Annotated in this window: 98 protein-coding genes and 2 tRNA genes (2 of these 100 cut by a window edge); 34 read left to right on the top strand and 66 right to left on the bottom strand. The window is 41.7% G+C overall.

Going from position 1 to position 115,343, the window contains the following annotated elements; all coding sequences use genetic code 11:
* The 4 genes from KUL10_RS12170 to putA form a co-directional block, all read right to left on the bottom strand.
* Positions 1–511, bottom strand: partial view of an ATP-binding protein gene (locus tag KUL10_RS12170; protein WP_110429203.1) — the 5' portion only. Its footprint begins 1,205 nt before the window's first position; 511 of the gene's 1,716 nt are visible here — the first part of the coding sequence; it begins with the start codon at positions 509–511; its stop codon lies off the left edge, out of view.
* Positions 512–542: 31 nt separating this feature from the next.
* Positions 543–773 (bottom strand): tetratricopeptide repeat protein, encoded by a 231-nt coding sequence (locus KUL10_RS12165; protein ID WP_110429202.1) that lies wholly within the window; start codon positions 771–773, stop codon positions 543–545.
* 69 nt (positions 774–842) lie between these two features.
* The gene (locus tag KUL10_RS18635; protein ID WP_158525378.1) at positions 843–1,001 is read right to left on the bottom strand and encodes a hypothetical protein; all 159 of its coding nucleotides are present in this window, start codon (positions 999–1,001) and stop codon (positions 843–845) included.
* A 272-nt stretch (positions 1,002–1,273) separates the two neighbouring features.
* Positions 1,274–5,092 carry a bifunctional proline dehydrogenase/L-glutamate gamma-semialdehyde dehydrogenase PutA gene (putA, locus tag KUL10_RS12160; protein ID WP_110429201.1) on the bottom strand — a complete coding sequence of 1,273 codons (3,819 nt, stop codon included), beginning with the start codon at positions 5,090–5,092 and terminating at the stop codon, positions 1,274–1,276.
* Positions 5,093–5,332: 240 nt separating this feature from the next.
* Here putA and KUL10_RS12155 point away from each other — a divergent pair, with 240 nt between their 5' ends.
* The 9 genes from KUL10_RS12155 to rpoS all read left to right on the top strand — a co-directional run bounded on the left by KUL10_RS12155 (position 5,333) and on the right by rpoS (position 12,909).
* On the top strand, positions 5,333–7,069 hold the full coding sequence (locus tag KUL10_RS12155) for a TIGR03545 family protein (RefSeq protein ID WP_110429200.1): 1,737 nt from the start codon (positions 5,333–5,335) through the stop codon (positions 7,067–7,069).
* A gap of 58 nt (positions 7,070–7,127) precedes the next feature.
* Positions 7,128–7,406 carry a cell division protein FtsB gene (gene ftsB, locus KUL10_RS12150; RefSeq protein WP_110429199.1) on the top strand — a complete coding sequence of 93 codons (279 nt, stop codon included), beginning with the start codon at positions 7,128–7,130 and terminating at the stop codon, positions 7,404–7,406.
* A 9-nt stretch (positions 7,407–7,415) separates the two neighbouring features.
* Entirely contained in the window at positions 7,416–8,123 is a 708-nt protein-coding gene (ispD, locus tag KUL10_RS12145) for a 2-C-methyl-D-erythritol 4-phosphate cytidylyltransferase (RefSeq protein WP_110429198.1), read from the top strand.
* A 30-nt stretch (positions 8,124–8,153) separates the two neighbouring features.
* On the top strand, positions 8,154–8,636 hold the full coding sequence (gene ispF / locus KUL10_RS12140; protein WP_110429197.1) for a 2-C-methyl-D-erythritol 2,4-cyclodiphosphate synthase: 483 nt from the start codon (positions 8,154–8,156) through the stop codon (positions 8,634–8,636).
* A 1-nt stretch (position 8,637) separates the two neighbouring features.
* Entirely contained in the window at positions 8,638–9,741 is a 1,104-nt protein-coding gene (gene truD, locus KUL10_RS12135; protein ID WP_110429196.1) for a tRNA pseudouridine(13) synthase TruD, read from the top strand.
* Positions 9,742–9,810: 69 nt separating this feature from the next.
* Positions 9,811–10,452: a protein-L-isoaspartate(D-aspartate) O-methyltransferase gene (locus KUL10_RS12130; RefSeq protein WP_110429195.1), complete on the top strand. Its 642-nt coding sequence runs from the start codon at positions 9,811–9,813 to the stop codon at positions 10,450–10,452.
* Positions 10,449–11,027 (top strand): YqaA family protein, encoded by a 579-nt coding sequence (locus KUL10_RS12125; protein ID WP_110429194.1) that lies wholly within the window; start codon positions 10,449–10,451, stop codon positions 11,025–11,027. Before KUL10_RS12130 ends, KUL10_RS12125 begins: the two co-directional genes overlap by 4 nt.
* Before the next feature lie 5 nt (positions 11,028–11,032).
* Positions 11,033–11,866: a peptidoglycan DD-metalloendopeptidase family protein gene (locus KUL10_RS12120; RefSeq protein WP_110429193.1), complete on the top strand. Its 834-nt coding sequence runs from the start codon at positions 11,033–11,035 to the stop codon at positions 11,864–11,866.
* 50 nt (positions 11,867–11,916) lie between these two features.
* Positions 11,917–12,909: an RNA polymerase sigma factor RpoS gene (gene rpoS, locus KUL10_RS12115; RefSeq protein ID WP_373415187.1), complete on the top strand. Its 993-nt coding sequence runs from the start codon at positions 11,917–11,919 to the stop codon at positions 12,907–12,909.
* A 631-nt stretch (positions 12,910–13,540) separates the two neighbouring features.
* Here rpoS and folA read toward each other — a convergent pair.
* The 4 genes from folA to rplU all read right to left on the bottom strand — a co-directional run bounded on the left by folA (position 13,541) and on the right by rplU (position 16,106).
* Positions 13,541–14,032, bottom strand: coding sequence for a type 3 dihydrofolate reductase (gene folA, locus KUL10_RS12105; RefSeq protein WP_110429190.1), 492 nt, complete (start codon positions 14,030–14,032; stop codon positions 13,541–13,543).
* A 45-nt stretch (positions 14,033–14,077) separates the two neighbouring features.
* Positions 14,078–15,244, bottom strand: coding sequence for an Obg family GTPase CgtA (gene cgtA, locus KUL10_RS12100; RefSeq protein ID WP_110429189.1), 1,167 nt, complete (start codon positions 15,242–15,244; stop codon positions 14,078–14,080).
* Positions 15,245–15,508: 264 nt separating this feature from the next.
* The gene (gene rpmA, locus KUL10_RS12095; RefSeq protein ID WP_110429188.1) at positions 15,509–15,766 is read right to left on the bottom strand and encodes a 50S ribosomal protein L27; all 258 of its coding nucleotides are present in this window, start codon (positions 15,764–15,766) and stop codon (positions 15,509–15,511) included.
* 28 nt (positions 15,767–15,794) lie between these two features.
* Positions 15,795–16,106 carry a 50S ribosomal protein L21 gene (gene rplU / locus KUL10_RS12090; RefSeq protein WP_110429187.1) on the bottom strand — a complete coding sequence of 104 codons (312 nt, stop codon included), beginning with the start codon at positions 16,104–16,106 and terminating at the stop codon, positions 15,795–15,797.
* Positions 16,107–16,439: 333 nt separating this feature from the next.
* Between rplU and ispB the strand changes: the two genes are divergently transcribed.
* Positions 16,440–17,411 carry an octaprenyl diphosphate synthase gene (ispB, locus tag KUL10_RS12085; protein ID WP_110429186.1) on the top strand — a complete coding sequence of 324 codons (972 nt, stop codon included), beginning with the start codon at positions 16,440–16,442 and terminating at the stop codon, positions 17,409–17,411.
* A 49-nt stretch (positions 17,412–17,460) separates the two neighbouring features.
* Here ispB and KUL10_RS12080 read toward each other — a convergent pair whose 3' ends face one another.
* The 3 genes from KUL10_RS12080 to KUL10_RS12070 all read right to left on the bottom strand — a co-directional run bounded on the left by KUL10_RS12080 (position 17,461) and on the right by KUL10_RS12070 (position 23,048).
* On the bottom strand, positions 17,461–18,462 hold the full coding sequence (locus KUL10_RS12080; RefSeq protein ID WP_110429185.1) for a GGDEF domain-containing protein: 1,002 nt from the start codon (positions 18,460–18,462) through the stop codon (positions 17,461–17,463).
* A gap of 184 nt (positions 18,463–18,646) precedes the next feature.
* Positions 18,647–21,775: an efflux RND transporter permease subunit gene (locus KUL10_RS12075; protein ID WP_110429184.1), complete on the bottom strand. Its 3,129-nt coding sequence runs from the start codon at positions 21,773–21,775 to the stop codon at positions 18,647–18,649.
* A gap of 1 nt (position 21,776) precedes the next feature.
* Entirely contained in the window at positions 21,777–23,048 is a 1,272-nt protein-coding gene (locus KUL10_RS12070; RefSeq protein WP_110429183.1) for an efflux RND transporter periplasmic adaptor subunit, read from the bottom strand.
* Between the two features lie 242 nt (positions 23,049–23,290).
* On the opposite strand from KUL10_RS12070, the gene KUL10_RS12065 reads away from it, so the two are divergent.
* Both KUL10_RS12065 and KUL10_RS12060 read left to right on the top strand, forming a co-directional pair.
* Positions 23,291–24,217 carry a LysR family transcriptional regulator gene (locus KUL10_RS12065; protein WP_110429182.1) on the top strand — a complete coding sequence of 309 codons (927 nt, stop codon included), beginning with the start codon at positions 23,291–23,293 and terminating at the stop codon, positions 24,215–24,217.
* 159 nt (positions 24,218–24,376) lie between these two features.
* Positions 24,377–25,537 carry a serine hydrolase gene (locus KUL10_RS12060; protein ID WP_110429181.1) on the top strand — a complete coding sequence of 387 codons (1,161 nt, stop codon included), beginning with the start codon at positions 24,377–24,379 and terminating at the stop codon, positions 25,535–25,537.
* A 118-nt stretch (positions 25,538–25,655) separates the two neighbouring features.
* Here KUL10_RS12060 and pepQ read toward each other — a convergent pair whose 3' ends face one another.
* Together pepQ and KUL10_RS12050 are read right to left on the bottom strand one after the other, a co-directional pair.
* Complete coding sequence (gene pepQ / locus KUL10_RS12055) at positions 25,656–26,972, bottom strand: Xaa-Pro dipeptidase (protein WP_110429180.1); 1,317 nt, start codon at positions 26,970–26,972, stop codon at positions 25,656–25,658.
* 215 nt (positions 26,973–27,187) lie between these two features.
* Positions 27,188–29,203, bottom strand: a complete 2,016-nt coding sequence (locus KUL10_RS12050) for a lytic transglycosylase domain-containing protein (RefSeq protein ID WP_233499802.1) — start codon at positions 29,201–29,203, stop codon at positions 27,188–27,190.
* 276 nt (positions 29,204–29,479) lie between these two features.
* Between KUL10_RS12050 and fadB the strand changes: the two genes are divergently transcribed.
* A complete protein-coding gene (gene fadB / locus KUL10_RS12045; protein WP_110429179.1) occupies positions 29,480–31,639 on the top strand; it encodes a fatty acid oxidation complex subunit alpha FadB in 2,160 nt (719 codons plus the stop codon).
* A gap of 17 nt (positions 31,640–31,656) precedes the next feature.
* The gene (gene fadA / locus KUL10_RS12040; RefSeq protein WP_110429178.1) at positions 31,657–32,817 is read left to right on the top strand and encodes an acetyl-CoA C-acyltransferase FadA; all 1,161 of its coding nucleotides are present in this window, start codon (positions 31,657–31,659) and stop codon (positions 32,815–32,817) included.
* Between the two features lie 245 nt (positions 32,818–33,062).
* On the opposite strand, the gene KUL10_RS12035 is transcribed toward fadA, so the two are convergent.
* The 8 genes from KUL10_RS12035 to KUL10_RS12000 form a co-directional block, all read right to left on the bottom strand.
* On the bottom strand, positions 33,063–33,818 hold the full coding sequence (locus tag KUL10_RS12035) for a phytanoyl-CoA dioxygenase family protein (protein WP_110429177.1): 756 nt from the start codon (positions 33,816–33,818) through the stop codon (positions 33,063–33,065).
* Positions 33,818–35,599, bottom strand: coding sequence for a GGDEF domain-containing protein (locus KUL10_RS12030; RefSeq protein ID WP_110429176.1), 1,782 nt, complete (start codon positions 35,597–35,599; stop codon positions 33,818–33,820). The genes KUL10_RS12035 and KUL10_RS12030 overlap by 1 nt, the downstream gene beginning before the upstream one ends.
* Before the next feature lie 218 nt (positions 35,600–35,817).
* A complete protein-coding gene (locus KUL10_RS12025) occupies positions 35,818–36,027 on the bottom strand; it encodes a cold-shock protein (RefSeq protein ID WP_110429175.1) in 210 nt (69 codons plus the stop codon).
* A 399-nt stretch (positions 36,028–36,426) separates the two neighbouring features.
* Positions 36,427–36,924, bottom strand: coding sequence for an acetolactate synthase small subunit (gene ilvN, locus KUL10_RS12020; protein WP_110429174.1), 498 nt, complete (start codon positions 36,922–36,924; stop codon positions 36,427–36,429).
* A complete protein-coding gene (locus KUL10_RS12015) occupies positions 36,924–38,642 on the bottom strand; it encodes an acetolactate synthase 3 large subunit (protein WP_110429173.1) in 1,719 nt (572 codons plus the stop codon). Before KUL10_RS12015 ends, ilvN begins: the two co-directional genes overlap by 1 nt.
* Positions 38,643–38,823: 181 nt before the next feature.
* Entirely contained in the window at positions 38,824–39,207 is a 384-nt protein-coding gene (gene maoP, locus KUL10_RS12010; protein ID WP_110429172.1) for a DUF413 domain-containing protein, read from the bottom strand.
* 218 nt (positions 39,208–39,425) lie between these two features.
* A complete protein-coding gene (locus KUL10_RS12005; RefSeq protein ID WP_110429171.1) occupies positions 39,426–39,896 on the bottom strand; it encodes a hotdog fold domain-containing protein in 471 nt (156 codons plus the stop codon).
* A 95-nt stretch (positions 39,897–39,991) separates the two neighbouring features.
* Positions 39,992–40,873, bottom strand: coding sequence for an ROK family protein (locus KUL10_RS12000; protein WP_110429170.1), 882 nt, complete (start codon positions 40,871–40,873; stop codon positions 39,992–39,994).
* A gap of 167 nt (positions 40,874–41,040) precedes the next feature.
* Here KUL10_RS12000 and KUL10_RS11995 point away from each other — a divergent pair, with 167 nt between their 5' ends.
* Positions 41,041–42,957: an amylosucrase gene (locus tag KUL10_RS11995; protein ID WP_110429169.1), complete on the top strand. Its 1,917-nt coding sequence runs from the start codon at positions 41,041–41,043 to the stop codon at positions 42,955–42,957.
* On the opposite strand, the gene KUL10_RS11990 is transcribed toward KUL10_RS11995, so the two are convergent.
* From KUL10_RS11990 to orn, 3 genes are all read right to left on the bottom strand, one after another.
* Entirely contained in the window at positions 42,954–44,039 is a 1,086-nt protein-coding gene (locus tag KUL10_RS11990; RefSeq protein ID WP_233499801.1) for a LacI family DNA-binding transcriptional regulator, read from the bottom strand. The genes KUL10_RS11995 and KUL10_RS11990 overlap by 4 nt on opposite strands.
* A 185-nt stretch (positions 44,040–44,224) precedes the next feature.
* Positions 44,225–44,300: transfer RNA gene (locus KUL10_RS11985), tRNA-Gly, on the bottom strand.
* 80 nt (positions 44,301–44,380) lie between these two features.
* Positions 44,381–44,926, bottom strand: coding sequence for an oligoribonuclease (orn, locus tag KUL10_RS11980; protein WP_110429168.1), 546 nt, complete (start codon positions 44,924–44,926; stop codon positions 44,381–44,383).
* Between the two features lie 111 nt (positions 44,927–45,037).
* On the opposite strand from orn, the gene rsgA reads away from it, so the two are divergent.
* The 4 genes from rsgA (at position 45,038) to KUL10_RS11960 (ending at position 48,734) form a co-directional block, all read left to right on the top strand.
* Entirely contained in the window at positions 45,038–46,069 is a 1,032-nt protein-coding gene (gene rsgA / locus KUL10_RS11975; RefSeq protein ID WP_110429167.1) for a small ribosomal subunit biogenesis GTPase RsgA, read from the top strand.
* A gap of 182 nt (positions 46,070–46,251) precedes the next feature.
* Positions 46,252–47,148, top strand: coding sequence for an archaetidylserine decarboxylase (gene asd / locus KUL10_RS11970; protein WP_110429166.1), 897 nt, complete (start codon positions 46,252–46,254; stop codon positions 47,146–47,148).
* 3 nt (positions 47,149–47,151) lie between these two features.
* Complete coding sequence (locus KUL10_RS11965; RefSeq protein ID WP_110429165.1) at positions 47,152–48,045, top strand: DMT family transporter; 894 nt, start codon at positions 47,152–47,154, stop codon at positions 48,043–48,045.
* The gene (locus KUL10_RS11960; RefSeq protein ID WP_110429164.1) at positions 48,036–48,734 is read left to right on the top strand and encodes a glycerophosphodiester phosphodiesterase; all 699 of its coding nucleotides are present in this window, start codon (positions 48,036–48,038) and stop codon (positions 48,732–48,734) included. Before KUL10_RS11965 ends, KUL10_RS11960 begins: the two co-directional genes overlap by 10 nt.
* A gap of 85 nt (positions 48,735–48,819) precedes the next feature.
* Here the strand turns inward: KUL10_RS11960 and KUL10_RS11955 are convergent, their stop codons facing one another.
* From KUL10_RS11955 to typA, 5 genes are all read right to left on the bottom strand, one after another.
* On the bottom strand, positions 48,820–49,299 hold the full coding sequence (locus KUL10_RS11955) for a MerC domain-containing protein (RefSeq protein ID WP_110429284.1): 480 nt from the start codon (positions 49,297–49,299) through the stop codon (positions 48,820–48,822).
* Between the two features lie 78 nt (positions 49,300–49,377).
* Positions 49,378–50,178 carry a divergent polysaccharide deacetylase family protein gene (locus tag KUL10_RS11950; protein ID WP_110429163.1) on the bottom strand — a complete coding sequence of 267 codons (801 nt, stop codon included), beginning with the start codon at positions 50,176–50,178 and terminating at the stop codon, positions 49,378–49,380.
* Positions 50,179–50,491: 313 nt separating this feature from the next.
* Positions 50,492–51,616, bottom strand: a complete 1,125-nt coding sequence (locus tag KUL10_RS11945) for a MalY/PatB family protein (protein WP_110429162.1) — start codon at positions 51,614–51,616, stop codon at positions 50,492–50,494.
* A gap of 98 nt (positions 51,617–51,714) precedes the next feature.
* Entirely contained in the window at positions 51,715–53,664 is a 1,950-nt protein-coding gene (locus tag KUL10_RS11940; RefSeq protein ID WP_110429161.1) for a GGDEF domain-containing protein, read from the bottom strand.
* Between the two features lie 156 nt (positions 53,665–53,820).
* Positions 53,821–55,656, bottom strand: coding sequence for a translational GTPase TypA (gene typA / locus KUL10_RS11935; RefSeq protein ID WP_110429160.1), 1,836 nt, complete (start codon positions 55,654–55,656; stop codon positions 53,821–53,823).
* 462 nt (positions 55,657–56,118) lie between these two features.
* Between typA and glnA the strand changes: the two genes are divergently transcribed.
* The 4 genes from glnA (at position 56,119) to glnG (ending at position 60,835) form a co-directional block, all read left to right on the top strand.
* Entirely contained in the window at positions 56,119–57,528 is a 1,410-nt protein-coding gene (gene glnA / locus KUL10_RS11930) for a glutamate--ammonia ligase (RefSeq protein ID WP_110429159.1), read from the top strand.
* 129 nt (positions 57,529–57,657) lie between these two features.
* Positions 57,658–58,221 carry a DUF4124 domain-containing protein gene (locus tag KUL10_RS11925; RefSeq protein WP_158525377.1) on the top strand — a complete coding sequence of 188 codons (564 nt, stop codon included), beginning with the start codon at positions 57,658–57,660 and terminating at the stop codon, positions 58,219–58,221.
* Positions 58,222–58,346: 125 nt separating this feature from the next.
* Entirely contained in the window at positions 58,347–59,423 is a 1,077-nt protein-coding gene (gene glnL / locus KUL10_RS11920) for a nitrogen regulation protein NR(II) (RefSeq protein ID WP_110429157.1), read from the top strand.
* 2 nt (positions 59,424–59,425) lie between these two features.
* The gene (gene glnG / locus KUL10_RS11915; protein WP_110429156.1) at positions 59,426–60,835 is read left to right on the top strand and encodes a nitrogen regulation protein NR(I); all 1,410 of its coding nucleotides are present in this window, start codon (positions 59,426–59,428) and stop codon (positions 60,833–60,835) included.
* 7 nt (positions 60,836–60,842) lie between these two features.
* Here glnG and KUL10_RS11910 read toward each other — a convergent pair whose 3' ends face one another.
* The 6 genes from KUL10_RS11910 to panP all read right to left on the bottom strand — a co-directional run bounded on the left by KUL10_RS11910 (position 60,843) and on the right by panP (position 67,381).
* Positions 60,843–61,598, bottom strand: a complete 756-nt coding sequence (locus tag KUL10_RS11910) for a phosphatase (RefSeq protein ID WP_110429155.1) — start codon at positions 61,596–61,598, stop codon at positions 60,843–60,845.
* Between the two features lie 211 nt (positions 61,599–61,809).
* Positions 61,810–63,303 (bottom strand): HAMP domain-containing sensor histidine kinase, encoded by a 1,494-nt coding sequence (locus tag KUL10_RS11905; RefSeq protein ID WP_233499800.1) that lies wholly within the window; start codon positions 63,301–63,303, stop codon positions 61,810–61,812.
* Position 63,304: 1 nt separating this feature from the next.
* A complete protein-coding gene (locus KUL10_RS11900) occupies positions 63,305–64,024 on the bottom strand; it encodes a response regulator transcription factor (RefSeq protein ID WP_110429154.1) in 720 nt (239 codons plus the stop codon).
* Between the two features lie 124 nt (positions 64,025–64,148).
* Positions 64,149–64,904 carry a spondin domain-containing protein gene (locus tag KUL10_RS11895; RefSeq protein WP_110429153.1) on the bottom strand — a complete coding sequence of 252 codons (756 nt, stop codon included), beginning with the start codon at positions 64,902–64,904 and terminating at the stop codon, positions 64,149–64,151.
* Between the two features lie 11 nt (positions 64,905–64,915).
* A complete protein-coding gene (locus KUL10_RS11890) occupies positions 64,916–65,632 on the bottom strand; it encodes a spondin domain-containing protein (protein ID WP_110429152.1) in 717 nt (238 codons plus the stop codon).
* Positions 65,633–65,758: 126 nt separating this feature from the next.
* Positions 65,759–67,381 (bottom strand): pyridoxal-dependent aspartate 1-decarboxylase PanP, encoded by a 1,623-nt coding sequence (panP, locus tag KUL10_RS11885; protein WP_110429151.1) that lies wholly within the window; start codon positions 67,379–67,381, stop codon positions 65,759–65,761.
* A 251-nt stretch (positions 67,382–67,632) separates the two neighbouring features.
* Here panP and KUL10_RS11880 point away from each other — a divergent pair, with 251 nt between their 5' ends.
* The gene (locus KUL10_RS11880) at positions 67,633–68,337 is read left to right on the top strand and encodes an EAL domain-containing protein (RefSeq protein ID WP_110429150.1); all 705 of its coding nucleotides are present in this window, start codon (positions 67,633–67,635) and stop codon (positions 68,335–68,337) included.
* A 2-nt stretch (positions 68,338–68,339) separates the two neighbouring features.
* Here the strand turns inward: KUL10_RS11880 and KUL10_RS11875 are convergent, their stop codons facing one another.
* The 4 genes from KUL10_RS11875 to nhaD all read right to left on the bottom strand — a co-directional run bounded on the left by KUL10_RS11875 (position 68,340) and on the right by nhaD (position 72,275).
* Complete coding sequence (locus KUL10_RS11875) at positions 68,340–69,026, bottom strand: class I SAM-dependent methyltransferase (RefSeq protein WP_110429149.1); 687 nt, start codon at positions 69,024–69,026, stop codon at positions 68,340–68,342.
* Positions 69,026–69,796 carry an ABC transporter permease gene (locus KUL10_RS11870; RefSeq protein ID WP_110429148.1) on the bottom strand — a complete coding sequence of 257 codons (771 nt, stop codon included), beginning with the start codon at positions 69,794–69,796 and terminating at the stop codon, positions 69,026–69,028. The genes KUL10_RS11875 and KUL10_RS11870 overlap by 1 nt, the downstream gene beginning before the upstream one ends.
* Entirely contained in the window at positions 69,796–70,722 is a 927-nt protein-coding gene (locus tag KUL10_RS11865; protein ID WP_110429147.1) for an ABC transporter ATP-binding protein, read from the bottom strand. Before KUL10_RS11865 ends, KUL10_RS11870 begins: the two co-directional genes overlap by 1 nt.
* A gap of 152 nt (positions 70,723–70,874) precedes the next feature.
* Positions 70,875–72,275, bottom strand: a complete 1,401-nt coding sequence (nhaD, locus tag KUL10_RS11860) for a sodium:proton antiporter NhaD (RefSeq protein ID WP_110429146.1) — start codon at positions 72,273–72,275, stop codon at positions 70,875–70,877.
* 195 nt (positions 72,276–72,470) lie between these two features.
* Between nhaD and KUL10_RS11855 the strand changes: the two genes are divergently transcribed.
* A complete protein-coding gene (locus tag KUL10_RS11855; RefSeq protein ID WP_110429145.1) occupies positions 72,471–72,902 on the top strand; it encodes a hypothetical protein in 432 nt (143 codons plus the stop codon).
* Between the two features lie 59 nt (positions 72,903–72,961).
* Here the strand turns inward: KUL10_RS11855 and KUL10_RS11850 are convergent, their stop codons facing one another.
* The 5 genes from KUL10_RS11850 to KUL10_RS11825 all read right to left on the bottom strand — a co-directional run bounded on the left by KUL10_RS11850 (position 72,962) and on the right by KUL10_RS11825 (position 77,695).
* Positions 72,962–73,408 carry a DoxX family protein gene (locus KUL10_RS11850; RefSeq protein WP_110429144.1) on the bottom strand — a complete coding sequence of 149 codons (447 nt, stop codon included), beginning with the start codon at positions 73,406–73,408 and terminating at the stop codon, positions 72,962–72,964.
* Positions 73,409–73,771: 363 nt separating this feature from the next.
* Positions 73,772–74,824: a CNNM domain-containing protein gene (locus tag KUL10_RS11845; protein ID WP_110429143.1), complete on the bottom strand. Its 1,053-nt coding sequence runs from the start codon at positions 74,822–74,824 to the stop codon at positions 73,772–73,774.
* Between the two features lie 641 nt (positions 74,825–75,465).
* Positions 75,466–75,819 carry a hypothetical protein gene (locus KUL10_RS11835; protein WP_110429141.1) on the bottom strand — a complete coding sequence of 118 codons (354 nt, stop codon included), beginning with the start codon at positions 75,817–75,819 and terminating at the stop codon, positions 75,466–75,468.
* A 153-nt stretch (positions 75,820–75,972) separates the two neighbouring features.
* Positions 75,973–76,818, bottom strand: a complete 846-nt coding sequence (locus KUL10_RS11830) for a hypothetical protein (protein WP_110429140.1) — start codon at positions 76,816–76,818, stop codon at positions 75,973–75,975.
* A complete protein-coding gene (locus KUL10_RS11825) occupies positions 76,811–77,695 on the bottom strand; it encodes a hypothetical protein (protein WP_110429139.1) in 885 nt (294 codons plus the stop codon). The genes KUL10_RS11830 and KUL10_RS11825 overlap by 8 nt, the downstream gene beginning before the upstream one ends.
* Before the next feature lie 99 nt (positions 77,696–77,794).
* Between KUL10_RS11825 and KUL10_RS11820 the strand changes: the two genes are divergently transcribed.
* A complete protein-coding gene (locus KUL10_RS11820) occupies positions 77,795–78,586 on the top strand; it encodes an ABC transporter substrate-binding protein (RefSeq protein WP_110429138.1) in 792 nt (263 codons plus the stop codon).
* A 165-nt stretch (positions 78,587–78,751) separates the two neighbouring features.
* Here the strand turns inward: KUL10_RS11820 and tuf are convergent, their stop codons facing one another.
* The 5 genes from tuf to KUL10_RS11795 all read right to left on the bottom strand — a co-directional run bounded on the left by tuf (position 78,752) and on the right by KUL10_RS11795 (position 84,433).
* Positions 78,752–79,936 carry an elongation factor Tu gene (gene tuf / locus KUL10_RS11815; RefSeq protein ID WP_110429137.1) on the bottom strand — a complete coding sequence of 395 codons (1,185 nt, stop codon included), beginning with the start codon at positions 79,934–79,936 and terminating at the stop codon, positions 78,752–78,754.
* Between the two features lie 71 nt (positions 79,937–80,007).
* Complete coding sequence (gene fusA, locus KUL10_RS11810; RefSeq protein ID WP_110429136.1) at positions 80,008–82,110, bottom strand: elongation factor G; 2,103 nt, start codon at positions 82,108–82,110, stop codon at positions 80,008–80,010.
* A 185-nt stretch (positions 82,111–82,295) separates the two neighbouring features.
* Positions 82,296–82,766, bottom strand: coding sequence for a 30S ribosomal protein S7 (gene rpsG / locus KUL10_RS11805; protein ID WP_110429135.1), 471 nt, complete (start codon positions 82,764–82,766; stop codon positions 82,296–82,298).
* Between the two features lie 73 nt (positions 82,767–82,839).
* Entirely contained in the window at positions 82,840–83,214 is a 375-nt protein-coding gene (gene rpsL / locus KUL10_RS11800) for a 30S ribosomal protein S12 (RefSeq protein ID WP_110429134.1), read from the bottom strand.
* Positions 83,215–83,581: 367 nt separating this feature from the next.
* Positions 83,582–84,433 (bottom strand): alpha/beta fold hydrolase, encoded by an 852-nt coding sequence (locus tag KUL10_RS11795; protein WP_110429133.1) that lies wholly within the window; start codon positions 84,431–84,433, stop codon positions 83,582–83,584.
* Between the two features lie 100 nt (positions 84,434–84,533).
* Between KUL10_RS11795 and KUL10_RS11790 the strand changes: the two genes are divergently transcribed.
* The gene (locus KUL10_RS11790; RefSeq protein WP_110429132.1) at positions 84,534–84,863 is read left to right on the top strand and encodes a MerR family transcriptional regulator; all 330 of its coding nucleotides are present in this window, start codon (positions 84,534–84,536) and stop codon (positions 84,861–84,863) included.
* 64 nt (positions 84,864–84,927) lie between these two features.
* Here the strand turns inward: KUL10_RS11790 and KUL10_RS11785 are convergent, their stop codons facing one another.
* The 13 genes from KUL10_RS11785 to KUL10_RS11725 all read right to left on the bottom strand — a co-directional run bounded on the left by KUL10_RS11785 (position 84,928) and on the right by KUL10_RS11725 (position 102,821).
* Positions 84,928–86,739 (bottom strand): glycoside hydrolase family 9 protein, encoded by a 1,812-nt coding sequence (locus KUL10_RS11785; protein ID WP_199509228.1) that lies wholly within the window; start codon positions 86,737–86,739, stop codon positions 84,928–84,930.
* Positions 86,740–86,935: 196 nt separating this feature from the next.
* The gene (rpoC, locus tag KUL10_RS11780; protein WP_110429131.1) at positions 86,936–91,120 is read right to left on the bottom strand and encodes a DNA-directed RNA polymerase subunit beta'; all 4,185 of its coding nucleotides are present in this window, start codon (positions 91,118–91,120) and stop codon (positions 86,936–86,938) included.
* 105 nt (positions 91,121–91,225) lie between these two features.
* Positions 91,226–95,254 (bottom strand): DNA-directed RNA polymerase subunit beta, encoded by a 4,029-nt coding sequence (gene rpoB / locus KUL10_RS11775; protein ID WP_110429130.1) that lies wholly within the window; start codon positions 95,252–95,254, stop codon positions 91,226–91,228.
* Between the two features lie 287 nt (positions 95,255–95,541).
* Positions 95,542–95,913: a 50S ribosomal protein L7/L12 gene (rplL, locus tag KUL10_RS11770; protein WP_110429129.1), complete on the bottom strand. Its 372-nt coding sequence runs from the start codon at positions 95,911–95,913 to the stop codon at positions 95,542–95,544.
* 53 nt (positions 95,914–95,966) lie between these two features.
* Complete coding sequence (gene rplJ / locus KUL10_RS11765; protein WP_110429128.1) at positions 95,967–96,485, bottom strand: 50S ribosomal protein L10; 519 nt, start codon at positions 96,483–96,485, stop codon at positions 95,967–95,969.
* 341 nt (positions 96,486–96,826) lie between these two features.
* On the bottom strand, positions 96,827–97,525 hold the full coding sequence (gene rplA / locus KUL10_RS11760; RefSeq protein ID WP_110429127.1) for a 50S ribosomal protein L1: 699 nt from the start codon (positions 97,523–97,525) through the stop codon (positions 96,827–96,829).
* Positions 97,526–97,528: 3 nt separating this feature from the next.
* The gene (gene rplK / locus KUL10_RS11755; RefSeq protein ID WP_110429126.1) at positions 97,529–97,957 is read right to left on the bottom strand and encodes a 50S ribosomal protein L11; all 429 of its coding nucleotides are present in this window, start codon (positions 97,955–97,957) and stop codon (positions 97,529–97,531) included.
* A gap of 160 nt (positions 97,958–98,117) precedes the next feature.
* Positions 98,118–99,722 carry a sensor domain-containing diguanylate cyclase gene (locus KUL10_RS11750; RefSeq protein ID WP_110429125.1) on the bottom strand — a complete coding sequence of 535 codons (1,605 nt, stop codon included), beginning with the start codon at positions 99,720–99,722 and terminating at the stop codon, positions 98,118–98,120.
* Between the two features lie 14 nt (positions 99,723–99,736).
* On the bottom strand, positions 99,737–101,011 hold the full coding sequence (locus KUL10_RS11745) for a hypothetical protein (protein ID WP_110429124.1): 1,275 nt from the start codon (positions 101,009–101,011) through the stop codon (positions 99,737–99,739).
* On the bottom strand, positions 100,995–101,468 hold the full coding sequence (locus KUL10_RS11740) for a hypothetical protein (RefSeq protein WP_233499799.1): 474 nt from the start codon (positions 101,466–101,468) through the stop codon (positions 100,995–100,997). The genes KUL10_RS11745 and KUL10_RS11740 overlap by 17 nt, the downstream gene beginning before the upstream one ends.
* Before the next feature lie 291 nt (positions 101,469–101,759).
* The gene (gene nusG / locus KUL10_RS11735) at positions 101,760–102,296 is read right to left on the bottom strand and encodes a transcription termination/antitermination protein NusG (RefSeq protein WP_110429122.1); all 537 of its coding nucleotides are present in this window, start codon (positions 102,294–102,296) and stop codon (positions 101,760–101,762) included.
* A gap of 2 nt (positions 102,297–102,298) precedes the next feature.
* A complete protein-coding gene (gene secE / locus KUL10_RS11730; RefSeq protein WP_110429121.1) occupies positions 102,299–102,676 on the bottom strand; it encodes a preprotein translocase subunit SecE in 378 nt (125 codons plus the stop codon).
* 68 nt (positions 102,677–102,744) lie between these two features.
* Positions 102,745–102,821: transfer RNA gene (locus KUL10_RS11725), tRNA-Trp, on the bottom strand.
* Between the two features lie 260 nt (positions 102,822–103,081).
* Here KUL10_RS11725 and KUL10_RS11720 point away from each other — a divergent pair.
* Both KUL10_RS11720 and KUL10_RS11715 read left to right on the top strand, forming a co-directional pair.
* The gene (locus KUL10_RS11720) at positions 103,082–103,756 is read left to right on the top strand and encodes a nitroreductase family protein (RefSeq protein WP_110429120.1); all 675 of its coding nucleotides are present in this window, start codon (positions 103,082–103,084) and stop codon (positions 103,754–103,756) included.
* A gap of 286 nt (positions 103,757–104,042) precedes the next feature.
* Positions 104,043–105,101: a hypothetical protein gene (locus tag KUL10_RS11715; protein WP_110429119.1), complete on the top strand. Its 1,059-nt coding sequence runs from the start codon at positions 104,043–104,045 to the stop codon at positions 105,099–105,101.
* Between the two features lie 52 nt (positions 105,102–105,153).
* On the opposite strand, the gene KUL10_RS11710 is transcribed toward KUL10_RS11715, so the two are convergent.
* Both KUL10_RS11710 and KUL10_RS11705 read right to left on the bottom strand, forming a co-directional pair.
* Positions 105,154–106,995: an ABC transporter ATP-binding protein gene (locus KUL10_RS11710; protein ID WP_110429118.1), complete on the bottom strand. Its 1,842-nt coding sequence runs from the start codon at positions 106,993–106,995 to the stop codon at positions 105,154–105,156.
* A gap of 102 nt (positions 106,996–107,097) precedes the next feature.
* Positions 107,098–107,508, bottom strand: a complete 411-nt coding sequence (locus KUL10_RS11705; RefSeq protein ID WP_110429117.1) for an MAPEG family protein — start codon at positions 107,506–107,508, stop codon at positions 107,098–107,100.
* A 318-nt stretch (positions 107,509–107,826) separates the two neighbouring features.
* Here KUL10_RS11705 and KUL10_RS11700 point away from each other — a divergent pair, with 318 nt between their 5' ends.
* Positions 107,827–108,255 (top strand): PleD family two-component system response regulator, encoded by a 429-nt coding sequence (locus KUL10_RS11700; protein WP_110429116.1) that lies wholly within the window; start codon positions 107,827–107,829, stop codon positions 108,253–108,255.
* A gap of 115 nt (positions 108,256–108,370) precedes the next feature.
* Entirely contained in the window at positions 108,371–109,324 is a 954-nt protein-coding gene (locus KUL10_RS11695) for a chemotaxis protein CheV (RefSeq protein ID WP_110429115.1), read from the top strand.
* Here KUL10_RS11695 and dbpA read toward each other — a convergent pair.
* Together dbpA and pyrC are read right to left on the bottom strand one after the other, a co-directional pair.
* On the bottom strand, positions 109,321–110,721 hold the full coding sequence (dbpA, locus tag KUL10_RS11690; RefSeq protein ID WP_110429114.1) for an ATP-dependent RNA helicase DbpA: 1,401 nt from the start codon (positions 110,719–110,721) through the stop codon (positions 109,321–109,323). The two genes, KUL10_RS11695 and dbpA, sit on opposite strands and share 4 nt — an antisense overlap.
* On the bottom strand, positions 110,722–111,753 hold the full coding sequence (gene pyrC / locus KUL10_RS11685; protein WP_110429113.1) for a dihydroorotase: 1,032 nt from the start codon (positions 111,751–111,753) through the stop codon (positions 110,722–110,724). It abuts the gene before it with no gap.
* Positions 111,754–112,002: 249 nt separating this feature from the next.
* On the opposite strand from pyrC, the gene KUL10_RS11680 reads away from it, so the two are divergent.
* From KUL10_RS11680 to KUL10_RS11670, 3 genes are all read left to right on the top strand, one after another.
* Positions 112,003–113,754: a lysophospholipid acyltransferase family protein gene (locus KUL10_RS11680; RefSeq protein WP_110429281.1), complete on the top strand. Its 1,752-nt coding sequence runs from the start codon at positions 112,003–112,005 to the stop codon at positions 113,752–113,754.
* A 156-nt stretch (positions 113,755–113,910) separates the two neighbouring features.
* Complete coding sequence (locus tag KUL10_RS11675) at positions 113,911–114,240, top strand: DUF3718 domain-containing protein (RefSeq protein WP_110429112.1); 330 nt, start codon at positions 113,911–113,913, stop codon at positions 114,238–114,240.
* A 90-nt stretch (positions 114,241–114,330) separates the two neighbouring features.
* Positions 114,331–115,343: the 5' portion of a diguanylate cyclase gene (locus tag KUL10_RS11670; RefSeq protein WP_110429111.1), read on the top strand. Its footprint extends 721 nt past the window's final position; only the first 1,013 of its 1,734 coding nucleotides appear in the window; it begins with the start codon at positions 114,331–114,333; its stop codon lies beyond the right edge, outside the window.

Raw genomic sequence — 115,343 nt, 5'->3', positions numbered from 1 at the left:
TGTAATGCCTAGCCTCATCATAATTCTCTTGTTGCAGATGAATCTGAGAGATGATCACATAAGCATCGATTAACAAGCTTTGATAGTTTTGCTCTTGGGCGCGCTTGATTACCCCTGTTATTAGTGACTTTGCCTTCTCTGTCTGTCCAGCGCAAAAAAGGACCTTCGCATAAACACTTGTCGCCCAATCAACGTCTCGTTTGGCTTCTATTTCTTGAAAGAGCTCAATTGCCTTACTCACATAAGGAACGGCTTGTTCGGACTCTCCCATTGCATCAAGCACGAGCGCTATTCTGTTATTACTATAGGCGATATCCTGAAGCACCCCCATTTCTTCATCAATCTTCAAGGCATCATTTAAATAATCTAGAGCAAGTTGATAGTCTCCCATTTTATAGCGGATGTTTCCGAGATTATAGAGGCTACTTGCGACACTTGAGCTATCACCAATTTGATACTCAATCTGCAAAGCTAATTGGTGATTTTCGAAAGACTCTTTATATTGCCCCATTTTTTCAAGTACGTTACCAATGCTGTTATAGCTACTTGCTGTTATAGCTACTTGCTATTTTTCCTTCATCCTCATACTTTTGAAATACTTGTAGGGCTTGATAAAACTGTTGAAGCGCCTCGTTATAACGCGATTGATAGCGATAAATTCGGCCAAGCAACGAAATAGAGCTCGCAATTTCGAGTTCGTCCTCGTTAGAATCGTAATAAGTAAGGGATTTTTCCGCATGGCTAATGGCCTCAGCGTAACGGTTGCGGACCATGTCATTCACCGCTGCCTGATATTGCGCCAACCCTTTATGATTATGTTGATTTAGAGCGGAAGAAAGCGACTAGTATTCATTAGTAAGTGTGTCAGCAAGTGCCATATTACCTTGGTCACGTGCACTTCTTATGGACTGAGAGAACTCCCCAACTTGCAGTACTTCAGTTCCGTCGGCAATTAGTGAAACAAAAATAATTGTTGCAAGAAATACTTGCCTAAAGTTCATTTTTCACAGATTTATCTTTCTAAGTTAGTTGGAAAGGCGTTAGACGGCTCGCTAATACATATACTACTAGTTTAAGGCCGGTTTCTACAACGTCTAACATGATAACTTAACTAGTAAGTTTGAAATGTGTAAAAAAAATGGAATTTTGGATGATCGTCATATTGCTCTGCGGCATGGGGCTGAGTGACGCCCCATTCAAATAGCGTTATTGACTTATCACCAACTACTCAATAATAAAGGCGGCCCCCACTAGCCGCACTTATTTAGGCGCGCTAATCATCATCCTCAATCATGGTCATCAATGAAGTATTCCCACCGGATGCAGTGGTATCAATACTGATCGTCTTTTCAGTCAACAAGCGTTGAATCATATTGTCATTGTACTCGGCTGTAATCACAGGAAGAATTGCGCCAGGTCTTTGCGCTAGCTTAGTCGCAATGTAAGCACTTCTGGTTGTATTACTATCGACAACGACTCCGGCGAGATTGGTTTCGATAAGTAAGGCCTCTAAATGCTTCAGTCTTGCGACTTGGAACACGCCGTCTGGTGCGCCTGTCCCATTTAATTTATCTTTAAACGCCAACGCTTCCTCATAAAACAAATCTGACACAACCGAGATAACAACATTGCCGGTCGCGAGTGCAGTCACAATCGATAGCATCCAGTATTCAAAGGTCACTTCTTTATCGGCAAAACAAACGAGTGCGCCACGCGGTTCAAGATGAAGCGTATTAGATTCACCCGTAGGGCCTGGTAACATAATAGGGTGCTTTAACTTGCGCTCAATCTTAATTAATTGGGCGCGCGCAGTAGCTAAGGAGCGATTTAAATCATCGGCCAACTCTTCAACGATATCGACGTTTGCTATTTTAGCTAGCAATTGTCTAACAGAGGAGATACGGTCATTTAGCGGGGACAAACGCCATTGGTTCTCAACATCAGTCGCCAGTCGCATCAACTGCTTAGCTTCTGTCGTTGAGTTATCATCACTGATAATCGCCTTATCATCTTCAAAGTTGTCAACAACAGCCCCGTCTTTTGGCGTAGCATTTTCTTTCATCAAACGCGGCAAGTAATTGGGTCCACCGGCTTTCGGTCCCGTCCCCGAAAGGCCACGTCCACCAAAAGGTTGAACACCTACAATTGCACCAATCATATTGCGATTAATATATATATTACCCGCTCTTGATAATCGAGCTAATTCATATGCCCGGTCTTCAATGCGGGAGTGAATTCCCATGGTTAACCCAAAACCTGTTCCATTAATTTTGTCGATTAGCCCATTTAGCTCTTTGCCTTTAAACCTAACGACATGAACACAGGGTCCAAACACCTCTTTTTCAAGCACGTCAATGTCACTTATTTCGTATAAGCGAGGAGCGAAGTAGTACCCGCTATCAGGTGTTGGCGTTTGATAAATTAGCTTTACTTGCCCTTTACCTTCCAGTTTTTTCATGAAATCCACATGCGCGTTCAAAGTATTCAAAGCTTTCTGATCAATAACCGGGCCAATGTCCGTTGCCAGCTGACTGGGATCACCTACCGTTAGTTCTTTCAGGGCACCTGTGATCATGTTGATTACGGCGTCGGCAATATCCTCTTGTACAAATAATACACGCAGGGCAGAACAGCGCTGGCCTGCACTTTGGAAACCTGAGGCAATCACATCATCTACCACTTGTTCGGGCAGCGCGGTAGAGTCCACGATCATACAGTTTTGCCCACCTGTTTCTGCGATTAACGGTACTTGTTCTGTTCCACGCGCAGCGAGTATCTGAGAAATCAAGGTGCCTGTTTGAGTTGAGCCCGTGAACATAACTCCCTGAATACGGTGATCGGGTAAAAGCGTTTCACCTACATCTGGACCTTGTGCAATTACAGTATTGACCACGTTTTCAGGTAAGCCAACAGAACGCATTAGTTCAATGGCACGCAATGCGATCAAACTTGTCTGCTCGGCTGGTTTAGCAATTACAGTATTACCTGTCACTACCGCTGCAACCACTTGACCGAGAAATATCGCTAGCGGAAAATTCCAAGGGCTTATACATAATATGACGCCCCTTGCTTGTAGACGATTCTCCTTATCTAACCTCTCGGCTTGAACTGCGTAATAGCGACAAAAGTCTACAGCTTCTCGAACTTCATCTATACTATCTACCGTGATTTTGCCAGCCTCTTTTATACAAAGGCCAATCAGTTCATCCATGTGACGCTCGAGGATATCGGCTGTTCGCATCAATAAGTCTGCGCGCTCTTCAACGCTGGTTTTTGCCCACGACTCTCCCGCGATAAAACTCGCTTCCAGTTTATGAAGCATTGACGCTTTTGAATCAAATTTATGAAAACCGACAATTTCGTCTAATTTGGCGGGGTTTTTTACCGTAAAAAAGTTGTCAGTATCATTGGCCTGTTGCTCGTTAAGAGCACTTGTGTGTTTATCAAACCACTTTTCGAGACGGTTAGACAAATCTTGAGTTTGACTAACATCATATATATCAAAGCCTTTTGAGTTTTTGCGTTCGTTGCCGTATAGATCGATGGGCAAAGTGATTTGCTTATTTTCACGTGAACTCAAACGTTGGGTGCGTTCAACAGGATCTTCTAGTAACGACTCGACCGGCAGACTGTCATCTACAATAGCATTCACGAAAGAAGAGTTAGCACCATTTTCTAGTAAGCGCCTAACCAAATAGGCTAATAGATCTTCGTGCACGCCTACTGGGGCATAAACACGTGTTTGAATACCATCAACAGACACTACTTGGTCATAAAGAGAATCGCCCATTCCATGTAAGCATTGGAATTCAAATCCTTCTTTGTCGTCTCCTGCCAATTCGATAATGACCGATGCGGTGTACGCATTGTGCGTTGCAAACTGTGGATAGATAGTGTCCCGATAAGCCAACATTCTATTTGCACAGGCGTGATAAGAAACATCAGTAGATGTTTTGCGAGTGAATACCGGAAAGTGCTCGAAGCCGCCCTGTTGAGTATGTTTGATCTCCGTGTCCCAATATGCACCTTTGACCAAACGCACCATCATTTTTTTATTAACTCTGAGTGTTAAATCACGCAACCACTCGATCACAAAGATAGCGCGCTTCTGGTATGCTTGAACGGCTAAACCAAAACCATTCCAACCTGCTAAATCTGGATCACTAAAAACTGTCTCGATAATGTCTAACGATATGTCTAAACGCTCTGACTCTTCAGCATCGACCGTTAAACCGATGTCGTATTCTTTGGCCATCATACAAAGTGTCTTTAGCTTCGCGGGAATCTCTTGCATAACACGTTCATATTTAACGAAATCATAGCGTGGATGGATAGCAGATAATTTAACTGAGATCCCAGGACTTTTTCTTGGGCCTTTACCTTTGGCCGCAGCGCCAATGACTTTTATTGCGTGGACATATGATTGATAATAGCGTTCAGCGTCTTGAGCTGTTCGCGCCCCTTCGCCTAGCATATCGTAGGAATAAACATAGCCTTTCTTCTCTTTGTCGGCAGCGCGTTCGACAGCATCTTCAATACTTTCTCCCATCACAAATTGCTTACCCATTACTTTCATTGCAATGTTCATGGAGCGACGAATAACCGGCTCACCTAGTCGGCCGATAGTCTTTTTAAGTAGGCCAAATTGCTCTTTCTTGCGTTCATCAGCATAGTTGACCATATTACCGGTAAACAGTAGGCCCCACGCGGATGCATTAACAAATAAAGAATCGCTATTCCCCAAATGCGGGGTCCATTGACCTTTTGATAATTTATCCCTGATCAATTCGTCTTGAGTATGTTTATCTGGTACCCGCAATAAAGCTTCAGCTAAGCACATTAAAACCACGCCTTCGGCAGTTGACAGTGAATATTCATTGAGAAGTGCATCAACTCCACCGTGCCCTTCTTGCTCGCGACGTATCTGTAAAACCATTGTGCGCGCGCGTTCCCACGCGCGACTTCTTGCTCGCATATTTACTTCAGCCTCAGGCAAAATATGATCGATAGCTTGTGCTTCATCAATACGATAAAACTCACGAATTTTTTGACGAATCGGACATGCATTTTGAGCGTTATGATCCAACAACATTTTACTACCTCTCGATATGCCAAAGCAGGGCACAAAAACCAGATTTAAATTTCGCGCTACGATATATTTTTATTACCAGTAACGCTAGACTGTTAACGAAAAAACAACACTTATTTTGTCAAGATCTTACGATGTCTTTTTAGATTGGTATTTGAGCAAAAAAGTAGGATACATATACTAAGTTGGGTTATTATTGAGCCCGCAGTTAAATATGTCATTTATTAGGTAAAGGAATCGAAAATGAAGCGTAAGAGCATGTCACGACAAGAAGGAAAAATATCGAACTGGCTTTCTGTTCCACTTGCGTTAATTGGTTTGCTGCTCGTCACGTACCTATTCTTTGCAAATATGATACTTAAAAACATGGCTGAGAATGCATTGTCTGATGCAAATGGTGCCGAAGTAAATATAGCCGCACTGTCCCATAGCCTTTTCCCTTTTGGACTTGAACTAGAAGGAGTTGAGGTTACTGATAGCTCGACACCTACAAGAAACAAAATTTATATAGCTAGTGCCATAGCGGATGTGAGTCTTTCAGCATTAATGCAAAGCAAACTGCACATCGAAGAACTGGTCATTGATGAACTTTCTTTTGGTACGCCGCGCCAATACGCAGGTTTTGTCCTAACACAAACGCCCAGTCAGGGGTTTAAATTTCCAACCGTTCAGGACTTACCTAGTGTCGATGAAGTATTGGAAAACACGCCCTTAAAGACAACACAAGCGATAGTACAAGCACAAGGCGTTTACGATAAGTATGAGGCCCCCCTTAAGAAACAAGCAGCAGCCCTACCCTCAAAAGAACAAATTGAAGCATACAAAATCCAAATGCAGTCTTTAAGAGAGACTGACTATAAAGATCCAGCCAAATTGCTGGAAGCAAAGAAGACATTTGATGAACTTAAAGCCAAAATTAAGTCTGACCTGGCAAATGCCAAAATTCTCAAAGAAACCGCCAATCAAGCAAGAGCTGAACTAAGCGCATCTGCCGCTCAATTGAAACAAGCCCCACAAGATGATTACGCGTTACTAAAAGGGCTTGTTGCTGGTGAAGAAGCAGCCATTGGACAGGTAACTGAACACCTTTTTGGTGACAAGGCTCAGTTATACACACAAGGCTTATTGATGGCCATCGAGATGCTTAAGCAAAGTAGTACAAAGACATCCGAAATGCCAGAAGAAGACACGTCAGGTTTGCCCAACGTTTGGATTAAAAGCGCCAACATTAGCGTTAATTTAGCTGATCAATTAATTCAATCCGATTGGTCAGATATTACTGAAAATCATGAATTAATTGACCAAGCGACTCAGTTTGCATTGAAATCAATCGCAACAGAAGAGGGCAAGAATTTATCGTTAACTGGGGACTTTAAAATCCTTGATGGATTGGTGAATTCGAAACAAAAATGGGATATCGCCGGGTTGGCATTGAGCGCGGTAGAGTTAGTACCTAAAGAAGCACAACAGAGTCTAAGTGCTATTATTGAATCAGCTGTATTAAACAGTACCGGTAATTTAAGCATTGTCGCAAACGAACTTTCAGGTAATAGTAAGTTTAATTTTCAAAAGCTAGTATTAGATGCGCAAGGGCAGACAGAGCTCACAAATAGTATTGCAGGTATCATTGAGAATGTTGACCAGCTTGGTCTTTTAACCGATTTTTCGGGTTCTCTACTGTCCCCTAGCGTCGGAGTCTCGTCCAACTTAGACCAAGAAATTATGAGCGCAATTTCTGCAAGCTTCAAAGATAGCGATAACCCTGCCCTAAATGAACTAAAGCAAAAACTCAATGCGAAAGTAAACGCGCAACTGAGTCTATCAGACAATCAACTTGCCTCAGTTGAAAATGTATTGGCTGCTGTAAACGGCGATACTGACTCTTTAAACGATTTAGTAAAACAAGAGTTGAGCAATGTGGTTGATGAAAAGAAAGATGAGTTGCTGAATAAGCTAAAGGATAAACTCTTCAAGCCATAATATTTAAGATATACTCGTGTGAGTTATTCGATATTGACGGCAGGCATAGGAGTAGTAGATGAGAAAATTTATAATCGCTGTGTTACTGATCACCTTTGCCATGTTGCAATACCGTTTATGGTTTGGCAAAAACAGTATTGCTGACTATCGTGCTATGCAAGCTCAAGTAGATACTTTAGCAGAGCAAAATGCTAACTTGAAACAACGAAATGGTTTGTTAAAAGCAGATATTAAAGACCTACAACTGGGCCTAGAGTCGATGGAAGAGCGAGCTAGAAATGAATTAGGCATGATTAAAGAAGGCGAAACATTTTACCGAATCCTGCCTCAAGAGTAATTAATATTGATGAGTAGCAAAATAGTTGCGGTGGTACCCGCTGCTGGTATCGGTTCACGTATGAATAGTTCGATACCCAAGCAATATCTAAAAATACACAAAAAAACAATATTTGAGCATACTTTAGAAGCCCTACTTAGTTTTGACATGATTGACTCTGTGGTGGCAGTGCTGCACCCTCAAGATGAATACTTTTCAAGTTTAGGGATAGCAAGCCACCCCAAACTCATCAAAGTAATTGGCGGAAATGAACGCGTTGATTCCGTTCTTGCTGGTCTAAAAGCAGCTTCAGTAGATGGCAAAGATACATGGGTGATGGTTCACGATGCTGCTCGCCCCATGATTCAGCATCATAATATCAAGCACCTCGTGGAAGTTGGAAAGAAAACCGGTGCTGCCATATTAGCAACACCAAGTGTAGATACACTTAAACAAGCTGAGTCTGACTTTGACCAGCAAAAACAAATACTCGGAATAAGAAAAACAATCGACAGAAAACTTATTTGGCAAGCACAAACTCCCCAGTTTGCAAAGCTAAGCATGTTAATTGACGCTATCGAATCATGCCCAAGCCCCGAGAAAATTACTGATGAAGCATCAGCACTCGAAATGGCTGGGCACCATGTTTCATTAGTCGAGGGTGACGCAAGCAATATCAAAATAACAAAACCAAGTGATCTTGCTTTAGCCGAGTTTTACCTGCGAAAAACGCACTAAATTTTACCGAATATAATATGAGATACCCCTATGCAAATTAAAATTGGTCACGGCTATGATGTACACAAATTCGGTGGTGAGGGCCCTATAACAATTTGTGGAGTAAAGATTGACTACCAACAAGGACTAGTGGCTCACTCCGACGGTGACGTTGCACTTCATGCGCTATGCGATGCTCTACTTGGTGCCTTGGCCCTCGGCGATATCGGTCATCACTTTCCTGATAATGACGATACATATAAAAACGCTGATAGCCTGACACTGCTCGTACGCGTATATAATGAGGTGCTTAAAAAAGGCTTTAAGCTAGGTAACGCCGATATCACTATACTTGCGCAATCACCAAAGATGGCTCCTCATATTCTTGACATGCGCACGAAGATCGCCAGTACGTTAGGGGTTGCAATAGAATGTATAAGCGTCAAAGCGACTACTACTGAAGGCCTAGGTTTTGTCGGGGAAAAGCAAGGCATCGCCTGTCATGCAAGCGTCTTAGTTGAAGCGACTTCATAAGATGAACGACAATCCTACGCCAGCAAATAAAAGTACTTCACCTATATCTTATAGTGACCACTGGACAAAAATCCATGGCCCTAGCCTTGGTCAGTTTATTTTCAAGCAGCAACCTGATGATTTTGTCGTTACTGAAAAACTGAGTTTTGAACCAACAGGCAATGGGGAACACGTTTTTTTATGGGTCGAGAAGCAAAACCTCAACACTGCATTTGTCGCTGAACACATTGCAAAGTTTTCAGGTTTACCTTTAAGAGACGTGACTTATGCTGGTCGAAAAGACAAATTTGCGAAGACTTATCAATGGTTTGGATTGTACATGGCCAACAAGAAAGAACCTGATTGGAAGAACTTCGACCTACCCGGTGCGCAAATAATAAAAGCGACACGCAACGATCGTAAACTTCGTACCGGCGCATTAGACGGCAATCATTTTAAGGTGGTACTACGCAATACAACTAGTCTGTGTCACGAACAGATTCACGCTCGTATCGATAGCATAAAGCAACTTGGTGTACCTAATTATTATGGACAACAGCGCTTTGGCAATACAAGGATAGATGACCCTAGTGCTCTACCTGGCAACCTTGCCTTAGCCCAAAAAATGCTCGATGGTGAAGAGATAAGAAATCGCAATAAACGTTCCATGGCTATCTCCGCACTACGCAGTTGGCTATTTAATGAATTTATTGATCAGAGAATACGTACCTTAGGATATGCTAGATTGTTCGAAGGCGACGTAATGCAACTGGCAGGTAGCAATAGCTTTTTCTTGTGTGAATCAATTGACGAAAAAATAAAAACACGCATAGGAGACAAGGATATTGGCGTAACCTGCCCACTTTGGGGGAAAGGTTTTTTGCATTCCAGTCAGACTATACAAAAATTTGAAAATAGCCTTAGTAAAAAACATAATCAAATTTGTGGACTACTGGCCGCCTTAGGGTTAAAGCAAGAGCGCAGAGCGATGGCATTGTTTCCAAATAACATGACATACTCATTAGCTGAAGATAGCTTAACGCTTTCCTTTGATTTGCCAAGTGGTTGCTTTGCCACATCGGTGTTGAGGGAACTATGCACACTTTTAGAAGATCATGAGCAATAAAATGATACATAACAATAGCTTATTTAATATGTTAAACCACCGAGAACACTCCAACTTGATGGTACTGAAATGACTCGTCCATTTACCAAGAAAGGGACACAGTTAGCCGAACTTATTCACCGTGAGGGCGTTTCGGATACTCAAGTGCTTCAGATGATTGCTTCTATACCTCGTGAACACTTTCTTCCTGACGCGCTAAAACACAAAGCTTACCAAAATACAGCTTTACCTATCGGGCAGGGTCAAACTATTTCTCAACCATACATTGTCGCGCGTATGACCGAGTTGTTGCTACAAGCATCAATCTCGGTTCGTTCTGTGCTTGAAATAGGAACAGGGTCTGGGTACCAAACCGCAATATTAGCGGGTATTTTTGCGCAAGTATTTTCTGTAGAACGAATTAAAGCACTTCAATTCCAAGCTAAGCGACGCATGAACCAATTGGACTTTCACAACGTCTCAATGAAACATGGAGATGGATGGGAAGGATGGAAGAGTAAAGGAAATTATGATGCGATTATTGTCACTGCTGCTGCTGCTGAAGTACCTAGAGCTTTGCTTGAACAACTAAACAATGGTGGTAGATTGGTGATTCCAGTTGGAGATGCACAACAAAGCCTACTTATTATTGATCGAAAGGAAAACGAATTTATTGAGCAAACCGTAGAATCTGTGCGTTTTGTGCCCTTAGTTGCTGGAGCAATACTTTGAAAATTTTTACCACTTGCTATGAAATGTGTCTAAAGTGGGCACAACACAAACATGCTGAAAAATACTTAGGAGGGCTCAGCTTTTCTGAATCAGTAATTTTTCCGATTCCTCCAGATGTCATGCTCGCACCAATGGTTTTGAGTCAAACTGATAAAGCATGGCGCTTTGCAGCCATAACGACGATAGCGTCAGTGCTAGGTGGGATTTTAGGTTACGCGCTTGGTTGGTTTGCATTTGACACTATCATTGAGCCCATAGTGATAGAAATGGGTTATCAAGAGAAACTCGACTTAGCCACACAATGGTTCACACAATACGGTGTGTGGGTAGTATTCTTAGCAGGTTTTTCGCCTATTCCGTACAAAGTTTTTACTATCACAGCCGGTTTTATGCACATGGCATTAATCCCATTTATCATTGCTTCGGCAATTGGCCGAGGCATGCGCTTTTTCTTAGTAGCCGGCCTTGTCAAGTGGGGCGGACCGACGATTGAAGCCAAGCTTAAAGATTATATAGAAATTATTGGTTGGGCGACGGTCGCACTTGCAGTCATTGCATATCTAGTTTTAAGGTAAATGAAATGGGCGTGCGCAAAAAAACTGAACGCTGTTTAATATTGCTATTCGGTCTTTTTCTAAACGCCTGCGCAAATTACCATACGCCAGCACCTGTTTTAACCTTAGATACAAGCACCCCAGCCCAGAAAGCTAGCTTTGAAATCAGTTCTGATACTTATCAAGTTGAAATTGGCGATACCCTTTTTTCAATTGCTTTTTACAGCGGCAATGATTATCGCGAATTAGCCAGGATCAACCAAATCAATGCACCCTATTCAATTTTTCCGGGACAAATGCTCCGTTTAAGTGAAAATAGTTCAAATAATAAGCAGATAGAAAACAAGGTATTAAGTCAAAAGTCTAGTACAACTACCAAAGTAGCAGTTGACCCAGATAATGCGCAGGCGTATGGTGAGGGTGAGGAAAAAATACATCGAAAAAAATCTATAAAAAAAGCCGATAGTTCGAAGATTACTGATTATACTTATAGTTGGATCTGGCCAGCATCAGGGAAAGTAACTACCACAGTAGTCGGCAGCGACGGGACTATCAGAGGAATAGACATAAAAGGTGAAGCTAACTCACCTATTATCGCTGCAACTGACGGGAAGGTTGTATACGCTGGTAACGCATTAAAAGGATATGGAAATCTAGTCATCATCAAGCACGAAGATGACTATCTTAGCGCCTATGCGCACAATGAGAAGATTTTGGTCGATGAACAAACATACGTTAAACAAGGACAGAAGATTGCAACGATGGGCCGGTCGGGCACCAACGAAACGCGTTTGCACTTTGAAATCAGGAAAAAGGGTAAATCTTTGGACCCTACTCAGTTTCTACCTAAGCAAAGATAAAAATAAAGATAAGACTAACTCTTTGGTTCCCTTGTACAGAGTCTCGAGAGCTGGCCAATTTAACGGCAAGGCAATACGAGGCAATTATGTCACATAAATCAAACTCAAAAGACTTTGAAAAAGAATCACTTCTAGAAGACGTTGAAAGCTCTGAATGCGAAGAAACAAAAACGAATCCAAGTGAAGAACTCACCCCCAAACAACTTGATGCAACACAAATCTATTTAGGCGAAATAGGTTACTCTCCCCTTTTAACCGCAGAAGAAGAAGTAAAATTTTCTAGAGCATCTCTAAAGGGCGATATGGCGGCTCGTGAGCGCATGATCGTAAGCAATCTAAGACTCGTTGTAAAAATTGCCAGACGCTATAACAACCGAGGTTTAGCATTGCTTGATCTTATCGAAGAAGGCAACTTGGGTTTGATTAGAGCAGTTGAAAAGTTTGATCCAGAAAGAGGCTTTAGGTTTTCAACATATGCGACCTGGTGGATTAGACAAACCATAGAGCGGGCGCTAATGAATCAAACGCGCACTATTCGTTTGCCTATCCATATTGTCAAAGAGCTTAACTTATATCTACGAACTGCTCGACAGTTAGCACAAGAATTAGATCACGAACCCTCACCGGAGGAAATTGCGGAAGCGACGGGTGAGCCGGTGGCAAGTGTTCGGAAAATGCTCAAACTCAATGAAAGGATAAGCTCGGTTGACACGCCCATTGGTGGCGATGCAGAAAACAAAGCACTACTCGACTTGATTGCTGACGAAAACGATACCGGCCCTGAAAATAGACTACAAACCGACGATATGCAAAAGAACATCGTTCGCTGGTTAGAAGCGCTTAACCCCAAGCAGAGAGAGGTCTTATCTAGGCGCTTTGGCCTGTTGGGTCACGAACCTGCGACACTTGAAGATGTTGGTGCCGAGATCGGTTTAACCAGAGAGCGTGTCCGTCAAATCCAAGTAGAAGCGCTAAATAGGCTGAAAGAAGTCTTGCGTTTACAAGGTCTCAGTATAGAGTCGATATTCAATCACGAAGAGTAAACATTGGATTGTTGAAATGCGCTGTTTGTTGTCATTAATGTTTGCAACAGTAGAAGTATAAATACAACCCAATAAAGTTATGAAAGCAATCTTACGCTTAAGTCTATCTGCAATAATCGCTTTTTGCTTCTACGCAAGCTGGGCGTATTATGCTAATAGCCTAGTCACATCGCAGCAAAATTTGCTGATAAAAGCGGCGTTAGTACAGGGCCTATATAGTGGAGGGATAACCCTATTTTTCACGGTATTAATCGAGTTTTTTAGTACAAAGCTAAGTAATAAGGCATTTTGTTTACCTTTCGTGATCCCTACTTTATTTAAAATCTCTTTATTCAGTGACAGGTGCGCTACAACACAAACGTTTGCAGAAAACCTAAGCTATTTGGAAAAGAAATGCGCTGGCTTCTGCCTACCTGGCATGCTCGTAACACCGCTACCAGCTTTATTATTACAGTCGATTTTAGTAGTAAGTATTAATGTGTTATTTGAAACACCCAACTTATGGCTGACCGTATTACCATCAATATTATTTAGTGGAATATATGGGTATATCTATAGCATTGGCCTAACGAAAAAGAAACAAGCGACTAATACTGAAGTATAAACCAACAGCTTACTTTAAATACATGCTCTAAAGTGCCCGATCGAAAGTGACGAACTCATAGTTGTATGGATTTTTTTCATCTGCCAAATACTCAGTCCTTTCAACTTCGCGCCACTTAGATGCTTGTTCAAAATCTGGGAAATAAGTATCGCCGTCTACGTCCAAGTCAATAAAAGTTAAATAAAGTCGATTAGCACTTGCTAGGCAGGTTTGGTATATCGTACCGCCACCAATAATCATCACTTCATCAACATCACCTGCGGCAACAATTGCATCTTCAACCGAAGTCACTGTCACAGCCCCATCAAAAACAGCATCAGCATTTGAAGTGATCACTACATTGACGCGTCCAGGTAAAGCTCTGCCAATAGACTCGTAGGTCTTACGCCCCATGATAATAGGCTTACCCATAGTAACGGACTTAAAGTGTTTTAAATCTGCAGGCAGATGCCAAGGCATATCGTTTTTAGCACCAATCACTCGATTTTTAGCCATTGCTGCAATCATAGAAATCTTCATTTCAACTTAATCCGTTAATTGATAGGTGAACTAAAACGCTAACACTTACTTTTTGTAGATGACTTCAACATCATAATCATCTTCATCCCAATCATCGTCATCTAGGTCATCGTCATGCTGATGTTTAGAAATCGTCTCTTCATGATACTTATCTGTGTCCCACACAAATTCTTGCTCATCATTGTTAAACACTTCTTCTTCTGGTGGAAGTGCTTCAATAAAGTCCATGACGTCTCGGCATAACTCTTTTGTACCCAGCTTTTGAAAGGCTGAAATTTGATAAAAGTCTTCTTCCCAACCCATTGCGTCAGCTATTTTTTCGCACAATTCATCGGCTTCTTCTTCAAGTAGCAGATCAATTTTATTAAACACCAACCATCTTGGTTTAGCGGCGAGTTTAGGGCTATATTTTTCTAGCTCATTGATGATTGTTAATGCGTTTTCAACAGGATCAGACTCGTCTGCCGGCATTAAATCAATCATGTGAAGCAAAATACGGCAACGTTCAAGGTGCTTCAAAAACTGAATGCCTAGACCCGCGCCATCAGAAGCTCCCTCAATGAGCCCCGGTATATCGGCGATAACAAAACTCGACTGAGACTCCATTCTTACCACACCAAGGTTGGGTACCAATGTCGTAAATGGGTAATCTGCCACTTTCGGTTTTGCTGCTGACACGCTGCGTATAAAGGTTGATTTACCTGCATTGGGCAAGCCAAGTAGCCCCACATCAGCAAGTAGCATAAGCTCTAAACTGATATTTCGTATTTCGCCTGGTGTGCCATCGGTTTTGATTCTAGGTGCGCGGTTAGTACTGCTTTTAAATCGCGCGTTACCTAGACCGTGATAGCCACCTTGCGCAACTTTTAACTTCTGACCATGCTGTGTCAGATCACCAAGGGTTTCCCCCGTGTCTTTATCGATTGCGCGTGTACCTACTGGAACAGGAAGTACTAAGTCGGCACCTTTTTTACCCGTACAGTCAGAACCCTGACCGTTTTTGCCACGCTCAGCTCGGTGAAAGCGTTCAAAACGATAGTCGATCAGCGTGTTTAGATTTTCGTCTGCCTGCAAAAATACGCTGCCGCCATCACCGCCGTCGCCACCATCAGGGCCACCTTTAGGGATGTACTTTTCACGTCTAAACCCAATGACACCATTACCACCGTCACCAGCTTCAGCGCGTATTTCTGCTTCATCAACAAATTTCATTTTTTATCTCTAAACTTTCAGTGCGAATGCAATTCACAGATGAGTAATATTTACTTCAACTGCGTCATTCAAAATAACGAGAATAGTGAGTATAGCAAGTTTTAAATCTGTCCGTAAATTGAACAGACAAACCAAACTTATCGAGACCTCATTACATCTCAGCCAATCGACAATTAGAAAAGCATCGAAGGATGCAAGACATTTATCTACGGGCAAAAAAAACCCCGCTAAAAGCGGGGCTTTCGAATTTCTTGTAAACCCAAATTACTCAGCGACGATGCTTACGTATTTACGGTTTTTTGGACCTTTAACTTCAAATTGAACTTTACCATCAGCAAGTGCAAATAAAGTGTGGTCACGGCCAATACCCATGTTGTCACCCGCGTGGAATTTAGTACCACGTTGACGAACGATGATGCTGCCCGCTGTTACGTCTTGGCCGCCATAGCGCTTAACGCCAAGGCGTTTGCTTTCTGAATCGCGACCGTTTTTGGTACTACCACCAGCCTTTTTATGTGCCATGTGTTCGTCTCCTAATCTGTATTAACTATTAAGCGTTAATGCCAGTGATTTTCACTTCTGTGAACCACTGTCTGTGACCCATCTGCTTGCGTGAATGCTTGCGACGACGGAACTTAACTACTTTGATTTTTTCACCACGGCCATGAGTCACTACTTCTGCAGTCACTTTGCCACCAGATACATAAGGTGTGCCGATTTTAACGTCGTCACCATTGCTAACCATCAAGATGTTATCGAATTCAACGGTCTCGCCCGGTGCTAATTCGATTTTTTCTAGACGAACGGTTTGGCCTTCAGCCACACGGTGTTGTTTGCCACCACTTTGGAAAACCGCGTACATATATTTCTCCGCTCTGCGCTCTTAGCGCTTTAATTCAAAAAACAGGGCGCGAATTGTACGTTAAGCCCCGACAGTGATCAAGGCTTAACTGAATTTTATTTATACAAATACGCTTTTATTTTAAGTTTACGGGATAAATCCCTAAAAGTAGCGGTCTAGTCCTTTAAGGTTTGTACAAAACAATTGCCTTTAATGTACAATATTTGGAAAAAAATCACTATAAAACAGCGTAATATTTCAATTTAAAGGCTCATAAATGCGATTAAGGTCGCTGGATATGCACCATCTAGCAAATGGGAAATTGGGATATTAATAATTCAAACGGCAGGGTAAATGCAGTTAGATCACATACAAACACTTTCTGAAACTGACATGCAATCGGTCAACAAACTGATTCAGGCTCAAGTCAATTCGGACGTCGCGTTAATTAATCAATTGGGCTTTTATATCGTTAATAGCGGTGGAAAAAGACTAAGACCTCTTCTAACTGTACTAAGTGCTCGCGCTCTGGGTATTGAGACCACTGAGCATCACACCTTAGCGGCAATCATAGAGTTTATTCATACCGCTACTTTACTTCATGATGACGTAGTAGATGAGTCAACCATGCGTCGCGGCAAAGAAACTGCAAACGCCGTTTTTGGCAATCAAGCAAGTGTTCTCGTTGGAGATTTTTTATATTCTCGAGCCTTTCAAATGATGGTTGATCTCAAGCGAATGCGTGTGATGGACATACTGTCCGACGCAACCAACCGAATTGCACAAGGTGAAGTGTTACAATTAATGAACTGTAACGATCCAAACACCACTGAAGAAAGCTATTTAGAGGTGATATACAGCAAAACAGCCAGATTGTTTGAAGCTGCGACTCAACTCGCCGCAGTGCTAACAGAGCAGACGCCAGAAGTTGAAGAAAAAATGCAAGCTTATGGAAAACATCTAGGCACAGCATTTCAACTCATTGATGATGTGTTGGACTACACTGCACAGGCCGATGAAATGGGCAAAAATGCTGGCGATGATTTAGCTGAGGGTAAACCAACGCTGCCTTTGCTTCACGCAATGTGGAACGCCGACGAAGAGCACGCACAACTGATAAAATCGTCAATTGAAAATGCAAATGGAATGGAGCATTTCGACACAATACTCGCAGTGATGAAATCCACCAAGTCAATTGAATACACCAAAGAACTGGCGGTAGCGGAATCAAACAAGGCTAAAGAAGCTGCAATGGTGCTACCGGATAGCCCATACAAAGAGGCACTGCTTGGCTTAGCGGAAATTGCGGTCAATCGCAGCAGTTAAAAACACTAAACAGCAAGGATGCTGTTGTACCTCGTTGTAAAACCTTAGTTCAAACAGCCACTTCTTGAATAGAACTGACTACTTTATTTTTCCCTGCTTCTTTAGCTTTAAACAATCGCTGATCACAATCGGAAAGCCAGTCCTTCCATTGACTGTGATTAGTTAGTTCACTCACACCAACGCTAATCGTTACTTGTTGTTCTCTTATTATCTCTGTGTTTGAAATAGTTTCTCGCAAACGCTCTGCAACCATCACGCTGCTTGCTCGATTGCTATCTCGTAAAAGTACCAAGAACTCCTCGCCTCCTAGCCTGAACAAGGCATCGGTTTTACGGAAATTCTCTTTCATCAGACTCGAAAGGCATTTTAATACTTCGTCCCCTACTAGGTGCCCAAACGTGTCGTTAATCCTTTTAAAGTTATCAATATCAATCATAAGCAAGGTCATTGACTTATTTTCTCGCTTGCTCAAGTTAATTGCATTTTCCAATGTTAAATCTAAAACGGTTCGGTTATACAAGCCTGTGAGTGAATCAGTAATCGACATCTCTGTCAGTGTATGATGTTGATTTTGAATTTCATTCACACAGATGTACAAAAACAAGCTAATACCCACCAAGCCTGGGTAAAATCTAACAAACACTTCAAATGGCAATACGAAATAACCAAGCGGAAAAATCATGATTAGGTACAAAATATTGGTTGCTCTTGCCATTCTTAATTGCAAAGTAAAGTAAAAACCAAACACGCTTAAAAATGGCCAATATGATGCGGTTACTCCCAATTCAAAAAGCGCTAACGATGAGCCTATAAACATCATGGGTATACTTGAGATAAACCCGATAACAGTATTGTATTTTGCGTGGTAGCATTGATAAGCACTGAAAAACTGAATACAAGCAAATACTGCAGCAAGCGCAGCGATGGGTAAATTTTGATGATAAAGGTTGATGAAAAAGAAAGGTGCAACCGTAAGACCTGAAAGCAAAGTCATCATTAACGTAGACTTTACTATGAACTTTGGGGCTTCATCCTGATGACCATTAATCATGTCATTACCTTTTATTGATATTCTTCAATTGCGCCAAGACTCTACAACTTAAGTACTGTATCTGCAAGTAAAGCAATAGCATTAGCGCCGCTCCTTTTGGTGAGTAAACGGCACAAAAAAAGCCCTCAAACTTGAGGGCTTTTAATCCGAAAACACACGAGACAGCTTAGTTCTACACTTGTTTTTAGCGAAGCGTCTCTTTACTCATCCATTTATAGAAAAGAGGGGTCAATAACAAACCAAAAATTGTGACGCCAATCATCCCCGAAAACACGGCGACTCCCATCGCTTGGCGCATTTCAGCCCCGGCTCCAGTAGACAGCACTAGTGGCAGTACGCCCATAATAAATGCAATAGAAGTCATGAGTATTGGGCGCAACCTCAAACTAGAGGCATTGATAATAGCATTGTGTAAGCTCTCTCCTTTTGATTGTAACTCTTTTGCAAACTCGACAATCAAAATTGCGTTCTTCGTTGCCAAGCCCACCAGCACGATTAAGCCAATCTGCGTGAATATATTATTATCTCCCCCGTAAATAATCACACCGGTGATTGCTGACAATAAGGTCATCGGCACAATCAAAATGATTGCAAGGGGCAAGGTTAAGCTTTCGTATTGAGCGGCTAACACCAAAAACACTAGCAATACGATAAGTGGTAATACTAATATCGCTGTATTCCCAGCTAGCTCTTGTTGATAAGCCAAATCAGTCCACTCGTAATCAATACCTAATGGCAGTGTTTCATCAAGAATTTGCTTCATGGCAGCTTGCGCATCACCCGAACTAAAGCCTGGTGCAGGCCCTGCATTAATGTCTGCCGTGGTATAGCCATTGTAATGCATTACTCTGTCCGGCCCTGCCACGTTTGATACTTTAATAAAGCTACCAAGTGGTACCATCTCACCTAAGGCATTTCTGACTTTAAGTTGTTCAATGTCCGATGGCTCTTGCCTAAACGATTGCTCCGCCTGAAGATTAACTTGATAAGTTCGGCCAAACTGATTGAAATCGTTAACATAAAGCGATCCCAAGTAAATCTGCATCGTCCTAAAAATATCATTGATTGCAACGCCTTGAACCTTTGCTTTGTCGCGATCAATATCCACTTGAATCTGCGGAACGCTCACTTGATAGCTGCTAAATACACCTGCTAATTCTGGTGTTTGCCAAGCTTTGAACAAGACTTGTTGAGTCACGTTGAAGAGCTCGTCATAGCCAAGGTTAGCCTTGTCCAATAGTTGTAATTTAAACCCGCCAATGGTGCCTAAACCTTGTACAGGCGGTGGCGGAAAGATCGCGATAAACGCTTCTTGAATACTGCCAAATTGAGCCCCTAATTCGGCTGCGATTGCATTAGCACTTAAGTTGTCGCTTTGACGTTCGTCAAAGTCTTTTAGTGTGACAAATACAATGCCTGCATTGGTGCTATTGGTAAACCCGTTGATACTCAAGCCAGGAAAAGCAACTGTCGACTCAACACCCGGATGCTGAAGAGCTATCTCTGACATTTGATGAATGACGTCTTCACTTCTGTCTAAAGATGCGGCATCAGGTAATTGCGCAAACGACACCAAATATTGTTTATCTTGGCTTGGCACATATCCGGTGGGTGTTTGGTTAAATTGAATTCCCGTCGCACCAATCAATATCACGTAGCCCAAGCCAACAATTGCACCTGATCTTAAAATCCGTTTTACAGTCAGACTGTACTTACTTTCAGCCCATGCAAACATACGGTTAAATGGGTTGAATACGGCTTTTCCTAGTAATTTATCGATACCACGACTCAAGGCATCTTTAGGCGCATCTTTGCTTTTCAGTAATAAAGCCGACAAGGCAGGACTAAGCGTCAATGAGTTAAACATAGATATGACAGTTGATATAGTGATAGTAAGCGCAAACTGCTTATAAAACTGCCCAGTAAGACCTGACATAAATGCAGTCGGAATAAATACTGCAGCCAACACCAAGGTGGTTGCAAAGATAGGGCCAGTAACTTCTTTCATCGCTTTTTCAGTTGCTTTAACCGGTGAAAGTCCATTTTCGATATTACGCTCTACGTTTTCAACCACGACAATCGCATCATCGACCACAATACCGATAGCTAATACCAAACCAAACAGTGATAAGGCATTTAGTGAAAAACCAAGCAAGTGCATTACCGCAAACGTCCCCACCAATGAAACAGGCACTGCAACTAGCGGAATAATCGATGCACGCCAAGTTTGTAGGAACAAGATCACCACTAGCACAACCAACAGAACGGCTTCGAACAAGGTTTTAACAACCGCTTCTATTGAGCCTCGTACAAATACTGTAGGGTCATAAACAATTTGATAATCCACACCTTGAGGGAATATCTCTTTTAACTCTTCCATTTTCGCGCGAACATCATCAGAGATTTGAATCGCGTTAGAACCCGATGCTTGGAATATCGGCAAAGCAACAGCAGGTTTGTTGTCTAGCAAAGAACGTAAGGCATAAAAATCAGCACCTAGCTCAACACGGGCGACATCACCTAATCGCACAATCTGCCCTGTCTCGCCTACTTTAATGATGATGTTTTCAAACTCTTCTTTTGACTCTAAACGCCCTTGTACATTGATAAGTAATTGAAAGTCATTTTCACCATTAGGCTGAGCGCCTAAACTACCTGCAGCTGCTTGTTGATTTTGCTCTTGAATGGCATTGGCAACATCCATAGCGGTCATATCTAAATTAGCGATTTTGTTTGGATCTAACCAAATACGCATGCTGTATTCGCCTGCACCAAACAACTGCACATCACCCACACCTTCAATCCCTGCTAGTTCGTTCTTTACGTTAATATGCGCAAAGTTTGATAGATAAAGATTGTCGTAGCGGTTATCAGGCGATAACAAATGCACCACCATTGTGAGATCGGGTGAAGATTTTTTGGTTGTTACACCGAGTCTTTGGGCCTCTTGAGGAATTCTAGGTAGTGCTCTGTCTACACGAGATTTAACGTGAGCTTGAGCCAAATCGACATCAGTACCAATGGCAAAGGTCGCAGTCAGTGTTAAGCGGCCATCAGCGGTAGCTTGCGAAGACATGTAAAGCATGTTTTCAGTGCCTTGAAGCTCTTGCTCCAAAGGTGTCGCTATCGTCTCAGCGATTGTCTTTGGGTTTGCACCTGGATAAGCAGCACTCACTACAATGGTCGGAGGCACGACTTCTGGATATTCTGTAATTGGCAGTTTAAACACCGCCAATGCACCTGCAATAAACACAATGATCGACAAGACCGCTGCAAATATTGGACGATGGATGAAAAACTGTGAAAAGTTCATATTAGGCTCCAACAGTCGCAGAGGTCAGTGCGACAGTGGCTTGCTGTTCAGAGTTTTGCTTAAGTTCTTTTGCAATTCGCAGCTTAGTCCTTAAGGCTTTAATTTGTTGCTGAGAAGCGTTGAGCTCTTGCATGTTTAAATCACTTGTCATCGCAACTAATTGCGGATTAACAAAGGCACCCGGTCTTACTCTTTGAAGACCATTGATGACGATTTGCTCATCACCTTCTAGGCCTTGTTCTATGACACGTAAGCCATTTACTTTCGCACCCAATGTCACTGCACGATATTCAACTTGGTTATCGGCATTGAGCACAAGTACATATTTGTTGCTTAGGTCTGTCGCGATAGCTTTGTCGTCAATTAAAACTCGCTGTGTCTCAGTGCTTTCAAACACTCGCAGTCTTGTAAATAATCCAGGTACCAGCGTATTGTCAGTATTCTCAATTAGGGCTCGTGCTCTAATTGTCCCTGTGCTCACGTCAATTTGGTTGTCAATAAAATCAATTTCACCTTCAACTGTAAACGCACTTGAATTAGACAGGCTAAGTAAAACAGGTAAGCTGCCAGCACGATTTTTCGCACCCGCATATTCTAAGTATGTCTCTTGGTTTGCATCAAAATAGGCATGCAGTTTGTCATTTGAAACGAGTGTCGTTAATACCGAATCACCCGCGTTAACAAAGTTGCCTTTGGTGATGAAAGCATTTGATACAGTACCCGTAATCGGTGCAGTGATCTGCGTGTAGTCAAGCTGTAACTCTGCTTGCAGAAGCGCTGCCGTTACAGCATTGATGCGAGCAGACGCTTGTTGCAAGTTAGCCGCACGAGCATCAAGTTGCTCACTTGAAATCGCTTTTTGTTTTATTAGACTGTTTGCTCTAGCAAGCTCTTTTTTGGCAAGTGCTTCTTGGCTTTGAGCAATCTCTAACTCTGCTTGCAATCGATTTACCTCAGCTAAAAACGGAGCCGCATCTATCGAAAACAATAAATCACCTGCTTGCACAACAGAACCTTCTGCAAAATGCACCTCTTGAAGATAACCTGAAACACGAGGACGTAACTGTATACGCTCAGGTGCAACCGTCGTACCTGTAAACTCATGCCAGCCTGCAACTTGAGTGCTAATGACTTGTGCTACCTCAACGCTTGGCGCATTTTGTCCTGCGGTAGGTGCTGCTTCACTATTATCATCTGAGCACGCTGCTAGTGCAGATAGCGCAAGTGCTGCAGCGATATATTTAAAACTCATTTTGATGTTTGAAAGTGTCATGTTGATTCCTCAATCAATATTTGATGAGAGGATAATAGTGACTTCAAAAGAATAAATATAATTATATATATGTATATGATACATTTGATTTCATGATGTATTAATAAGTATCGAGGTTTTGTAACTTAGATGTTTTTTAGCTTGACCTTGCACTTACAAAATTAACATTTTCAGCCATATTCATGCTGAAATAGATCCCTCAAAAACCAAGCAAATCAGAAAGATAAAAAAGCGAGAAGAAAATGAGACCACAAGAGTTAAACCTACTTATCATTTTTGATGCAATTATGACGGAAGGCAGTATCAGCAGAGCTGCGGATCGATTAGCAATGACACAACCTGCGGTATCAAATGCAGTCAGCAGAATGCGCGTTGCTTGGAAAGATGAGTTGTTTGTTAAGCATGGCCGAAATATTAAACCGACCTTAAAAGCCGACAACATGTGGCAGCAAATTAAAGCACCTATCAATGAGCTAAGTGGTGTCATTGCACCAAAAGACTTTGAACCTGCAACGGCTAATCGAACGTTTAGAATTTCGGCTGCCGATATCGTGGTACAAATGATGATGCTGCCTCTTCGCAAACTGATTGAAGAAGAAGCGCCTGATATCAACATCCATATGGTGCCCTACACCATCATTAATACCAGTGAAGTGCTTGATGATGCGACTGTCGATCTTGTTATAGGCGCATCAAATACAGTGCCAGGTACCATTCGAGCAGAGCATCTATTTCACCCAGAGTATGTGTGTGTAATGCGGCCCGGTCATCCCTTATCAAAAGGTAAATTAACGATTGAAAAATTCGCACAAGCGCAACACCTTTTGGTTTCACTATCGGGCGATACTGTAGGCGTTACCGATGAATATCTTGCCTCTCAAGGTCTATCAAGACGCATAGCGATGACCGTCAATCAGTTTAGCATGATGCCCGATTTACTTGTGAACAGTGATTTGATTGCTATTGCTCCTCTAGGCCCCGTTGCTTGCCACATCCATAAAGGAGAACTTATCAGCGTGCCCTACCCATTTGAGATTCCCGCAGGTTCGGCGAGTTTGTTTTGGCATACCCGTCAAGATAAAGATCAGGGTTTAATTTGGTTGCGTAAACATGTCAAAGAGATTGTTATCAAAGCAGAAAGTGAGTATCGGGATTTTTGTAATTGTTAGGTTTTACTAATGAAGGTAAATGTGAGGTGAGACCCACGCAGTATTTACATTAAAAGCATTACAAATTTGAAGTTAAAAATTCACTCCTAGTTCACCACTTAGTCCTTAACTTATGACTTGAGCGATTAATTCTCCCATTCAAAATTTAAGGAAACATTTATGTTTATTAACAAACCATTTAAGCCTTTATTACTGGTTTCAGCCATGATAATTGGCCTTAGCGCCTGCAACGACAACGATGATAAAGACTTGGTAGTACCTACCCCACCTCCTCAACAAATCGTCGATTACCAGCAAGTTATCGATGAGGCAGTTGATGGAGATCTACCTGGCGTTATCTTAGCGATTGAATCACCTGAAATCAGTTTTGTTGGTAGTGCAGGTGTATCAAATTTAACGACATTAACACCTATGCAAATTGACGATGTTATGCCCACAGGAAGTTCGGGTAAAAAAGCGACAGCTTTGCTTGCTGCAATGTTACATAGAGATGGTTTGCTAAACATAGACGATACAATTGACACATGGTTGCCAGAGGAAATAATAGCTCAAATAGAAAACAGCGAAACTATTACGCTTCGTCAACTACTAAACCATACCGCTGGCGTATACGATTATCTTGATCCTGCAAGTTCTGCACAATGGTATGAGGCATTGATCAGTGACCCTGAATCACTAAAAACGGATAGTTTTGCACTCGACTTCGCATTAAATAAGCCAGCTTATTTCGAACCTGGTGAAGGTTTTCATTATTCAAATACCCACTATCTATTGGCAGGTCTAATTATGGATTCAGTTCTTGGAGAGCATCACTCCGTGGCTATGCGGAATAGGATTTTTATACCCTTGGGCTTGAATCACACTTATTACAATGGCCTTGAAAAAGAGCTTGGTTCGACTATTTCAGGTTATGTTATTTTTGATGAGGACTTAGAAGACTCAAAGGTAATCTATGAAAACGTAGGTGTCGCTGACGCCCCACTTGTCTCTTCAGTGCAAGATATGAATCTACTATTAAATGCGATATTAACTGACGACTCAGTCATTGGTGATGACGTTAGAGAAATATTGATAGGAGAAGACTCAATGGTCGAAATTAACGCAAATGATTCATATGGTTTGGGTTTATTTAAAGAGATGGGAAATGGAAGAACTGCCTATCATCACGGAGGTGATGAACCCGGCTACAAAACTGAAAACTACTATCTTGTGAACGAGGAAACCACTATTTCAATGTTCGTCAACTGCAATGGTTATGAAGCGTGTATTAATCAAAGTCAGCAATTGATGCAGTCAATCGTGGTCTCACTACTTAAATGATATGCGCCTAGTGTAAAAACCTAGATATAAACCATTGTCATCAGGTTATAGGATAACGAAACAGAGTTGGTTGCTTGAGAGCCAACTCTGCTGCCTAAGGACTCACTCACGGCCCTTGTTAGATTCCGGCATCCCGCGACATATTCTCATTCCGCTCACGATGCACAATGACATTGTCTTCAATACGCACGCCACCAAACGGTCTAAAATGTTCAACCATATTCCAGTTTATGTATTTTGAATTTTCGCTTGTCTTTAATTTGGCTAACAAACTATCAATGAAATAGCAGCCTGGCTCGATCGTAAATACCTGCCTAGCCTCTACCGTGCGTGTGCAACGCAAAAATGGGTGCTCAGATGGCGCTGGGTTGGGGGTGCCTCTATCGTTTGCAAAATGCCCCCCGACATCATGTACTTGGAGGCCCAAAAAGTGGCCAATTCCATGAGGGAAAAAGGTACTAACAATACCCTTTTCAACGCAATCTTGCGGCATTAAATTCACGATCTCGAAGTCCGTTAAAATCTTAGCAACACCCTCATACGCTTGTCGATGAATATCGGTATAGACAACACCTGGCTTTAGTTGCATCGATAAATCTAAGGTCAAAGTGTCAACTGCTTTTATAAGGGCTTGAAAATCGTGTTTTATAGCACAATAAGTGCGTGTAATGTCTGCAGCATATCCGTGGTAACCCGCACCAGCATCAATTAAAAAACTTCGATGCTCGTCTGGTGTTGTAGTATCGGTAATCATGTAATGAAGAATCGATGTGTGTTCATTCAAGGCAATGATGTTGGTATACGGGACATCATTATCACCTTGCTTCGCTTCAAGCAAATAAGCAGCATTAATTTCAAATTCACTTTTGCCTTGCATAAATGCATTTGCTGCTGCGCGATGTGCTTTAGCCGCAATTTTATTGGCTCCGCGCATACAGTCTAATTCATAGTCTGTCTTATAGGCACGCTCCCAATGAAGATAATTGAGCACCCTATCTGGGTTGACTAATTCAAAGCCTAACGCACTCGCAACCTCTAGGTATTCGCCAATATAAGCAAATTTTGCCTTGTCGTACGGTAAATGCTTCTCAACAGCGTTAGCCTGTTTTAAATAAACGATATCAAAGTGTTCGACCCAAAACCCCGTTTGTTCAGGTGGCACTTTATGCCAAAAATCTTCCGGCCGGTAAAAGATAAGTTTAGGCGTATTGACTCCGTCAACCACAAGCCAAGAGTTTGGATTATCTATTACCGGTAACCATGCTTTAAAGTGTGGGTTAACTTTAAATGGATAATCATTATCATCTAGGAACAAACGTTTAGCTTGTCCAGAGTGAATTACCAAACCGTCGATTGCTTCTCGTAGAAGGGCCTCTTGGGTGCGAGCTTGTAGTGTTTGAATGTGTTGAGCGAAATTTGAAGCATGGTCTGTCATTAAGCAATCCTATTTCTTTGTACCTAACACCATCAGTTTGCCTATTTAGAAAATTTAAATAAGCAAATACATAAGAAAAAGTGTTAGTGATTAAAGCATCTGAGTTATTCGGCGATTCTATTTAGTTCTTATTTTGACGAAGCGCCACTCAATATAGCAGTAAGCTATCACAAGCCAATGAGTAAGTCATGGGAAGTGAGCGTTAGGATTACTGCTTAGATTGAAACAGGTATTTGAGTGTCAATCACTTCATTGAAAACAGAGCCTTGTTCCTTTTGTTTGTCCGTTTGACGCTGATTGAATTTTTTTTGATAAATTTGCTTATACGCCATGACCGCCTTGACATAGTTTCTAGTTTCTTTAAAGGGTATGGTTTCTATCCATAAATCTGCTTCGATTGCTTTATCTTCAGGCAGCCAATTTTTAACGCGACTCCAACCTGCGTTATATGAAGCAGTTGCCAAAATAGCATTATCATCGAGTTTATCCATCAAGTAGCGTAGATATTTATTACCGAGCTTTGCATTAATTTTTGGATTGAGTAATTGTCGCTGACTCACTCGCTTCTTCTCGAGGTACTTTGCTGTGCTTGGTAAAACTTGCATTAACCCCCGAGCATTTGCAGACGAAACAGCATCTGACATGAATGAGCTTTCGCGTCTTGCAATTGCAAACGCCCATTCCGGATCGACTCGGTTTCGTTTGGCTTCTTTGACCATCAGTTCTTCATAAGCAATCGGAAAACGACGATCGACATCATTTAGGTAGCCCGTTCTAGTAAACCCAAAGATTGCCTGATCATGCCACCCCCAATCGCTTGCTATAACAGAAGCAAGTAACTTTTGTTTTTCATCAAGCTCTGATTGAAGATGACGCCATTCTAAGCGTGCTTCGTGAAATCGGTTTAGGGCTCGAAGTTCATATGCTCGTCTAGAGCTCTGCATTTGTAAAATAATTGCTAATTCATTCGGCTCTGCTCTTATTGGGTCGTTTTGTAAACTTATAGGTTGGTCAAGCCTTGCACTCGCTAAAAAGCCATAATAATGTCTTTCATTTGCAAGCTGAGCATAGAGTTCGTTTGCTTTATTTTTATTTCCGGTTTGTTCATACGCTCTGGCAAGCCAGTATTGATATTGATTATCTGCGGTTAAATCAGGTGCGGATTTTTCAATTAAGTTAATTAGGCTGGCCCAATCTCGATCACGGAGCAAATCTGCCATATGCCAACGCAATACCTCTGGGTCTTTATTGAGGGCCTCAGATTTTATTGCCCATTGCTCTGCACTGCTATGATCATCTATCGCAAGGCTGATAGCGAATTTACCGGTAATATGCCCCAATTGCTGTTGACTAAAAACGAACTTTTTCTCTGCTTTAGGCCAGAGTTTTAATGCAAGCTTTGTGTCACGCCAAATTAATCGACCAAAAGCATAACTTGCAATTTCAGCTTCAATTGCTTGATAACGTCCTTTAAAGCGATTCAGATACTTTACATTCGATGGTGCACGCCTAATTGAGTGCCATAAGTCCGCCAAATATTGTTTTTCGCTTGGAAGCAGCGTTTTTAAATATGGGATAAGGGTGTGTTGCCCGCCTTTAGCAGCTTTTTCGATCCGCTGAAGTACAATATCCTCTGTCAACGCGTCAGACTTTAACCAATGTTTAAAGGTAGCGTCGCACTCTTTGGGCCTTGACTTGCCCACGTTCCAAATTTTTTCAGTACGTTGATGAAGTTCTTCTTCACTCAGACTTGCTTGCCCCGACTTTAAGTCCTCATACTGATAGCGTAAAAATCGGCAGGTGATTTTCACATCACCAATAGGTCGGTAAAACTCTAAGAATAAAGATTTGCGATTATATTTCGACAAGTGACGAAGCCAAGGGCGCCTTACTCGGTTTTCGAGTACAGTCCCTTCATACTGTTCAAGAAACGCCCTTATTTGGGGCGCTTTTTTCGCTTTGAGGTTATGCAGTAGTTTGCGCTCAATTAAGTAGGGAACCAGCGGGTAGTCATCTAACTCCTCCAGCATTTTTGCGAAATCACGGTCTGTTGTCTTCCAAACTTTTTTTTCAATACGCAAAAATGCGTCCCGCATTTCCTGATTGGCTTCAGTTTCTATGTAAGTAGATGCACTAAGGGAAAGTGGCATGAGTGTTAAAACAAGCAGATAGGAGAAGATTTGTTGCAAAAATGCAAGCCGCTTGTTAATTAATTGAGTTAACTTTTGCATCTGGAAAATTGTGGCTCCTTTTTCTTTTTTTAATGCTTTTCGCAGCATTTGCCTATATTTTCAACGACGTTAAATGTATGTATAAACAAAATAAATGACACTTTGTTAACTTGAAAACGTATTATTCGCATCCATGTAACATTTCTACCATACTATTGGATGAATTGTTCAACAAAAGTACAAATACTCTATCGGTTTGGATAGGTATTTCTTAACGATGTAGACGTGTTATTTGACCCATTTAATACGCATTTTGTTTCAGTCATAGGAGAACATATGATTTATGAAGGCAAGTGTCTGACGGTTGCACTAACCGAAGACGGCATTGCTGAGCTCGTGTTTGATGCACAAGGTTCAGTAAATAAATTTGATCGCGAAACCGTTCAAGAGCTAGATCAAGCAACCGCAGCGATTGCGGCTAATTCTGAAGTAAAAGGCGTATTAGTTCGTTCAGCCAAATCTACCTTTATTGTAGGTGCTGACATCACTGAATTTACGCCGCTATTTGAAATGCCAGAAGAAGAAATATTGGCTTGGGTCGCAAAGACTTCAAAAGTATTTGACCGTTTTGAAGACTTACCAGTGCCAACCATTACCGCTGTCAATGGCTTTGCGCTAGGCGGCGGATGCGAAATGACGCTTGCAGCAGACTTGAGAGTAGCAGATACCACAGCAAAACTTGGCTTGCCTGAAGTCAAACTAGGCTTAATGCCTGGTTTTGGTGGTACCGTTCGCTTGCCGCGTGTGATTGGTTCGGACAATGCTTTGGAATGGATGACGACAGGTCGTGATCGCAATGCAGAAAAAGCGCTTAAAGAAGGCGCCATTGATGCTGTTGTTGCACCTGAACATTTGCATGAAGCAGCTCGCAGCATGCTAAAAGATGCCATTGCAGGCAAGCTTGATTGGCAAAATAGACGTGCTGAGAAAAAAGCACCGCTTCAACTTAATGCCAACGAAAGCATGATGAGCTTTTCGACTGCTGCCGCTATGGTCGCAGCCCAAGCAGGTAAGCATTATCCAGCACCTCATAAAATGGTGGAGACGGTTCAAAAGGCCTCGACGCTTGATCGTGACGGCGCGCTAGATCTAGAAAACAAGGGCTTTGTAGCACTTGCTAAAACTGACGCGTGTAAAGCAATGGTCGGTATTTTCCTAGCTGACCAGTTGGTTAAAGGAAAAGGTAAGAAACAAGCGAAAGGCGCAAGCAAAGATGTTAAACAGCATGCTGTGTTAGGTGCGGGTATCATGGGCGGCGGCATCGCATATCAAGGTGCAGTAAAAGGCATTCCGACGATCATGAAAGACATCAACCAAGCGGCTTTAGATCTTGGTTTGAAAGAAGCTTCAACCATTCTTGGTAAAGGAATGGCGCGTGGAAAAGTGGATGCTAAAAAGATGGCAGCAACGCTGACCAGCATCACGCCAACGCTTGATCAAAAGGCAATTGCTAACTCAGACCTCGTTATAGAAGCTGTAGTCGAAAACCCAAAGATCAAAGCAAGTGTGCTTAAAGAAACCGAAGATACGGTGGCTAGCGACGCGATTATCTGCTCAAACACATCAACAATTTCTATTAACCAACTTGCTGAAAGCCTAGATAAACCAGAGCGTTTCTGTGGCATGCACTTCTTCAATCCAGTGCACAAAATGCCATTAGTAGAGATTATTCGAGGCGAAAAAACGAGCGATGAAACTATCTCAGCTGTCGTTGCTTCTACATTAAAGATGGGTAAAACACCGATTGTGGTTAATGACTGCCCAGGCTTTTTAGTTAACCGAGTCCTCTTCCCATATTTTGCGGGATTCAGCAAACTAGTCATCGACGGCGCTGACTTTACCGCAGTTGATAAAGTGATGGAGAAAGTATTTGGTTGGCCAATGGGCCCAGCATATTTGCTTGATGTCGTCGGCATGGATACTGCTGATCACGCATCAGGTGTGATGTCTGATGGAATCCCTGAACGCATGCAAAAGATCGACAATGATCCTGTTACCTTACTTTACAAAGCTGAACGCTTTGGTCAAAAGAACGGAAAAGGTTTTTATGACTTTGCTAAAGACAAGCGCGGTCGTCCAACAAAATCAGCTTCACCAGAAGCATATGAGTTGTTCAAACCGCATGTAGCAGCCACAAAAGACTTTGATAAAGAAGAAATTATAGCACGCACTATGATTCCTATGGCGAATGAAGCCATTCGTTGTTTAGAAGAAGGCATCGTAGCAAGCGCTGCAGAAGCAGATATGGCATTGCTATACGGCTTAGGTTTCCCTCCGTTTAGAGGCGGTATTTTCCGTTATATCGAAACAATGGGGTTAGCTAACTTTGTTGCCTTGGCTGACAAATATGCTCATTTAGGTCCGATTTACCAAATCACTGATGGCGTGCGCGAAATGGCCGCTGCCGGTAAATCTTACTTTGCACAATCTGCTTAAGCACCAAGGAGAATAATATGAAAGATGTAGTAGTAGTCGATTGCATTCGCACCCCAATGGGGCGCTCAAAAGGTGGTGTTTTCAGAAATGTACGTGCCGAAGATTTGTCTGCACATTTGATGAGCCAGTTGTTAGTCAGAAACCCAAATCTTGACCCAGCAGAAATCGAAGACATAATTTGGGGTTGTGTTCAGCAAACCAAAGAGCAAGGCTTTAACGTAGCGCGTAATGCTCAGCTAATGACTGACATTCCTCGTAGTACTGCCGCAGTAACAGTTAACCGTTTGTGCGGTTCATCAATGCAAGCATTACACGATGCGACCTCGGGTATTATGAGCGGACGCGGTGATGTGTATATGATCGGTGGTGTTGAACATATGGGTCACGTACCAATGAATTACAACATTGATTTTCACCCTGCAATTGCGAAATACAGTGCCAAAGCATCGGGTAGCATGGGCATGACTGCAGAGCTTTTGGGGCGTCAAAATGGCATAACACGTGAAATGCAAGATGCCTTTGGTGCGCGCTCTCATCAATTAGCGCACAAAGCAGCAGTTGAAGGGCGTTGGAACGAAATTGTCCCCATTGAAGGCCATGACGCAAACGGAGTATTAACACTAGTTGAGCACGACGAAGTTATTCGTCCAGAAACAACCGTAGAAACACTAGCGGGTCTGCGCCCTGTGTTTGACCCTGTGTCAGGTTCAGTCACCGCGGGCACGTCTTCGGCTATCTCTGATGGTGCTTCGGCAATGTTGATTATGTCAGCAGACAAAGCCAAAGCATTAGGCTTAACACCGCGTGCGAAGATCCGAGCAATGGCGGTAGCGGGTTGTGATGCAGCGATCATGGGCTTTGGCCCTGTACCTGCGACACAGAAAGCTCTGAAGCGCGCAGGCTTAACGATGGACGATATTCAACTAGCTGAATTTAACGAAGCCTTCGCCGCTCAGGCCTTATCGTGTATTAAACGTTTGGGTTGGTTAGATTCTTATGATGAGAAAGTTAACCTCAACGGCGGTGCGATTGCCTTAGGGCATCCGTTAGGTTGCTCTGGTGCGCGTATTTCAACAACGTTAATTAACTTGATGGAAGCGAATGACAAAGAGATTGGTTTAGCAACGATGTGTATTGGTCTCGGCCAAGGTATTGCGACTATCTTTGAACGTGTTTAACAAAAGAGTGTAAAGAAGAACTCAAAGGCGCTCAGCAACGAGCGCCTTTTTTATTTCAATATTTTGTTCTCAATTATGAGTAATTGATACGTAAGTATAAGTTTGAATACGCAATAATACATGACGTCCACACTATTTGAACATTTGGGCACTACTCTTAAATTGCAGTTTTGAGTTGGTAAACAACTTTCATGTGTGACCGCTTTCTTCATACCGTTTGTTGATAGCGGTCTTTTTTATGCTCACTATGAGTGAAAAATAGATCTGTTTTCTAGCCTATCTAATTGATCATTATTAGGCATGCAGTCTTGTTGCAGAAAGCCAAGTAACTCAGGTGATTTTTCACAATACAAAATATCAAGTGCTAGACGATCCATTCCGTATAAGCCACGATGAATTATATTAGCCGAAAATACAAGTAAGTCCCCAGCAGCTAATGGAACCTCTGTGCCACTAGATAACGGTTCATGAGAGCGATGACCATCTTTTTCCAAACGCACAGCTAACTCTTCCTCCGTGTCCCAAGTGTTGTGACTACCCGGAATGAATTCGATACCACGCTCATCCTTTAATGCAATTCTAAAGTGAAGAACTTCAGGCCCTGATAACGCTACAAACTGTTCTGCTTCGCTAAGATGATATTGCGAATCTCGATGCCAATAGTTGTTTTGTTGACTGTTTACGGGATCAAAAAATACTTGAGTGCCCATAAATACAGCTTTATCCTTTAACAAATTATTGACCAGATTCACCAAATGAATTTGGCTCACAAACGTGAATAACGCAAACCGATCACGTTCACATAGGTGTTGCTCAGAAGTCAGATACGCCGAGTTAATTGCTCTAGTTTGATAAAACTCGCGATTAGCGTGAATCCATGCGCCATGAAATCTAGTTACGATTTTACTGAGTTCCTTTATTTCATTTGAGGCAAAGCACTTGGGGATTTTCACGTAGCCGTCTTTCATAAAATCATTGATTAGGCTTTCTTTGATAATCATCAGCGCTTTGAACTCAGCGACATAAGCATTTCATCTAAAACGCTATCTAAGTCATCAAACTTTTCTTGAGAAATAAAAATACTCATACTAGAACGAATATTAATATCTTCTCCCTGTCTTATCCCCAAAGAAGTACTTTCCACAGCTTTGTGGATGCGATCAAAGAATGACTTTGCGATTTCTTCTTCGACATCTTTTAAACAAATAATAAATTGCTCAGGTGCAAATCGGCCTAAAATGTCAGATTTGCGCGTTTTACTTTGAAATATTTTTGCTATGTCCTTTAAAATAACGTCACTTTGAGCGGCGCCTACTTGGCGATTTAACTCTTTAAAGTTCCCTACATCAAAAATAGCCAGCGCATTTGCCTTGCCCTTTGAAGGTGTATCCAGATCAGCAATTCGCTTTAACGCTCCGCGCGCGTTAAACATCTCTGTTGTTGGGTCGATTTCGAGGCGCGCAACATTGCGTTTATGGATCACTCGTGCAAAAACAACAATGATCGATAAAGCAATAAAGACAAAAACAAATAGGCTTATTTTGCGTTGTGTTTTTGCTTCTTCAACTTCCGCCTCCAGTTCGACAATCTTACTATGCAAATTTGCCATACCCAGCACCTTTCCTGCTTTTTGACTTTGCCATAGTCCTCTGGTCAAGCTGTTATAGAGGGCATTAAACGCCTCCTCTGCAAGAGAAAACTCGTTCAACGCAAAATATAAATCGACTTTAAACTTTAAATAGTCTTTGTTACTTCGAGTAAATGTTCGAAAATTTGACGTGGATTCCTCTTCATACTTTAGATATTCTCGAAGACAATCCAGGTCTTTAGTTCTGATACAACTGACGGTTTCGTACCATTTAAAAAGGTCGCTGTACAAAGGTTGATTGATAGTCTGTTTGACGTTGTTATTCCAATGTTCAACGCTGACTGTTAGTTCATCAACGTTATTGGTTCGGTAGAAATACCCAGCTTCTAAAAACACTTCTTGAAAGTTAGTAAGAGGAGTAGACACCTCGTCATTGATAATCCGATATTGATTGAGTGCTGCTTCTGCTTCATCAAATGAACCGCTTGCCATTAATGAAGAGATTGCACTTACAAGAATTGACAGTTTATTGCTCCCTTCATAATATTCACTTGCAATATTATGACCTTTTAAATACTGCTCAGCTGCTAGACTGTGCTGACCAAGTTGTCCATATAACAACCCAATATTGCTGTGCAAATGAGCGAGCGCTTTAGGGTCGCCATCTCTTGTAAGTTGCTCAACAAGAGGATATAACAAACCAAGCTTTTCTGCGTCACTCAACCCACCACACACGGTTGTATGTCCAAGTGTTGCGCTCAAAAATATGTCAGGGTGCAAGCCCTTAGCAAGCTCTTTGGCTTGTTGGTAATAATCGCAGCGCGCTGGATTTTCTTGAACATCGTGTATAAAACCTCGCTGATATACTGCCATCGCATAATAATATGCTTGCTTGTCAACATTAGCCCTTAACAAAATATCATCTAACAAATTAACTGCTGGCGTATGATCACCATGGCAAATTTTATCGTGCGTCCATAGAGTTTGAAGCCTTAGGCGTTGCTCTGAATTGATATCGTCAGTTGATAAATAGGCTTCAATTTGAGGAATGAAAGCTGATTTTGGACAGTCATACGGAGGCGCCGCAGCCTTAGAAATAAATTCATCGACCTCATTGTTTGAACTTGTATGAGCACTAAAAGAAATGAAAACTGCATGCAAAATGGCTACAAAGCGAATTATGTTCAAGCGCATTTTATTCCTAATTTATTATTATAATCATCAATCTTGTTTTTGCTCACAAGAGCATACAGGTATAGTGCTTAGTTGATCAAATTTTGATACAACAAGATTGGATAAAGCAATTAGGCTGTGAAGAGCTGGGGGTTTAGTGAGTGTTTTGAACGATGCAAGAATTTTGTATTAGTGAAAAACTAAAAGGCGATGATAAATCATCGCCTTTCAAAGAAACTTTAGATAGCTTCAACGTTTGCTGCTTGCAAACCTTTCTGGCCTTCTTCAACCTCGAAAGACACTTTCTGCCCTTCTGGTAAAGTTTTATAGCCTTCAGCTACGATAGCTCTAAAATGAACAAAAACGTCTTTGCCGCCATTGTCCTGTGTAAGAAAACCGTAACCTTTATCAGCGTTAAACCACTTAACTGTGCCTGTAACTTTAGACATGTAAACCTCAAATCAATATAAATATAACAGCGCATAAACGCGCATTTCTCTATGCCGTTGAGATTAACTACTGAGATTTTACTTACAAATGAAAACGTCTAACTAAGCGTCACGGGCGTGAACAAGAGGTTTATAGCACTTACAGTAATAAAACAAATAACAATTTTTCAACGACAACAAACGAAGTGTAGCACAAAAAATCGAATCGCAAGCTATTATTCGAACTTATTATTCGTTATTCGCAAAAATATGTTCGATAAACTCACAATAAGTCTATTTTGTACCGCTTCCATCAGTTATTACTGATAAAAATCAAACTAGATCAACTAATAATGAATATGTAAAAAAGTCAAACAACTGATGTTGATTGACTTTTTAGGCATTTAACATCTTTAGAAATTAAGGTCTAAGTGCTTTATCACCACGTGCAAGTCCCACTACACCGGTTCTTGCAGCCTCAGTAATCTCTGCGCATTGCGCCATTACATCAGCGAACGCAGTGAGCTTCTCGCTTGTACCCGTGATTTCAATTGTGTAGTTGTTTACGGTAACGTCTAAAATTCGCGCTCTAAAAATATCGACATTGCGTTTAACTTCCGAGCGTGCGAGTTCAGTGCGCGTCGCAACTTTTATTAGCATGAGTTCTCTTTCAACATGCGCGCCATCGGTTAATTCTACTACTTTTAAAACGTCGATAAGTTTGTTCACTTGCTTGGTGATCTGTTCAATCACCTTATCTGTGCCCTGTGTAATGATAGTGAGTCTAGATAAGCTCTCATCATCTGTCGGCGCCACGCATAGAGAATCTACGTTATATCCACGCTGTGAGAACACACCTACGATTCTAGACAATGCGCCAGGCGCATTTTCCATTAATACTGAAATAATTCTTCTCATTATGTACGCTCCGTCTTGCTCAAGCGCATGTCATCCATCGCTCCATATTTAATCTGCATTGGGTATACGTGTTCATTTTGATCAACTGCAATATCCATAAATACTAAGCGATTCTTTTCTGCAAAACAGCGCTCCATGGCAGCGTCAAGGTCATCGAGTTTATCTACTTTTATCCCAATATGACCGTAAGCCTCGGCAAGCGCCACGAAATCAGGCATTGAATCCATGTAGGAGTGAGAATGACGCCCCTTATAAATCATATCTTGCCATTGTCGTACCATGCCAAGCGCACGATTGTTTAAAGAGATTATTTTAACAGGCAAGCCATACTGTAGACAGGTTGACAACTCTTGAATATTCATTTGGATACTGCCGTCCCCAGTAACAACAACGGAACATGCCTCAGGGTGTGCAAATTGCACTCCCATTGCAGCAGGTAAACCAAACCCCATTGTTCCAAGCCCGCCCGAATTGATCCAACGGCGAGGCTTTGCAAAAGGATAGTATAGCGCGGCAAACATTTGATGCTGGCCCACATCAGAACTCACATATGCTTCGCCATTAGTGTGTTTATACAGCGCTTCAATTACTCGTTGTGGCTTAATCACTTGTGTCTCTTGTGGATAATCCAGGCACTTTTTAGCTCGCCAAGAATTAATTTGCTTCCACCAATCTTCTAGTTTTTCTGCTTGATCTTCCAGTTCTTTGTCAGCAAGGGCTGTTAGCATCTGAAGAGTGACTTTATCAACTGAACCAACTACTGGCACATGTGCATTCACAATCTTAGAGATAGATGCGGGATCGATATCAACATGTATGATATCTGCATGAGGACAAAACTTGTCAACGTTGTTAGTGACACGATCATCAAAACGCGCCCCTAGTGCAATAATACAATCTGAGTTATGCATCGTCTTATTTGCTTCAAGCGTTCCATGCATGCCCAGCATACCCACAAATTGTTCGTGAGTACTGGGAAATGCCCCAAGCCCCATGAGCGTACTTGTCACTGGTGCGTGTAGTTTTTCCGCCAATTGTGTCACGTATTGCGATGCTTCAGCTGCAATTGCTCCTCCGCCTACATATATCACTGGGCGTTTAGCTTTAAGCATTGATTTCACGGCTTTATTAATCTGCTTTGAATGACCTTTAACTGTGGGGTTATATGAGCGCATAGTGACATCAGCAGGGAACACATATGGATGCTGTTCTTGAACATTTACAATATCCTTAGGAAGATCGACAACAACCGGCCCCGGTCTACCAGAGTTTGCAATGTAAAACGCCTTGGCGATCGCCATGGGAATATCTTCAGCCTTTTTAACTAAAAAACTATGTTTAACTACCGGTCTAGATACCCCAACCATATCGCACTCTTGGAAAGCATCCTCCCCTATGTGCATAGATGGAACCTGACCAGAGAGGATAACCATAGGAATTGAGTCCATGAATGCAGTTGCAATGCCAGTAATTGTGTTGGTTGCTCCAGGACCTGACGTGACAAGAACAGCACCCGTTTTACCTGTTGCTCTTGCGTATCCATCCGCCATGTGCGCTGCCGCTTGCTCATGTCTGACTAAAACATGTTTAATCGTTTCTTGAGCAAAAAGTGCATCATATATATCTAGTACTGCACCGCCTGGATACCCAAACAAATGCGTAACCCCAACATCTTTCAACGCTTCTACAACCATAGCCGCGCCTGACATCATTTTCACAGGATATTCCCCTCGTATTCGTGGTCTATTTACTTAATTATCGAGACTATATCGCAGGGTTACATGAGATTAAAAGAGGAAATACAAAAAAGTGAGATATTTATCCCAATATAAGCAAATGTTAGGATAAAACACTCAAAAAGTGATTAACATATTGTTTACAGGAGGATGAACATACTAATTAATCATCGATATCAATATCTATATCATCGTCAATATCTAACACTAAGTTGTCGTCATCATTACTGGCATCAGAACTTGTCTTTTTTGTCCCGTGGATGCTGCCATATTTGGGTCGATTGATACGACTTTGATATTTCAGCCAAGCCTTTTGAGCTGCATTCTGGGGGGATTGAACACCCAACGCACAATCGATGTATGCTTGCTCTTCTTCATTTGATGGTTTGATAACGCCATCTACCAATGCAGCGATCAAACACCCATACTGCTGAAGTGCTTTGCTTTCGGCGATAGAGAAATCACCTGAGCGTGAAAAACCATACGGATAATGCTTAGCATCGCTAAACATCTTTTTAACTAACGAATCTCGAGTAATTTTTGCCACAGCCTTGCTCCTACCCAATGATACCAAGATAAAACAAAAACCAATGAAACTTACTGTTAAGTCGCATTGATAAGCCTTTAGTTAGGCCTTGTCAATCATTATTTTAAACATCGGTAGCAAACCATATTTGCGTGAAGCTTTTGTGGCACTTTATTTATATCTATGTATTTTATTTCATACTAATGGGCTTCACAAAATTAACGTGAGACCGAAAATAACTACTTTTGCGGCTTTTCAGTTACCCAAAGTCTAATCTCGCCATCTACGACTACGGTTCCATTGGTATCCATTGCTCGAACAGGTACAAATAAATCCCCCGCCTTCCATTGAGAAGCTTCAACCCTTGCTTCTGCCACTAGATCTGTTGTCGATTTAGCAAGATAATTGACATTCATACCCTTTGGTAACCACCTTAAATGCGTAGGGATTGAAGCTTCAGCCATTGCCCCCATCGCCATTTCAAGCGCATTACAAACAGCAATCGCATGTACTGTGCCAATGTGGTTGTGAACAGCTTTGCGCTTTGGAAGGGCTACCTGACAAAAATTTTCTTCTAACACTAATATCTTGGGTTTGATACTTTTAAAATAAGGAGCTTTGGACACGAACAACTTACTAAAAAGCGTTTGACCAAAGGGAATTTTTTGGAACTTTTCCTGTAACTTTAATAAGTAATTTGAATGTGTCATTAGGTGTGCCTCATTGTTATCAATACCAACTGGTCAGACCTGAAGGGTAGCATTATTTATTTTGATTTTCTACGTTTAAACGATGCCAGAATGTCCTAGTCTTCCTGAGCAGTTAACGCAAAGGCGCCATATAGACCAGACAACTCACCTAGGCCAGTTTCAACAATCACATCACTAATCTTTACCCCTTTAGGAAATGAAATATATCCAGCAAGACTATTCTCAAGCTTAGTTCTCACCATTTCGATCAATAATGATTGTCCCATCACACCTCCCCCTAGAATGATTTTATTTGGGCTGAGTATCATCATCAAGTTATGGCAAAACTTTGCCAACACTTCGCTCTCAAGCTCCCATGCTGGATGATTTTCATCAAAGTCCTCAGCGGTTTGTTTCCATATATGCCTCATTGCTGTTCCCGATGCTAAACCCTCAGCACAATTGTCATGAAATGGACAACAACCATGAGTATTGTCAGGGATATTCACGAGCATGTGGCCCATTTCAGGATGCACGAGACCGTGTATCGGCCTCCCGTCAATTACTAGTCCTCCGCCTAAACCAGTCCCTATAGTTACGTATACACAGACTTCAGCAGTCTGAGCGTTGCCCCATTTATATTCAGCCAGTGCTGCTGCATTTACATCCGTCTCTATAAAAACAGGAACAGACAAACTATTCATCAGCATGTTTCGTATCGGTACATTAGACCAATTTGGTTTAGGTGTTTGAGTAATCGAACCATATTGATCAGAATTAAGATTTAAGTCTAGCGGACCAAAACAGGCAAGGCCAACAGACGAAACTTTTAAATTGCGGTCAGCATTTTCATGGTAGAACGCGATCACTTTGCCGATAGTTTCTTCCGGGCTTGTTGTTGGAATCCTTGTTTGAGCAATGATCTCCCTTTGTTCAGACATAATCGCGCAATTAAATTTTGTCCCACCGGCCTCAATTGCCCCCTTGTATAAAGTCATTTAATGCTCTCTTAGTTAGATTTATTCTATTACGCGTAATTCGTTTTAGATTTTTAACATTGATTTTACAGAGCTTAATCGTTTAAGATGGATGTATCAACCCAAATGTTTGAATCCAAGCTATCAGCACGTTTCGTGCATTCGATGGAGTAGTTTAAGGCCTATCTGTGAATTATGTAATTGAAAGCAAAAAGACACTTGAGCGCCTCTTTAACGAAGAGGTGTTTTTACGCCTCAGTAAAAGCCAAAGAGAAGAAATAAGCGCGAGATTAACAAAACAATTTCCTCGTTTGTTTACTCACTTTCATCATATCTATGGCTGGCAATATGATTTTTACTATCATCTACAGCAACTTTTTGCGGTGATAGTGAGGGGGTTTGCTGAACGTCCTGAACACTTAAAGGCTAAAGATAAACAAAAAGCTAAACACCCCAACTGGTATAAGAGTAACAAAATGCTAGGGATGGCGATATATGTTGACCTTTTTGGCGGCGATATAGCAGGACTTAGAGCTCGTATTCCTTACTTTAAACGATTAGGCGTCACATACCTGCATCTTATGCCACTTTTTCAATGCCCTAAGGGAGAAAATGATGGTGGCTATGCAGTCACTGATTATCGGAACGTCATGCCAAGACTAGGAACAATAGACGACTTAAAGGGCTTGTCCAAGGATTTAAATGACGCTGGGATAAACTTAGTTCTAGACTTTGTATTTAACCACACTTCTGATGAGCATGAGTGGGCGATGCTCGCCAAACAAGGTGAGCATGAATTTCAACAGTATTATTACATGTTTGATGACAAAGCAATTCCCAATGCGTACGAAACTCACCTTCGAGAGATATTCCCTCAAGTCCGGCGAGGTAACTTTACCTTTAACGTAGACTCTCAAAAATGGGTATGGACGACGTTTAATAATTTTCAGTGGGACTTAAATTATAGCAACCCAGCTGTATTTACAAAGATAGCCGCTGAAATGCTCTTTTTAGCCAACATTGGGGGCGACGCGCTGCGCTTAGATGCTCTCGCGTTCATTTGGAAAGAAATGGGCACAGATTGCGAAAATCTAGACAAAGCACATACGCTGATTCAAGCATTTAATGCTTGTTTGCAAATTGCTGCTCCAAGTGTTGTATTCAAGAGCGAAGCAATTGTCCACCCTGATGAAGTAGTCAAATACATAGACCGCAAAGAATGCCAACTTTCATACAACCCCTTACTTATGGCATTAATATGGAACTCACTGGCAACTCGAAAAACAAGATTGATTACCGCGTCTTTGCAAAAAACCAACACAATAAACGACCACTGCTCATGGGTAAATTATGCTAGGTGTCATGATGATATTGGATGGACTTTCGATGACAGCGTTGCCGCAGAATTGGGTATAAATGGCGACGACCATCGACATTTTCTTAATCAGTTTTACACCGGTCGATTTGAGGGGAGTTTTGCAAATGGTATAGCATTTGGCGAAAACCCAGAAACGGGCGATTGCAGAGTCTGTGGATCATTAGCTTCGTTATGTGGATTAGAGTCTGCGCTTGCCACAAACAATCAAGCTGACATTGAATCTGCTGTTAGCCGAATTGTGTTAGTGCACTCAATTATTTTAAGTTTTGGCGGGATTCCGTTGTTGTACGCGGGTGATGAATTTGCACTATTGAATGACTATTCTTACCAACAAAACACTGAGCAAAAAGATGATGCCAGGTGGGTGCACAGAATAGAAGTAAGTGACGACGTACTAGCAGGCAGAGTGTCACCCACTCAATTAAGCGTGCAATCTAAACTTAATCACTTGATTTCGCTAAGACAAACCCACCCTATTTTGGGTGATGCCAATACGCAAGTTTTGAACGCCCCCAATCAACACTGCTTCGCATATTTAAGGGTATCAAATCTCGGAGAACGATGTTTGTGTATCGTCAACTTTAGCGAGCATACCCTAGTGCTACCAAGTGCTATTATGCGTTGCCTTGAATCTAAAATAGCCTTAGAACTAATCACCAGCACAACCTACGAATGCAGCAAACCGATCAGCTTGCAAGCCTATCAATGCCTTTGGTTAAAATCCTAAGCTGAATCTCGCTTTCTTAACTTAGTCTCAACGACTTTACTGACGGTATCATTTTCAATGAGCATGGTTGTTGCAATGATGCCCTTTTCTACGCCTTGTTGGGAACAAGTGGTTAATGGAGGGGAGTTTCTAGTTGCTTCGGCAATATCATCAAATCCCGTCACTTTTAATTCTTCTGGTACAAAAATACCCATTTGATTGGCCACTCGACAAACAGTCATAGCAATCACATCACTCATACACAAGATAACATTAGGTCTATCTTTTCTTTCAAGTAATGCTATTGCTGCTTGTTGTGCATAATCAATCGTATTTCGCGGCAGATGAATGCGAGAAGTAAAAGGTATTGAAACGCCTTTAGCCGCCGCGCCATCTAAATACCCCAACAGCCTTTGATGGGCAATTTCTTGGCTATTGCCTAAGTTGTCACCCTCCTGTAGTGCACGCACGTTTTCATCTTCTACAAGTCGCATGCCGATAATAGCAACACTATCGTCACTGTCGGTAATTGCATATTCAGCAATTTCCTTCGAGGCTTTTCGATTATCAATGTTAACGCTAGGCATCGCTTCATGAGAAAAATCAATTGATACACAAGGTTTTGATAGATTCAGGATTCGCGCTAATGCATTTTGACTGGGTGTGCCATAAAATATAAATCCGTCTGGAAGTGACTCAGCGCCCACTTGAGATGAGTTATCAGACAGTGAAGACAGCAGTAACAACTGTTTGTTATGTTTCTCCAATACACTAGAAACACCCTCTAGCAAGCTGATTGCCATTGGGTCAGAAAAACTGTAACCAAGAGAGTCGGCTAATACCACTCCTATCACATCTGACTTTCCCGAACGCAAACTTCTGGCAGCGAGGCTTGGCCCAGCGTAACCGAGATGTTTGCATTCTTCCAATATTCGACTTCGCAGTTTGTCCGATAATTGATCTGGACGGTTAAAGGCATTGGAAATAGTTGCAGTAGACACGCCAATTGCTTTGGCGACGTCTTTTAGTGATGTGGCTTTTTTATTTTGTTTTTCAAGTTCATGTTTCGCTGCTTGTATTAAGCTTGAAACTAACCAAGCCACTTAACCAAATAGTCTATAGAAAAAAATCTAACAAGCCAAACTGCAAGCGGTCTTTACGTCGAAATTTCATGACTTAGGCTTAGAATCAATTAGCCTAAAGGTGTTTTTAAAAGCAGAAAAACAATGAATAAACCCACAGCCTCGGCAGCACTAGTAACGCTTTAATTTGGCTATGGGTAAGAATTTGGAGCGGGAAACGAGATTCGAACTCGCGACCCCGACCTTGGCAAGGTCGTGCTCTACCAGCTGAGCTATTCCCGCAATGTGGACGCGCATTATAGGAAAATATTTGTTGGGTGCAAGCATAATTTTTAGTTTTTTTAAAATTTGTGCTCTTTTGCCTAAATCTTAAACACTTTATCTCTGTAAAACTTCATTTCTTCTATAGATTCGATGATATCGTCCAAGGCTAAGTGCACGCCTTTTTTTGTGAAGTCTTTTAAAACCTCGGGCTTCCATCGTTTGGTAAGCTCTTTGATAGTGCTGACGTCAATACTTCTGTAATGAAAATACGCTTCGAGCCTTGGCATATATTTTACCAAGAAGCGTCTATCTTGACCGATAGTATTGCCGCACAACGGTGATTTTCCTGCGGGTACATAAGCTTTTAAAAACTCGATAGTGATATTGGTCGCGTCGTCAACGCTGTACTCACTGTCTTTACATCGTTGCGTTAAGCCGGTTGAACCATGTGTTTTAACACACCATTCATCCATATTATCTAGTACTTCGTCTGGTTGATGAACGGCAATAACAGGCCCCTGTGCAAGTATATTCAGGTCTTTGTCAGTGACTATTGTTGCAATTTCCATCACAACACATGTTTCAGGATCAAGTCCCGTCATTTCCATATCTATCCAAACTAGATTCTCATCATGCAATGCCATTAATTCTCCTAGCGCTGTTCACATATAAAAAGCTTCGAAAAAAAGGTATCATGAAGATACAGACTTATCCAAGCAATTACACTCCTTCAATAAAGTTAAAGTAAGGTAATCGTGGCAAAGAAACCGAAACTGTCGGTAAAACAAAGACGACAGGTACAAAACAACAGACAAAAACGACTTAATAAGCACGAAACTGACATTAGTGATACCAATTTAGGCGAGCAAACTAATGGACGCGTTATTGGTCGTTTTGGTAAACACGCTAATGTAGAAAACATGGAAACGCGTGAAGTGCACAAATGCCATATTCGTAGAACTGTCGAGTCTGTGGTTTGCGGTGACCACGTATTATTTCGCCCATCATTAACTGAAGACGACCGAGATAGGGGAATTATTGAAGCTGTTGAGGATCGCAAAAGTACCCTTACGCGTCCAGATTATTACGACGGCGTAAAACCCGTTGCTGCGAACATAGACCAAATATTAGTAGTCAGTTCGATAGTGCCCGCGCTCTCAACACATATCATCGATCGATACCTTGTCGCTTGTGAAGCGGTTTCAATACCGGCCATTATTATTATCAATAAAATTGAGTTACTCGACGAATTACAACTTAACGAACTAAAACAAAACATGCAGCTTTATGTTGATATTGGTTACCCAGTCATTTATACAAGCTGTCAAACCACACAAGGTGTACAAACACTGGCAGCAGAATTAAGTGATAAAGTCAGTGTGTTTGTAGGCCAAAGTGGCGTCGGTAAATCTAGCTTAGTCAATCAATTACTGCCTAATGCAGAAGAACAGGTGGGAGATGTTTCCGTCAGTTCAGGGTTGGGACAACACACTACAACCGCATCAAAACTTTTAAAGTTTAAAGATGGTGGTGATTTAATTGATTCACCTGGTGTTCGCGAATTTGGTCTATGGCACATCCCAAATGAAGAAATCACAAAGGGGTTTGTTGAGTTTAATGAGTTTTTAGGCGGTTGTAAGTTCACCGACTGCAAACACAAAAAGGACCCGGGCTGTTTAATTCGTCAAGCCGTAGATGAAGGGAGAATTGCTCGAAGTCGTTATGACAGCTATCACAAAATTATCGAGTCAAACCAAGAAAACCGTCCTTCTTTTTCAAAAACCTAGTTTGTTGTAAGCGATCTTTCTAAAAGTATTTGCCTTAGATTAAACAGGAATGTCACATAAAAACTTTAGCACTTCGCACTGCCAACAATGAGATATACTATCTAACAATATAACATTAGCTTTGTTGCCATCGTATCTCCTTAACGGCAGGTAAGGAAACAAAGTATTACGGAGTTTCTATTGTGATCGATTGGCTTAAAGTGCGCGCCCAATATATTTTACCGAAACATCTTCTATCTCGTTTAGTGGGTAGTTTGGCTGCGGCTGAAGCAGGCAGCGTGACACAATTTTTCATTAAGGTTTTTATTAAAGCATTTGACGTCGATATGTCTGAAGCCGCCAACCAAGACCCGGCATCTTATAAAACGTTTAACGCTTTTTTCACGCGTTCATTGAAACCAGAGGCGCGACCAATCCAAACTAAAGAAAATGAACTGTGTCATGCAGTTGACGGAGCTGTCAGTCAGTTTGGTGAGATAATAGGCGATCAAATATTTCAAGCCAAAGGCCATAATTATAGTTTAACCACTTTACTGGGGGGTAAGCCAGAGTTAGCAAATGTGTTTAAAGGCGGCCGATTTGCAACTATTTATTTATCGCCAAAAGACTATCACCGTATTCATATGCCAATTGAAGGCACCTTAACAGATATGTTGCACGTACCCGGCGAACTATTTTCTGTTAACCCATTAACCGCTCAAAACGTACCTGGTTTATTTGCCAGAAATGAACGCGTCGTCACGATTTTTGATACGCCTGTTGGCAAAGTAGCGATTGTATTAGTCGGCGCGACTATCGTGGCAAGTATCGAAACCGTTTGGGCAGGAAATATTACACCACCTGCAGGAAAGACTGTACAGCATTGGCAATACGATGAGACTGACAACATCAACCTTTCGCAAGGTGAAGAGATGGGCCGCTTTAAACTAGGTTCGACTATTGTTGTTTGCTTTGAACCCAACAAAATCGAATTTGCGGACATGCAAGCTGGTATGGTCACACGATTAGGTACTCACTTTGCCAGTGCGATAGGACATGATATCCAACCACCACATTCGCCTAAAGATAACGAAAAGTAGACAATGGATCCTGTCAAAAAGAGTCTGATTTCGCTTCACCTCACGGTGATGCTGTTGGGTGGAACTGCGTTATTTTCTCAATTGATCAGCCTCAATAGCCTTGATATAACATTTGGTCGTTCGGCATTTGCTTGTATTTTGCTTTGGGCCTTTGTCAAATTTAGCGGGGAATCCCTCAGACTAAATAATCAAAAAGACTATCTAATGGGGATTCTGCTTGGTGTTATTATGGCCATGCACTGGGTCACTTATTTCATGGCGATGCAATACGCGGGGGTATCTGTCGGAATTATAGCGCTATTCACATTTCCTGTAATTACCGTCCTATTAGAGCCTTACTTCGAAGGGATCAAACTTGTTTGGCAAGATATTGCTAGCGCACTCGTTGTTCTTTTTGGCATTGCGTTAATCGTGCCTGATATTTCATTGGACAATGACATCACCTTAGGTGTGTTGATAGGTGTTATTTCAGCATTTTTGTACTCGCTAAGGAATTTGTTACACCGCAAACACTTTTCTCATTACAGCGGTTCTAAAGCGATGGCGTTTCAAACCCTAGTCATTTGCCCTTGTTTAATCTGGTTTATCTCTGATGATTTTGTAGTGATGGGACAACAGAACCTATTATTATTATTTTTGTTGGGCACTATATTCACAGCGGTTCCACATGCAATGGTAGCGAATGCATTAAAGCACCTTAGAGCAAAGACATTTTCTCTAGTCGCTTGTATGCAACCATTCTATGGCGTGGTTTTTGCAATTATTATGTTGAATGAACAACCCACATGGCAGACTTTGTTAGGTGGTTTATTAGTAATTTCTGCTGCGATCTATGAAACGATTAATACCCACAAAACCCATAAACGTAATTTGAGACAGGCGCAAGTATGCAAGTAATCGCGCATCGCGGTTTTAGTTCACACTTCAGTCAAAATACGCTCAAGGCATTTGAGCAGGCGTTGCTTTGCAATGTGCACGCAATTGAATTGGATATTCATCAAGTTGAAAACGAATTTGTTGTGTTCCATGACTTCAATCTACAAAAGTTGACAGGTAAGCTCGGCAGGATTGATCACATTTCTTTGCGCGAGCTTGCACAATGCAGAGTGATGAAGCAAGACAAGATACCACTTTTATGTGAAGTATTAGCGTTAGTCGGAGAAAAAGCACTCGTGAACATTGAGATAAAATCTCTTATCAGTGCTTCAGATTTTTGCGATTATTTGATCCCGTTAATTGAAAAACACAAAAACAAGATTGCACTATCCTCCTTCAACCACCCATTGCTAAAAGAGTGTCAAGCTAAACTATCAAGCGTTAAAGGCATAAAGTACGGAGCATTGATCGCTCACCTTCCTTTAAATTATGCGACTTATGCGAATGACATGACAGTCGATGTTGCAGCTATTGATTGCGAGTCCGTCAATCAAACATTCGTCGATGATGCCCACAATAAAGGTTTAGCTGTGTGGAGTTATACTGTTAACGACTTAGCGACTCTCAAGCAACTTCATTCGATGGGCGTAGATGCAATTTTCACTGATAACCCCAAATGGGCACTTGAAGAAATAATATTGCTGAACTAAAAGCAGTGTTGCTGCTCCATTTCAGCTGCTTGTTTAATTTGAGATGCTATTAACTTTGGTTAGAGAGTGAATCAACCCGGTAATCTTAATTGCAAGCCTCATCTTCGCATGACTTACACTGCTTGCATAAACGAAGGTTTATAACATGAGCCGCGATAATTAACATCGCACCGATAGTAATAGTAAATGGCTCATATTCGTGACCGAAGACGTCTTTATTCCAGTAGATTAAGCCACCCAATACCAAGGAGTAAATAGGGTAAAGTTGCCTGTGGTACTTGTGAAAACCAACAAACAATGCTGCAAATCCAACTAAAATCGAAAAACTGAGTATTGCACGTTCAAACCATACTTCAGCAAAAACACTACTAGCGACAAGCGGCGCGATTGGAAGAAGAATGGGAATGAGCAAACAATGTAAAGCACATATGCTGGAAATCCAAATACCGAGTTTGTCTAACAAGCCATTCGATACAGATGATTTTACAGGCACAACAGAGTCCTCAGCGCTTTTCAGGGCATCAGCGTTAGCAGGTGTTTTTAACTCAGCAGTGTCACAATTCATCAACATACAACTTCGGATTTCAAGGGGCGTTATAGTATAACAATCGCTGCAAAATGCAACATTATTACATAGCTAAATTTACTCAGGAGAAACCATTATTGGTTCATTTCTTGTATTTTCAGCAAACTTCAAATTGTTGGCAGGTCTAAACTTTTGATGGCCCAGATATTCCGAAACTGAGATCAGCTCAACGTCTTTGGGTAAATTAGCTAGCGCATGTTGTAAAAACTCAATTGAGACTGGGTAAGGGTGAGCAATACCAATTGCCCTCCCCTGTCTTCTTGCTTGTTTAATCAGTGTTGAGAGCTGCCTTTTTAGGAAGTCTTCTCGAGGAAAGTGGTCAAGGAAAATATGTCTTTGTGCTGATAATACGCCGGTTTTTTGGGCAATGAGATGAGCGCGTGTAAACTTCGTAGTTCGGCTATCAACGAAAAACAATCCTCTGTCTCGTAAAACATCCATCACCGAAGACATTTGGAGGGTAATTTGGGTCAATTTACTCCCCATATGGTTGTTTACACCGACCGCATCAGGAACACTTCTCAAGGCTTCGGCAAGTGCCTTTTCGACTTCATTTGGATACATTGTAGATAATATCGCGCCATGTCCTAATGCTTTACCATTCAAGGACTCCATTGGCATATGTAACATTACTTCTCGGCTTTGTTGCTTTGCCCAATTAGAAAACCTTGTCGAATAATCAGTGTGAGGAAGGATCGCGAAGGTAACTTTTGAAGGTAACACAAATGCGTCAGCATCAGCAGGCTTGTTGCCAATGTCGTCAATTATGATGGCGATTTGAGCCTTTTTTGTAGCAACGTTTATTACATGCGTGCTATTCAGTTCAGCACAAACCGAAGAGGCAAACACATTTAACATTGATAGGACTATGATAATTAGTTTTAGCACACTATTTTATTTTTATTCTTAGTCTCGTTCAGAATATCAACAGTCTGCAAAAAATGCACCTTTTTTCATTTAAATTAGTCACTTAGATTAATAAGGTCAAGATTAGTAGATGCTATACACAAGAATATAAATTTAATCATAATTTTTTCAATAACTTAAGAATACCAGCATGCAAAAGTATCTAACAAAAAATGTAGGGAAGACACGCCTACATAGTTTAGTATTCTGCGTTCTTAAGCCATAATTAAGTAAAGCGTTGGTGTTTTGACGCCTTGCGCGCCTATCAAGATGAAAGTTTGACGATTGCTTCCTCAAGGTAATCTCTTGAACATCCGAAGTTCAATCTAAAACAGTTGGGCTCACCAAAATCGATCCCCGGAGAAGGTCCCACTCCCTTTTCTTCACACCATTTTTGTGTGTTTTCAACCCCCAAGCCTGAAGCGTCAACCCAAAGCAAAAATGTAGCTTGTGGAGTCATTGCTTTTAAGCCTGGTATCTTATTTATTTCGCGTACCAAATAATCTCTATTTTCTTTCAAGTATGCGAGTTGACCTTGATGCCAATCATCACATTGAGTGAACGCTGCTTCAGTCGCAACTAATCCCATTACATTAACCCAAGGCACGATCCCCCTTGCGGCTTTGTTGAACGCTGCGCGAAGTGGCTTATTCGGAATGATCGCAAATGATGTACCTAACCCTGCGATATTGAAGGTCTTACTGGCCGCCATAAGCGTTATCGAATTGTCTTTTAATTGACGATGTGAAGAGGCCGGTAGGTGCGTCAAATCATCCAAAATTAAATCGCAGTGGATTTCATCAGAGCATAGCTTGACTTGATGTCGTTCACAAATATCAGCAACTCGGTCTAACTCACTCTTGGTCAATACACTGCCCACTGGGTTCATTGGATTGCAAATGATAAACAAACGGGTGTCTGGAAGGCTTGCATACTTCTCAAGCGCATCGAAGTCTAGCGTCATACGACCGTCAATATTGAGAGTACCGACTTCAAGTTTCTTACGTTGATTGATACTGGGAGCAGCTAACAAGGGTGGGTAATTTGGCGTTTGCACAATTACCCCATCACCAGGGTTGCTATACGCTTGAATCGCGACATTGAAAGCAGGCACCACACCCGGTGTCCAAACCACCCAATCACTCTCAATCTCCCAGTCATACTGTTTTTTACACCAACGGATTATCGCATCTACTGAAGGCGTCGCATGGGCTGGCAAGGTGTAACCAAACAATCCGTTTTCGACACGCGTTGTCATGGCGTCCAAAATAGCAGGTGCGCACTCAAATTCAGTATCGGCGATCCACATCGGCAAAATATCAGTGTCTTTATACTTTTCCCATTTATATGCAAAAGTAGATTGGCGAGAAGGTTTTTTAGAAAAATCCATGAATGTTCCGAATCGAGTATCAAAATGCTGGTAAGCAGTGTATGAAATCGAAGTTTAAAAGCAAAGACTTAGAGTTAATAAGTCATGCTAAAAACTGACTAAGTGATCAAGAACTGGTCTCTGCCATCTTGCTTGGCATGATAGAGCATGTTGTCAGCTCGCTTTATTAGTGCTCGAATATCGGCGTCTTTTGATTTATCAAATTCAGCACATCCCATACTAAAACTAAGATAGTAATCTTCGGGAAGCCCTTTGATTTCCATTTCATTCACACTTTTTCTAATTCGTTCAAACACATTTTTAATCTCAGTTGCGCTTACATCTCTCAGTAAAAGAAGCCACTCTTCTCCTCCATAGCGTCCAAAATGGTCATGTCGTCTTATCGATTGATCACATGCTTTAGAGAACCCAACTAATACATTGTCCCCGACCTCATGCCCTAATGTATCGTTAATTTGCTTAAAGTGGTCGAGGTCAATAAGACAAACCGTCGTCTTTTCAAGATCTTTGAGAGAGCGCTTGAATGCCCTTCCAGCAACAGTCAATATTGCTCTTCTATTTGGCGCTTGGGTTAAGTCGTCAATCAACGCCATATCTCGAAAACGATTTCGGTGTTTAACCTGCTTAAACAAAAGCCATAGCACAATGAGAAGCACAAAGGCACATAAAAAGAGAATAATTGCCCATAAGAATTGCATTTCCCGCTGCTGGTTTAACCTTTCTAGATTGTATTGATTCTCGATTGCTAGCGTGCGATTTTGGCTTTCTTTCAGATCTGAATCGAATTGAATCCTAAATTTTTGAACTTGCTCTTGTTGCTCGAGTTCATCGAGCCTATCGCGCTCTTCAATTACTTTCTCTAGGGCAAGATAAGCCTGTTTGTAATTTGCAGACTCAAACATCACTTCAGCCATGACTGAATTAAAAAGCTGTTCAGAATATGAGGAGTTGACATTGCCTAACATCGCTTCAGCCTTTTCTAATAAGCTGATTGCATCTGGAATGTTTTTTATTTTAAGCTTAGCTTCAACCTCGCCAACTAGAGTATTAAAATACATCAGGTTATCACCTGTCTCTGTAAACTTTTGCCGCGCTGCTTGAAACATAGCAATCGCTTTATTGTATTCGCCCAAGGAAATTGCAATATCAGCGAGTGAGGCTTCAGCCCAAGCGACTCCAATGTCGTCGTTTAAGTTTTTACTTATGTCCCTTGCCGCCAACAGACTGGTCTTTGCTAACTCATATTCACTATTACTAATGTGAGCTTCGCCAATGTTAAATAAAATCACAGACCTTGAGAATTCATTACCCGTCTCCTCCGCGAGTTGAAGAGAGTCCGAAAAGTACTCAATGGCCATTTCATAATTACCGAGATCAACGTATAGACTGCCAAGTGAAGAAAGGACGCCACCCAAACTAATCGAATCATCAGAAATAGTGTAATATTCATACGCTTTTTGAAGATATCGAATAGCATCATAAGGTGAATAACTAAGATGATTGCTTGTGCCCAAGGCTTCGTAAATATCACCAAGTAGTTGTGCTGACTCGATATCTTCTGCTGTCTGAAGAAGTAGTTTATGTTTTTCTTTGACAGTCTCAACACCGTTAAAAGGGTAAGTAAAATATAGTGAGGCGAGATCAAGCCTTATGAGATCCTCTTGTTTACCAATTTGCGTAGCAAGTTGGTGTACTTGGGGCCAAGCTTTTTCAGCTCCTGCAAGATTGTCGGTGTAAACTAGCAAGGTAATACGTTTGATGTTCGCCTGCAAAAGTGAGCTTCGCCATCTGTTAGTTTTCGCAACTTCGATTAAATTTTCTAGCGTTTCAATTTTCTTAAGAGGGGAAGATATCGTGTCGTTTTCAATTTCGTCTAAAATTGAAACCAGTTGTGATTCGTTATTAAGCACAAAATTCCCGCGTGCATGGGAAGTCGAAATGAATATGCTAATACCAAACAGCATCGCGATCATGATGTTTCTGAAAGCGATGTCGGCCTTGAACTTAATATGTAAAGTAACCCTTCTTTGCAATTGAGCAAAATCCATGTCTAGTACCCAATAACTATATCGGAACTAGTGATTACTGCTTAAGTATTTAGGTTTATCATTAGTATGAAATAACATACATAACAATAACTTTGAGCAAAAAAAAGCCCAGCTTCCGCTGGGCTTTCAATCGCTTAGCATAAACTTATTATTAGCTTATGATTCTTTTTTACTTGCTCTACCTGCTCGTTTTCTATCACTTTCAGTCAATAGTTTCTTGCGAATACGTATAGACTCAGGTGTCACTTCTACTAATTCATCATCATCGATAAATTCAAGCGCTTGCTCGAGTGTATAAATGATCGGCGGAACAAGTGTTTGCGCTTCATCTGTGCCCGATGCACGAACATTGGTTAGTTGCTTACCTTTCAGGGCGTTTACCGTAAGGTCATTGTCACGGCTATGAATTCCGATCACCATACCTTCATACACTTCTACACCGTGACCGATAAATAAACGACCACGTTCTTGCAGATTAAATAAAGCGTTAGTTAATGCTTTACCAGTTGCATTCGCAATTAATACACCATTCTTGCGCTGACCGATATTTCCACCCTTGTGAGGGCCATAATGGTCAAACGTGTGATACAACAAACCAGAACCAGACGTCATTGTCATGAAATCAGTTTGGAAACCAATTAAACCACGAGAAGGAATCATAAAGTCGATACGGACACGACCTTTTCCATCAGGAGACATATTAGTCATCTCGCCTTTGCGAAGACCAAGTTGCTCCATGATCGACCCTTGATGCTCTTCTTGAACATCAACTGTCAATGATTCATACGGTTCCATCAACACGCCGTCTTCTTCTTTCAAGATTACTTCAGGACGAGAGACTGCAAGTTCGTAACCTTCGCGACGCATATTTTCAATCAAAATGCCTAGGTGGAGTTCACCACGTCCCGACACTCTAAATTTATCTGGATCAGGTGTTTCTTCAACGCGCAACGCAACGTTGTGAACCAACTCATTTTGTAGGCGCTCTAAAATATTTCTAGAGGTGACAAATTTACCTTCTTTACCTGCAAATGGAGAAGTATTAACTTGGAACGTCATGGTAACCGTTGGCTCGTCTACAGAGAGTGCTGGTAGCGCTTCGACATCATTTACGTCACAGATAGTGTCAGAAATTTTCAGCTCTCCAAGGCCTGTGATAGCGATGATATCTCCCGCTTGTGCCTCGTCTACATCATGTCTTTCTAATCCCAAATAACCGAGTACTTTACCAACTTTACCATTACGTTTTTCACCCGCTGCATTGACAACGGTAACCTGCTGGTTAACTTTTACTGTACCGCGACTAATGCGGCCAACACCGATAACACCTACATAAGAGTTGTAATCAAGTTGAGAAATCTGCATTTGGAAGCCACCATTTGGATCAGCGTCTGGCGCAGCAACTTGTTTAACAATCGTTTCAAACAGTGGCGTCATATCGTCACTTGGTGTGTCTGCATCGTTTGATGCCCAACCATTTAAGGCGCTTGCATATACAACTTCAAAATCTAATTGATCGTCTGTCGCGCCAAGGTTATCAAACAAGTCAAAAACTTGGTCCATTACCCAATCTGGACGAGCACCTGGTTTGTCGATTTTGTTGATAACAACAATTGGCTTAAGACCTTGAGCAAAGGCTTTCTGCGTTACAAAGCGCGTTTGTGGCATTGGGCCTTCTTGCGCATCAACTAATAGCAAAACTGAATCTGCCATTGACATTACACGCTCTACCTCACCTCCGAAGTCGGCGTGTCCAGGAGTATCAACAATATTGATTCTGTAGTCGTTCCAGTTGATCGCAGTATTCTTTGCAAGAATGGTGATCCCGCGTTCTTTTTCGATGTCGTTCGAATCCATCACGCGTTCTTCGGCTTCGCCGCGACTCTCTAAGGTTCCTGACTGCTGAAGAAGCTTGTCAACTAATGTGGTTTTTCCGTGGTCAACGTGCGCGATTATCGCGATGTTGCGGAGGTTTTCAATGGATGAAGACATGTATTACTCTCAAAAAAACAAAAAGGGGCTTAGTCCCCCGAAATGATAGGGCGCGGATTGTACAGAAGTATTCGCAATATAGCGAATTTCTTTGTCAATAAAAGTGCAAAAAATCACACAATTGTCATACTTATCAACACATCCTTTTAAATTTCAGGCTCAAACCTAAGACACTGAAGGCACTAAGTAGGTTTTCGTCAGTTTTCGTCTATAGGGCGACAATTTGCTATGTTTAAGACCAGCATCAAAACGCGCACCAAAATAAAACACCACCTCACCATTATGGTGCATTAATATTTGTTTAATTTTCACTTTCTTAATTTTTCTTTATATAAAACAAACACTTTCTATGCACCTTCAAATGGCACAAAAATAGCTTATTGTTTTCAACGTCTAATTCGGATAGTTTGAAGCGCGGTGATAAAGAAGCACCGCTCACGATTTTTTTCAATGGAGGACATCATGTCAATTGAGTCAGCATTAGAGCTAATTAAAGAAAGCGAAGCAAAGTTTGTAGATATGCGTTTTACAGACACAAAGGGTAAAGAGCAGCACGTATCTATCCCTGTTCATCAAGTCGACGAAGACTTTTTTGAAGAAGGTAAAATGTTTGATGGCTCATCAATTGCTGGTTGGAAAGGTATCAACGAATCTGACATGGTGTTAATGCCAGATCCAACAACTGCTGTGTTAGACCCGTTTGCAGAAGAGCCTCAAGTAAACATCACTTGTGACATTCTTGAGCCATCGACGATGCAAGGTTATGACCGTGACCCTCGTTCTGTTGCTAAGCGTGCAGAAGAGTATCTTAAATCTACAGGTATCGGTGATACTGTATTGTTTGGTCCAGAACCAGAATTCTTCCTCTTTGATGACGTTCGTTTCCACACGGATATGTCTGGTTCAATGTACAAAATTGATTCAGAAGAAGCTGCTTGGAACTCTGGCGCAGAGTTTGAAGGCGGAAACAAAGGTCACCGTCCTCGCGTTAAAGGTGGGTACTTCCCAGTAGCGCCAGTTGATTCTGCTCATGATACACGTACAGCAATGTGCCTAGTAATGGAAGAAATGGGCTTAGTGGTTGAAGCACATCACCATGAAGTTGCGACTGCGGGTCAAAACGAAATCGCTTGCCAATTCAACACAATGGTTAAAAAAGCAGACGAAATTCAAATCTATAAGTATGTTGTTCACAACGTGGCTGACGCTTACGGACAAACAGCTACCTTTATGCCTAAGCCTCTAGTCGGCGATAACGGTTCTGGTATGCACTGTCACCAATCAATCGGTAAAGATGGCAAAAACATCTTCGCTGGCGACAGCTATGCAGGTCTTTCTGATGAAGCACTTTACTACATCGGTGGTATCATCAAGCACGCTAAAGCAATCAATGCATTCGCAAACGCGTCAACTAACTCTTACAAGCGTCTAGTACCTGGATTCGAAGCGCCGGTAATGCTTGCATACTCTGCACGTAACCGTTCAGCGTCTATCCGTATTCCTTTTGTAACTAGCGACAAAGCTCGTCGTATTGAAGTTCGTTTCCCTGACCCAACAGCTAACCCATACTTAGCGTTTACAGCAATGTTAATGGCTGGCCTTGACGGGATCAAAAACAAGATTCACCCAGGTGAGTCAATGGACAAAGACTTATACGACTTACCTGCTGAAGAAGCGGCTGCAATTCCACAAGTTGCTAGTTCATTAGAAGAAGCACTTGCTGCACTAGATGCAGACCGTGAATTCTTGACTGCTGGTGGCGTCATGAGCGACGACATGATCGATGCATACATTGCACTTAAAGCTGAAGAAGTTGAAAAACTTAACATGACGACTCACCCAGTTGAGTTTGAAATGTATTACAGCGTATAAGACTAAGTTTATGATGTAAGCGTCGCTCAAAGTGGCACTTACTTATTAAATAAGATACCAAGCCCGTGATCATCACGGGCTTTTTTTATGCTAGTCTATTATCAAGCGTTTCATCTTGGAGTTATTCCTGTGGCACAAAAAAAGAGCACGTGTTTTGGATTGAGAAATCTTAAAAACCTTGTGATATTGGTCGCTTTAGCTAGCACCAACATTGTGCAAGCTCAGGAGATTTATAAAAAGATAAATGCCGACGGCTCAGTGACTTTTTCAGACAAACCATTTGATGGGGCTCAGCAAGTTGATTTAAGTAATGGCGCAAGTACTATTATTCCCGCGCAAGCAAGCCCTATCAATACGCCTAAACACGCGCCAACAGTGACACAAAAAATTCCTGTGCTCACTATTGAAAGCCCGAAACACCAAGCTACAATCCGCAGCAATACTGGCAAGGTTCACATCGTTGCCAATATGGAACCTAAAATATCGGGTCGATTCTTACTGCGCTTGAGAGACCGAACATTAGAGTCTACAAGTGGTACTTTCAGCTTAGATGGTTTAGACCGAGGAACATATCCCTACCAAATCAATTTTGTTGATAATAAGGGCAAGGTAATTGCATCATCCCCTACACAACGATTTTATTTGCACAAAAATTCAATAATCAAAAAGCCTTTGGTTCAAACTAACCCTTAGTAACTATAAGCTTCTGATTTACATAAGTTAATTATTTATGTTTTAAATTGGTTTTTAGGCGTCTAAACATCACAACAAACCTGCCGACCCATTTTGGTGCAATTGAAATTAGGTGACTCAAAAAGATGCAAAATAATAGTTTAGACTTAGAACACATTGTTAGTTTGTTAAAGACTTCGGTGTTTGTTCTTGATCAGTCTTTCACTATACATTTTACTAATGACGCGGGGCTAGCTCTATTAGAAACAGGTAGAAGTCAAACTAAAGATCGTCCATTTAATGACTTTTTTATTGATGATGGCTTCGATAAAGAAAAGTTCGATTCTGCATTTGTTAATCATGAAGACTTTATCGAAACTGAAGCACAACTATGTTTGAAAGACGGAAAATGCTTTCTAGCAGACGTCACCGTCACGTTTATAGTGGACAAAGACATCCCACTCATGGTGCTCGAAGTTCGACAAATAGACAAACAGCGTAAAATTACACAAGAAACCCAACAACACGCACAGCAACAGGCAGCAAAAGAGCTTGTCAGAGGACTGGCACACGAAATAAAGAATCCACTTGGCGGTATTAGAGGTGCGGCTCAATTACTTCAAAAAGAGTTGGCAACTGACGATCAAAAAGAATTTACACAAATGATTATCGAACAGTCTGATCGTTTAAGAAATCTAGTCGATCGCCTTTTAGGTCCCAATTCGGTGCCGCAAAAACGTTGGCAGAATATTCATGAAGTCATTGAGAAAGTAAGGTCTGTAATAGACGTTGACGTGAGTCACAACATTGATGTTCGCAGAGACTACGATCCCTCATTACCTGACTTAATGATCGACCAAGATATGATTCAGCAGGTTTTGCTCAACATTGCCCGAAATAGTATGCAAGCCCTAAAATCATCACAGACTGAGAACGCACGAATTACATTTAAAACACGAATTGAGCGACAAATTGTGATTCAACAAAAACAATATCCCATTGTTTTGGTGATCAGCATCATAGATAACGGCCCAGGTATCCCACCAGCATTAAAAGATACCCTGTTCTACCCTATGGTGACCTCTAAATCGAACGGTAGCGGTTTAGGTTTATCAATCGCACAAACCTTAGCAGAACATCATAACGGAAAAATAGATGTCGAAAGTTTTGTGGGACATACCGAATTTAAAATTTATTTACCTATTACAAAAAGAGTATTGTAAAAATGAACGAACCAGTATGGATAGTAGATGACGACAGTTCTATCAGATGGGTTCTGCAAAAGGCATTGCAGGCCGCAAAAATCGCCTGTGTAAGCTTTGAAAATCCACAGGATGTGTTACTTCAAATTGAATCTGGGCAAGCGCCACAGGTAATAATATCAGATGTTCGCATGCCGCAAATGGATGGCATGACCTTATTGACACACGTGCATGAGCATTTACCCGATTTGCCCGTGATCATCATGACCGCCCATTCCGATTTAGACAGCGCAGTTAACGCCTATCAAGGCGGTGCATTTGAATATTTGCCAAAGCCATTTGATGTTGATGATGCCATCACTCTGACCAAGCGCGCGCTAGAACACGCCAAAGAACAAACCAAATTAAAGCAAACTGAAGTCCAAAACCCAGCTTCAGAAATCATTGGTGAAGCACCTGCTATGCAAGAGGTATTCAGAGCAGTCGGTAGATTATCAAGGAGCTCAATTAGTGTACTCATAAATGGTCAGTCAGGCACGGGTAAAGAGCTTGTAGCGCATGCATTGCATAAGCACAGTCCACGCTCGGCAAATACCTTTGTTGCATTAAATATGGCTGCGATTCCTGCCGACTTGATTGAATCAGAATTATTTGGTCACGAAAAAGGTGCATTTACCGGTGCCGCCGCCGCAAGACAAGGGCGCTTTGAACAAGCTAACGGTGGTACGCTATTTTTAGATGAAATCGGAGACATGCCACTTGATGTGCAAACTCGACTACTAAGAGTATTAGCCGACGGCCAATTTTATCGTGTTGGTGGGCACAATCCGGTCAGTGTGGACGTCAGAATTATCGCGGCAACCCACCAGAATTTAGAGAAGCAAGTCACATTAGGCAAGTTTAGAGAGGATTTGTATCACCGCTTAAACGTAATTCGCATTCATATACCATCATTAAATGAAAGACGCGAAGACATTCCACTGCTCGCCCAGCATTTTCTTGCTAAAGCAGGCAAAGAGTTAGGAGTCGAAGTAAAAATACTCAGCAAAGCTGCCGAGAAGATGCTCTGTCAATTACCCTGGCCGGGTAACGTGAGGCAACTCGAAAACACTTGTCGATGGTTAACCGTGATGGCAAGTGGGCAAGAAATTCTGCCAAACGACTTACCTCAAGAGTTGATGCATCAACCCGAGGAAGTCGAAGTACAAGGTCAGTCCAATGACTGGAAAGCCTTACTTTCACAGTGGGCCGATTATCAACTTAATGCGGGTCAGAATGACATTTTAGATACAGCGCTTATTAGCTTTGAAAAAGTGCTTCTTGAGCGAGCCTTAGCGCACACTCATGGTCACAAACAAGAGGCAGCTAAACGTCTCGGTTGGGGAAGAAATACTCTCACTCGTAAGCTTAAAGAGCTGAACGTAGAGGCCTAGCCTAGTATTATGTGTGGCTTGCAGACCAGTCTGCAAGCTCAACCGCAACAGACTTTCCATGCTCCCCCAAAAACCTTAAAAAGCGTTCAGCGTTCTGATTAACTATGCGTGATTCGGGAAATCCAATTTGCTTGGCGATTTCGATACTCTCAGTAAACTCCCCCAAATGATGCGCAATGTGAGCATCACTTGAAAAGACGACTTTCCAATCATGTTTATCGATGCATTCCATAATTGCTTTGCAGTTCTTTTCACTACCTGCTCTGCTATGGGTAAGTGAACTATTATTTATTTCAACAAGCACGTTTAAATCTTTCGCTGCCTTTATCACTTCATCATGATGAAATGGGTAATTGGGGTTGCCTAAGTGCCCTAGTATTTGGCAATGACCGGTCTTCATACTGTTAATAATCGCTCGTGTATGTTCTTTTTTTGAGCCTGGTGTAAATACAGGTTCATGAAAACTGGCTATCGCGAAGTCTAGGTAGCTAAGCATCCCCTCTGGGATATCCAAGCCCCCACTTGGTTCTCTTATATTGGCTTCGATACCTTTTAAAATAGCAATACCATCAATAATTCTAGGGATGACTTTGCGGTTTCCGAAGTGCCATGGGTGAGGAGAATCTGGCATATCGGGGCCATGCTCAGTTAAAGAGAACATTTGCATGCCTTTCCGTTTTGCTTCTGCAACGTACTCACCTAAGGTACTGTAGGCATGGGTACTGGCAATGGTATGGCTATGAGTGTCGACGAATATTTGCATTTCACTCTCTCAAGTAAAGGATTAACTAGCGATACGTAGAATAACTGTTTATGCAGTAATCTTCATGAACAAATAATGACAGTGTAGGATCAGTTCAAATAAAGCCGATATATTTAGTTATTTGATTTAAACAAGCACAACAAGCGTACTGTTGTGCTTTTATGTAAAGTAGATTTTAGTCTGAAATTAGTGATGAAATGCGAAGTTATACTTATGGTTTTATTTGAGACAAACTAAAACTAAAACTCGTGCCTTTGCCTAACTCACTGCTGACTTCTAGTTTTGAATCTAAAAGTATCATGAGCTTTTGGCAAATCGCCAAACCTAGGCCCGCATGAAGCTGAGCATCGTCTTCTTTATTCGATGCTTGATAGCGCGCATCAAAGATATAGTTAAGTTCTTTTTCGCTGATCCCTACACCGGTATCTTTGACTTCTACCACCAGCTCTTCGTTTCGTTCCAATACGTTGATATTGATAGACCCACCTGCATGAGTATGTCTAATTGCATTTTCTATAAGGTTTGTAAGCACTCGCTCCAATTTGCCGATATCAGCGTAGACATAAGCGTTTTGATTGCCTGCATTTACGTTTATTTTAAGGTCTTTATTTTCAGCCTTAAAAGTAAACTTAGCAGCGATATCGTGCAGTAATTCAGCTAACACAATAGACTCTTTTTTAAGAGTAACGTGACCGCCTTCTAAATATGCCAATTCAAAAATTTGGTCAATCAAGTGCTTCAAATTATGTAAATTTTTAAGCGAGATTTGCATAAATTCAGCACGTTCTTCTGGACTTATTTGCTCGCCTTTTAATGCAAGCGTTTCGATAAAGCCTTGTAGATTAGCCAGCGGAGTGCGAAGGTCATGCGACAAGTCAGCCAGCATGGTTTTGCGTGCTAGGTCAGTTTGCTTAAGCTGTCGAAGCTGCATATCGATATGCTCAATCATCTGATTAAACGAGTTACCCAAGCGTTGTACTTCGTTGCGACTGTCATCTTTCCATGGACGTGTCTCAATGCCCGCTTTTGACAAATCAAAGCCACCCGCTCTGAATTGGTCCATATCGTCAGATAATTGCTTTAAAGGCGCTGTAAAGAACCTGAATAGTAATAACAAAGCAAACAACAAAAATAATGAACCCGCAACGATAATCAGCACTAGATATTGAACACCTCGGCTACGTTTCAGATTTTGTGCGATAGTGTCATACCGTTCACCACCTATAATCACATACAAATAACCTTGCAATTGGTCGTTGTTGTATACCGCTTCAGCAGAAAAGATTTTTTGCTTGTCCAATGATTTAGGATCGTCCCCCACGATAGGCATTGTCGCGGTGCCATTGATGAATTCTTTAACTGGCGCTAAATCAATTTTATCTAAAGCGACTTCACCTATGTCTTTAGAATATGTTTTGATAACCCCTTGAGGATCGACAAAATAGAATTCAAAACTAGGCCCAAGTACCATTAAGGTATGAAATAGATTCTTAAGTGCATCGTAATCGTACACGCCTGTCTGAAGAATCGGGTTGTCGTGCACCAAATGTTTCGCTAAATCGATATGCAATCGCTGAGAACTTTCGTTTTTCATAGTGTCGTTAACTTCTGTCGACGCAACCATAAACAAACTAAGGATAATCAAGAACCCAGCGACTAACGATACGGATAAGCGCTGATAGAAACACAGTCTAATCGGCCACATACTAACTTGCCTTGTGTTGCGTGTTAAATTTATACCCTACGCCCCATACAGTTTGAACGTATTGAGGATCGGTAGCACTATGTTCTACCTTTGCGCGCAAGCGATTAATATGTGAATTAACCGTATGCTCATAACCTGAGTGTTGATAACCCCAAACAGACTCTAATAACTGCGTGCGTGAAAATACTTGATTGGGGTGCCCCATCAAGTGATAAAGCAAGTCAAATTCAGTAGCGGTCAAATCTAAAGGCTCGCCATTACGAGTTGCTTCGCGGGTTTGCTGGTTAATTAGCAGCTCACCACTCGAAATAATGTTACTGGGTTGTGCATGGTGATTATTTGCCTGTTGCAACAAATGCGCTTTTCGTATTTGAGAGCGCACACGAGCTTGTAACTCTCTAATGCTAAACGGTTTAGTCATGTAATCGTCAGCACCTAATTCTAGCCCTAAGACTCTATCAGTTTCAGAGTTTTTTGCAGTCAGCATTACGATTGCTTGTTCTGGTTTACTGTCACGTACTTTGCGACATATATCAAGGCCATTCATTGAAGGAAGCATGACATCTAACAATATTAAGCTGTACTCTTTTTCTAAGGCTGCGTTACAACCAGCTTGACCATCAGCAAAATGATCAATGGACAATCCGAGTTCGCTTAAATTAACTTTAATGAGGGTTGCGATATCGAGGTCATCTTCTACGACAAGAACGTTATCAGCCATTCTTTTCTCCTTAAAAATATTGGCAGTTGAAGCAAAGCAACAACTGCCAACATCTTATCAATGATAGTTAAACTGCACTATCATTTTGACTACCACCAAAAGAGTGACAAGTAATGCGCAGGGCTTACTGCATTCTAGTCACTGTCACTCTTACCGATGGATTATCAAACTTATGAGCAGCGGTCAGTACAGATGAATCTAAACCGTCGTCAGATGTCACTGCACCTTGATGGAAATAAACAATACCGCGACCGCTGCGTGTTGGGTTGTAGCCTTCACCGCCATCAGCAGGACCTGGAATAGTGCCCGCCGCTTCGTTATTCATTTCCGTACCTGCGTCAAGTGTGGGGAGGACAGTCGTCCATGACATCCCCGCTTCACTCAAACTTCCAAGGTTATATGCATCAAGACCGGCAAAAGCGTCATTTGTATTCACCAGCATGGTTGCAAATGATAAAAGTGCGTCTTCTTTATCAACCACGGTGATTTCAATTGTCTCGCTATTACCTGGACCAATTGGGGCTGCACCACCCGCTGTCGCCAAAGCACCGCCAGTCGCTAACAAGCCCGAGTTGTCGCCACCTTCAGCTAATTGTTCCAGCTCAACACTCGCAGCCTGACCGACATACCAGAGGTTACCGGATTCGTGAGCAACCACGGCAACAGGTGATAAAGGTTGTGCAGCGGTCATATTTGTCACCGTTACTTGGTAAACAAAATTAACAGGTTCTGGCACTGGCGCGGGTACTTCCACTTCAACTATTCGGTCGACAGGTACTTCAACTTCAACAAATTCTTTTTCGTCTGAACAAGCACTTATTGCAGCAATTGATAAAGCTAGCAGCCCTAACTTAAATATATTTTTGCTTTGTAATTTCATGATAAGTCTCCTTAGCTAACTGTAATTGTGACCTTAGCTACAGGGTTTAACCAACGGTGAACAGTATTGGCAACATCGCTTGCACCACCAGTTGGATCAGCATCACCAATATTACCTGGATGAATGTGAACAGTATCGTTAGTAATAGCCGAAGACACGCCACTTCCGCCAGTGCCTAACAGAGGATCAAGTGGTGGTGGAACTGGCATACCTGGCGCACCTGGTGCACCGCCGCCACGCAATTCGTCATTGGCTTCTGTACCTGCATCATATGCATTTAGATACACCGTATAAGTGCCTGCTTCAGTCGGGATCTGCCAGTTATCAAGACCAACAAACCCGTCGTTTGAAGGTAAAATCATCGCGACTATTGATAACACTGAGTTGCCATCGTCATTTGTTAATGTTGCTGTTGTTGTAGCAGTTGGACCTAAAAGGCCGCCCGCAGGGTTTGCAACTACATTTGCATTGATACTAGTTGCAATGCCAGCTAAACCTGCCAAGCTTCCGCCTTCAGCCATTTCTTGAAGCTCTGGTGTAGCTTCTTCGCCGATCTCGAACAGACTTGCATCAGGTGTATGAGCAACAACTGCTAAGGGAGTAAAATAAATGCCTGCCGTTAAGTTTTGAATGGTAATTTCAAGATCTGCTGCAAATGATGCAGATGAAGCAACCGCTAGACCACTTGCCAGCGCGATTGATTTAGTAATACGTGTAAGTGTTGTCATGATTTTTCCTCGTTAGTTGTTTGACTAGAACACGAGAAAAAGTATGCGCGGGAGTTATCCCGAAAGTATCACAAAAGGTTTACAATTGAGTACCAAGTTAATGGTTTAGTTATCACTATTTGAAACTTAAGCGATGGCTTCAAATATTTCTTCGCTAAGCTTCAACCAAGTTGCGTGTTTGCTAGCAAGCTCAACTTGTTCTTCTAGAATTTGCTCTAAATGCTCATGCGTGGTTAACGGGTTTGCCAATACCACCCTAAACACAGTAATCACTTGACCGTGGTAGCGCTCGACTTCGATACGCGTTCTTGAAACAAATGACTTTCCAGCTTCACGTTGTTGTTTTTGAATGGAGACTGTGAGGGTGTTGAGTTCATTATTGATTCGCTCGATATCTACGGTAGTGAATTTATCTAGATTGACTAAACTGGCAGGTCTCAAGCGATATGTAAGCAGTGATAAAGTCGGCTTCGTCACCAACTCAAACATATTGTGATTTTCTATCATTTGAGCAAAATGCTTGGCTTGCTCAATGCATTTGTTGATCAAAAGCTCATATCCCTTGCGCCCGAAAATATGCAAGGATGAATACACCATCATCGCCATGCCATTTCGTGACCCTTCTAAGGTAGTTGCGCCTAAGTCTTTTGAACCGTGTCGCAAAATATATTGCGCATGGTGGCGCACAGCATTACTGTTTTCTGGATCTTTAAACAACACCATTCCAGCCCCCATCGGTACATACATTTGCTTATGCGCATCAATAGTAACCGAATCGGCTCTTTCTATACCGTTGAGAATACCGCGATATTTTTCAGAGAAAAGCGTTGCACCACCCCACGCGGCATCGACATGAAACCAACAACCGAGCTCTTCAGCGACATCAGCTAGTTCATTTAACGGGTCGACATGTCCCGTTTCAGTCGTACCCGCGACTCCTACAATTGCTAGTAGCTTATTACCACTTGCTTGATATGCCTTGCCCAACGCTAAGGCTTGTTTTGGGCACAGGGTTTGTGTTGGGCTTTGTACAGTGAGCATGTTGTCGCGGCCAATGCCTAATACATCAACTGTTTTGGAAAGTGAGTAATGCCCACGATTAGAAGACATAATTCCTAGATTTTTAATACCGTAATGACGATAAGCGGCGGCTAAGCCCTCTTTTGCAACCCCTTTAAAAATGCCATTGGCGCTTAAACATTTGTTTCGAGCTACCCAAAGCGCGGTGATGTTTGCAATGGTCCCGCCTGAACAAAAGGCGCCAAGTGCATGTTTCGCGCTATGTAAGTGTGCTTCATAGAAACTACCCTCACGCTGATAGATTAAGTTATGTAGCATACCAAGCGTTTGCCTTTCTAGCGGCGTAAACGCTTTTGACGTTTCGATTTTAACTAGGTTTTGATTCAAGCCCACCAGTAGTTTGGCAAGCGTAAGATGAAAATAAGGTAAGGCAGAGGTCATATGGCCAATAAACGTTGGCGAATAGGTGTTGACCGAGTGAGAAACCAGTTTATCAAGCAAATTCTCGGCATGCGTCGAGACAAACTCCGGGGAATCAGGCACGTGAGCGTCAAAGAAATCTTGTTCAATCTCTTCCAAAGACGTTTTCTTTGTAACCACATGTTGAGACAGGAAGTCTGAAATATTGTCAGACAAATGTTGCTCAATCTTGGTTAGCGTTGAATCATTGTGCTCGGGTTTTGTGAATACCCGATACAAATGGTCAAGGCTTACCTCTGCTTTAGCCAAATTGAAATACCACCTGAAAACTTAGATCACGAAATTCTACATGAAGATAGTACTTTTACCAAAATATAAAATAATGGTTCACATACACCTATCGTCTATTGTCGGATTTGATTGGTAAATAACTGGAGTTACCCTAACAATAATGAATAGATAGACCTATGTATTGCTTTGTATACTTTTTAAACCATAAGTGAGTGGTTTAATTAAGAATGTTGCCGATAAAGGGGTAACAGTCAGAAAGCGGAATTATAATGCACCAACGTCTTGTCACCTCAGAGTTTGCGATTGAACGAGTTGTTCCGTTCTTCCAACCAATTATTGATTTAAAGTACAATACGGTTTGGCGTTATGAGTGTTTGGCTAGGTTAGTAACAGAGTCTGACCACATTTTTCTCCCATCAGAGTTTCTTTATATCGTTGATCGCGAAAAAGCAAACATTGAACTAACTCACCATATCTATGCTTTGGGTCATCAGTACCTTTCTTCTCATCAGATGCCGTGGAGCATTAACTTATCATCGGCTGACCTACGTGATGAAAACATGGTTGATTGGCTCGTAAACGAATGCAAACAAAGAGATAACGACCTATTTGGTATTGAAGTGTCCATAGATGATGCACTTGACTCTATCCAAGTGATTGAAAGGCTAGTTGCTCAATGTAAAAACTTGAGTATTAGTATCGACGATATCGAGTCAGCAGATTCAGAACTCGAAAAACTACTTAAAATTGGGGTCGATGCTTTAAAAATCAGAGGGAGTGTTTCTAATAATGTCCACGATGAAGCGGCTAGACTGTCACAAATCATACCATTAGTGGCCTTGTGCAAACGGTATCAAACCAAATTAGTTGCAGAACATATCGAAGACAGCGAAACGCTTGCAGAATTAAGCGAACTGGGCATTCGTTACGGACAAGGCTTCTTTTTTAACAGCCCTGCCGCAACTGTCTCATAGACTTAACGAGTCACTAACTGCCAACATTTTTGCCCACCGCCGAGGTATTTACGCTCGAAAGGCGTAATGGGGCTTGTAGTTATCTCATGTATATCTGACTGGATATTGTAAGCCTGTAAGGCTAGTTGGAACTCTTCTAGGTATAACCGCCAGTTGCTGCGCACTTCCCATTTTTTGCCACAAGATATCATTGACTTAAAAGAAGCAGATGCATGCCAACGTTTTTGTAGTTGAGATTTTTTAGGGTATGGATTGGGGTAAAGCAAGTATTGCGATACTACGTTCCATTTTGCTTGAGGTAGATAATCTGCAAGCAAACGCCAAAAGTCTTCTAAGTCAGCTTGTAAAATCAAATGATTATTCTGCGTATTAGAAGAAGAATCAACAAAGCCTTTTTCGTAGTGTTGGTTTTTATTTAGCCTTAGCGCTGACTTATCAATGCCTATGATTCGTTTATCCGCGTGCATACTTGCAAGATGCAAAGTGCTTTCACCCACTCCACAACACGCATCCAAAATAACCTCGCCTTGCCAGTCAGCAAGCCAGTCTATGGTTTGGTCAAATGCTGCCTTTGTGTGTTGAGCAATAGGTTTTAAGTTGTCGCTTTTTTTATACTTTTGCACCACTGAAAGTAAGTCTTCATGCGGCGCAACTTGATTAGTCGTTATTTTACGAGGTTCAGCAAACATTAAGTTCGTATACCTGTGCCTCTGTTTAACAATGTATAGGCAACCGTAAACAAAATCACATTAAAACCAATAAGCAAGCCAAGTGCATAAACATAATTAATGTCAGAGCTTCCCAAGTAACCGTATCGAAAGCCATTTACCATATAAATAATGGGGTTTGCTTGACTGATTGTTTGCCAAATCTCAGGCAACTTTTCGATCGAGTAGAACACACCACCTAAATAGGTCAAAGGCGTTAACACAAAGGTCGGGATGATACTGATATCATCAAAGGTCTTAGCAAAAATTCCGTTTATCAAACCGGCTGTTGCGAATAGTGTAGAGGTCAGTATTAGCGTAACGATCACTACCGCGTAGTTGTAGATATCTATATCAACAAAAAACGTTGATACGATGGTCACTATCACGCCAATAATCATGGCGCGCGCTACACCACCGCCGACAAACCCCATAATCACTACCCATGTAGGAACGGGTGCGACAAGCAATTCTTCTACATTGCGTTGAAACTTAGCACTAAAAAAAGACGAAGAAACGTTTGAGTACGAATTGGTAATGATAGACATCATAATCAAGCCGGGCACGATGAACGTCATATAATCAAACCCGCCCATTTCACTGATTCGGCTACCGATGACGTTTCCAAAAATAACAAAATACAAGGACATAGTGATCGCAGGCGGAACAAGCGTTTGCACCCAAATACGCAAAAAACGAGTACACTCTTTAATCCAAATAGTGGATAAAGCGGTCATATTTCGACTAGCCATTATGCTTTGTCCTTATTTTGATTGGATTCGACAAGCTTAACGAATAGCTCTTCAAGCCTATTAGATTTATTGCGCATGCTTTGCACCTTTATTTTTTGTTGGCTGAAGTACTCAAAGACTGCACTGAGCCCTTTTTCTTTGTGTACATCAACTTCTAATGTTGTGTCGTCAAGCGCGCGCGTTTCAAAGCCTTCAATGCTGATATCATTTGCGCCTTCGCTTAAATCAAAAACGAAGGTTTCGATGTTCAAAGTGGCAAGCAAGGCTTTCATGCTAGTGTTTTCAACAATTTGACCTTTGTCGATAATCGCAATATTACGGCAAAGCATCTCGGCTTCTTCTAAATAATGAGTGGTCAGAATGATGGTGATCCCTTGCTCATTTATTTGTTTCAAAAAAGCCCACATCGAACGGCGAACCTCGATATCAACTCCTGCGGTGGGTTCGTCAAGTATCAGCATTTTAGGTTCATGCATTAACGCGCGCGCAATCATTAGTCGACGCTTCATTCCACCTGAAAGTGTTCTGGCTGCTGAGTTGCGTTTATCCCATAAATCAAGCTGTTTAAGGTATTTCTCAGCACGTTCTTTTGCGATGCCTCTTGGCACTCCGTAATAACCGGCCTGATTGATGACGATTTGCAGTAGGGTTTCAAACTGGTTGAAATTAAACTCTTGGGGCACCAATCCAATACAACTCTTAGCATTAACTAAGTCGTGCTCTAAGGAATGACCAAAAATATTAACTTCGCCCTTAGATTTATTTACCAAAGAGCTAATCACACCTATGGTCGTTGATTTTCCTGCGCCGTTGGGGCCTAACAAAGCAAAGAAATCACCCTCTTCCACTGCTAAATCTATCCCTTTGAGCGCATAAACGCCGCCCGAATAGACTTTTTCCAAGCCTTTTATATCTAATGCTTTCATTGAATTCTCGTAGTACGGTAAGAAATGGCCAGAAAATAAGCCTGCGAGTGAATATATAGGAACAAAGCCGTATATTTCAATCTTTGAAACGAGTTTTTTGGCCCAAGCGAATATTTAGTCGCTTAGGCCAAAGGATTTATGAACACTTTTGCTTAGCTATTAATTAAAAGGTGTGTTGCAATACTGGCGGCATAACCCAGGCCAATAACAGGTGCCCACTTGAGGTGGCCAAAAAAGGTGTAGTAGCCTCTAGCTTGTCCCATCAACGCCACACCTGCCGCAGAACCTATCGATAACAAACTGCCACCCACGCCAGCAGTTAAAGTAACTAATAACCACTGCATTTGCGACATATCAGGGTTCATCGTGAGTACTGCAAACATCACTGGAATATTATCAACGATAGCAGACAATATGCCGACTAGAATATTTGCGTTAAGTGGCCCTAACTCACCGTACATAAACGATGAAGCGAGTGCCAAGTAGCCCATAAAACCCAATCCTCCTACAGCCAAAATCACACCATAAAAGAAGAACAAGGTGTCCCACTCTGCTTGTGCAATTTTATTAAAGATATCAAATTTACCGTAGCTTCCATGAGGCGTTGAACCAGGGCTTTCATCAGGTTCCTGTTCCCAGTTTTTGCTTTGTAACTTAAGGTGATATGAATAAAGCTTTAGATAAGCAAAGCCCGTCATCATCCCAAAAACAGGAGGAAGGTGAAGAAATAAGTGAAAACTGATTGCAGTGACAATGGTTGCTAAAAACAAAGCGACAATGACCAGACCACCTCGTTTAATCACTAACTTATCATTTTCTTCTATCGCACTTGGGTGCCCTTTGGGAATGGCAAAACTCATGATAAACGCAGGGATAATCGCGTTAACGACAGATGGCACGAATAACTGGAAAAACTCAGCAAATTCGACAATCCCTTTTTGCCACACCATCAAGGTGGTGATATCACCAAATGGACTGAAAGCTCCTCCTGCGTTAGCGCAAACCACAATATTAATACACGCCAAACCGATAAATTTAGGTTGCTCTTTGCCCACGGCCATTACAACTGCGCACATCACCAAAGCGGTTGTAAGGTTATCCGCGATAGGTGAGATAAAGAACGACAAGACACCAGTGAGCCAAAACAATCCGCGATAACTGAGACCTCTTGAAATAAGGACATTGCGCAAGGCATCAAATACCCCTCGCTCTAACATGGCATTGATATACGTCATGGCAACAAGTAGGAAGAAAAATAACTCTGCATATTCTAAGAAGTTGTGTCTGATAGCGTGCTCAGGCGCATTGACATAGTCTGAACCTTGATAAGCGATGGCTATCAACGACCAAATTAGTCCAGCCGCAAGTAAAACGGGTTTAGATTTGCGTAAGTGAATTTGCTCTTCAAACATCACGAAAATATAGGCGATGACAAAGAGCGCAATGGCTAAGTAGCCAAAAATAGAATCGGTCAGATCAATATTAGCTTGGGCAGCTTCACCGGGAAAAGCACACACACCCATCGCTAATAAAACAAATAGCTTAAAAATCATAAAATAGGCCTTGGTGCTTGTAAAATGACGCGAGGAGCATAATTTAACTACAGACAAAGCAAATAAGACCATAGTCGTTAAGTTGTACTTTCAAAATTAAAAATGAATACTTTATGCCGTAAACACTGTATCTATAAGTATATTAGCCTTGTGAATATTGGGCATGTTTCTCGCTTAAGACGGATAAAAACTAACGTGAATGAAAAATTTATAGATCCTAGGCTACAAGCAAAAGAGACGCTTTTTGAGCAACTGCACTTATCAACCTTCGATACGATGAGTTATGCGCATGCGGTGATGCAATCTGTTCAAGAAAATGGTTACGACGTTGAAAGTGAAGATGAAAACTTTCAACAACTACTTCGTGATTTTGAAGTAACATCAAACTTAGTATCACTCGTTGATACGCCTTTGCAAAATTTACATCAGACCACTAGTGTTATTATTTCCGAAAATAAACAGGCGAATGCAAGTATTGCTCAGCTTTGTGCGGCGGCAACCAACACACTTAATCACTGGCGAATACTATGCGAGATCCCTGAGGATTTGCGGGATAACGAAGAAGTGACAGGCCAACTTAAAGCAAATTACTTTCAGCATAAGAAGGCTTGGGAAAGTATGATCTAAGTAAGTAAAATAAAAACGACGCCTCTAAAGCGCCGTTTTTATCAAACATCTTGCTTACTTTATTTAAAACGAGCGTTCAAAATATTATCAATTGAAAGCTTACCTGCTCCTGAGATAGCGGTTGATATGGAAATCACCATTAGTGCTAATCCAAACTCATAACCGTTATTCGACATAAATAAACCATTTGGTAAGTGTACCGCAGCGATCGCCACAACCATGGTGAACGCTAGCACAGTCGACGTGGCACGTGTCAGTAAACCCAGTAATAGGAATAAGCCACCAAAGAACTCTGCACTGCCTGCCATAAGCGCCATAAAGTATCCAGGCTCTAAACCGATAGATGCCATCCACTGACCGGTCCCTTCGAGACCATAGCCACCAAACCAGCCAAAAAGTTTCTGAGCTCCGTGGGCCATAAAAATAATACCAGCTGCAATTCTTAGTGCTAAAGGTGCGAATGATTCGTTAGCGACAAATGCGTGTTGTTGAATTAGTGTTTTCATAATCAGTATCCTCAAATTTGCTAATTAAAAGTATTGGCAGTGATTGCCGTTTCGTTGAGAGACACTTTACTTGAATCTAATGAAATGAAAATCGCTAAAAATAGAGGTTATCTTTCTATTTTTTAGAATAGTCTTGAAGTTGGTAGATTATCTGATAGATATTCTTGAACGCTTATTGTCAATAATATCCCGCCATTCCTTTGAAGAAACACCGTCATTCCTTTGCAGAAAGGAATCTCGTGAATCAGCCTATTGAGTGAGTGATACTAGTGAGGATTGTGATGTTCCAAGGAGATTGCCATTTTTATGGCAATGGCGATGTTTGCATTAGCAATGACTGTAGATTTAAGACAAACAAGGCTATTAAGCCTTGTTTTTATCCAGCATACGTTTTTCGCGACGCTTCCACATCACTTTGGCAAGCTGTTTCATGCTGACGTTAGTATCGCTTTCATCAACAATTTCGATACCCAATAAGCTTTCTAGTAAGTCTTCTAACGTTAGGATGCCTTCTAAACCACCATATTCATCAACTGCTAACAGCATATGTTCACGTGAATTCAAAAAGTGATCGAAAGTACTGGATAATGGCATTGAACTTAGCAATGTGGTCATTGATTTGCTGAATTCAGACACGGGTTTATCGCCAGCATCATTTGCGTTTGCTAACAATAATTCAGACTTCATTACATAACCCGTAATGTTCTCACTGTTACCCGCTTCGAAGATAGGAATTCTTGAAAATTGCGTATCCGCTTTTTCGCTTACAAATTCAGCAACAGTCATTGTTTCAGGAATTGAGTAAACAACTGTACGGTGGGTCATCGCGTCTTTAATGGTGCGCTCATGTAACTGAAGCAAGTTTTTTAGAAAGCGAGACTCTCTTTGCGCGAGTTGACCTTCTTGGCCTGAAAGTTCGGCCATTGCTAATAACTCACTTCGGCTGAGACCTTTGAGTGGGCTCTCTTCGGTAAAGCCACTGGTCATTTTTTGAGACATTTTGACAAAGGGATAAAGCGCTAAGATAAGGTATTTTAAGAAAAATGCAGTAACTGGTGCTAATTGCTTCCAATAGGTGGCCCCTAATGTTTTGGGGATAATTTCTGAAAACACCAAAATCAAGAACGTCAATACAGCAGAAATCAGTCCCAAATATGCATCACCAAAGACACGCGCCGCCTGCGCTCCTGCCCCAGCTGCGCCCATTGTGTGCGCGATTGTATTGAGCGTTAGAATTGCTGATAGGGGCTTATTGATATCACCTGTTAGCTCTGATAACAGCTTACCTGAAGGCTTCTTTTCTTTCTCTAGCAGAGAAATATAAGCTTGAGACACACTGAGTATAACCGCTTCTGCAATAGAACATATAAATGAAAAGCCTAATGCAATGAAGACATAAATAAATAATAAAACCATGAAAGTCTAACTAAGTCCTTTGTTGGACTTAAGTTTAGCACCAAACAGTCGCAGACAGAAAAGTTAAATACAAAAAATAGAAGCTGTGAGTTTAATCGTAAAGTCGAAAAAAGCTAAAACCTTTGAACAAGTAGGTGCAGAGGTCACACTTAGACTATATTCGACTACAACTTTGCTTTAAAAAATAAAAAATAACAAACAACTCCGACAACTGCACTTACTGCAAGCGCCTGTGCATCAATTGGTGGAAAACTCGGAATTAAACTCGGTGAAATAAATTCAGAAATAACAGATGCGTAAAACAATGCTAAACAAAAAACAACTACCCTAGACAACATACTGATTGTTAAAAACATCTCAATCCCTTAGGTGACTCTTATTATTATAAACAGGTTGTCTCGAACTCCCTGTAATGTGCTCCGATAAGTCGTTAAGTCGAGCCTAAAAGACTCATACGGCACTTATCAATCTGTGTATAGTTATACGTAAGTTAGTTGTTTTTTTCAATACCTAGGTATGTTTTCTTAGACCTATAAAAGAAAAAGTCTTACACCTTTGTAGGTTAAAACGTACAAGAATAAGTCAACTTCTGCGTCAAGAAACACATGAAATCTTAGTTATTGGATAAGTTATTAAATTACTTAGGAATTTGCAGAAAGAGCGATAAATAAGACGGGTATAAGCGGAACAATGAAGGCTAACCATATTCCAGTTTGAAATCGTTTTGTGGTAAATGCTCGACGGCTCATCAGATAACCAACCAAAAAAAAGACTGGATAATACAAACTTTTAATAAATGTAGACATCAGAGCATCATGCACATGAGGTTCCGGTTCATATGCCAATAATCGATAAGCAGAGTACAATGCATTACACAATGCAATAAGTGCAATTAGGCCAAAGATTGAATTGATACCGGTATATAGTTGTTGCTTTTTTTTAGGAACCTTTAGCGTCTTCTTTTTTGTCAAATCAATCTGTTTTTGTTTACTCATCTATACCTGCTTGCGATCTCTTATAGATAATTGAAAATACGTGTTTAGCGCTTGCAAAGTTTATGAGATGTAATGAATAACCATAAGCACTTACTCATAGAGAGTATCGGCAAGTATCGTCAATTGCTAATAGACAAAAGGCAAAGGAATATCTTATTTTATAAAGCTAATTACGCCAAATTGATTGATGGTATCAATAAGTTTATCTGACATTGCGTCATTTTCTAAAAAAATTATTTTGCGATTGTATAAACCATGCTTGTCCACTGCATTTGCATAATATTGATAAAAAATATCATCGAACTCTCCACTTTCTAGCAATATTGCTAAACCATCTTCAATATCGGCTTTAAGCTGAGGTTTTAATTTATTCACAAATACAAATAAACCCAAGGGGTACACTAAGGCGAAGGAGCGTTCAACCACAAGTCGTTCGTGTTTAAACCGCGAGAGATCCTCATCTAATTCAAGTAAACCTCTTGGAAGGCAATCAAAACGCTCATTCGCTGCCATTTTAAAAAGGTCAGAAAATATGGGCGTGCTGACAACAAACACTTCATTTTGCAACAATATCGGGGTATCCGCCCAGTGCTGCCCAGATCCCATAGAGATTTTCATTTGCTGAATATCAGATAAGGATTGAATATCAGATAATCGGAGCAAATTATTTGGTGCGGCTAAGCAAACACGAAAACCTAGTAAGCCTTTATCAAGAGGCACATAAATTGGAGCCAAATAGGCTTCTTTTACTGAATCAGCACCCGCAACGAGGATATCAACGCCAGTCTCGTCGATCAAATTAGCAAACGCCCTTCCTTCCTCAATCTCATCTGATCGAACAAAGGTGTATTCCGCATTTTTTGACACTTCAAGTGCTCTAGTGAGCATTGTGTTGATATATTCCGAATCGTAGCTTTTATACCAAACCAAAGCTTCAGTCTCCGCATAAGCATAAGATGAAAGCGTAAAAGCCCAAAAAATATATATTGACCTAATCATCTATTTTGCTCTGCTTATTAAAACTAGCAATGCCGTATTTATTAATCGCATCGAGCGCCTCTGACGAAATATCGGTATTGCGCATCAAAAACATCTTACGGAAATAGAATGAGTGTTTTTGTAATACCTTTTCATAGTGTTTGTTGAACAAGCGAAAAAAAGATTGGTCGCTGACCGCTTTTTTTAAGCCGAATTCTAATGCCATCTGCAGTTGCTTGTTCGACTTGTTGACATAAACAATATCAGCTAGCGGATAAATAAAAGCAATATTTGGTTCAATATCTAGTTCTGAAAAACGAAGTGCATCAGAATCAATTTCGATAAGGCTCCGCGAAAAGCAAGCGTTTCCAACTTTTGACAGCGCGTTAGTAAGCTCAGGAACGTTTTTAAACCCTTCAACATTAAATCCATTTTCTCTGTAGATATGGTTATCTGGCCATGCACTGTTCACAAAAATTGAAATGTTATGTTCTTGAAATTCAATAGCCGTACTCAAGGAATTAAATTGTTCTGAATTCCCATTCTGAATAAGGCAAACTCGAAAACCGAGCAAACCTCTGTCTAGTGGAATATAGATAGGATAAGCTTGTGTCTCCCTATGTGCTTCTACCCCAGACACTATAACGTCCAATGCTTCGGGTGTATTGAGCAACTCAAAGGCTTGGTCTACACTATCTGCAGACACAGTGCTGATGACATATTTACCGTACTTCTCTTCCGCTTTGCTAAGAGCTAGCTCAATAAATTCAAAAGTTGCTGGTAATTGCTCGTTTTTCTCCCATATTTTCAATGTCTTTGGCTGAGCATGAAGGTTAACCGACAAAAAAAATAGCACGGCTGAAAAAAGCGTCAGTACTGTTGTATCCTTACTCAACATCTAACCGTCTTCCCCTGAGTGATTATGCTTACTTTTTGTGCTTTAATGACAATCTAACAGGATTCGAAGAATAACTTAAGTAATTTATAAGGACCGTTCATGCTTATACAAAGCACTCAACGATTGGCCGCCATCTTGATGGCCATATTACTTATCAATGCATGCACAAAGCCTCCAAAACAAGAGATTATCTTAACCGTAGATGATGCCTTTTATCCTTATATGTATTTAGAAGAAGACACACCAAAAGGCTTATACACCGAAATAGTAACTAGGGTCGCTTCACAAATAGTTACCTTTGAGACCAAAGTTGTGGCAAAGCGCTGGAACGAAGCTCTTTCCGATGTAGAAACTGGAACAGCTCACGGTCTGGTTGGCACTTATAAACTTACGGAAAAGAGACCTTGGCTCACTCACTATAGCGAACCAATCTTTGAAGAAGAAATCGTGTTTATTTGCGCCGCTAAGCACCGTGGCACTAAATTTGAGGTGTTTCCACGTGACTTTGCAAATATGCTCATCGTTAATATCGCAGACTATGATGGTTGGTTGAATTACAACCCAAGAAATAAAGACTTTACAGATGTTGTTAATTTCTTTGAAGCCCCTAATATCGAGACAGCATTTAAAATGACTGCTCAGGGAAACGTTGACTGCGCTATCTTTGAACGGATGTCTTATAACTACATGCTAAATAAACATACCAACACAGCAAAAGATAGCAGTTCAATGCCATACGTTGCAATGTCCTTTAAAAAAGACAATGCATTCGTTGGTTTCAATTCAGAGTCAAAAGATGCACAAGTTATTTCGGCGTACAAAAAGCAATTTGATGCCACTTTACAAAAGATGCGAAAAAACGGAGAGCTGGACGATTTAATTCCCGAATAAGAAAATGGCTTACGCAGTGCGGGGTGGATGTTTTTAAATCGCGTTGTTCCAAGGAGGTTCCCGCATGCGCGGGAATGACTATTCTTCGTAGCTTATAGTGATTACTGTACAAACAAAAACGGCGCTCATAGAGCGCCGTTTTTTTATTCGTCTGTAAGACAGTGATTAAGCGATGATTTTCGCTACAACACCTGCACCTACTGTACGACCACCTTCACGGATTGCGAAGCGTAAACCTTCGTCCATCGCGATTGGGGCAATCAATTCAACTTTGAATTTCAAGTTGTCACCAGGCATAACCATTTCTACGCCTTCTGGTAACTCTACCGCACCTGTTACGTCAGTTGTACGGAAGTAGAACTGTGGACGATAGCCTTTGAAGAATGGAGTATGACGGCCACCTTCGTCTTTGCTTAGTACGTATACTTCAGCTTCAAACTGTGTGTGTGGGTTGATTGAACCAGGCTTAGCCAATACTTGACCACGCTCTACTTCTTCACGCTTAGTACCACGTAGTAGTACACCAACGTTCTCGCCCGCACGGCCTTCGTCTAGAAGCTTACGGAACATTTCAACACCTGTACAAGTCGTCTTAGTTGTATCTTTGATACCAACGATTTCTACTTCTTCACCTACTTTAACAATACCTTGCTCAACACGGCCTGTTACAACAGTACCACGACCTGAAATTGAGAATACATCTTCAATTGGTAGGATGAATGGCTTGTCGATGTCACGCTCTGGCTCTGGGATGTATGAATCTAATGCTTCGCCTAGCTCAACAATCTTAGCTTCCCATTCTGCTTCGCCTTCTAGGGCTTTAAGTGCAGAACCTTGGATAACTGGCAAGTCATCACCTGGGAATTCATATTCTGTTAATAGCTCACGAACTTCCATTTCTACTAATTCTAGTAGTTCTTCGTCGTCAACCATGTCACATTTGTTCATGAATACGATCATGTAAGGAATACCAACTTGGCGACCTAACAAGATGTGCTCACGTGTTTGTGGCATAGGGCCGTCAGTTGCCGCAACAACTAAGATACCGCCGTCCATTTGCGCAGCACCCGTGATCATGTTTTTAACGTAATCGGCGTGGCCTGGGCAGTCAACGTGTGCATAGTGACGAGTCGGAGTATCGTACTCAACGTGAGACGTTGCGATTGTGATACCACGCTCACGCTCTTCTGGAGCGTTATCGATTTGGTCGAATGCTTGAGCTGCGCCACCGTATGTCTTTGCCAGTACAGTAGTGATCGCTGCAGTTAGGGTTGTTTTACCGTGGTCAACGTGACCGATAGTACCAACGTTGACGTGCGGTTTCGTACGTTCAAACTTCTCTTTTGCCATTTTTCTCGCTTCCTAAGTATAGTATTCAACCAATATTGGTGAATTGAACTCTAAGTTAATAAATAAATTGTTTACATACGGACATCGATAATAGCTTTCGCAACGTTGCTCGGTGCCTCAGCATATTTATCGAATTCCATTGAGTATGACGCACGACCCTGCGTTGCTGAACGCAAATCGGTGGCATATCCAAACATTTCTGAAAGTGGTACTTTAGCACGCACAATCTTGATGCCTGCCACGCCCTCTTCCATACCTTCAATCATTCCACGACGACGGTTAAGGTCACCTACAACATCACCCATCCAATCTTCGGGAGTTGTTACTTCAACCTTCATAGTGGGTTCAAGTAACACAGGATTAGCTTCTGCCATCCCTTTCTTAAGACCCATTGAAGCGGCAATTTTAAACGCCATTTCAGAAGAGTCAACATCGTGGTATGAACCATCGAATAAAGTTACCTTTACGTCGAGCACAGGATAGCCTGCTAGCACGCCGTTAAGCATTTGTTCTTCAAGCCCTTTATCTACTGCAGGGATGAATTCTTTGGGCACAGCACCGCCCACAATTTCGTTCACAAATTCGTAGCCTGCGCCTTCTTCGTTAGGCTCTACCTTCAAGCAAACATGCCCATATTGGCCTTTGCCACCCGATTGACGCACAAATTTGCCTTCGGCTTCAACAGCCGAGCGAATCGTTTCGCGATAAGAAACCTGAGGATTACCCACGTTGCACGCAACATTAAATTCTCGCTTCATGCGATCCACGATAATATCTAAATGTAGCTCACCCATACCAGAAATAATCGTTTGTCCAGACTCTTCATCGGTCTTGACGCGGAACGAAGGATCTTCGGCAGCCAATTTAGACAACGCCAATGCCATTTTATCTTGATCAGCGGCAGATTTAGCCTCTACTGCGATTGAAATAACCGGCTCTGGGAAGTCCATTTTCTCAAGCGTTATAATATGTTTGGGGTCACATAAGGTTTCACCTGTAGTGACATCTTTCATGCCGATAGCAGCTGCAATATCGCCTGCACGGACTTCCTTTAATTCTTCGCGGTCATTGGCATGCATTTGCACAATGCGTCCAATGCGCTCTTTTTTACCTTTGATCGGATTATAAACTGTATCGCCAGTTTTGATCACACCCGAGTAACAACGGAAAAAGGTTAAGGTTCCTACGAACGGGTCAGTGGCTATTTTAAACGCCAAGGCAGCAAAGGGCGCGTTGTCGTCTGCTTCGCGAGTATCTTCAGTTTCGTTTTTGTCATCTAAAATCCCCTTAATCGCAGGGACTTCAGTTGGTGCAGGCAAGTATTCTATTACTGCGTCTAGTACCGCTTGTACACCTTTGTTTTTGAACGCTGAGCCACAAGTTGCTAACACAATTTCGTTATTAAGTGTGCGAGTTCTCAAGCCAAGCTTGATTTCGTCTTCGCTTAACTCTTCACCACCAAGGTATTTATCCATTAGTTCTTCATTAGCTTCAGCTGCAGCTTCAACTAATTCAGTTCTCAGTTCTTCAGCTCTATCTAATAGTTCAGTTGGAATTTCTTCGTATGTAAATGTAGCGCCTTTATCCGCTTCATTCCAATTTATCGATTTCATTTTGATAAGATCAATAACACCTTTGAATTCTTCTTCTGCACCGATATTCAGATGAATCGGGACACAAGTGGCACCCAATCGATTTTCGATTTGGTTAACTACTCGTTCAAAATCTGCGCCTGCGCGATCCATTTTATTCACGAACACCAAACGCGGCACATGATACTTATCAGCTTGACGCCATACAGTCTCTGACTGTGGTTCTACACCAGACGAACCACAAAAGACTACAACCGCGCCGTCTAGTACACGCAATGAACGCTCTACCTCAATGGTAAAATCCACGTGCCCTGGCGTATCGATAATATTGATTCGGTGTTGATCGAACTGCTGTTGCATACCTTGCCAAAAGCAGGTAGTCGCAGCTGAGGTAATTGTAATACCGCGTTCTTGTTCTTGCTCCATCCAATCCATAGTAGCAGCACCGTCATGTACTTCCCCAATTTTGTGGGAAATTCCGGTGTAGAACAAAACTCGCTCAGTTGTTGTGGTTTTACCCGCGTCAACGTGAGCAACAATACCAATATTGCGATATCGTTCGATAGGAGTATTACGTGGCATTTTTTTCTCTTTTAAGTGTTTAAAAAAATACAATCAGTTACTGTTTATTAAACACTGCTTTTGTTTCACAGGTTTGACTAAACATATTTTTTTAAGCATATTTTTACGTGTTTAAAATGTACAAATGGCGACGCATGAATCATCATGCATCACCACTTAGATCTTAAGTCAAAAGACTTAATTGACTACCAACGGTAATGAGCAAATGCTTTGTTAGCTTCTGCCATACGGTGAACGTCTTCACGTTTCTTAACCGCACTACCTTTGTTGTCTTGTGCATCCATCATTTCAGCTGCAAGTCTTGCTGCCATTGATTTCTCACCACGCTTACGTGCAGCTTCAACCATCCAACGCATACCTAGCGCGTTACGACGAACTGGACGAACTTCTACTGGTACTTGGTACGTAGAACCACCAACACGACGAGATTTAACCTCGACTGTAGGGCGGATGTTCTCTAGTGCATCTTCAAACACGTCTAAATGTGGTTTGCCGGTTTTATCAGCAACAATATCAAGCGCACCGTAAACGATTTTTTCAGCGGTGGACTTCTTGCCGTCGAGCATTACGACATTCATGAACTTTGCAAGTAACTGCGATCCGAACTTAGGATCTGGTAGGATTTTACGTTGACCTACGACTCTTCTTCTTGGCATCTTAATTCTCCGTGGAATTCAGGTATAACCCAAAACTCAAATTAAATAGTTTGGCCTTACTAACGGAGAACCGTTAAGACTTAGGCCTTTTAGCGCCGTACTTAGAACGGGCCTGTTTACGATCGCTAACACCTGAACAATCAAGCGTTCCACGAACTGTGTGATAACGTACACCTGGTAAATCTTTAACACGACCACCACGGATTAATACCACGCTGTGCTCTTGTAAGTTGTGACCTTCACCACCGATGTATGAAGACACTTCAAAACCATTTGTAAGGCGAACACGACATACTTTACGTAGTGCAGAGTTCGGCTTCTTTGGAGTGGTTGTATATACGCGAGTACATACACCACGTCGTTGTGGGCAAGCTTGTAAAGCAGCTACGTTAGATTTCTCTACCGGCTTCTTACGTGGCTTACGCACTAACTGGTTAACTGTTGCCATTAACTAGCTCCTGATTAAAAAGAAAAAACTCGCATTTAATTTAGTTAAATTAAACTACACGAGTGTTATTACAAACTGATTTCAGTTTGTTGCTCTGTTTACCCAAATCTTGCTTATTTTTTGCGTGTTATTTCAAACACTTAAAAACGGAAGGTAAAACAAACTTTGTTTACATTTCGACCAATAGCAAATTTGGGTCGCGGAATGTTATAGATCAATGCTTGTGATGTCAAGCGACACAAGTGCTTGGAGCAAGAGTCAATAGAGAATTTATCGCGAAAAAACCCTGCAAATTGCGATTTTTTAGTGACCCATTAGTAGCGATGTTTCATTTGAAACAACCAAAAGTAATGAGTCCAAAGCAAGGTTAAGATAACTCATTATTAAACAGTGTTAGCATATCATCCCAAATCAAGGTCGCATTTTTTGAAAAATAGCCCATATGATCAATGCTTTTGAGCTTGTAGTTTTCTGGAATAATATCTTTCACTTGAAGTTTTGCCGATGAATAGCCTTTAAAAAAAGCATCTCTTGAACTTGGTTGTGCCCATTTATCGTCCAAAGCATTAACTGCAACTAAGCGATTCTTGAATCGGGCGAATAGACCTGCTACCTCAGGCATAGTTGGGTCATCAAAAAAGTAATGCGGGTATTTACACCAATGCTTCCATTGCTTATAAACGCCTAATGGGAGGTCTTCTCCCATATTTAACCTACTCCATGCCATAAAACCATATAGCCGAACCAATATTGGTGCCAAAAAATGCCACATAACATTCACTTTTATACGCTCTAGTGTTGGCATCCAACCAGACCAACCTGAACCAACTCCACATACATAAGCGGCTTTGATTTCTTCGATATTTGGCAATAGACCAAGTGCATGTCCGCCGTAGGAATGACCGACTAGAAACGAAGGTAAGTTGTATTGCTTTGTATGTTCGACCAATGCTGCTAAATCTTGTTTTGCCCAGTCTAAATAATCCACTTCGAAGCTCTTGAGACTGTCTGGTGCTGAATCGCCGATACCACGATAGTCAAGGGTAAATACGTTGAAACCATTATTGTTTAAATAGTCTGCAAAATGGCGATAGAAACGCTGAGCGACGCCTGTTGCACCAGCAACGATGACGTTTGCTTTGGCATCCTGGACTAAATATTCACATATGGAGATTTTATGTTGGTCTTGAGTAAAGATTTGTATTTTATTTTTTTGCATATAATCAAGGCTTCGATGTTCAAAACATTTAGTCGAAGTATAAACTGTAGAGTACACTCCATAGTCAAGCCTTTTTGGTCATATTTGGGAAAAACTGCTAATGAGAGCGCAACAAATCGCAGACAAAGCATGTGTTACGAAAGATACGCTACGTTACTATGAAAAGATCGGCCTGATAAGCACACCGGAGCGGACAGCAAAACACTATCGTGTATACACTCAGAAACATCTGAAGGAGCTAAAGTTTATCAAGTATGCAAAATCGGTAGGATTTGAATTAGAAATGATAAAACAAGCGATTCCTCATCTAAGTGCGCCTAACCCAAACTGCCCGCTTCTCAAAGAGGCAGTGCAACACCAGCTTATCGCAATAGACCGTAAAATTGAAGACCTAAAACTTGCAAAACAAAATCTTTTAAAAATGATTTAAAAAGCGGCTAGCACGTTCGTGAGTAGCCTCTTTATTCGCATAGATTATTTTGAGTTAGCTTGCTTTATTGATTATTGTGAAGCGCAGCCAGTATGTAAACCATAGGCGCATTCCAATTTATCGTAACCTCGTTAGTAGAATAACTGCACCAGTCATCCAAATAGCTTCTAGCTGGCAGAGAGGAAGGGTAACTACAACCGTCTTGCTGACCTGAATGTGGTCCCCCAACAACAAAACCAGGAACTGGCGCTGGGATTGAATCTGAGAAAGATTGACGATGATGCGGATCTTCAGGAGATAAGACACCAAAACCAGTCACAAAAGAATAATCCGTTGGATTTCTTCCCAAAACATAATCCACAAGATTAGTCGATGTATTCTTATACTTGTTATCACCCGTTAATCGATATGCATTGAGTGTCAGTAACGCTTTATTTAATGCACCAGAGTTACTTCCCCAATTAAAATCAGTATCTGTCATTGCAACGAGATACGCGGAATTGGCGTCTTGTTCTACTATCTGATCAGATAGAGAAATGATTGAATCGCGAAGAGACGTAACCTGAGCACTGCTAAGTATGCCCTCTGGTGCACTCAATAAACTTAGGTAGCCTAATGCCGCAGTCTCAAACCAATTGGGAATACTTATTCCAACCACAGGCGCCATTGCATCGTCGAATACTTGAGATAAGTAGTCTGTGTTATTAGTAAGTAAAAACAATTCAACAGCAGCCCAAAAACGTTCGTCTTCAAATTTGCTGTCACCATATTCGCCCGTGCTTACATCACTCGGTTGTTGGTAGGCGATATTAGGATTTGCTTGAGCCCATTGCCAAGCAAATTCAGCTGCGCTTCGATATGCTTGCGCATCGGTTTGATGCTCGGGGAATGCTGAATAAATACGACTGGCCATAGCCATAACCGCAGCGAAGTTTAGGGTTGCGGCAGTACCTTTTTGCACGACATAACGCGTTGCAGTAGCTTGATGCGGCATAACGGTCCCTGAGAAACCTAGTGTCGTTAATTTATGATAGACACCTCCATCATTAGGGTCTTGCATCGACGCCATCCAATCTAGATTCCACTTTATTTCATCAAGAATATCAGGTGTGGAATTGCTAGATTCGGGAATGTTTAAACCAGTTGTTGCGTAAAAGTCAGCATGGTGCTGGTATGCAAGCATCAGTGTATAAGTAGAGATACCGCTATTAACGACATATTTATTATAGTCTCCTGCATCGTACCAACCTTTTGGAGCGCTAATTATAGTGCCTGCGGGACGGATCTCATCTGCTGCAGAGGTATGAACTAACACTTCAGTGTCAGGGTGTCCTTCTGGGCGGTGCCACTCTCCAGCATATTCAGCAATGAGCTCAATACTAGCGCGATTAAAGTAGTAGGCTTTTAGTACAGCGTTGTGGATGTTAAGAAACGCGTTTGATTCTACGGTAAAGCTTGCATCATTTTCGATGCCATCTACAGATATAGCATAGTTTCCTGGCTCGGTGACTGAAGAGAAATCAGTAATCGCGACATGTGTTTGAGAGACCGTCCACTCATTAAATTCGCCTAAGCTTCCCGTCAATACAACTGAATTATCAGCTTGATTGATTATAGAGAATTCAGTTGCTTCAGTTTCAGGAACCGCAGCGTACTTGACTGAACCAGGTAAAAAGCCAATTTGATTGAGCTTGATAAGCGCTTGATTGTTAACTGGATCTGGTGTTGGAGGTGTTGTGGGCGTGGGTGTTGGCGTGGGTGTTGGCGTGGGTGTTGGCGTTGCGGCTTCACCACCACCGCCACCGCAAGCTGCGATACTCATGGCGCCAGAAAAAACAATTACTATAGGCAAAAGTCTATAACTTTGCTGTTGCATAAATAAAGCTCGTTTGTAGATTGTTAATTTATGCTTCTTATAACAGCTATGTAAGCGCTTCCTCAATAGTTTTTTTTTACATTCTATTCACTTTTTTTATCGGACATTGGGTATAACAATGATAAGTTAGTAAATAATCGGACAAAAAAAAGGGCCAGATTAATGGCCCTTATGTTTTTTGACAGTCTATAACGACTTAGTCGTCATCACCCGCATTCAAGGCGTCTGTTAATGCTTGTGCAGCATCATCAGCGGCCATTGACGGCTCTGCTACTGGCTCTAGCTCAGCAGCTTTGCGCGCAGCGCGTTTTTGATGATAAGCGAAACCAGTTCCTGCTGGGATTAGGCGACCAACGATAACGTTTTCTTTAAGACCACGTAAATCATCTTCTTTACCTTGTACCGCAGCTTCGGTTAGTACGCGAGTTGTTTCTTGGAACGATGCAGCTGAGATAAACGACTCAGTTGATAGTGAGGCTTTAGTAATACCTAGCAGTTGTGTTTCGTAACCTGCTGGTACTTTGCCTTGACGCTCCATTTCACGGTTAGCGATCTTAACTTGTGAAACTTCTAATTGCTCACCAGCCAGGAATTGAGTATCACCTGCGTGAGTAATAATACACTTACGCAACATTTGGCGAATGACCACTTCGATGTGCTTATCGTTAATTTTTACACCTTGTAGGCGGTAAACTTCTTGTACTTCGTTAACAATGTAGTTTGCAACGGCACTGATACCACGTAGACGTAAGATGTCGTGTGGAGACTCAGGACCATCGGCAATAACTTCACCTTTTTCAACTGATTCACCTTCAAACACGTTAAGTTGACGCCACTTAGGAATCATCTCTTCGTAGGTTTCACCGTTGTTTACTGAGTTATCTTTAGGGGTAATAGTAAGACGCTTCTTACCTTTGGTTTCTTTACCGAAACCAATCACACCCGAGATTTCAGCAAGGATAGCTGGCTCTTTAGGCTTACGTGCTTCAAACAAGTCGGCTACGCGTGGTAGACCACCCGTGATATCACGAGTTTTAGACGATTCTTGTGGAATACGTGCTAATACGTCACCTTCTTTTGCGACCATGCCGTCTGTAGCTTCAATCGTTGTAAAACTTGGCAGACGAATCTCTTGTAGACCAGTCTCTTCGTTTTCAAGAATTAGCTTAGGCTCTTTTGCATTTGCTTTAGCTAGGTCTTTAACAACGATACGCGTTAGGCCTGTTAACTCGTCTTGTTGCATCTCTGTGTTTGAGTCATCAACATCCGCAAAGCTGATTTTTGATGTACGCTCTGTCACGATTGGGTGACTATGCGGGTCCCAGTTAGCAACTACATCGCCAGCGTTAATTTGTGCGCCTTCATCAACCGTTAATACCGCACCGTAAGGTACTTTATAACGCTCTTTTTCACGACCTTGGTCATCGATCATCGTCAACTCGGTTGAACGAGAAATGATCACGACTTTGTCATCTGAATTGCGAACAAATTTAGCGTTAGAGAACTTCAGTGTACCTGTTGTTTTCACTTGAACGCTGTTTTCTGCTGAGGCTCTTGATGCCGCACCACCGATGTGGAAGGTACGCATCGTTAACTGTGTACCTGGTTCACCGATTGATTGAGCAGCGATTACACCCACAGATTCACCAGAACCTACCATGTGTCCACGCGCTAGGTCACGACCGTAACACTTAGCACAAACACCGAAGTCATTGTCACAAGTGATTACTGAACGAACCATCATTTGGTCAACTGAGTTAGCTTCAAGCATGTCTACTAAACCTTCGTCTAGTAGCGTATTACGCTCAACTAATACTTCGTTAGTACCTGGCTTCAATACATCTTCTGCGACAACACGACCGAGTACACGTTCGCGCAATGCTTCAACAACGTCGCCACCTTCGATAAGTGGTGTCATTTTAACACCTTCGAATGTGCCACAATCATCGTTGTTGATAACCAAATCTTGTGCAACGTCAACTAGACGACGAGTTAGATAACCCGAGTTAGCTGTTTTAAGTGCAGTATCGGCCAAACCTTTACGAGCACCGTGAGTTGAAATAAAGTACTGAAGTACGTTTAGACCTTCACGGAAGTTTGCGGTAATAGGTGTTTCAATGATTGAACCGTCTGGTTTTGCCATCAAGCCACGCATACCTGCTAACTGACGAATTTGAGCTGGGCTACCACGAGCACCAGAGTCGGCCATCATGTAAACAGAGTTAAATGATTGCTGATCTTCGTCCTCACCGTCACGGTTTTTAACCGTTTCTGTTTTGAGGTTGTCCATCATGGCCTTAGCAACTTCTTCGTTGGCATTTGACCAGATATCAATAACTTTGTTGTAACGCTCACCAGCCGTTACTAGACCAGACTGGAATTGTTCTTGAATTTCGACCACTTCTGCTTCTGCTGCGTCAATAATTTCTTTCTTCGCATCAGGAATAACCATATCGTCGATACCAACGGACGCACCTGCGATCATCGCATAGTGGAAACCGGTATACATGATTTGGTCAGCCGCGATAACAGTGTCTTTAAGACCTAATACACGGTAACAAGTGTTCAATAGTTGTGAGATTTGCTTTTTACCCATCGCCTTATTGATGATTTCAAAAGGCAGACCTTCTGGCAAAATCAACGAGAAAATAGCACGACCAACAGTTGTGTCAGTTAATGTAACTTTTTCAACTTTAGAGCCGTCTTCAGCGACGTCAAATTCTGTGATACGTACTTTTACGCGAGCATGAAGCTCTGCGTTGCCCGTGCGATAGGCTTTTTCAGCTTCGTGTGGGCTAGTAAATACCATGCCTTCGCCCAGACCATTTACACGTTCACGTGTTAAATAGTAAAGACCTAATACAACGTCCTGTGAAGGAACGATGATAGGCTCACCATTTGCTGGAGAAAGAATGTTGTTTGTTGACATCATTAACGCGCGAGACTCTAACTGAGCTTCGATAGTTAATGGTACGTGAACCGCCATTTGGTCACCATCGAAGTCAGCGTTATACGCCGCACATACTAATGGGTGCAATTGAATAGCTTTACCTTCAATCAGGGTTGGTTCGAACGCTTGGATACCTAGTCTGTGAAGAGTCGGTGCACGGTTAAGTAACACTGGATGTTCGCGAATGACTTCGTCAAGCACGTCCCATACTTCCGGCGCTTCTCTTTCAACTAATTTCTTAGCCGCTTTAATTGTCGTTGCAAGACCGCGACCTTCTAGCTTTCCGTAGATAAACGGCTTGAATAATTCAAGTGCCATTTTCTTAGGAAGACCACACTGATGTAAACGCAGTGTAGGACCAACGGTAATTACAGAACGGCCTGAATAGTCAACACGCTTACCAAGTAAGTTTTGACGGAAACGACCTTGCTTACCTTTGATCATGTCAGCAAGTGACTTCAAAGGACGCTTGTTTGAACCTGTGATTGCACGACCGCGACGACCATTGTCTAACAAGGCATCGACCGCTTCTTGCAGCATACGCTTTTCGTTGCGTACGATAATATCTGGAGCCGCAAGATCTAGAAGACGTTTAAGACGGTTGTTACGGTTGATAACGCGACGATACAAATCGTTCAAATCAGACGTTGCAAAACGGCCGCCATCTAGTGGTACTAGTGGACGTAGTTCTGGTGGTAGTACTGGTAATACGGTTAAAATCATCCACTCAGGTGAATTACCTGATTGTTGGAAAGATTCTAGTAACTTCAAACGCTTAGTGATTTTCTTACGCTTGGTTTCAGAGTTGATAGTTGGTAACTCTTCACGCATTGCAACTACGTCAGCGTCAACATCTAGTGCTTTAAGCAATTCAAATACTGCTTCAGCACCCATTTTTGCTTCAAACTCGTCGCCGTGCTCTTCCAAAGAATCTAAGTATTCTTCTTCAGTTAATAGCTGTGAACGCTCTAGTGTTGTTAGACCAGGCTCTGTCACTACGTATGATTCAAAGTAAAGTACACGTTCGATATCACGAAGCGTCATGTCTAACATCAAACCGATTCTTGACGGTAATGATTTTAAGAACCAGATGTGTGCAACAGGGCTTGCTAGTTCGATATGACCCATGCGCTCACGACGCACTTTAGTCAGGGTAACTTCAACGCCACATTTTTCGCAGATAACACCGCGATGCTTCAAGCGCTTGTACTTACCACATAAACATTCGTAGTCTTTAACAGGGCCGAAAATACGGGCACAAAAAAGACCATCGCGCTCAGGCTTGAACGTACGATAGTTAATTGTTTCAGGCTTTTTAACCTCACCAAAAGACCATGATCGGATCATGTCTGGTGATGCAAGACCGATTTTGATGTTATCAAATTCTTCAGTCTTGTTTTGTTGTTTAATAAACTTTAATAAGTCTTTCACATTTCTCTCCCAACGGAGTCTTTGTCACGACTCTGTTGCATTATCCTTAGTGGATACAGCAACAGAGCCAACCTGTTTGCTTAGTTACTTTCGCAACGTCAACGCTTACTGTTCTTCTAGCTCGATGTTGATACCTAGTGAACGGATTTCTTTCAACAATACGTTGAATGACTCAGGCATGCCTGGTTCCATTCTGTGGTCACCATCGACGATGTTTTTATACATCTTAGTACGACCATTAACGTCATCAGACTTGACCGTAAGCATTTCTTGCAAGGTATAAGCGGCACCGTATGCTTCAAGTGCCCACACTTCCATCTCACCGAAGCGTTGACCACCGAACTGTGCTTTACCACCAAGCGGTTGTTGTGTAACAAGACTGTACGAACCTGTTGAACGCGCGTGCATCTTATCGTCAACCAAGTGGTTAAGTTTAAGCATGTACATGTAACCGACGGTTACCGGACGCTCAAATGATCTACCTGTACGGCCATCAAACAAGGTGATTTGTCCGCTTTCAGGAATGTCTGCTAGCTTAAGCATTTCTTTGATTTCTGACTCACGAGCACCATCGAATACTGGAGTAGCAACCGGTACACCTTTACGTAAGTTTTCAGCCAAACGCTTAATCTCATGATCAGAGAAAGTGTCTAAATCAACTTCTTGATGCTTCTCACCAAGGTCATAAACCTCTTTGAGGAAGCTGCGAAGTTTAGCGACTTCTTCTTGCTCTTTGATCATGCGGTCAATTTTCACACCTAAACCATGGGCAGCCATGCCTAAGTGAGTTTCAAGAATCTGACCGATGTTCATACGTGACGGTACACCTAGAGGGTTAAGAACGATGTCTACAGGCGTACCTGTTTCATCATACGGCATATCTTCTACTGGTTGGATAGCAGAGATAACACCCTTGTTACCGTGACGACCCGCCATTTTATCACCTGGTTGGATATGACGTTTAACAGCTAGGTAAACCTTAACAATTTTAAGGACACCTGGTGCTAAGTCATCGCCTTGAGTGATTTTACGACGTTTGTTTTCAAACTTTTTGTCGAAGTCATTTTTAACTTCGGCATGTTGCTCTGCACTTTGATCAAGTTCAGCTTGCGCGTCTTCATCTTTAAGTGCGATATCAAACCACTTTTCACGCGGCATACTGTCAAGCTTAGCTTGGTCAACACCGTTGTTAAGTAGCAACTGCTGAGTACGAGCAAAAATACCGTCAGCTAAGATTGAGAACTCATCGCCCAAGTCTTTCTTGACTTGACGTAATTGCATTTCTTCAATTTCAACTGCGCGCTTATCTTTTTCAACACCGTCGCGAGTAAAGACTTGTACGTCGATGACTGTACCGCGAACGCTGTTTGGTACGCGAAGTGATGTATCTTTAACATCAGACGCTTTTTCTCCAAAGATAGCTCTTAGTAGTTTCTCTTCTGGCGTAAGTTGTGTTTCGCCTTTAGGCGTCACTTTACCTACTAGAATATCGCCACCTTTCACCTCGGCACCGATATAAACCACACCAGATTCATCTAGTTTACCAAGCGCAGATTCACCTACGTTTGGAATATCGGCACTGATTTCTTCTGGACCAAGTTTGGTATCACGAGCGATACAGCTAAGTTCTTGAATGTGGATAGTAGTAAATCGGTCTTCTTGTGCAACACGCTCAGAAATAAGGATTGAATCCTCGAAGTTATAACCATTCCAAGGCATGAACGCGATACGCATGTTCTGACCTAATGCAAGCTCACCTAAGTCTGTTGACGGACCGTCGGCCAGTACGTCACCAGTGACAACAGGGTCACCTACATTACAAGTTGGTTTTTGGTTAATACATGTATTTTGGTTAGAACGCGTGTATTTAGTTAAGTTGTAGATATCGATGCCAGCTTCACCCGCTGTCATTTCATCTTCATTTACTTTAACCACGATACGACTTGCGTCAACGAAATCAATTGTTCCGCCGCGTTTAGCAACAACCGTTACACCAGAATCAACAGCAACTGTTTTTTCCATACCAGTACCAACTAATGGCTTATCAGCCTTAAGCGTTGGTACGGCTTGACGTTGCATGTTTGATCCCATCAATGCGCGGTTAGCATCATCGTGTTCTAGGAACGGGATGATACTGGCTGCGATAGAAACGATTTGTTGTGGCGAAACATCCATGTACGTGATGTCTGCCTTTTGCATTAATGTGGTTTCACCACGGTGACGACATGGAATCAAGTCTTCTACAAGTGCATTGTTTTCGTCTAACACAACGTTAGCCTGTGCAATTGCAAACTGACCTTCTTCGATAGCTGATAAGTAGTCAATTTCGTCTGTCACTACACCGTCGACAATGCGTCTATAGGGTGTTTCAAGGAAACCAAAATCGTTAGTTCTTGCGAAGCTTGAAAGCGAGTTGATCAAACCGATGTTTGGACCTTCCGGCGTTTCAATCGGACATACACGACCATAGTGAGTCGGGTGAACATCTCGTACTTCAAAGCCTGCTCTTTCACGCGTAAGACCGCCAGGACCTAATGCAGAAATACGACGTTTGTGCGTAACTTCTGACAATGGGTTGTTCTGATCCATAAACTGAGAAAGTTGGCTTGAACCAAAGAACTCTTTTACAGCAGCAGAAATAGGCTTAGCGTTAATTAGATCTTGTGGCATTACCGCATCAAGGTCACCTAAGCTTAGGCGCTCTTTAACTGCGCGCTCTACGCGAACAAGACCAACGCGGAATTGGTTTTCAGCCATTTCGCCTACTGAGCGAATACGGCGGTTACCTAAGTGATCGATATCATCGACGTCATCTTTACCGTCACGAATTGCAATCAAGCGCTTCATCACTTCAACGATATCGTCTTTATCTAATGTGCCAGCACCTGTTAGTGCTTCACGACCAAGACGGCGGTTGAATTTCATTCTACCTACAGCAGATAAGTCGTATCTTTCTTCTGCAAAGAATAGGTTATCGAATAACGTTTCAGCAGCATCTTTAGTGGGTGGCTCACCAGGACGCATCATACGGTAAATTTCTACCAATGCTTCTAAGCGGTTTGTGCTTGGGTCAATCTTAACAGTGTCAGAAATGTAAGAACCGTGATCAAGTTCGTTGATATACAGTAATTCAAACTCTTCTGTACCTAAGTCGCGTAGCGCAAGTAAGTTTTCTAGCGTAACTTCATCGTTAGCGTTAACGACTACTTCGCCTGTCTCTTCATTGACATGCGTTTTCGCGTAGATTTTACCAAGTAGATACTCAGCTGGGATCTCTAACTCTGTCACGCCTGCTTTTTCTAAAGCACGAGTATGACGAGCAGAAACACGACGGCCTTCTTCTACTACGACTTCGCCGTTGTTGTCCATAATATCGAACTGAGCAGTTTCACCGCGCAGACGATCTGGCACAACGTCCATTTTAAGCTTGTCGTTCTCGATACTTACTTTGATTTTCTCAAAGAATAAGTCAAGGATCTCTTCGGTACTGATTTCTAGCGCACGAAGAATAATGGTCGCAGGTAATTTTCTACGACGATCGATACGAACAAATAAGTTATCTTTTGGATCAAACTCGAAATCCAACCATGAACCACGGTATGGAATGACACGTGCATTATAAAGCACTTTGCCAGACGAGTGAGTTTTGCCTTTATCATGATCAAAGAATACACCGGGAGATCTATGCAACTGAGAAACGATTACACGCTCAGTTCCATTGATAACAAATGTACCGTTTTCAGTCATCAGTGGGATTTCACCCATGTATACTTCTTGTTCTTTGATGTCTTTAACTGTACCTGGCGCGGCTTCTTTATCAAACAAGACAAGTCTAAGCTTGACTCTTAAAGGAGCTGAATAAGTTACACCGCGAATTTGACATTCTTTTACGTCAAATACCGGCTCGCCTAAGCGATAAGCTACGTATTGTAACTCGGAGTTACCAGAGTAGCTTTTTATTGGAAACACTGAGCGGAATGCCGCTTCTAAGCCATATTGACCATCAGGATCTTGGTCGATAAACTTTTTAAATGAATCCAGTTGAATTGAAAGGAGGTATGGAATTTCCAATACCTGCGGGCGCTTGCCAAAATCCTTACGGATACGTTTCTTTTCACTATAAGAGTAAACCATGGGTTCCTCAGCCGACTGATTTTAGACCCAACCTGCGATGCACTACCTACAAAACCTCAATGCAAAGCAAACTTCCAGTACCCTTTTTTTGGGTATCTAAGTAAAGTTTAAACCATAAAAAGCTATACTGCCTTTTTTATGGAAAACAAAAACTTACCTACTATATACCCGCGCTTTAAAGAAATGCAAACAAAGGGTGAAATATTGCATGTCCTACAGCGCAAAAAGGCAGGTGATTAAAAATCACCTGCCTGAGCCTGTTACGGCCAGTAATTAATATCGATTAATTACTTAACTTCAACTTCAGCGCCAGCTTCTTCAAGCGTCTTCTTAAGTTCTTCAGCTTCTTCTTTAGCTACGCCTTCTTTGATAGCTTTAGGAGCAGATTCAACTACTTCTTTAGCTTCTTTAAGACCTAGGCCAGTTGCGCCACGTACTGCTTTGATAACAGCAACTTTGTTAGCGCCGAATGAAGTAAGAACTACGTCAAATTCAGTCTTCTCTTCAACAGCTTCTGCTGCTGCAGCTGGACCAGCTACTGCTACTGCTGCTGCTGCAGATACGTTGAATTTTTCTTCAGCTGCTTCGATTAGTTCAACTAATTCCATTACTGGCATTTCAGCAATTGCGTTTAAGATATCATCTTTGGTTAGAGCCATTTCTCTAAACTCCTGGGTTTAATGTTAAAAATTTAATATGCCAAAAAAGAAAATTATTTTTCTTCTTTGATCGCCGCCAATACACGCACAAACTTGCCAGGTACTTCGTTGATAGTACGAACGAATTTCTCGGCAGGTGCTTTGAAGGTTGCAAGAAGTTTTGCAAGCGCTTCGTCGCGGGTAGGTAGAGAAGCAACTGCATCCAGTTTTTCTGGACCAAGTAAGCCACTACCAATAGACAATGCTGTGACATTTAATTTGTCGTTTTTCTTAGCGAAGTCTTTGAACAAGCGCGCTGCGCCGCCCGGAGCTTCGATAGAGAAACCGTAAATTAAAGGCCCTGTTAAAGCAGGGTCCATGTCTGCAAATTTGCTGTCTGCTAACGCACGCTTAGCTAGAGTATTACGTACAACCTTGAGGTATACGCCTTGCTCACGAGCTTGAACGCGCAGGTCAGTCAGTTCAGAAACTTCCATCCCACGGTATTCAGCGACGGCAACAGATAGAGCGCGAGATGCAACTTCACTTACTTCAGCTACGATCTCTTTTTTTGCTGCTAATCCTAGTGCCACTGAGTTCACCTTCTTAATTGCTGATGTTGGTTAAGTATGCACTTTACAATGCTTATTTGGCCTTCATCAGTGTTTACAGATTGATACCACGCGTTATCCAAGATAGATAAAACGAGTACCGCTCTACGGTGTTCATTTCCCAGAGAGTCTGAGTTGAAACCACCGTCTGCGCAGGTAGTATTAAGCTTTGACGTTTGCTTAGATAATTAAACCTAAGCCTGTAAAAGTTCTCTTACCTCTTTTACCGTCTAGCGCCTGCGGTCTTGGACGAGAGCTGTATATCGCTTTTGGCGTTACCAGCTCTAACCCATAACCTTTTAAGAGAGAATCGCCTGACTAACTTAAGCGTTAGCTAGCGTACCTGCGTCAACTTTGACACCAGCACCCATAGTTGTGCTTAGGCTGATTCTTTTGATATATGTACCTTTTGCTGAAGAAGGCTTAGCTTTCTTCAACGCTTCAAGCAATGCTTCTAGGTTTTCTTGAATTTGAGCTGGCTCAAACGCAATTTTACCGATGCTTGCGTGAATAATACCGTTCTTATCGTTGCGGTATCTTACCTGACCAGCTTTTGCATTTTTGACTGCAGTTGCTACGTCTGGTGTAACTGTACCCGTTTTAGGGTTAGGCATAAGACCACGTGGGCCTAAGATTTGACCAAGTTGACCAACAACGCGCATTGCGTCTGGGCTAGCCACTACTACGTCAAAGTTCATTTCGCCTTTCTTAACTAAGTCTGCAAGGTCATCCATACCAACGATGTCTGCACCCGCTTCTTTAGCTGCTTCAGCATTTGCGCCTTGTGTAAACACAGCAACACGTACTTCTTTACCAGTGCCGTTTGGTAGTACAGTTGCACCACGAACGTTTTGGTCAGATTTACGAGCATCTATACCAAGGTTAACTGCAACGTCAACACTTTCAGCGAACTTAGCCGTTGCAAATTCTTTTAAAAGCGCAAGTGCTTCGTTAATTTCGTATTCTTTAGTCGCGTCAACTTTGTCCGCGATTGCGCGAGCGCGCTTAGATAATTTAGCCATGTCTTAACCCTCTACTACCAAGCCCATGCTACGAGCAGAACCCGCGATGGTGTTTACCGCAGCGTCTAAGCTAGCCGCTGTAAGATCAGGTTCTTTCGCTTTTGCAATTTCTTCTAATTGCGCGCGAGTTACCGTACCCACTTTTTCAGTGTTAGGACGACCAGAACCACTCTTAATGCCTGCTGCTTTCTTAAGTAAGAAAGATGCGGGTGGTGTTTTAGTTTCGAAGGTAAAAGAGCGATCTTCGTAAACAGTAATTTCTACTGGTACTGGAGCGCCTTTTTCAAGAGATTCTGTTTTTGCATTAAACGCTTTACAGAATTCCATGATATTAACACCGTGTTGACCTAGTGCAGGACCAACCGGGGGACTTGGGTTTGCTGAACCAGCAGCAACCTGTAGCTTAATTAAGCCAGTGACTTTCTTCGCCATTGTTTTACTCTCAATTAGTGGGTGTAACGCCTTGAAGATACTGAGAATATCTTCTCGAACGGCTTCCCGATGCATAAAAAAGGGCGCAAAGTATATTCTTTAAGCACAACATGGTCAACAACTAAATAGAAGTAATTTGGGGTTTATAAGAGGTTGAGGTTTAAATGTGATCAATCACAAAGCTATTTTTACCTTCTTGTTTTATATTGTACATTAGCTCATCCGCCTTTTTTATCAAGTTTTCAATCGTAACTTCATTTAAGTCTACGGTTGCACTAGGTCTGTTATTATTGGAGATATCGAGTAAGACGATACCGATACTTGCACCTACTTGAACGGTGAGTTGCTCATCAATACGAATCGTTTGCTGTAAAGAGCCGAGTAATGAAGTTGCTAGGTCTTCTACATCCGAAGCACATCCTTTTTCAATGCAGTCAATCGCAATCCCTACCAGAAATTCATCGCCCCCCCATCGGATACAATTGGCGTCAAAAGCAGAAGTTAATGCAGAAAGCCTTTCACTTATTTTTTGAAGTACAACATCACCTACATCATGTCCATGATCATCATTTATTGGCTTGAATCTATCTAAATCAATCATCATTACAGCAAACACTTTATGCGTTGCCCGAGCCTTATTTAATTGGCTTGTTAAGGTCACTAGACCAGAACGTCGATTCATCAAGCCTGTTAAAGAATCATGATCCGCTTCGTATCTAGCTCTTTGTTCAAGCTCTCTTCGGGAAGTGACATCGTAAATCATAATTTCGATAAGATGGTCTGAATCGTCTCTTGGATCTTGGCGGCTATCTTTTATTGTTGATAGCAGACAGTGCAAATAGCGCTTGCGTTCTCCCTTGTAGCTAACGAGATCTAATCCAACTTGAGAATAAGCGTTATTGCTTTGTATTGCCTGAATGTGCTCTTGCAATAATTCTGGGGTTTCAAAGAAGCTGACAAAGTTTTCTCCTTCGATATCTTTACCAAACAATTGATTCATCGCAGGATTTGAGATATTCACTCTACCATCATTTTCTAATAAGCCTATCCCCGCCGTTGATTGCTCGAATAAAAGTCTAAACCGTCTTTGTAAAGTTTCTGTAGACTTCCTAAGTTCATATTCGGACAAGTACTGTGTTTGCAGTGCGCTTATCAATGAGTTAACTTTTTTGACCAATAAACCGATTTCATCTTTATGCTGATACCCAATATCCAAACTAACCAATTGATTTGGTTTTGAAACATCCACTTTTAGGAATTCATCGGCAAGTTTTATTAATGGGGCTGTTAGCTTGATCCTTACAAATAACCCCACGCTGATAACGGTGACAAAACTTAACCCCAAAAGCATATATGCGGTTAACAAACTCGTTTCGGTTGCTTGCTGCTGAATGTAATCACTATTTGAGTATACAACTAAATCTCCAAGTTTTTCATTGGCCATAAATGGATTAAAAAGTTCGACCTTAACAATGTTTTGGGCTTGATTTACGTTCGGTTGCTCGCTTGAAGTTTGTATTTCTGCATCTGCGATTAAATCATTGTTTATGAGCCCAGCCAAAATCTCATTGGCTAGCTCATGGTCATTAAGATAAGCAGCAATCACGCTAGCACGCTGTGCACCTTGAGCTAATTGCAGCACCAAACTTTCATTTTGTTCAGTAGCGCTTCTAAGTTGATACAAATAAGATGCGCCTGCCACAATTAGTGAAATCGTCAAAGATAATGCAGCAAGTGTTAGACTAATTCGAAGAGACAGCTTCATATCTTTTCTTCACGTTAAAAGGTGGTTGAAAAGCTAATGTTCAATACATTTAGCGTCTGAAATGAATTAAGTGTAGCGATCGCATTTTCAGGGACAGTAAAAAAACCGCTTCCAAATTCATTGATTCGATAATGGTCGAACTGTGCCTTAATCGACCAGTTTATAGAAGTATCCCACCGAACACCCAAGCTAATGCTTTGCTGGTCAAATACATTAGAACGCACGGATTCTGTTAGTGGTGCACTGGCCTGTTTTAGAAATTCGAAGAGTGAAGGTTGCAGGCTCGATCGAGCTTCTTCAAGATCAAAAAGAGAGGTCGCATGTTTCCTATCCGTCTCTCCAAGTGTCAGAAAGAAGGTTTGATCGCCAATGCCATATAGAACACTAACGTAACTAAATGATGTTGAGCTGGCAAATGCCCAGCTTGAATCATACTTACCATATTCCGCAATAAATTCTAAATCATTATGCGCATACTGTAGGCCAATAGAAGAGTATTTCACGCGTTTACCATCAGCTAACATTGCACTTTGAATCTGCTGAGCAAACCCTTGCAATGGTCCCGGATATAATTCATCAAGTTCTTTGACAGTATCTATTCCGGAAAAAACGAGCTCTTCGATTGTAGCTTCAATATGCGCGATTTGTCCTCGCCAATTTAAAGTGCTTAATTCCAGTTTTGCGGCAATTAAATTGTCATAAGTCAACATGAATTCTTCGTTTCTATCATTATTAAACTCGTTGTTTCCAAATGATATTGTTCCTTTCAACATACCTGGCCCGATATCGCCCATCCAGCCGAACTGAAGCCCGTTCATATTACCAACGGCGCCGACAGCAGAATATTGGTCAATAGGTGCTCTGACCCAAGCATAAGACTGACTGACGTACCTAGAATCCGTAAATAAATAGCTGCTAGTGCTGAACCTCCCTAACTTAAAATAACTATTTCGATCAAGTTGATAGCGTAAGAACAGTAGTTCAATATAATTTGATACATTGTCATCCCATCTATCTTGCATAATAACTTGGCCCACCGCATCCATCCGTTGTGATAGCACGATTGAAGTTTGCAACCCTATCCATGTGTCGGGCAATAACGACAGCCCTTCCCGCCCCTTGTTTAAAATTGAGCTGCGGTACAAAATATTTTCAGAGTCAGAATAGGTGAGCCCAATATTAGCAAAACCATCAAATGAAAATTTAGGCGTATCGGCTTTTGAGCATGGGCCTACAAATATGGCCAGCAAGTACATAAGACCGACTAAAAATTTAGAGTTGATAAACAATCTTCATTTCCTTTGTTATGTCGCCTTTATGTATATATATGAGCGTAGACTCTCCAAGTAGATCAATAACCGCTTGCTTGGAGCTTGCCTCAAGCGGTGGTGTCGCTCTTCCTGAAAACAACAGTCTTGACCAATATGCATTAATCTTACGCTCAGTTTTGCCTACTAACGCTTGATAAAAAGTAGTCCTTTCAATACTGTTTGTGGGAAAGTCTACTGGTTTGGCGATTTGGCCATTTGGGAAAGTTGAGTAACGTCCCATATAGATATCGATTACGTCTTTTTTATCCAGACTTGAAATTTCATTGTCCTGATGAACGGCCAACACTAAGGGCATAGGATACTCTCTAGCTAAGACGCTAGCTGTCATCAAAGAAAGCAATAGACACGCGATGTAGCAAACACCGGTTCGATTGACGATATTCGTATTGTGCTTTAGCGATATATAAATACGCATATTCTTCAACTCGATTATCTCTTTAACCACTAATAGTATTGGTCTGTACTTAGATATCGGCTAAGGTTAATACAGCTTAAACGCAACTAGTGTTTCACTTCATATACAAAGGTATGGGTTGGCATATTTAAAACAGTATTCAGATGTGAGGGACTGGGGATTAGTGGGGCTTTACTAGCGAGTATGCACAAGCGCCTATGGCGTTAACATTTCTATTAATAATCGTTGTATGTCCAAAACAAAAAAACCGGCTATTCGCCGGTTTTTCGATAAGTGTTATGAGGTCAAAATTTAACCTTTCTCTACCTGACCAAATTCTAATTCGACAGGTGTTGAACGCCCAAAAATAAGAACCGATACTTTCAACCTACTCTTCTCGTAGTCAACCTCTTCAACAACGCCGTTAAAGTCTGCGAATGGGCCATCAGTGACACGCACAACTTCGCCAGGTTCGAACAATGTTTTAGGCTTGGGCTTATCAACAGACTCTTCAAGGCGGTTAAGAATTGCATCGGCTTCTTTTTTAGTGATTGGCATTGGACGATCTGATGTGCCGCCAATAAAACCAAGTACCCTTGGGATGCTCTTCACTAAGTGCCAAGACTCTTCTGTCATTTCCATTTCTACAAGCACATAGCCAGGAAAAAATTTGCGCTCTGATTTACGTTTTTGACCCGCACGCATTTCAACTACTTCTTCGGTAGGCACAAGAATCTCGCCAAAGAATTCTTCCATGTTGTGCATTTTGATGTGCTCAAGCAAGGTTTTTTGTACGCGGCCTTCATACTGCGAAAACGCTTGAACGACGTACCACTTTTTATCAGCCATAATTAAACTCCGATACCAGTGACAAGACCAACCGCCCAAACAATGATCATATCAATGAAATATAACATCACACCAACAACAGCAGTTGCTGCAAGGATGATTAGGGTCATGCGAACCACTTCTTGACGAGTTGGCCACACTACTTTGCGCACTTCAACACGTGCGTCTTTTGCAAAACCTAAAAACGTTTGCCCTTTGAAGGTTGTCGCCGCAATACCTAATGAAACAGCGACCACACCCACCGCAACTAAAGCGCGATATAAAACGGATACTTCTTCATAAGCTCCATAACCATAGACCAGTCCAGCAAGCAACGCGAAAATAATGACCCATTTCGCGGTGTCTAATGGGTTAGAAGTGTTTTCTACATTATCACTCATTAGTGTAAACCTTACTCATGCTCGATTATCTCAAGCAACTAAAAAATATTATTCTGCCGCACATAATATGGCAGGGGTGGAGGGACTCGAACCCCCAACCATCGGTTTTGGAGACCGCTGTTCTACCAATTCGAACTACACCCCTGCAGTGCTGTCATAACTACAGTATTTACTATTGTGTTTGCTAAGCTTTTTTCAAGTTCGCCAGACACATTTCCCTTGCGTGTTTTAGATTTCTAGAAGGAATTCAAAAGCGACATAAGGGAGGGACGTGCATTATACTGAAGGCGTCAAATCTTACAAGAAATATCTGCACCAGAAATTAGCAGACATAGCGCATAATATTTTATAGAGTAACTAAGACGTTGAAACTTTATAAATACTAAAAAAAAGAAGACTATATTTATGCAGCAACACGACAGTATTCCGCTGGATGATTTTATTGAATATCCGCCTCAACAAATGCATCAGCGCTCAATGGAGTTTTATCAAGATATAAAACGACGCCACAGTATTCGACAGTTTTCAGATAAACCTGTTTCGCGAAAAATTATCGAAAACTGTATCAAAGCAGCCGGAACAGCGCCCAATGGGGCAAATCACCAACCGTGGCATTTTACTGCCATTTCTTCGCCAGACATTAAACGACAAGTGAGGGAGCAGGCAGAAGCACACGAACAAAGATTTTATGATGGAGCAGCAAATGATGAGTGGTTAAATGCGCTTAAGCCATTAGGAACGGATGCTCAAAAACCTTATTTAGAAACTGCGCCTTGGCTAATTGCCGTTTTCAGTCAAAAGAAAGGCGGTGTTGAAGCTGGTGAGAAAAACACAAATTATTACATTCATGAATCAGTTGGGATCGCGACAGGATTTTTGATTACCGCGCTGCATCATGCGGGGCTTGCGACGCTCACACACACACCGAAACCCATGAGTTTTTTATCCAAAATATGCCAACGACCAGATGATGAACGACCCTATATGCTTATCATCGTTGGTCATCCTGACGAAAAGGCAACCATTCCCAAACATGCTCTAAAGAAAAAGCGCTTAGACGAAATCGCTGACTTCTTATAAAGCAGATAATTAAGTGGATTATTTAGTTGAACAACCAACCTACGATATACAGTTTGGCGTTTCACAAATAGTAACAATTTATTGTTCGCCATTTATTGCGTACACGGCTAACGTTTAGTCAAACGACCTACATTATCGATGATATATATTCTCGATAATGTAAGTCGTGACTTTTAGGACATGCTAGCACTAAATCTTACGGCAATAATCACTATTCGATAGAACTTACTGTTGTTGAGTATGTCTACAGATAACGCCATTATTTCTTAACGCAAGGATGCATCATATGCAACTAAATAAATCACTCCTGTACGCAAGTATTTTTGCCCTAAGCTCAATATTTTCAAGCACTTGTGTTGCTGCTCAAAGCATTGAGGCACTAGAAAACTTATTAAACAATGGAGAGCATGCTCAATTATTGCAAACCATTAATACGATTCCGAGGTCACAATACACTGAAGAACATTACATGCTTCATGTATTTGCGCTTGCTGATGACGATTTAGACGATGCCGAAGAGATGATTGACGAAGCAGTCAAAGCGTTTCCCCAAAGCGCCGAACTTCACATGAATCGTGCAAGTATAATGGGAGCTCAAGCTAGTCAATCTATTTTTAGTGCGCTTGGCTATGCAGAAAAAGCGCTCGACAGTCTAGAAATTGCCGCTTCCCTTGAACCTAATAATCCAGACACTCAATACGCCTTAATGATGTTTCATACTAATGCGCCTTCTATCGCTGGTGGGGACTTAGGAATTGCGTTAAAACAAGCTCAAAAAGTACAAGCACTCGATCCTGAAAGAGGCACCATTGCAATGTACAATTACCTGAGAGCCGATGATCGTAAAGATGAAGCATTAGCATCAATTTTAGATGCTAAATCAGACTTTGCAGATTCGAGCAGTATTCAAAACGTCATCGCCAGTCACTATGTTCGTGAAGAGGCTTATGATCAAGCTATCGCAGAATACAATGTTTTAACAGCGATGAGCTTACCTTCTCTGGTTGAAAATGATGAAGATAGCCTTGAGACATACGAGCGCGCTCTGAGACGTAAATTAAATGCTCATTATCAGCTGGCGCGACTTGCGAAGGAATCAAAGTCTCATATTGAAATGGGTATCGAGCATATGGAATATTTCCTCGCACACGTCGACCAAAAACATGTTAAAAAGAATGAGTTACCCTCTGTCGACTGGGCAAACATGCGACTAGCAGAGCTATATGTTCTTGCAAACAATAAGACAAAAGCAAGTGAAGCATATGCTCGTATTGACGCAGACAGTGATAAAGACCTTAAAAAACCACTGAAAAAACTTAAAAAAGCGCTAAAGAAATTGAGCTAAGCATTCACATCACATCAGCGCGCAGTTCAACTGTGCGCTGATTCTTATATGTTTACTCAATACCGAGGAAACCACCAGTTTGATGTTCCCATAGCTTTGCGTATATACCACCAAGATCCAAAAGCTCCTGATGACTACCTTGCTCGACAATACGCCCTTTATCTAACACAAGTAGTCGATCCATCTGAGCTATTGTAGACAATCGATGAGCAATCGCTAACACGGTCTTATCATCCATTATTTTATTAAGACAATCTTGTATTGCGGCCTCGACCTCAGAGTCCAATGCCGATGTTGCTTCATCTAACACTAAAATCGGCGCGTCCTTGAGCATAACTCTAGCAATCGCAATGCGTTGTCGTTGACCGCCACTGAGCTTAACGCCGCGCTCTCCAACATGAGCATCGTAACCCGTTCGCCCCTTTGAGTCTGAAAGCGAAAGTATAAAGTCATGTGCTTCCGCCTGTTTTGCAGCATTAATCATTTCCTCTTCGGATGCTGAAGTACGGCCGTATATGATATTGTCGCGCACAGATCGATGCATTAGCGAGGTATCTTGAGTGACCATACTGATGTGCGCTCGCAAGCTTTCTTGCGATACATCTGTGAGTACTTGTCCATCAATTCTAATATGACCACTTTGGATGTCATAGAATCTGAGTAGTAAGTTGACTAACGTTGACTTTCCTGCCCCTGAGCGACCGACAAGGCCAACTTTTTCACCTGCTTTGATATCGAGTTGCAAATCCTTAAATACGTGAACGAGATTGTCATTTGCACCTGCATAAGAAAAATTAACTGAATCGAACTCAACTCTACCGCCTGATACCTTAAGTTTTTTTGCGTCATTTTTATCTTCTACTTTCGATGGGACTGCCAAGGTATTAATACCATCTTGCACTGTGCCTATATTTTCAAATAAAGAGGACACTTCCCACATGATCCACTGAGACATGCCGTTTAGTCTTAGACTCAAACTAACCGCAATCGCAATATCTCCCGGAGAGACTAGCCCTTCAACCCAAAGTAAAATCGCCAAACCACTGACACAAAATACAAGTAAAGAATTTGCCACCCACACCATGGCCTGTAATGTAGTTGCCAATCTCATTTGAGGATATACAGTCTGTAAAAACTTGTTCATCGCATCAAACGCGTATTCTTCTTCACGACGATGGTGAGAAAACAACTTTACCGTCATAATGTTTGTGTAACTATCGACGATACGACCAGTCATGATTGAGCGAGCATCCGCTTGCTTTTGAGAAACTCGTTTTAATCGAGGTAGCATCACGTACAAAATGCACACATACACTATCAACCACACTATCAAAGGCATGGCTAAGCGCCAGTCGGTTGCAAACACTAACGCGACAACACTGATAAAATACACACAGATATAAACGGCAAGATTCATGATTTTCATCACGGTTTCGCGAACTGACAGTGCGGTTTGCATTACCTTGGTTGCGACACGCCCAGCAAACTCATCTTGATAGAAAGAGATACTCTGTCCTAATAAGTATCGATGGGCTTGCCATCTTATTCTCATCGGAAAATTACCCAAAAGAGACTGGTGGGTGAACATTGATTCTAAAATTACCAAGCCGGGTAAAATAATGAGAACAACCGCGCCCATCCATATTAGGCTGCTCTTTTCTTCTTCGATAAAAGTGGCCGGATCACGTGTTGAAAACCAATCAACCAATTGCCCCATATATCCAAAAAGCGAGACTTCTAGAATAGCGATGATTGCACTGAGTAGAGAAACACTGATTAAGACTGGCCACATCCCAGTTGAATAGTGACGACAAAATGCTACAAAGCTTTTGGGCGGGATGCTAGGTGGAGTATCGGGAAAAGGCTTAGTTAGTCGTTCAAAAAAAGAAAACATGTAAGTGCTTGTGCTCAAAAAAGGGAGACGCCATAACGAGATTCTATCATTTAGTAACTCATTATGGCCAAAATGGAATGTGTCTAATTTATCAGGTTTTAATTAAAGAAATTTCATTGATATCGAATATAACCAATAAATACAAATGACAACTTGTATTAAGAAAAACACAAACCTAATTTGGATTGCCATATTGGAAGTTGAACTTAAGTGCACTATAGACTGAGCCAGTCTAGCCACCAACACATAAAGCGCTAAACCATCTGTAATTACAGATGCACCTGTAGCAATCGCCAACAGCATCGTCCCCCCAATAAAACTAAAGCTTTCAACACAATTTGCTTGAGCGCGAGTAATACGTTCGCCCAGTGCATCCGTATCGCTTCCGTCAGATTTGAATTTAAGTGATTTTTGATTTTTTTTTGCAAACTGAGTGCGATATGCAGCGAGTATCACAAGCAATACTAAAATCCATGAAATATATCCGGTTAACGCGATAATTGTGTTGTTCATAAGCGTGCCTCTCTTATTATTAAGATAAATGACGTGTACTCTTTAAGACCGACTTCCCATAATAAACTTTCGTTTGCTAAAGAGTCATCTAACTAAAGTATTGGCCACTGCGAGAAAAAGCACAATGTATTTCATAGCGAGATTAACCTGCGAAAAGTCTACCTTTACTTCTGTGAAGTAAAGCGAAGTATCGCCCAATCTTATACTTTGCTCTTTATAGCGACTCTTAAAAATCAAAAATGCAAGTGAAAGGATTAACGATTTAATAATTTTGCCGATAGTAATACTCGTAGAAGATAAATACTAAAAAGGCGTTTGATGCAAGATCCCAGTAAGCTTTTAAAGCAAATTCATATTCTAATAGTTGATGACATGGAAGCTATTCGCAGTATGATAAAGGCCTGCTTACGTGACCTTGGTGCTTCGAAGATATCCACCACTTTTGACGGCGAAGAAGCATGGAAAATTATACAAAACCAAAAAATCGATATGATTGTGTGTGATTGGGATATGCCTAGGACAACCGGTTTAGAATTACTGCAACTCGTCAGGTCAAAAGAAGAAAGCAAACATATTCCATTTCTAATGTTGACAGCATCCAATGAAAAAGGCCGCGTTTTATCTGCTGTCGAAGCCGGAGTAAATGACTATTTGTCAAAGCCATTTCAACCAAAAGAGTTAGAATTTAGAGTTATAAAGTTACTTAGGAAAGTCAACCTAAACGCTCCTTCTCCGTCATCAAACTAAAAGAAAGTGCTAAGTAAAACCAACATTGAGGTCGATATCCATAAAAAGCGCGGAAAAGTGTGAGAAAAGGAAGTTTTCGCAAAGATAATAACCTGCAACATGAGCGAGTAAAAGCATGTCAAATTTGATGTCCTCAATTGACCAACGAACCAAGCTAGTAGGTGAGAACCGTCTAGAATTATTGATGTTTAAGCTAGGTTCTCGTCACACATTTGCATTGAATGTGTTTAAGGTCAAAGAGGTCATTACCATTCCTAAAATGAATCAAATGCCAGGTTCTCATTATCATATTAACGGCGTAACCAATTATCGTGGTGACTCTATCCCTTTGATCGACCTTAGATCAGCAATAAAATTATCGCACAACAATGCCAACTACGAGCCCACCAGCGTCATTATCACCGAATACAATCGAAGTGTGCAGGGATTTATCATTGGCCAGATTATGAACATCGTAAATACATCGTGGAGCGATATCCAACCGCCGCCAAATTCAGCGGGCAAAAATCATTATTTGACGGCGATCACACGCGTTGATGTAGATGGACACGAAGAATTAGTCGAGATTATAGATGTTGAAAAAGTACTCGCAGAAATAGTGGCCTATGATACGTCTATTTCCGATGAAATCCTCGACCACGATGTAACCGCGCATCTTAACGGTAAAAAGATCTTGATTGTTGATGATTCAGCGACAGCTCGATGGCAAATCAAAGAGACACTCTCGCAACTCGGCATTGAAATAATTGAAGAGAAAAATGGACTTGCTGCACTTAACAAATTGAAAGCTTGGGCGGACGAGGGGAAGAATATCAAAGATGAGATACTCATGATGTTCACCGACGCAGAGATGCCTGAAATGGATGGGTATCGATTGACAGCGGAAGTGCGCGATGACCCGCGCATGCATGACCTTTTTATTACCCTCAACACATCGTTGAGCGGCAGTTTCAATGAAGCAATGGTTGAAAAAGTCGGCTGTAATCGATTTATCTCTAAATTCCAGCCGGATATGTTAGTTCAAGTAGTTCAAGAAAGAATGCGTGAAGTGCTTGAAGGAAAAGGCTAAAACTTCCTAGCCTTAAACCGTTTTCCTTTTATTTTACTCTCGCGAAATAAAGTCATCGCTCGCTTTACACTTCTCAGCTTTATAGCGATGTAAGATTTGCGAGCTGCAATACTGATCTTTCCAATATCCTCACCAGGCACATCGGCATCTTTAGTTAAGGCACCTAGCAAATCACCTGGTCGCAGTTTATCTCGCTTGCCACCATCAACACCAATACAAACAAACTCAGGCTCAACGATTCGATTAGCATGGAAACGGACCGTTTGAATATTATGTTTTTTAATTGTCACATCTGTTTTGGCTGCTATTTCATCCAACTTATCTTCTTCTTTGCCATCGATGATCGTCACTGCAAGCCCGGTTTCACCCGCTCGGCCCGTTCTACCAATGCGATGTGTATGCGTATCGACATCTTCACTGACACGATGATTGATAACTAAATCAACGCCTTGAATATCTAATCCACGTGCGGCCACATCCGTAGCCACAAGCACGGTCAAGGTTTTTCCTGCAAAACGTGCTAAGACTTGACTACGTTCAGGCTGCTCTAAATCACCATGTAATCCAGCGACAGCGAAACCCGCGTGAGTTAAGTCTTCAATGAGCTCTTTGGTTTCGACTTTAGTGCGACAAAAAACGATATTAGAAACCTTTTGATAGTGTGTTAACAACGCAGCAACAGCTTGACTTCTATGCTCGTCCATAACCCGGTAAGCGCATTGCTCAATTGCCAAATTTACAACTTGCGATTCCACTTTGATAAACGTTGCACTGCGCTGATATTTAGTCGTAATTTCTTGTACTTTTTCAGGATATGTTGCCGAAAATAAGAGCGTTTGTCGGTTTCGAGCCGTCTCACTATGCGACAGTTCACGCAATACAATTTTCATTTCATCCTCAAAGCCCATATCAAGCATACGATCGGCTTCATCGAGCACAAAGCAATTAACGGATTTCAGATTTAAGCTACGTTTACCAATATGATCCATAATTCGGCCAGGAGTTCCCACTACAACTTGAGCGCCAAATTTGAGCGATTTTAATTGCGGACCAAGTGGGATACCTCCGACCAATTCAAGTACTTTCAAATTTGCAAGGCGTTTACCGATCAAACGCACTTGCTCTGCGACTTGCTCTGCAAGTTCGCGCGTTGGGCACATTATTAAAGCTTGTGGGTCTCGATTTTCAATATCGATTCGCGACAATAAGCCTAAGGCAAACGCTAAGGTTTTACCGCTACCGGTTTTTGCTTGGACAGCGACATCATTACCTTTAAGTAAGAGAGGTAAACATTCGGCTTGAGTCTGCGTCATGTGTGTATATTTCAGAGACGCCAATGCTTCAAAAAGGGCCGGCGCGAGTGCTAAACCATCAAACGATAAATTGCTTGTTGTCATTTACACTAGCTTCCAATTTATAGATTCACCAGCAAAAAATGGGACTATATTATCGCCTGTTGGTAAAGCAATAGATTCAGGGATGGTCCACTTTTCTTTTTTCAATGTGATCGTACCTTCGTTTCGAGCAAGACCATAAAAGTCAGGGCCATAGTGACTAGCAAAGCCTTCTAATTTATCAAGCGCGTCTAAGTCTTCAAACACTTTTGCATAAAGTTCAATTGCGCTCCATGCGCTGTAACATCCAGCACAACCACACGCTGATTCTTTTTTGTGTTTTTCATGGGGTGCTGAGTCTGTACCTAAGAAGAATTTGGGAGAACCGGATTTCACCACCGCGCGCAAAGCTTGTTGATGTGTATTTCGCTTCAATACTGGCAAACAATAGTTATGAGGACGCACGCCGCCCACCAATAAATCATTTCGGTTTAACAACAAGTGTTGAGGAGTGATGGTCGCCGCCACATTGCTTGAAGATTCTAAAACAAAGTCGGCAGCATCTTTAGTTGTTATGTGCTCAAACACAACTTTTAATTCAGGAAAGTCATTAACAATATCTCGCAGGTAGGTATCGATAAACAGCGCTTCTCGATCAAAGATATCAATATGCGACTCGGTAACCTCTCCGTGAATAAGTAATAACATCCCGACTTCTTGCATCGCCTCAAACACTGGGTAAAGGGCTTTAATGCCTTTTACAGCTGCATCAGAGTTTGTTGTCGCTCCGGCAGGATACATTTTTGAGGCAACAATACCGTTTTCTTTGGCTTTCTTAATCTCCTCAGCGCTCGTCTTATCTGTTAAAAACAGCGTGACTAGAGGGTTAAAATCACTCCCCTTAGGTGAAGCCGCTAATATCCTTTCTCGGTAATCCAATGCCATATCCGTAGTCGTCACCGGCGGTACTAAGTTAGGCATAACAATCGCTCGCTTGAAACAACGCGCAGTAGCTGGCACTGTTTCTTTTAACATCTCGCCATCGCGAAAATGCAAATGCCAATCATCAGGTGTTTGAATAGTAATTGAAGTCATATCGTGCCTTAACTCTTGTCTTGGGAATTAACTAAGAATATACGCAATGTAGCGAGTGTTTATGGAGTTTTTGCTATAGATGCGCGTTAACGGCGCACATTATGCCTGAAAAGCCTTCAACTCGCATGTGCATTTGTGGCTTGAAAGAAAAAGCGCTACTCTTGGGTCTATCATTACATGTAATAGTAAGCGCCTAGCTCATTGAAACTGGGGCTTGTCTTCAAGTCATCACAAAAAGAAAGTAAGTTAATGTCGCAAAACCTTAGTTCTATCAGCATCAATAACCTAGCTCCTAATGCATCCTCAGTTAAACGCATCTTAATGTCAGTCTTAGACAGTATTTTAGGTGTGAAAAAAATGAATGAGTTGTATCAAGCTCACGACATGCAAGGTCTGAGTAAAGAAGCATTTGCAGATAAGCTAATAGAAGTGCTGCAACTTGATATTACTGGTATTGAGGCACTTCAAGCCAAAATCCCAAAAGTAGGGCCGGTTGTCATCGCAAGTAATCATCCATTTGGTGGGATCGAAGGCGTTATTTTAGCAAGAGCAATAGGTGAGGTTCGTCCGGATCTCAAGGTCCTAGCGAACAAAGGCCTGGGTATTTTTAGGGAACTAAAAGACTATTTTATATTCACCAACCCTTTATCCCCAAATGATCCCCAAAATGCACCATCACTCAGGCAGTGTGTAAAGCAGATTAATAACCAAGGGGCTTTATTGATTTTCCCCGCCGGTAAAGTTTCTTACTTTGAGAAAAGTAAAGGTGGGATCAGCGAATGCCCTTGGAATAAATTAGTTGGCCGTTTAGTGAATATCGACCAATGTCTTTTTGTACCGGTTTTTGTCAGTGGTAAAAACAGTCACTTGTTTTACCGTGTAGAGCGCTTATTCTTTAAATTGCGCATGTTATTATTAGGCCGCGAACTGCTTAACAAATCTGGCGCATCAATTTCTATTAGTGCAGGAACGGCTATCAACTCCAAACGCTTCAACAAAACGCTCAATAACGATTCACGAGCTGATTTATGTCGCGCACTCAGCTACGCTCAAGAGAGTACTTGGCGTTATCAGTGGCCAGCTGATTTGGTCCAAAAACAGCAGCCTATCATTGCTGAAATCGAAAAAGCACAACTCAAAAAAGAATTAGCAGCACTCCCCGCAAACCAAAAGCTTGTCAAAGTTAAACGCTTTTCTGCCTATTATGGTTATCAACATCAAATGCCCAGTGTGGTTACGGAAATTGCCAGACTCCGTGAATTAGTGTTTAGACAACACAATGAAGGCAGCGGAGAGCCGCTTGATACAGATCGTTTTGATGCAACCTACACGCACCTTTTTATTGTCGATGATGTTCAAGAAAAAATAGTAGGTGCATATCGAATGGGACTAACCGATCGTTTAATTGAAAAAGAAGGGTTAGAAGGTCTTTACTTGCATAAAATGTTTAAGTTTAACCCCAGTTTTGTGAATCAAACTGAACCTGCAATGGAAATGGGCCGTTCGTTCCTAATCCCCGAAATGCAAGGCTCGTATCAAGGACTATTAATGCTTTGGAAAGGTATTGGTGCTTTTGTAAGTCAATTTCCTCAATATAGAACACTGTACGGTACAGTGAGTATTAGTAAGTTATACGATGCGCGAAGCGTCAAATTAATCGAACAGGCATTGATCGAACCAAATAGCCATCAAGATGTTGCACCTCGCCACACCTTAAATTTTGAAATGCATCCAGAAATTGCAGCACTGGCTCATCAACTTCCATTGGCGGAACACTTGAGTACTTATCTGGCATCGACAGAAGAAGACGGAAAAGACATCCCTATTTTGGCTAAGCAATATCAAAAGTTAGGCGCAAAATTCCACGCACTTGGCATCGATACAAGTTTTAACCACACCCCAGGCTTGTTGCTGAGTGTACATTTGCCAAGTGCCCCAGAAAAACTACTTAAACTCTACTTGGGCGACACTTATCAGCGCTACATGAGTTTTAAAAAATAGTCACTAGCTGAGGCCTTTTTATGAAAGCAAAAAGGCCTACAGCACGCAAAACACTCCCTTCATCACCTGAACTGTTAGCTTTGTCACAGACGCCCCCTATTGCAATTTGATCACTGTATTGTAAAGCCTCTCCCAAACCAAAATGCAGAGATTATTATGAATAAGTTAATTAAATTAAGTGTCGTCGCCTTTAGTGCTCAATTGCTACTAAGTACCGCAACAGAGGTCAATGCTGGCCCCGTTGATCCAACAGTCGAAAAACGCTTGGTTGCGGTTTGCACGGCTATTAAGTCCGGGAACAAACTATCATTAAAGAGAGCAATAAAAAGAGCTCATTTAAACGAACGCGCCATTATTGAAGGGTTAAAATGCAATGGCATGGATCCTATCACCTTTGCTATGAGCAATGGCGCACCCAAAAACGCTGATTACTTGGCAAAACGCTCTGGCAAAGACAATTTCCAACTCGCCGCTTCAAAACCTTGAAACACTCACTAGGGCGATAATGTGCCAATCTGCTTATTGCCCTAGTTTTTAACACCTAAAGAAAGCCCAAAATAAACAGATATAGTGTTAATGAATAAACGGTGGCTTTCAATTTTCCTGCTCATTTTTGTATCAAGTTTGCACGCGGCACCCTTGGCAATTTTTGTCGACCCTAAACAACGTATCGATATCAATAACGCTATTGAGTATACACTTTCAGCTAGTCCTGAATTGCGTGGCAACGAAGTGTGGCAAAGTCAAAGATTCAAAGACGCTGATATTCATCCCGAGATGTTTCTTCACTTTAGAATGAGTATCAAAAACACCTTAAGTGATGATCAACACATTTGGTTAACGATTGAATTTCCATCAATAGAAAAACTCACTGTTAGTGACGGAGCCAATTCATGGGTCACCGGCGATGCTCTCCCCTATCACAGTCGGCCTATAGACGCTCCCAACTATCACTTTCCCTTACAAATTAGATCTCAGGAAACAATTAACGTCTTTGGGCACATGCAGGGAAAGATTCTTAGGTACTCATTTGAATTAGCCACACCTGTACTCATTAGTAAAAGCTACAGAAATACCCTCCAGTTAGACATGATGTTTTTCGGTGCCATGTCACTGTTAGTGCTAATTGCAATACTAATGTTTATCGTAACGAAACGGCTAGTGTTTTTAAGTTTCGCAGCATTCGCATTTGCAGTACAAGCATGGCTATACCGCGTTTTCGGTTACGGATTTGAATTATTATGGCCCTCTGCACCCTGGTTAAACGACATTACATATGCATTTACCGTGTATTCCATCATGCTAAGTGCCGCTTGGATGTCTATTGCAGCCCTATCAAGTAGAAAACAGCTTGTAAAAAGGGGGCGACTATTAATTGGCTACACTGCCTTACTGCCAAGTGCTGGACTGATATTTTTTGTAAGTGGTCATCTCAAACTAGCATTGGATTTTCCATTGCTGTGGTTCTTCCCTTTCAATGTTTTGCTGATTGTCATCATAGTATTGGAACTCAAGGCTGGTTCAGCAAAAGCAAAATGGTTCACTATTTCAATGCTTCCGGTCATACTCGGAGGCTTGATATTAGTGGC

The sequence above is a fragment of the Glaciecola sp. KUL10 genome (assembly GCF_003203515.1).
Lineage (GTDB): Bacteria > Pseudomonadota > Gammaproteobacteria > Enterobacterales > Alteromonadaceae > Glaciecola.
This window is presented reverse-complemented; position numbering and strand designations above follow the sequence as displayed.

Excerpts from the sequence above, each read along its gene's own strand:
- KUL10_RS12165 (WP_110429202.1), bottom strand. The coding sequence starts at position 773 with ATGGTCCGCAACCGTTACGCTGAGGCCATTAGCCATGCGGAAAAATCC.
- KUL10_RS18635 (WP_158525378.1), bottom strand. The coding sequence starts at position 1,001 with ATGAACTTTAGGCAAGTATTTCTTGCAACAATTATTTTTGTTTCACTA.
- putA (WP_110429201.1), bottom strand. The coding sequence starts at position 5,092 with ATGTTGTTGGATCATAACGCTCAAAATGCATGTCCGATTCGTCAAAAA.
- KUL10_RS12155 (WP_110429200.1), top strand. The coding sequence starts at position 5,333 with ATGAAGCGTAAGAGCATGTCACGACAAGAAGGAAAAATATCGAACTGG.
- ftsB (WP_110429199.1), top strand. The coding sequence starts at position 7,128 with ATGAGAAAATTTATAATCGCTGTGTTACTGATCACCTTTGCCATGTTG.
- ispD (WP_110429198.1), top strand. The coding sequence starts at position 7,416 with ATGAGTAGCAAAATAGTTGCGGTGGTACCCGCTGCTGGTATCGGTTCA.
- ispF (WP_110429197.1), top strand. The coding sequence starts at position 8,154 with ATGCAAATTAAAATTGGTCACGGCTATGATGTACACAAATTCGGTGGT.
- truD (WP_110429196.1), top strand. The coding sequence starts at position 8,638 with ATGAACGACAATCCTACGCCAGCAAATAAAAGTACTTCACCTATATCT.
- KUL10_RS12130 (WP_110429195.1), top strand. The coding sequence starts at position 9,811 with ATGACTCGTCCATTTACCAAGAAAGGGACACAGTTAGCCGAACTTATT.
- KUL10_RS12120 (WP_110429193.1), top strand. The coding sequence starts at position 11,033 with ATGGGCGTGCGCAAAAAAACTGAACGCTGTTTAATATTGCTATTCGGT.
- folA (WP_110429190.1), bottom strand. The coding sequence starts at position 14,032 with ATGAAGATTTCTATGATTGCAGCAATGGCTAAAAATCGAGTGATTGGT.
- cgtA (WP_110429189.1), bottom strand. The coding sequence starts at position 15,244 with ATGAAATTTGTTGATGAAGCAGAAATACGCGCTGAAGCTGGTGACGGT.
- rpmA (WP_110429188.1), bottom strand. The coding sequence starts at position 15,766 with ATGGCACATAAAAAGGCTGGTGGTAGTACCAAAAACGGTCGCGATTCA.
- rplU (WP_110429187.1), bottom strand. The coding sequence starts at position 16,106 with ATGTACGCGGTTTTCCAAAGTGGTGGCAAACAACACCGTGTGGCTGAA.
- ispB (WP_110429186.1), top strand. The coding sequence starts at position 16,440 with ATGCAGTTAGATCACATACAAACACTTTCTGAAACTGACATGCAATCG.
- KUL10_RS12080 (WP_110429185.1), bottom strand. The coding sequence starts at position 18,462 with ATGATTAATGGTCATCAGGATGAAGCCCCAAAGTTCATAGTAAAGTCT.
- KUL10_RS12075 (WP_110429184.1), bottom strand. The coding sequence starts at position 21,775 with ATGAACTTTTCACAGTTTTTCATCCATCGTCCAATATTTGCAGCGGTC.
- KUL10_RS12070 (WP_110429183.1), bottom strand. The coding sequence starts at position 23,048 with ATGACACTTTCAAACATCAAAATGAGTTTTAAATATATCGCTGCAGCA.
- KUL10_RS12065 (WP_110429182.1), top strand. The coding sequence starts at position 23,291 with ATGAGACCACAAGAGTTAAACCTACTTATCATTTTTGATGCAATTATG.
- KUL10_RS12060 (WP_110429181.1), top strand. The coding sequence starts at position 24,377 with ATGTTTATTAACAAACCATTTAAGCCTTTATTACTGGTTTCAGCCATG.
- pepQ (WP_110429180.1), bottom strand. The coding sequence starts at position 26,972 with ATGACAGACCATGCTTCAAATTTCGCTCAACACATTCAAACACTACAA.
- KUL10_RS12050 (WP_233499802.1), bottom strand. The coding sequence starts at position 29,203 with ATGCAAAAGTTAACTCAATTAATTAACAAGCGGCTTGCATTTTTGCAA.
- fadB (WP_110429179.1), top strand. The coding sequence starts at position 29,480 with ATGATTTATGAAGGCAAGTGTCTGACGGTTGCACTAACCGAAGACGGC.
- fadA (WP_110429178.1), top strand. The coding sequence starts at position 31,657 with ATGAAAGATGTAGTAGTAGTCGATTGCATTCGCACCCCAATGGGGCGC.
- KUL10_RS12035 (WP_110429177.1), bottom strand. The coding sequence starts at position 33,818 with ATGATTATCAAAGAAAGCCTAATCAATGATTTTATGAAAGACGGCTAC.
- KUL10_RS12030 (WP_110429176.1), bottom strand. The coding sequence starts at position 35,599 with ATGCGCTTGAACATAATTCGCTTTGTAGCCATTTTGCATGCAGTTTTC.
- KUL10_RS12025 (WP_110429175.1), bottom strand. The coding sequence starts at position 36,027 with ATGTCTAAAGTTACAGGCACAGTTAAGTGGTTTAACGCTGATAAAGGT.
- ilvN (WP_110429174.1), bottom strand. The coding sequence starts at position 36,924 with ATGAGAAGAATTATTTCAGTATTAATGGAAAATGCGCCTGGCGCATTG.
- KUL10_RS12005 (WP_110429171.1), bottom strand. The coding sequence starts at position 39,896 with ATGACACATTCAAATTACTTATTAAAGTTACAGGAAAAGTTCCAAAAA.
- KUL10_RS12000 (WP_110429170.1), bottom strand. The coding sequence starts at position 40,873 with ATGACTTTATACAAGGGGGCAATTGAGGCCGGTGGGACAAAATTTAAT.
- orn (WP_110429168.1), bottom strand. The coding sequence starts at position 44,926 with ATGGCATTGCATGATGAGAATCTAGTTTGGATAGATATGGAAATGACG.
- KUL10_RS11965 (WP_110429165.1), top strand. The coding sequence starts at position 47,152 with ATGGATCCTGTCAAAAAGAGTCTGATTTCGCTTCACCTCACGGTGATG.
- KUL10_RS11960 (WP_110429164.1), top strand. The coding sequence starts at position 48,036 with ATGCAAGTAATCGCGCATCGCGGTTTTAGTTCACACTTCAGTCAAAAT.
- KUL10_RS11955 (WP_110429284.1), bottom strand. The coding sequence starts at position 49,299 with ATGAATTGTGACACTGCTGAGTTAAAAACACCTGCTAACGCTGATGCC.
- KUL10_RS11950 (WP_110429163.1), bottom strand. The coding sequence starts at position 50,178 with ATGTTAAATGTGTTTGCCTCTTCGGTTTGTGCTGAACTGAATAGCACG.
- KUL10_RS11945 (WP_110429162.1), bottom strand. The coding sequence starts at position 51,616 with ATGGATTTTTCTAAAAAACCTTCTCGCCAATCTACTTTTGCATATAAA.
- KUL10_RS11940 (WP_110429161.1), bottom strand. The coding sequence starts at position 53,664 with ATGGATTTTGCTCAATTGCAAAGAAGGGTTACTTTACATATTAAGTTC.
- typA (WP_110429160.1), bottom strand. The coding sequence starts at position 55,656 with ATGTCTTCATCCATTGAAAACCTCCGCAACATCGCGATAATCGCGCAC.
- glnA (WP_110429159.1), top strand. The coding sequence starts at position 56,119 with ATGTCAATTGAGTCAGCATTAGAGCTAATTAAAGAAAGCGAAGCAAAG.
- glnL (WP_110429157.1), top strand. The coding sequence starts at position 58,347 with ATGCAAAATAATAGTTTAGACTTAGAACACATTGTTAGTTTGTTAAAG.
- glnG (WP_110429156.1), top strand. The coding sequence starts at position 59,426 with ATGAACGAACCAGTATGGATAGTAGATGACGACAGTTCTATCAGATGG.
- KUL10_RS11910 (WP_110429155.1), bottom strand. The coding sequence starts at position 61,598 with ATGCAAATATTCGTCGACACTCATAGCCATACCATTGCCAGTACCCAT.
- KUL10_RS11905 (WP_233499800.1), bottom strand. The coding sequence starts at position 63,303 with ATGTGGCCGATTAGACTGTGTTTCTATCAGCGCTTATCCGTATCGTTA.
- KUL10_RS11900 (WP_110429154.1), bottom strand. The coding sequence starts at position 64,024 with ATGGCTGATAACGTTCTTGTCGTAGAAGATGACCTCGATATCGCAACC.
- KUL10_RS11895 (WP_110429153.1), bottom strand. The coding sequence starts at position 64,904 with ATGAAATTACAAAGCAAAAATATATTTAAGTTAGGGCTGCTAGCTTTA.
- KUL10_RS11890 (WP_110429152.1), bottom strand. The coding sequence starts at position 65,632 with ATGACAACACTTACACGTATTACTAAATCAATCGCGCTGGCAAGTGGT.
- KUL10_RS11880 (WP_110429150.1), top strand. The coding sequence starts at position 67,633 with ATGCACCAACGTCTTGTCACCTCAGAGTTTGCGATTGAACGAGTTGTT.
- KUL10_RS11875 (WP_110429149.1), bottom strand. The coding sequence starts at position 69,026 with ATGTTTGCTGAACCTCGTAAAATAACGACTAATCAAGTTGCGCCGCAT.
- KUL10_RS11870 (WP_110429148.1), bottom strand. The coding sequence starts at position 69,796 with ATGGCTAGTCGAAATATGACCGCTTTATCCACTATTTGGATTAAAGAG.
- KUL10_RS11865 (WP_110429147.1), bottom strand. The coding sequence starts at position 70,722 with ATGAAAGCATTAGATATAAAAGGCTTGGAAAAAGTCTATTCGGGCGGC.
- nhaD (WP_110429146.1), bottom strand. The coding sequence starts at position 72,275 with ATGATTTTTAAGCTATTTGTTTTATTAGCGATGGGTGTGTGTGCTTTT.
- KUL10_RS11850 (WP_110429144.1), bottom strand. The coding sequence starts at position 73,408 with ATGAAAACACTAATTCAACAACACGCATTTGTCGCTAACGAATCATTC.
- KUL10_RS11845 (WP_110429143.1), bottom strand. The coding sequence starts at position 74,824 with ATGGTTTTATTATTTATTTATGTCTTCATTGCATTAGGCTTTTCATTT.
- KUL10_RS11835 (WP_110429141.1), bottom strand. The coding sequence starts at position 75,819 with ATGAGTAAACAAAAACAGATTGATTTGACAAAAAAGAAGACGCTAAAG.
- KUL10_RS11830 (WP_110429140.1), bottom strand. The coding sequence starts at position 76,818 with ATGATTAGGTCAATATATATTTTTTGGGCTTTTACGCTTTCATCTTAT.
- KUL10_RS11825 (WP_110429139.1), bottom strand. The coding sequence starts at position 77,695 with ATGTTGAGTAAGGATACAACAGTACTGACGCTTTTTTCAGCCGTGCTA.
- KUL10_RS11820 (WP_110429138.1), top strand. The coding sequence starts at position 77,795 with ATGCTTATACAAAGCACTCAACGATTGGCCGCCATCTTGATGGCCATA.
- tuf (WP_110429137.1), bottom strand. The coding sequence starts at position 79,936 with ATGGCAAAAGAGAAGTTTGAACGTACGAAACCGCACGTCAACGTTGGT.
- fusA (WP_110429136.1), bottom strand. The coding sequence starts at position 82,110 with ATGCCACGTAATACTCCTATCGAACGATATCGCAATATTGGTATTGTT.
- rpsG (WP_110429135.1), bottom strand. The coding sequence starts at position 82,766 with ATGCCAAGAAGAAGAGTCGTAGGTCAACGTAAAATCCTACCAGATCCT.
- rpsL (WP_110429134.1), bottom strand. The coding sequence starts at position 83,214 with ATGGCAACAGTTAACCAGTTAGTGCGTAAGCCACGTAAGAAGCCGGTA.
- KUL10_RS11795 (WP_110429133.1), bottom strand. The coding sequence starts at position 84,433 with ATGCAAAAAAATAAAATACAAATCTTTACTCAAGACCAACATAAAATC.
- KUL10_RS11790 (WP_110429132.1), top strand. The coding sequence starts at position 84,534 with ATGAGAGCGCAACAAATCGCAGACAAAGCATGTGTTACGAAAGATACG.
- KUL10_RS11785 (WP_199509228.1), bottom strand. The coding sequence starts at position 86,739 with ATGCAACAGCAAAGTTATAGACTTTTGCCTATAGTAATTGTTTTTTCT.
- rpoB (WP_110429130.1), bottom strand. The coding sequence starts at position 95,254 with ATGGTTTACTCTTATAGTGAAAAGAAACGTATCCGTAAGGATTTTGGC.
- rplL (WP_110429129.1), bottom strand. The coding sequence starts at position 95,913 with ATGGCTCTAACCAAAGATGATATCTTAAACGCAATTGCTGAAATGCCA.
- rplA (WP_110429127.1), bottom strand. The coding sequence starts at position 97,525 with ATGGCTAAATTATCTAAGCGCGCTCGCGCAATCGCGGACAAAGTTGAC.
- rplK (WP_110429126.1), bottom strand. The coding sequence starts at position 97,957 with ATGGCGAAGAAAGTCACTGGCTTAATTAAGCTACAGGTTGCTGCTGGT.
- KUL10_RS11750 (WP_110429125.1), bottom strand. The coding sequence starts at position 99,722 with ATGAAGCTGTCTCTTCGAATTAGTCTAACACTTGCTGCATTATCTTTG.
- KUL10_RS11740 (WP_233499799.1), bottom strand. The coding sequence starts at position 101,468 with ATGCGTATTTATATATCGCTAAAGCACAATACGAATATCGTCAATCGA.
- nusG (WP_110429122.1), bottom strand. The coding sequence starts at position 102,296 with ATGGCTGATAAAAAGTGGTACGTCGTTCAAGCGTTTTCGCAGTATGAA.
- secE (WP_110429121.1), bottom strand. The coding sequence starts at position 102,676 with ATGAGTGATAATGTAGAAAACACTTCTAACCCATTAGACACCGCGAAA.
- KUL10_RS11720 (WP_110429120.1), top strand. The coding sequence starts at position 103,082 with ATGCAGCAACACGACAGTATTCCGCTGGATGATTTTATTGAATATCCG.
- KUL10_RS11715 (WP_110429119.1), top strand. The coding sequence starts at position 104,043 with ATGCAACTAAATAAATCACTCCTGTACGCAAGTATTTTTGCCCTAAGC.
- KUL10_RS11710 (WP_110429118.1), bottom strand. The coding sequence starts at position 106,995 with ATGTTTTCTTTTTTTGAACGACTAACTAAGCCTTTTCCCGATACTCCA.
- KUL10_RS11705 (WP_110429117.1), bottom strand. The coding sequence starts at position 107,508 with ATGAACAACACAATTATCGCGTTAACCGGATATATTTCATGGATTTTA.
- KUL10_RS11700 (WP_110429116.1), top strand. The coding sequence starts at position 107,827 with ATGCAAGATCCCAGTAAGCTTTTAAAGCAAATTCATATTCTAATAGTT.
- KUL10_RS11695 (WP_110429115.1), top strand. The coding sequence starts at position 108,371 with ATGTCAAATTTGATGTCCTCAATTGACCAACGAACCAAGCTAGTAGGT.
- dbpA (WP_110429114.1), bottom strand. The coding sequence starts at position 110,721 with ATGACAACAAGCAATTTATCGTTTGATGGTTTAGCACTCGCGCCGGCC.
- pyrC (WP_110429113.1), bottom strand. The coding sequence starts at position 111,753 with ATGACTTCAATTACTATTCAAACACCTGATGATTGGCATTTGCATTTT.
- KUL10_RS11680 (WP_110429281.1), top strand. The coding sequence starts at position 112,003 with ATGTCGCAAAACCTTAGTTCTATCAGCATCAATAACCTAGCTCCTAAT.
- KUL10_RS11675 (WP_110429112.1), top strand. The coding sequence starts at position 113,911 with ATGAATAAGTTAATTAAATTAAGTGTCGTCGCCTTTAGTGCTCAATTG.